Origin of the sequence: Delftia sp. WY8 (genome assembly GCF_018437695.1) — a bacterium.
GTDB lineage: Bacteria > Pseudomonadota > Gammaproteobacteria > Burkholderiales > Burkholderiaceae_C > Comamonas > Comamonas tsuruhatensis.
Map to the genome: position 1 here is coordinate 3225302 of NZ_CP049795.1, position 111838 is coordinate 3337139.

The 111838-nt window shown below is 68.7% G+C and carries 104 protein-coding genes and 1 pseudogene (2 of these 105 cut by a window edge); 58 read left to right on the forward strand and 47 right to left on the reverse strand.

What is annotated here, in order from left to right; translation table 11 throughout:
- The 3 genes in view from paaB to paaK are tightly spaced (at most 45 nt apart) and all read right to left on the reverse strand, a layout consistent with a single transcriptional unit that may run on beyond the window.
- A protein-coding gene (paaB, locus tag G4D77_RS14880) for a 1,2-phenylacetyl-CoA epoxidase subunit PaaB (RefSeq protein ID WP_016454266.1) crosses the window boundary here: on the reverse strand, nt 1-282 show its 5' portion. 24 nt of this gene lie to the left of the window's left edge; 282 of the gene's 306 nt are visible here — the first part of the coding sequence; the start codon lies at nt 280-282; the stop codon falls past the left edge of the window.
- Nucleotides 279-1301 (reverse strand): 1,2-phenylacetyl-CoA epoxidase subunit PaaA, encoded by a 1023-nt coding sequence (gene paaA, locus G4D77_RS14885; RefSeq protein WP_012202742.1) that lies wholly within the window; start codon nt 1299-1301, stop codon nt 279-281. Before paaA ends, paaB begins: the two co-directional genes overlap by 4 nt.
- 45 nt (nt 1302-1346) lie before the next feature.
- Nucleotides 1347-2666: a phenylacetate--CoA ligase PaaK gene (gene paaK / locus G4D77_RS14890; RefSeq protein WP_154836180.1), complete on the reverse strand. Its 1320-nt coding sequence runs from the start codon at nt 2664-2666 to the stop codon at nt 1347-1349.
- 148 nt (nt 2667-2814) lie between these two features.
- Here paaK and paaN point away from each other — a divergent pair, with 148 nt between their 5' ends.
- Nucleotides 2815-4473: a phenylacetic acid degradation protein PaaN gene (gene paaN / locus G4D77_RS14895; RefSeq protein ID WP_154836182.1), complete on the forward strand. Its 1659-nt coding sequence runs from the start codon at nt 2815-2817 to the stop codon at nt 4471-4473.
- Nucleotides 4474-4488: 15 nt separating this feature from the next.
- Here paaN and G4D77_RS14900 read toward each other — a convergent pair whose 3' ends face one another.
- Nucleotides 4489-5124 carry a TetR/AcrR family transcriptional regulator gene (locus G4D77_RS14900; RefSeq protein WP_016449579.1) on the reverse strand — a complete coding sequence of 212 codons (636 nt, stop codon included), beginning with the start codon at nt 5122-5124 and terminating at the stop codon, nt 4489-4491.
- Nucleotides 5125-5315: 191 nt separating this feature from the next.
- On the opposite strand from G4D77_RS14900, the gene G4D77_RS14905 reads away from it, so the two are divergent.
- Together G4D77_RS14905 and G4D77_RS14910 are read left to right on the forward strand one after the other, a co-directional pair.
- The gene (locus G4D77_RS14905; RefSeq protein ID WP_016454022.1) at nt 5316-5999 is read left to right on the forward strand and encodes a LuxR C-terminal-related transcriptional regulator; all 684 of its coding nucleotides are present in this window, start codon (nt 5316-5318) and stop codon (nt 5997-5999) included.
- Between the two features lie 5 nt (nt 6000-6004).
- Nucleotides 6005-7975, forward strand: a complete 1971-nt coding sequence (locus G4D77_RS14910; RefSeq protein ID WP_154836184.1) for a sensor histidine kinase — start codon at nt 6005-6007, stop codon at nt 7973-7975.
- On the opposite strand, the gene G4D77_RS14915 is transcribed toward G4D77_RS14910, so the two are convergent.
- Nucleotides 7944-9503 (reverse strand): serine hydrolase, encoded by a 1560-nt coding sequence (locus G4D77_RS14915; protein ID WP_154836186.1) that lies wholly within the window; start codon nt 9501-9503, stop codon nt 7944-7946. The two genes, G4D77_RS14910 and G4D77_RS14915, sit on opposite strands and share 32 nt — an antisense overlap.
- 142 nt (nt 9504-9645) lie before the next feature.
- Nucleotides 9646-10764, reverse strand: coding sequence for a tRNA 2-thiouridine(34) synthase MnmA (mnmA, locus tag G4D77_RS14920; protein ID WP_154836188.1), 1119 nt, complete (start codon nt 10762-10764; stop codon nt 9646-9648).
- A gap of 102 nt (nt 10765-10866) precedes the next feature.
- On the opposite strand from mnmA, the gene G4D77_RS14925 reads away from it, so the two are divergent.
- Nucleotides 10867-11793, forward strand: coding sequence for a LysR substrate-binding domain-containing protein (locus G4D77_RS14925; protein WP_154836190.1), 927 nt, complete (start codon nt 10867-10869; stop codon nt 11791-11793).
- 17 nt (nt 11794-11810) lie between these two features.
- Here G4D77_RS14925 and G4D77_RS14930 read toward each other — a convergent pair whose 3' ends face one another.
- Genes G4D77_RS14930 through G4D77_RS14955 form a run of 6 tightly spaced genes read right to left on the reverse strand, consistent with a single transcriptional unit; the run spans nt 11811 to nt 18265 of the window.
- Nucleotides 11811-12587 (reverse strand): enoyl-CoA hydratase, encoded by a 777-nt coding sequence (locus G4D77_RS14930; protein WP_154836192.1) that lies wholly within the window; start codon nt 12585-12587, stop codon nt 11811-11813.
- Between the two features lie 11 nt (nt 12588-12598).
- Entirely contained in the window at nt 12599-13603 is a 1005-nt protein-coding gene (locus G4D77_RS14935) for a Bug family tripartite tricarboxylate transporter substrate binding protein (RefSeq protein WP_154836194.1), read from the reverse strand.
- Between the two features lie 36 nt (nt 13604-13639).
- On the reverse strand, nt 13640-14806 hold the full coding sequence (locus tag G4D77_RS14940; RefSeq protein WP_193726180.1) for a CaiB/BaiF CoA transferase family protein: 1167 nt from the start codon (nt 14804-14806) through the stop codon (nt 13640-13642).
- A gap of 48 nt (nt 14807-14854) precedes the next feature.
- Nucleotides 14855-15640 carry a citryl-CoA lyase gene (locus G4D77_RS14945; protein ID WP_046240786.1) on the reverse strand — a complete coding sequence of 262 codons (786 nt, stop codon included), beginning with the start codon at nt 15638-15640 and terminating at the stop codon, nt 14855-14857.
- 31 nt (nt 15641-15671) lie between these two features.
- On the reverse strand, nt 15672-17171 hold the full coding sequence (locus tag G4D77_RS14950) for a class I adenylate-forming enzyme family protein (RefSeq protein WP_154836198.1): 1500 nt from the start codon (nt 17169-17171) through the stop codon (nt 15672-15674).
- Nucleotides 17172-17227: 56 nt separating this feature from the next.
- Nucleotides 17228-18265, reverse strand: a complete 1038-nt coding sequence (locus G4D77_RS14955) for a tripartite tricarboxylate transporter substrate binding protein (RefSeq protein ID WP_154836200.1) — start codon at nt 18263-18265, stop codon at nt 17228-17230.
- A gap of 133 nt (nt 18266-18398) precedes the next feature.
- Here G4D77_RS14955 and G4D77_RS14960 point away from each other — a divergent pair, with 133 nt between their 5' ends.
- The 5 genes from G4D77_RS14960 to G4D77_RS14980 all read left to right on the forward strand — a co-directional run bounded on the left by G4D77_RS14960 (nt 18399) and on the right by G4D77_RS14980 (nt 23967).
- Entirely contained in the window at nt 18399-19205 is an 807-nt protein-coding gene (locus G4D77_RS14960) for an IclR family transcriptional regulator (protein WP_012202728.1), read from the forward strand.
- 56 nt (nt 19206-19261) lie between these two features.
- Nucleotides 19262-20224 carry a LysR substrate-binding domain-containing protein gene (locus G4D77_RS14965; protein ID WP_012202727.1) on the forward strand — a complete coding sequence of 321 codons (963 nt, stop codon included), beginning with the start codon at nt 19262-19264 and terminating at the stop codon, nt 20222-20224.
- An 87-nt stretch (nt 20225-20311) separates the two neighbouring features.
- Nucleotides 20312-21736 (forward strand): FAD-dependent tricarballylate dehydrogenase TcuA, encoded by a 1425-nt coding sequence (gene tcuA, locus G4D77_RS14970; RefSeq protein WP_154836202.1) that lies wholly within the window; start codon nt 20312-20314, stop codon nt 21734-21736.
- Nucleotides 21737-21741: 5 nt separating this feature from the next.
- On the forward strand, nt 21742-22944 hold the full coding sequence (gene tcuB / locus G4D77_RS14975; RefSeq protein ID WP_154836204.1) for a tricarballylate utilization 4Fe-4S protein TcuB: 1203 nt from the start codon (nt 21742-21744) through the stop codon (nt 22942-22944).
- Between the two features lie 42 nt (nt 22945-22986).
- Nucleotides 22987-23967: a Bug family tripartite tricarboxylate transporter substrate binding protein gene (locus G4D77_RS14980; protein WP_193726181.1), complete on the forward strand. Its 981-nt coding sequence runs from the start codon at nt 22987-22989 to the stop codon at nt 23965-23967.
- A 15-nt stretch (nt 23968-23982) separates the two neighbouring features.
- On the opposite strand, the gene G4D77_RS14985 is transcribed toward G4D77_RS14980, so the two are convergent.
- The 3 genes from G4D77_RS14985 to G4D77_RS14995 all read right to left on the reverse strand — a co-directional run bounded on the left by G4D77_RS14985 (nt 23983) and on the right by G4D77_RS14995 (nt 26904).
- A complete protein-coding gene (locus tag G4D77_RS14985; RefSeq protein WP_034398063.1) occupies nt 23983-24486 on the reverse strand; it encodes a carboxymuconolactone decarboxylase family protein in 504 nt (167 codons plus the stop codon).
- A gap of 138 nt (nt 24487-24624) precedes the next feature.
- On the reverse strand, nt 24625-25611 hold the full coding sequence (locus G4D77_RS14990; protein ID WP_047328022.1) for a tripartite tricarboxylate transporter substrate binding protein BugE: 987 nt from the start codon (nt 25609-25611) through the stop codon (nt 24625-24627).
- A gap of 51 nt (nt 25612-25662) precedes the next feature.
- Nucleotides 25663-26904, reverse strand: coding sequence for an alpha-hydroxy acid oxidase (locus G4D77_RS14995; protein WP_047471264.1), 1242 nt, complete (start codon nt 26902-26904; stop codon nt 25663-25665).
- Between the two features lie 112 nt (nt 26905-27016).
- Between G4D77_RS14995 and G4D77_RS15000 the strand changes: the two genes are divergently transcribed.
- The 3 genes from G4D77_RS15000 (at nt 27017) to G4D77_RS15010 (ending at nt 29335) form a co-directional block, all read left to right on the forward strand.
- A complete protein-coding gene (locus G4D77_RS15000) occupies nt 27017-27934 on the forward strand; it encodes a LysR family transcriptional regulator (protein ID WP_013804650.1) in 918 nt (305 codons plus the stop codon).
- Between the two features lie 178 nt (nt 27935-28112).
- Nucleotides 28113-28577: a hypothetical protein gene (locus tag G4D77_RS15005; RefSeq protein ID WP_016454004.1), complete on the forward strand. Its 465-nt coding sequence runs from the start codon at nt 28113-28115 to the stop codon at nt 28575-28577.
- The gene (locus tag G4D77_RS15010; RefSeq protein ID WP_154836206.1) at nt 28574-29335 is read left to right on the forward strand and encodes a DUF1828 domain-containing protein; all 762 of its coding nucleotides are present in this window, start codon (nt 28574-28576) and stop codon (nt 29333-29335) included. The genes G4D77_RS15005 and G4D77_RS15010 overlap by 4 nt, the downstream gene beginning before the upstream one ends.
- A gap of 19 nt (nt 29336-29354) precedes the next feature.
- Here the strand turns inward: G4D77_RS15010 and G4D77_RS15015 are convergent, their stop codons facing one another.
- Complete coding sequence (locus G4D77_RS15015) at nt 29355-30386, reverse strand: LacI family DNA-binding transcriptional regulator (protein WP_227740856.1); 1032 nt, start codon at nt 30384-30386, stop codon at nt 29355-29357.
- Between the two features lie 177 nt (nt 30387-30563).
- Here G4D77_RS15015 and G4D77_RS15020 point away from each other — a divergent pair, with 177 nt between their 5' ends.
- From G4D77_RS15020 to G4D77_RS15045, 6 genes are read left to right on the forward strand one after another with little or no spacing between them, the layout of a single operon-like run.
- Nucleotides 30564-31553 (forward strand): substrate-binding domain-containing protein, encoded by a 990-nt coding sequence (locus G4D77_RS15020; protein ID WP_047328016.1) that lies wholly within the window; start codon nt 30564-30566, stop codon nt 31551-31553.
- A gap of 13 nt (nt 31554-31566) precedes the next feature.
- Nucleotides 31567-33066, forward strand: a complete 1500-nt coding sequence (locus G4D77_RS15025; RefSeq protein ID WP_154836210.1) for a sugar ABC transporter ATP-binding protein — start codon at nt 31567-31569, stop codon at nt 33064-33066.
- The gene (locus tag G4D77_RS15030; RefSeq protein WP_213757974.1) at nt 33059-34093 is read left to right on the forward strand and encodes an ABC transporter permease; all 1035 of its coding nucleotides are present in this window, start codon (nt 33059-33061) and stop codon (nt 34091-34093) included. Before G4D77_RS15025 ends, G4D77_RS15030 begins: the two co-directional genes overlap by 8 nt.
- Nucleotides 34090-35127: an ABC transporter permease gene (locus G4D77_RS15035; protein WP_154836214.1), complete on the forward strand. Its 1038-nt coding sequence runs from the start codon at nt 34090-34092 to the stop codon at nt 35125-35127. Before G4D77_RS15030 ends, G4D77_RS15035 begins: the two co-directional genes overlap by 4 nt.
- Nucleotides 35124-35993 (forward strand): sugar phosphate isomerase/epimerase family protein, encoded by an 870-nt coding sequence (locus G4D77_RS15040; RefSeq protein ID WP_017405890.1) that lies wholly within the window; start codon nt 35124-35126, stop codon nt 35991-35993. Before G4D77_RS15035 ends, G4D77_RS15040 begins: the two co-directional genes overlap by 4 nt.
- Nucleotides 35990-36631, forward strand: coding sequence for a nucleoside/nucleotide kinase family protein (locus G4D77_RS15045; RefSeq protein WP_154836216.1), 642 nt, complete (start codon nt 35990-35992; stop codon nt 36629-36631). The genes G4D77_RS15040 and G4D77_RS15045 overlap by 4 nt, the downstream gene beginning before the upstream one ends.
- A 74-nt stretch (nt 36632-36705) precedes the next feature.
- On the opposite strand, the gene G4D77_RS15050 is transcribed toward G4D77_RS15045, so the two are convergent.
- From G4D77_RS15050 to G4D77_RS15060, 3 genes are all read right to left on the reverse strand, one after another.
- Nucleotides 36706-36996, reverse strand: a complete 291-nt coding sequence (locus G4D77_RS15050) for a hypothetical protein (protein WP_043825481.1) — start codon at nt 36994-36996, stop codon at nt 36706-36708.
- A 97-nt stretch (nt 36997-37093) separates the two neighbouring features.
- Nucleotides 37094-38695, reverse strand: coding sequence for a gamma-glutamyltransferase family protein (locus tag G4D77_RS15055; protein WP_063328043.1), 1602 nt, complete (start codon nt 38693-38695; stop codon nt 37094-37096).
- Nucleotides 38696-38867: 172 nt separating this feature from the next.
- Nucleotides 38868-39875 carry a Bug family tripartite tricarboxylate transporter substrate binding protein gene (locus G4D77_RS15060; protein WP_154836218.1) on the reverse strand — a complete coding sequence of 336 codons (1008 nt, stop codon included), beginning with the start codon at nt 39873-39875 and terminating at the stop codon, nt 38868-38870.
- 153 nt (nt 39876-40028) lie between these two features.
- On the opposite strand from G4D77_RS15060, the gene G4D77_RS15065 reads away from it, so the two are divergent.
- The 5 genes from G4D77_RS15065 (at nt 40029) to G4D77_RS15085 (ending at nt 43436) form a co-directional block, all read left to right on the forward strand.
- The gene (locus tag G4D77_RS15065; RefSeq protein ID WP_034389667.1) at nt 40029-40949 is read left to right on the forward strand and encodes a LysR family transcriptional regulator; all 921 of its coding nucleotides are present in this window, start codon (nt 40029-40031) and stop codon (nt 40947-40949) included.
- Between the two features lie 445 nt (nt 40950-41394).
- Nucleotides 41395-42063: a hypothetical protein gene (locus G4D77_RS15070; protein WP_154836220.1), complete on the forward strand. Its 669-nt coding sequence runs from the start codon at nt 41395-41397 to the stop codon at nt 42061-42063.
- Nucleotides 42060-42608 (forward strand): GTP-binding protein, encoded by a 549-nt coding sequence (locus G4D77_RS15075; protein WP_043820163.1) that lies wholly within the window; start codon nt 42060-42062, stop codon nt 42606-42608. The genes G4D77_RS15070 and G4D77_RS15075 overlap by 4 nt, the downstream gene beginning before the upstream one ends.
- Nucleotides 42598-42981 (forward strand): roadblock/LC7 domain-containing protein, encoded by a 384-nt coding sequence (locus tag G4D77_RS15080; protein ID WP_016449547.1) that lies wholly within the window; start codon nt 42598-42600, stop codon nt 42979-42981. The genes G4D77_RS15075 and G4D77_RS15080 overlap by 11 nt, the downstream gene beginning before the upstream one ends.
- 95 nt (nt 42982-43076) lie before the next feature.
- Nucleotides 43077-43436 carry a hypothetical protein gene (locus G4D77_RS15085; RefSeq protein WP_016449546.1) on the forward strand — a complete coding sequence of 120 codons (360 nt, stop codon included), beginning with the start codon at nt 43077-43079 and terminating at the stop codon, nt 43434-43436.
- 27 nt (nt 43437-43463) lie between these two features.
- Here the strand turns inward: G4D77_RS15085 and G4D77_RS15090 are convergent, their stop codons facing one another.
- Nucleotides 43464-44177, reverse strand: a complete 714-nt coding sequence (locus G4D77_RS15090) for a Crp/Fnr family transcriptional regulator (protein ID WP_046986869.1) — start codon at nt 44175-44177, stop codon at nt 43464-43466.
- A gap of 89 nt (nt 44178-44266) precedes the next feature.
- Here G4D77_RS15090 and G4D77_RS15095 point away from each other — a divergent pair, with 89 nt between their 5' ends.
- On the forward strand, nt 44267-46300 hold the full coding sequence (locus G4D77_RS15095) for an alkyl/aryl-sulfatase (RefSeq protein ID WP_154836222.1): 2034 nt from the start codon (nt 44267-44269) through the stop codon (nt 46298-46300).
- On the opposite strand, the gene G4D77_RS15100 is transcribed toward G4D77_RS15095, so the two are convergent.
- Nucleotides 46294-47025: a uracil-DNA glycosylase gene (locus G4D77_RS15100; RefSeq protein WP_016453987.1), complete on the reverse strand. Its 732-nt coding sequence runs from the start codon at nt 47023-47025 to the stop codon at nt 46294-46296. The two genes, G4D77_RS15095 and G4D77_RS15100, sit on opposite strands and share 7 nt — an antisense overlap.
- 263 nt (nt 47026-47288) lie before the next feature.
- On the opposite strand from G4D77_RS15100, the pseudogene G4D77_RS15105 reads away from it, so the two are divergent.
- Nucleotides 47289-47732, forward strand: a pseudogene (locus G4D77_RS15105) (HipA domain-containing protein); the annotation flags it as partial.
- Between the two features lie 5 nt (nt 47733-47737).
- Nucleotides 47738-48061 (forward strand): helix-turn-helix domain-containing protein, encoded by a 324-nt coding sequence (locus tag G4D77_RS15110; protein WP_016449541.1) that lies wholly within the window; start codon nt 47738-47740, stop codon nt 48059-48061.
- Here the strand turns inward: G4D77_RS15110 and trpC are convergent.
- The 8 genes from trpC to G4D77_RS15150 form a co-directional block, all read right to left on the reverse strand.
- Nucleotides 48058-48861 (reverse strand): indole-3-glycerol phosphate synthase TrpC, encoded by an 804-nt coding sequence (gene trpC / locus G4D77_RS15115; RefSeq protein ID WP_012202702.1) that lies wholly within the window; start codon nt 48859-48861, stop codon nt 48058-48060. The two genes, G4D77_RS15110 and trpC, sit on opposite strands and share 4 nt — an antisense overlap.
- 50 nt (nt 48862-48911) lie before the next feature.
- Nucleotides 48912-49946 carry an anthranilate phosphoribosyltransferase gene (gene trpD / locus G4D77_RS15120; RefSeq protein WP_013804671.1) on the reverse strand — a complete coding sequence of 345 codons (1035 nt, stop codon included), beginning with the start codon at nt 49944-49946 and terminating at the stop codon, nt 48912-48914.
- A 29-nt stretch (nt 49947-49975) separates the two neighbouring features.
- Complete coding sequence (locus G4D77_RS15125) at nt 49976-50563, reverse strand: anthranilate synthase component II (protein WP_012202700.1); 588 nt, start codon at nt 50561-50563, stop codon at nt 49976-49978.
- Between the two features lie 398 nt (nt 50564-50961).
- Nucleotides 50962-51585 (reverse strand): hypothetical protein, encoded by a 624-nt coding sequence (locus G4D77_RS15130; RefSeq protein WP_065347114.1) that lies wholly within the window; start codon nt 51583-51585, stop codon nt 50962-50964.
- Between the two features lie 28 nt (nt 51586-51613).
- Nucleotides 51614-53224 carry a vWA domain-containing protein gene (locus G4D77_RS15135; RefSeq protein ID WP_154836224.1) on the reverse strand — a complete coding sequence of 537 codons (1611 nt, stop codon included), beginning with the start codon at nt 53222-53224 and terminating at the stop codon, nt 51614-51616.
- Between the two features lie 2 nt (nt 53225-53226).
- On the reverse strand, nt 53227-54471 hold the full coding sequence (locus G4D77_RS15140) for a toxic anion resistance protein (RefSeq protein ID WP_154836226.1): 1245 nt from the start codon (nt 54469-54471) through the stop codon (nt 53227-53229).
- A 22-nt stretch (nt 54472-54493) separates the two neighbouring features.
- Nucleotides 54494-55606 carry a hypothetical protein gene (locus G4D77_RS15145; RefSeq protein WP_154836228.1) on the reverse strand — a complete coding sequence of 371 codons (1113 nt, stop codon included), beginning with the start codon at nt 55604-55606 and terminating at the stop codon, nt 54494-54496.
- Between the two features lie 163 nt (nt 55607-55769).
- Entirely contained in the window at nt 55770-57266 is a 1497-nt protein-coding gene (locus tag G4D77_RS15150) for a hypothetical protein (RefSeq protein ID WP_213757975.1), read from the reverse strand.
- A 379-nt stretch (nt 57267-57645) separates the two neighbouring features.
- Between G4D77_RS15150 and G4D77_RS15155 the strand changes: the two genes are divergently transcribed.
- The 10 genes from G4D77_RS15155 (at nt 57646) to G4D77_RS15200 (ending at nt 70810) form a co-directional block, all read left to right on the forward strand.
- Nucleotides 57646-57810, forward strand: coding sequence for a hypothetical protein (locus G4D77_RS15155; RefSeq protein ID WP_155294163.1), 165 nt, complete (start codon nt 57646-57648; stop codon nt 57808-57810).
- 15 nt (nt 57811-57825) lie between these two features.
- Nucleotides 57826-58593, forward strand: coding sequence for an enoyl-ACP reductase FabI (gene fabI / locus G4D77_RS15160; protein WP_016449534.1), 768 nt, complete (start codon nt 57826-57828; stop codon nt 58591-58593).
- A 33-nt stretch (nt 58594-58626) separates the two neighbouring features.
- Nucleotides 58627-60102, forward strand: coding sequence for an efflux transporter outer membrane subunit (locus G4D77_RS15165; RefSeq protein ID WP_046987832.1), 1476 nt, complete (start codon nt 58627-58629; stop codon nt 60100-60102).
- A 17-nt stretch (nt 60103-60119) separates the two neighbouring features.
- Nucleotides 60120-61211: an HlyD family secretion protein gene (locus G4D77_RS15170; RefSeq protein ID WP_154836230.1), complete on the forward strand. Its 1092-nt coding sequence runs from the start codon at nt 60120-60122 to the stop codon at nt 61209-61211.
- Complete coding sequence (rbbA, locus tag G4D77_RS15175) at nt 61208-63964, forward strand: ribosome-associated ATPase/putative transporter RbbA (RefSeq protein ID WP_132766373.1); 2757 nt, start codon at nt 61208-61210, stop codon at nt 63962-63964. The genes G4D77_RS15170 and rbbA overlap by 4 nt, the downstream gene beginning before the upstream one ends.
- A 1-nt stretch (nt 63965) precedes the next feature.
- Nucleotides 63966-65096 (forward strand): ABC transporter permease, encoded by a 1131-nt coding sequence (locus G4D77_RS15180; RefSeq protein ID WP_017405871.1) that lies wholly within the window; start codon nt 63966-63968, stop codon nt 65094-65096.
- A gap of 53 nt (nt 65097-65149) precedes the next feature.
- Nucleotides 65150-65683, forward strand: a complete 534-nt coding sequence (locus tag G4D77_RS15185; protein ID WP_016453976.1) for a hypothetical protein — start codon at nt 65150-65152, stop codon at nt 65681-65683.
- Between the two features lie 116 nt (nt 65684-65799).
- Entirely contained in the window at nt 65800-68109 is a 2310-nt protein-coding gene (locus G4D77_RS15190; RefSeq protein ID WP_154836232.1) for a DUF3141 domain-containing protein, read from the forward strand.
- Nucleotides 68106-69566 (forward strand): bifunctional enoyl-CoA hydratase/phosphate acetyltransferase, encoded by a 1461-nt coding sequence (locus tag G4D77_RS15195; protein ID WP_154836234.1) that lies wholly within the window; start codon nt 68106-68108, stop codon nt 69564-69566. The genes G4D77_RS15190 and G4D77_RS15195 overlap by 4 nt, the downstream gene beginning before the upstream one ends.
- Nucleotides 69563-70810, forward strand: coding sequence for an acetate/propionate family kinase (locus G4D77_RS15200; protein WP_047219035.1), 1248 nt, complete (start codon nt 69563-69565; stop codon nt 70808-70810). Before G4D77_RS15195 ends, G4D77_RS15200 begins: the two co-directional genes overlap by 4 nt.
- Before the next feature lie 13 nt (nt 70811-70823).
- On the opposite strand, the gene G4D77_RS15205 is transcribed toward G4D77_RS15200, so the two are convergent.
- Together G4D77_RS15205 and trpE are read right to left on the reverse strand one after the other, a co-directional pair.
- On the reverse strand, nt 70824-71174 hold the full coding sequence (locus G4D77_RS15205; RefSeq protein WP_016449526.1) for a chorismate mutase: 351 nt from the start codon (nt 71172-71174) through the stop codon (nt 70824-70826).
- On the reverse strand, nt 71171-72670 hold the full coding sequence (gene trpE, locus G4D77_RS15210) for an anthranilate synthase component I (protein WP_016449525.1): 1500 nt from the start codon (nt 72668-72670) through the stop codon (nt 71171-71173). The genes G4D77_RS15205 and trpE overlap by 4 nt, the downstream gene beginning before the upstream one ends.
- 357 nt (nt 72671-73027) lie before the next feature.
- Here trpE and G4D77_RS15215 point away from each other — a divergent pair, with 357 nt between their 5' ends.
- Genes G4D77_RS15215 through G4D77_RS15225 form a run of 3 tightly spaced genes read left to right on the forward strand, consistent with a single transcriptional unit; the run spans nt 73028 to nt 74849 of the window.
- The gene (locus tag G4D77_RS15215) at nt 73028-73423 is read left to right on the forward strand and encodes a hypothetical protein (RefSeq protein ID WP_154836236.1); all 396 of its coding nucleotides are present in this window, start codon (nt 73028-73030) and stop codon (nt 73421-73423) included.
- Nucleotides 73420-73869 carry a hypothetical protein gene (locus tag G4D77_RS15220; RefSeq protein ID WP_016449524.1) on the forward strand — a complete coding sequence of 150 codons (450 nt, stop codon included), beginning with the start codon at nt 73420-73422 and terminating at the stop codon, nt 73867-73869. Before G4D77_RS15215 ends, G4D77_RS15220 begins: the two co-directional genes overlap by 4 nt.
- Nucleotides 73869-74849, forward strand: a complete 981-nt coding sequence (locus tag G4D77_RS15225; RefSeq protein WP_154836238.1) for a CBASS cGAMP-activated phospholipase — start codon at nt 73869-73871, stop codon at nt 74847-74849. The genes G4D77_RS15220 and G4D77_RS15225 overlap by 1 nt, the downstream gene beginning before the upstream one ends.
- A 48-nt stretch (nt 74850-74897) precedes the next feature.
- Here the strand turns inward: G4D77_RS15225 and G4D77_RS15230 are convergent, their stop codons facing one another.
- A complete protein-coding gene (locus G4D77_RS15230; RefSeq protein WP_034389625.1) occupies nt 74898-75212 on the reverse strand; it encodes a hypothetical protein in 315 nt (104 codons plus the stop codon).
- Nucleotides 75213-76065: 853 nt separating this feature from the next.
- Between G4D77_RS15230 and G4D77_RS15235 the strand changes: the two genes are divergently transcribed.
- Nucleotides 76066-76662: a chalcone isomerase family protein gene (locus G4D77_RS15235; protein WP_013804690.1), complete on the forward strand. Its 597-nt coding sequence runs from the start codon at nt 76066-76068 to the stop codon at nt 76660-76662.
- Here the strand turns inward: G4D77_RS15235 and G4D77_RS15240 are convergent.
- The 8 genes from G4D77_RS15240 to G4D77_RS15275 form a co-directional block, all read right to left on the reverse strand.
- The gene (locus G4D77_RS15240; RefSeq protein ID WP_016450792.1) at nt 76637-78052 is read right to left on the reverse strand and encodes a sensor histidine kinase; all 1416 of its coding nucleotides are present in this window, start codon (nt 78050-78052) and stop codon (nt 76637-76639) included. The genes G4D77_RS15235 and G4D77_RS15240 overlap by 26 nt on opposite strands.
- A complete protein-coding gene (locus G4D77_RS15245) occupies nt 78021-78707 on the reverse strand; it encodes a response regulator transcription factor (RefSeq protein WP_013804692.1) in 687 nt (228 codons plus the stop codon). Before G4D77_RS15245 ends, G4D77_RS15240 begins: the two co-directional genes overlap by 32 nt.
- Nucleotides 78685-79185, reverse strand: a complete 501-nt coding sequence (locus G4D77_RS15250; protein WP_126311078.1) for a hypothetical protein — start codon at nt 79183-79185, stop codon at nt 78685-78687. The genes G4D77_RS15245 and G4D77_RS15250 overlap by 23 nt, the downstream gene beginning before the upstream one ends.
- 170 nt (nt 79186-79355) lie before the next feature.
- The gene (locus tag G4D77_RS15255) at nt 79356-80048 is read right to left on the reverse strand and encodes a hypothetical protein (RefSeq protein ID WP_074924338.1); all 693 of its coding nucleotides are present in this window, start codon (nt 80046-80048) and stop codon (nt 79356-79358) included.
- Nucleotides 80049-80266: 218 nt separating this feature from the next.
- A complete protein-coding gene (speE, locus tag G4D77_RS15260; RefSeq protein WP_154836241.1) occupies nt 80267-81562 on the reverse strand; it encodes a polyamine aminopropyltransferase in 1296 nt (431 codons plus the stop codon).
- 147 nt (nt 81563-81709) lie between these two features.
- Entirely contained in the window at nt 81710-82387 is a 678-nt protein-coding gene (locus G4D77_RS15265) for a phosphoglycolate phosphatase (protein ID WP_154836243.1), read from the reverse strand.
- Between the two features lie 187 nt (nt 82388-82574).
- A complete protein-coding gene (locus G4D77_RS30870) occupies nt 82575-82913 on the reverse strand; it encodes a hypothetical protein (protein ID WP_227740858.1) in 339 nt (112 codons plus the stop codon).
- Between the two features lie 3 nt (nt 82914-82916).
- Nucleotides 82917-83393 carry a chemotaxis protein CheW gene (locus G4D77_RS15275; protein WP_154836245.1) on the reverse strand — a complete coding sequence of 159 codons (477 nt, stop codon included), beginning with the start codon at nt 83391-83393 and terminating at the stop codon, nt 82917-82919.
- Nucleotides 83394-83716: 323 nt separating this feature from the next.
- On the opposite strand from G4D77_RS15275, the gene G4D77_RS15280 reads away from it, so the two are divergent.
- From G4D77_RS15280 to G4D77_RS15305, 6 genes are all read left to right on the forward strand, one after another.
- Nucleotides 83717-85414, forward strand: coding sequence for a methyl-accepting chemotaxis protein (locus G4D77_RS15280; RefSeq protein ID WP_209672806.1), 1698 nt, complete (start codon nt 83717-83719; stop codon nt 85412-85414).
- A gap of 74 nt (nt 85415-85488) precedes the next feature.
- Nucleotides 85489-86739, forward strand: coding sequence for an HD-GYP domain-containing protein (locus tag G4D77_RS15285; RefSeq protein WP_016450585.1), 1251 nt, complete (start codon nt 85489-85491; stop codon nt 86737-86739).
- 151 nt (nt 86740-86890) lie between these two features.
- On the forward strand, nt 86891-87262 hold the full coding sequence (locus G4D77_RS15290; protein WP_017404901.1) for a response regulator transcription factor: 372 nt from the start codon (nt 86891-86893) through the stop codon (nt 87260-87262).
- Nucleotides 87262-88026 (forward strand): HD-GYP domain-containing protein, encoded by a 765-nt coding sequence (locus G4D77_RS15295; RefSeq protein ID WP_151019833.1) that lies wholly within the window; start codon nt 87262-87264, stop codon nt 88024-88026. The genes G4D77_RS15290 and G4D77_RS15295 overlap by 1 nt, the downstream gene beginning before the upstream one ends.
- Nucleotides 88027-88035: 9 nt before the next feature.
- Nucleotides 88036-88875, forward strand: a complete 840-nt coding sequence (locus tag G4D77_RS15300; protein WP_016450588.1) for a substrate-binding periplasmic protein — start codon at nt 88036-88038, stop codon at nt 88873-88875.
- Between the two features lie 24 nt (nt 88876-88899).
- On the forward strand, nt 88900-91425 hold the full coding sequence (locus G4D77_RS15305; RefSeq protein ID WP_213757976.1) for a sensor histidine kinase: 2526 nt from the start codon (nt 88900-88902) through the stop codon (nt 91423-91425).
- A 32-nt stretch (nt 91426-91457) separates the two neighbouring features.
- Here the strand turns inward: G4D77_RS15305 and G4D77_RS15310 are convergent, their stop codons facing one another.
- Both G4D77_RS15310 and G4D77_RS15315 read right to left on the reverse strand, forming a co-directional pair.
- Nucleotides 91458-94049, reverse strand: a complete 2592-nt coding sequence (locus G4D77_RS15310; protein ID WP_227740862.1) for a putative bifunctional diguanylate cyclase/phosphodiesterase — start codon at nt 94047-94049, stop codon at nt 91458-91460.
- Nucleotides 94050-94307: 258 nt separating this feature from the next.
- Entirely contained in the window at nt 94308-95222 is a 915-nt protein-coding gene (locus G4D77_RS15315; protein WP_034367884.1) for a LysR substrate-binding domain-containing protein, read from the reverse strand.
- Between the two features lie 162 nt (nt 95223-95384).
- Between G4D77_RS15315 and G4D77_RS15320 the strand changes: the two genes are divergently transcribed.
- The 6 genes from G4D77_RS15320 to G4D77_RS15345 all read left to right on the forward strand — a co-directional run bounded on the left by G4D77_RS15320 (nt 95385) and on the right by G4D77_RS15345 (nt 100913).
- Entirely contained in the window at nt 95385-96134 is a 750-nt protein-coding gene (locus tag G4D77_RS15320) for an SDR family NAD(P)-dependent oxidoreductase (RefSeq protein ID WP_154836439.1), read from the forward strand.
- A 62-nt stretch (nt 96135-96196) separates the two neighbouring features.
- Nucleotides 96197-97204, forward strand: coding sequence for a TRAP transporter substrate-binding protein (locus G4D77_RS15325; RefSeq protein WP_154836249.1), 1008 nt, complete (start codon nt 96197-96199; stop codon nt 97202-97204).
- Nucleotides 97201-97743, forward strand: a complete 543-nt coding sequence (locus G4D77_RS15330; protein ID WP_016450595.1) for a TRAP transporter small permease — start codon at nt 97201-97203, stop codon at nt 97741-97743. The genes G4D77_RS15325 and G4D77_RS15330 overlap by 4 nt, the downstream gene beginning before the upstream one ends.
- Before the next feature lie 12 nt (nt 97744-97755).
- Nucleotides 97756-99015 carry a TRAP transporter large permease gene (locus G4D77_RS15335; protein ID WP_016450596.1) on the forward strand — a complete coding sequence of 420 codons (1260 nt, stop codon included), beginning with the start codon at nt 97756-97758 and terminating at the stop codon, nt 99013-99015.
- A 33-nt stretch (nt 99016-99048) separates the two neighbouring features.
- Nucleotides 99049-99909, forward strand: a complete 861-nt coding sequence (locus tag G4D77_RS15340; protein WP_154836251.1) for a transketolase — start codon at nt 99049-99051, stop codon at nt 99907-99909.
- A complete protein-coding gene (locus G4D77_RS15345; RefSeq protein WP_047327989.1) occupies nt 99906-100913 on the forward strand; it encodes a transketolase family protein in 1008 nt (335 codons plus the stop codon). The genes G4D77_RS15340 and G4D77_RS15345 overlap by 4 nt, the downstream gene beginning before the upstream one ends.
- A 12-nt stretch (nt 100914-100925) precedes the next feature.
- Here the strand turns inward: G4D77_RS15345 and G4D77_RS15350 are convergent, their stop codons facing one another.
- From G4D77_RS15350 to G4D77_RS15360, 3 genes are all read right to left on the reverse strand, one after another.
- Nucleotides 100926-101606 (reverse strand): winged helix-turn-helix domain-containing protein, encoded by a 681-nt coding sequence (locus tag G4D77_RS15350; protein WP_016450599.1) that lies wholly within the window; start codon nt 101604-101606, stop codon nt 100926-100928.
- A gap of 28 nt (nt 101607-101634) precedes the next feature.
- Entirely contained in the window at nt 101635-103068 is a 1434-nt protein-coding gene (locus G4D77_RS15355) for a hypothetical protein (protein WP_227740863.1), read from the reverse strand.
- 113 nt (nt 103069-103181) lie between these two features.
- Complete coding sequence (locus G4D77_RS15360) at nt 103182-103388, reverse strand: hypothetical protein (RefSeq protein ID WP_154836255.1); 207 nt, start codon at nt 103386-103388, stop codon at nt 103182-103184.
- Between the two features lie 143 nt (nt 103389-103531).
- Here G4D77_RS15360 and G4D77_RS15365 point away from each other — a divergent pair, with 143 nt between their 5' ends.
- Together G4D77_RS15365 and G4D77_RS15370 are read left to right on the forward strand one after the other, a co-directional pair.
- Nucleotides 103532-104581 (forward strand): porin, encoded by a 1050-nt coding sequence (locus tag G4D77_RS15365; protein WP_016450601.1) that lies wholly within the window; start codon nt 103532-103534, stop codon nt 104579-104581.
- 151 nt (nt 104582-104732) lie between these two features.
- Nucleotides 104733-105059, forward strand: a complete 327-nt coding sequence (locus G4D77_RS15370; RefSeq protein WP_154836257.1) for a CzcE family metal-binding protein — start codon at nt 104733-104735, stop codon at nt 105057-105059.
- Between the two features lie 117 nt (nt 105060-105176).
- Here the strand turns inward: G4D77_RS15370 and rpe are convergent, their stop codons facing one another.
- The gene (gene rpe, locus G4D77_RS15375; RefSeq protein WP_016450603.1) at nt 105177-105860 is read right to left on the reverse strand and encodes a ribulose-phosphate 3-epimerase; all 684 of its coding nucleotides are present in this window, start codon (nt 105858-105860) and stop codon (nt 105177-105179) included.
- A gap of 116 nt (nt 105861-105976) precedes the next feature.
- Between rpe and apaG the strand changes: the two genes are divergently transcribed.
- The 4 genes from apaG to G4D77_RS15395 all read left to right on the forward strand — a co-directional run bounded on the left by apaG (nt 105977) and on the right by G4D77_RS15395 (nt 110979).
- Nucleotides 105977-106384: a Co2+/Mg2+ efflux facilitator ApaG/CorD gene (gene apaG / locus G4D77_RS15380; protein WP_016450604.1), complete on the forward strand. Its 408-nt coding sequence runs from the start codon at nt 105977-105979 to the stop codon at nt 106382-106384.
- Nucleotides 106385-106436: 52 nt separating this feature from the next.
- The gene (tlpB, locus tag G4D77_RS15385; protein ID WP_061289849.1) at nt 106437-108404 is read left to right on the forward strand and encodes a transporter-like protein TlpB; all 1968 of its coding nucleotides are present in this window, start codon (nt 106437-106439) and stop codon (nt 108402-108404) included.
- A 198-nt stretch (nt 108405-108602) separates the two neighbouring features.
- Nucleotides 108603-109865 carry a cation:proton antiporter gene (locus G4D77_RS15390; protein ID WP_016450606.1) on the forward strand — a complete coding sequence of 421 codons (1263 nt, stop codon included), beginning with the start codon at nt 108603-108605 and terminating at the stop codon, nt 109863-109865.
- Nucleotides 109855-110979, forward strand: a complete 1125-nt coding sequence (locus tag G4D77_RS15395; RefSeq protein WP_013804717.1) for a YbdK family carboxylate-amine ligase — start codon at nt 109855-109857, stop codon at nt 110977-110979. The genes G4D77_RS15390 and G4D77_RS15395 overlap by 11 nt, the downstream gene beginning before the upstream one ends.
- A gap of 20 nt (nt 110980-110999) precedes the next feature.
- Here G4D77_RS15395 and G4D77_RS15400 read toward each other — a convergent pair whose 3' ends face one another.
- On the reverse strand, nt 111000-111838 hold the end of the coding sequence (locus tag G4D77_RS15400) for an alpha/beta hydrolase domain-containing protein (protein ID WP_154836259.1). Its footprint extends 1282 nt past the window's final position; the window shows 839 of its 2121 coding nt (coding positions 1283-2121); its start codon lies off the right edge, out of view — the gene reads right to left on this strand; the stop codon is at nt 111000-111002.

The window sequence follows — 111838 nt, forward strand, 5'->3', positions numbered from 1 at the left end:
CAGCTGGTAGAAGGTCGGATGGCGGTAGACCTTGTCCTGCGCCGGGTCGAAGAACATGTCCTTGTCGCCGGGGTCGCTGGCCACGATCTGGTCCGAGCGCACCACCCAGACGCTCACGCCCTCCTGGCGCCGCGTGTAGACATCGCGCGCCATCTGCAGCGCCATCTGCGGGTCGGCCGCATGCAGGCTGCCGCAGTGCTTGTGGTCCAGGCCGGCCTTGCTGCGGACGAAGACTTCCCACAGCGGCCATTCGTTGGTGATGTTCTGTTCGACGGTGGTCATGCGGCCTCCTTGCGGGTCTGGTTTCTCTGTGTCTGCTTGCGGGCATGGGCCAGGGCGGCCTCGCGCACCCAGGCGCCTTCGTCCCAGGCCTTGACGCGTGCGCCCAGGCGCTCGCGGTTGCAGGGGCCGTCTCCGGCGATCACGCGCCAGAACTCGTCCCAGTCGATGGGGCCATGGTCATGGGCCTGGCGGGCCTCGTTCCATTTCAGGTCGGGGTCTGGCAGGGTGACGCCCAGCACCTTGGCCTGGTCCACCGTGGCGTCGATGAACTTCTGGCGCAGCGCGTCGTTGGAGATGCGCTTGATGCCCCAGCGCATGGACTGCGCGCTGTTGGGCGACTGGTCGTCGGGCGGGCCGAACATCATGATGGACGGCCACCACCAGCGGTTGACGGCGTCCTGCACCATGGCCTTCTGCGCCTCGGTGCCCTGCTGCATCATGGTCAGCAGCGCCTCGTAGCCCTGGCGCTGGTGAAAGCTCTCCTCGCGGCAAATGCGCACCATGGCGCGCGCATAGGGCGCATAGGAGCAGCGGCAGATGGGCACCTGGTTCATGATGGCCGCGCCATCCACCAGCCAGCCGATGGTGCCCATGTCGGCCCAGGTCAGCGTGGGGTAGTTGAAGATGGAGCTGTACTTGGCCTTGCCCGTGTGCAGCGCGTGCAGCATCTGGTCGCGGCTGCTGCCCAGCGTCTCGGCGGCCGCGTAGAGGTACAGGCCATGGCCGCCCTCGTCCTGCACCTTGGCCAGCAGGATGGCCTTGCGCTTGAGGGTGGGCGCGCGGCTGATCCAGTTGCCCTCGGGCAGCATGCCGACGATCTCGCTGTGCGCATGCTGGCTGATCTGGCGCAGCAGCGTCTTGCGGTAGTTGTCGGGCATCCAGTCCTTGGCCTCGATGAATTCGCCGGCATCGATGCGCTCGTCAAAGCGCTGCTGCAGGCGCATTTCGTCGGCCGAGCGCACGGCCTTGCCGCCATCGCCCGCTTCCTTGCCCATGGTGTCCATGGCCTGGGTATACATGTGCGATCTCCTTCAGTGAAATGGTTGACGACGGCCGGCGGTGCCTCAACGCGGCCGCTTGTCGTACACGCGCCGGGCCTTGCCGGTCTGCGTGCGCTCGATGGTGTCGGGATCGAAGACGCGCACCGCCGTGGAAATGCCCACCAGGGTCTTGATGCGCTGCTGCACCCACTGCGCGATCTCGCCGCGCTCGGCATCGCCCAGGCCGCGCCGCTGCGGCTGCAGCTCGCAGTGCACCTCGACGGTGTCCAGCAGGCCTTCACGGCTGATGTGCATCTGGTACAGGCCCGTGAGGCTGGCATTGGCCAGCACGATTTCCTCGATCTGGGTCGGAAACACGTTGACGCCGCGGATGATCATCATGTCGTCGCTGCGCCCCACGATCTTGCCCATGCGCCGGAAGCTGCGCGAAGTCGGCGCCAGCAGCCGCGTCAGGTCCCGCGTGCGGTAGCGAATGATGGGCATGGCTTCCTTGCTCAACGACGTGAAGACCAGCTCACCCTCGCTGCCGTCGGGCAGCACCTCGCCCGTATCCGGGTCGATGATCTCGGGATAGAAATGGTCTTCCCAGATCACCGGTCCGTCCTTGCTCTCCACGCATTCGCTGGCCACGCCTGGGCCCATGACTTCGGACAGGCCGTAGATGTCCACGGCATCCAGCCCCGCCTTGCCCTCGATCTCGCGGCGCATGGCCTCGGTCCAGGGCTCGGCGCCGAAGATGCCGATCTTCAAGGAGCTTGCGCGCGGGTCCAGGCCCTGGCGCTGCATCTCCTCCACGATCACCTGCATGTAGCTGGGCGTGACCATGATGATGTCGGGCCGGAAATCCTGGATCAGCTGCACCTGCTTTTCGGTCTGCCCGCCTGACATGGGCACCACGGTGCAGCCCGCGCGCTCGGCACCGTAGTGCGCGCCCAGGCCGCCCGTGAACAGGCCGTAGCCGTAGGCCACATGCACCATGTCGCCGGGCCGCCCGCCCGCCGCGCGGATGGAGCGCGCCACCAGGTTGGCCCAGTTGTCGATGTCATTCAACGTGTAGCCCACGACCGTGGGCTTGCCCGTGGTGCCCGAGGAGGCATGCACGCGCGCCACCTTCTGGCGCGGCACGGCGAACATGCCGAACGGGTAGTTCTCGCGCAGGTCCTTCTTGGTGGTGAAGGGAAAGCGGGCCAGGTCGGACAGCGTGCGCAGGTCGGACGGGTGCACGCCCTTCTCGTCGAAGGCGCGGCGGTAGTGCGGCACATGGTCGTAGGCATGCTGCAGCGACCAGCGCAGGCGCTGCAGCTGCAACGAGGCGATCTCGTCACGGCTGGCGGTTTCGATGGGGTCGAGTTCGCCGGGGGCGGGGCGCAGGTCTTTGTTCATCGGGGTTCTGGCGTCGTGAGGCAAGGGGTTCAGAATAATTGACCGACCGGACGGTAGGATTATAAGATGCAGCTTTCTTGAGCAACAAGGCTTGTTGTCCGGTACTAACCCTGATAGCGACGCCACATTCCAAACCAGGAGACATCCCATGCCCGCCCACGCCCTCTACGAACGCCACCGCCCCCTGCTCGACGACGCGCTGCAGGCCCTGTCCCGCCGGGGCCACTGGTCGCCCTTCCCCGAAGCGCCCTCGCCCAAGGTGTATGGCGAGACCGCGCAGGCCCAGGGCCACGCCGCCGTGCAGGCGCTGTTCGGCAAGGACTATCCGCTGCGCCAGCCCGGTGAACGCGCCCGCGTGGTCACCGAGCAATCGCCCTATGGCGTGGCCCTGGACATCCGCTACCCCGAGTGCGATGCCCAGGCACTGGTGGATGCCGCCCAGGCGGCCGAGCCTGCGTGGCAGGCGCTGGGACCCCAGGGCCGCACCGGCGTGTTGCTGGAGGCGCTGACGCGCATCCACCAGCGCAGCTTCGAGATCGCGCATGCCGTGATGCTGACCACGGGCCAGGGCGCGATGATGGCCTTCCAGGCCGGCGGCCCCCATGCCCAGGACCGCGCCCTGGAAGCCATTGCCGTGGCCTGGAAGGCCATGGCCGACGTGCCTGCCGAGGCCGTCTGGGAAAAGCCCCAGGGCAAGCATGCGCCCGCGGTGCTGCACAAGCGCTTCGAGATCGTGGGGCGTGGCGTGGCCCTGGTCATCGGCTGCGCCACCTTCCCGACCTGGAACACCTACCCGGGCCTGTTCGCCGCGCTGGCCACGGGCAACCCCGTGATCGTCAAGCCCCACCCCAACGCCGTGCTGCCGGCCGCGCTCACCGTGAGCGTGCTGCGCGATGTGCTGACCGAGCAGGGCCTGGACCCCAACCTCGTCACCCTGGCCGTGAGCGACAAGCCCGAATTGACCCAGGCCCTGGCCACGCACGCCGCCGTGGCCTCCATCGACTTCACCGGCGGCAATGCCTTCGGCCAGTGGCTGCAGTCCAACGCGCCGCAGGCACGCCTGTATGCCGAGATGGCCGGCGTGAACCTGGTGGTGATCGAGTCCACCGATGCCTACGCAGGCATGCTGCGCAATCTGGCCCTGTCACTGTCGCTGTACAGCGGCCAGATGTGCACCACCACGCAGAACCTGCTGGTTCCGGCCGGCGGCATAGAGACTGACCAGGGCCACAAGAGCTTCGAGCAGGTCGGCGCCGATCTGGCCGCCGCCATCGACCAGTTGCTGGCCGATCCCAAGGTGGCCTTCACCGTGCTGGGCGCCATAGGCTCTGCCCAGACCGTGGAGCGCGTGGAACAGGCCGCCACCGTGGGCCGCGCCGTGCGCGCCTCGCAAAAGCTCACCCATCCCGAATACCCGCAGGCCGAGGTGCGCACGCCCGCGCTGCGTGCGCTGGACGTGGCGGACGCCGCCATCTACGAGCGCGAATGCTTCGGCCCCGTCTCCTACCTGGTGGCCGTACCCTCGGCCCAGGCCGCGCGCGAGCTGGCCGAGCGCAGCGTGCGCGCGCATGGCGCGATGACGCTGGGCCTGTACTCCACGGATGCGGCCTTTGTCGATGCCGTGGCGGCCTCGGCGCTGCGCTCGCGCGTGGCCCTGTCCATCAACCTCACGCAGGGCGTGATGGTCAACCAGTCGGCCGGTTTTTCCGACTTCCACGCCACGGGCGGCAATCCCGCGGCCAATGCCAGCTACACCACGCTGGCCTTCGTGGCCGACCGCTTCGTGGTCGTGCAGCGCCGGTGGTAAGGGACCGGGCCGAGCCTAGGCCTGGCGGGCCTTGCGCGGCTTCTTGGCGTCCGGCACGCTGACCGCGCGCACGCCGCCGAAGAACAGCTGGGACACCATGGTGCCAATGGCGTCATGGTCCAGCGTGCCGCCCGGCTTGAGCCAGGTGAAGGTCCAGTTGATCATGCCGAACAGCAGCATGGCCAGGGGCTTGCCCAGGGCGCTGTCGGCGGGCTCGCCGCGCACCTGGGCAATGGTCTGCGCAAAGGCCGCGACCACGCGGCGCTCCACGTCCAGGATGCGCTGCTGGTCTTCCTCGCGCAGGAAGCGCACGTCCTCGGTCAGCACGCGGTGGGCATTCTGGGCCTGGGCGTACTCCTGGCCGAAGCCGCGGATCAGCGCATGCAGGCGCTGCTCGGGATCGGCATGGGCCTGCAGGGTGTCGTTGACCAGGGCTTCGAGGCGCAGCACATGCTCTTCGGCAATGCGCACGGCCAGGTCGTGCTTGTCGAGCACATAGTGGTAGAGCGTGGCCTTGGAGACGCCGCAGGCCGCAGCCACCTCGTTCATGGAGGTGCCCGCATAGCCGCGCTGCGCGAACAGCTGGGCGGCGTGGGAGAGGATCATTTCACGCTGGCCATCGTAGCCAGCAGGGTCACGTACGCGTGCCATGCGGCGGCGTCCTTTCGGTAGGTGTCGTTGCCAGGGTCCGCCCGTGCGGCCCGGGCCGGAATTATGGACGGTGCAGCGGCGCGCGCCCCCGCGATTACCAGTTTTCAGGGATATGCAAAGATGCGGGCTTCGCCCACAGTCGGGCGGCCATCCTGCCCCTTTTTACGCCCGCCGCTGCGCACGCCTTTTCCATGCCCGCCCACCTGCTTGTCCCAGAGTCCACGCTTCCGGCCCCGGTGCTGGTGGTGGAGGACGAGCCGCTGATCCGCCAGCGGCTGCAGTCCGTGCTGGGCCAGCTGGGCTACACGCCCGATGCCCTGCTGTTCGCAGGCTCCCTGGCCCAGGCCCGCGCCTGCCTGGCCGAGCCCGTGGCGCTGGCCCTGGTGGACCTGGGCCTGCCCGACGGCAGCGGCATCGACCTGATCGCCGAGATGCGCAGCGCAGACCCGGCCGTGGGCATCCTGGTGATCTCGGCCTGGAGCACGGAGGACGCCATCCTCGCGGCGCTGCGCGCAGGCGCCACCGGCTATGTGCTCAAGGAACGCGACGACCTGGAAGTGTCGCTGTCCATCCGCAGCGTGCTGCGCGGCGGCGCCCCCATCGACCCCTTTATCGCGCGCCGCGTGATCGCCGAGCTGCAGGGCGCGGCACCCGCCACGGCGGAAAGCGGCGGCACCGAGTCCACGCTGAGCGCGCGCGAAAGCCAGATCCTGCGCCTGGTGGCCGATGGCCTGACCAACCGCGAGATCGCCGAGCAGCTGCACCTGTCGCGCTACACGGTGGAATGCCACATCAAGCACATCTACCGCAAGCTGGCCGTGTCCTCGCGCACGCGCGCCGTCAACACGGCACGCGTGCGCGGACTGCTGGGCTGACGGCCATGGGCGGGTGGCGCCGGTGGTTCGGCCCGGTGCGGTGCCTGGCACTGGGCCTGGCGGTCCTCCTGTGCAGTACCTGCGCCTTGGCCCAGGCCTGCCTGCCGCAGATCCTGTCCATCCAGTCCGCCAAGGCCGCAGGCCTGGGACCGCCGCCCATCGCCAGCGCGGTACGCGACTGGCACAACGTGACCCTGCCCGACCACTGGCTGGACCGCTGGCCCGGCTACAGCGGCGCCGTCTGGTACCGCATCGACTGGCAGCGCGGCTGCGCTCACCCCGCTGCCGCCGCTGCCACCGCTCCCACCGCCGCCGATCCCGTGGCGCTGGCCCTGCACTCCATGGTCATGGCCGGCGAGGTCTTCGTGAACGGCGACCTGCTGTGGCGCGACCGGCACCTGGTCGAGCCCCTGTCGCGCAGCTGGAACATGCCGCGCTTTTGGCTGCTGCCCGAATCCGCCCTGCATGCGGGCACCAACAGCGTGTGGATACGCGTGCACGGCCTGGCCGAGCAGACGCCCGGCCTGGGCGAGGTGCGCCTGGGCGAGCCCGAGGCGCTGCGCCAGTGGCACGCGCAGACCTGGTGGAACCAGCGCACGCTGTTTGCCATGAACATCGTGGTCTCGCTGGTGCTGGGCGTGCTGTTCGCCTTTGCCTGGCTGCAGCGGCGCGCCAGCAAGGCCTTTGGCTGGTACGCGCTCAATGCCTTCTGCTGGGCGCTGTTCCTGGCCAATATCCTGGCCACCGAGGCCTGGCCCTTCCCCGACACCCTGGCCGTGGCACGCGGCAACCTGCTGGTCTTTTTGCTGTTCGGCCAGAGCTTTTGCCTGTTCACCTGGCGCTTCGGCAGGCTGCACCTGCCCCGGCTGGAAAAGCTGCTGTGGGCGCTGACGCTGGCCGGCATGGCCGCCGCCATCTTCGCGCCCTGGTCGCTGGTGGACGGCGTGCTGCACATTGGCCTGGTGTACTTCGGCATCTGCGTGGCCGTGTCGCTGCACTTTCCGCTGCACGCCTGGCGCACGCGCGAGCCAGGCCACCTGGTCTACGCGGCCTGCCTGCTGGTCTTCCTGTGCGCGGGCCTGCACGACATGCTGGCGCTCAAGAAGGTGATCGGCCCCGCCACGCCCTGGATGCCCTATACCGCGCCGCTGACCATGCTGGCCCTGTCCATGGTGCTGGGCCGGCAGTTCGTGCTCAGCATGCGCCGCATCGAACAGTTCAACCAGGAGCTGACCGACAGCGTAGCGCGTGCCTGCGACGAGCTCGGCGGCACGCTGGCGCGCGAGCATGCGCTGGCGCTCAGCCACTCGCGGCTGCAGGAACGGATGCAGCTGGCGCACGACCTGCACGACAGCCTGGGCGGCTCCCTGGTGCGCTCCATCGCCATGGTGGAGCAGGCGGGCACCCCCATGCACAACCGCCAGTTCCTGTCCGTGCTCAAGCTGCTGCGCGACGACCTGCGCCAGATGATCGACAGCGGCACCAGCGTCTCCGTCACCGTGCCGGACACGCCCCAGGCCTGGATCGCGCCGCTGCGCCACCGCTTTGCCAGCCTGTTCGACGCGCTGGACATGCAGTCCGACTGGCAGGTGCCGGCCGCCTGGCCGCAGCCGCCCGGTGCGCTGCAGTGCCTGGCGCTGACGCGCGTGCTGGAGGAAGCGCTGGCCAATGTGATCAAGCACAGCCGCGCCCAGTGCGTGCAGGTGCAGCTGCAGTGGCCCGAGCAGCATTGGCTGATGCTGCGCATCACCGACGACGGAGCAGGCTTTGACGTGGCCGCCGTGCAGCAGGCCGGCATGGGCGTGGGCCTGCGCAGCATGCAGGCGCGCCTGCAGCGCCTGGGCGGCCATCTGGACATGGACTCAGAACCCGGCGCCACCCTGCTGGCCGCCTGGCTGCCCGTGCCCGGCGATCACCTGCACGAAGGCACGGAGCAGGCCACCCTCAGCGCGAAAAGCGCCCTATCCCCGCACTGACGCCGGCCGGCGTCAGCACATCGTCGAAATACTCCAGCGTGAGCTGGTTGCCGTCGAACGTGGCCTTGGACAGGCTGCCCGGCGAATCGCCCTCGGGCACGAAGCTGAAGACCTCACCATCCCAGTGGCTGAGCAGCATGCGCTGCGAACCCAGGCTGACCTGCAGTCCACCGCCGCCCGTCTGCAGGCTGACCTGGGCCGGCCCGTAGAAGCGGTTGGCGTAGCTGCCCACATAGGCGCCCAGCGGCCGGGGCGGTCGGGGGAAAGGGGGCCGGGTCTTGCCTGCCAGCTCGCCATGCGGCTGCATGATGGGTGCCAGCCGCTTGGTCCAGATGCTCTCCCAGTCCTGGCGCTGGCGGCCCCATTCGACCTGGTCCAGGAACTGCGAGACCACGATCTCGGGCACGCCGATGGGCATGCCGTTGGTCAGCACCACGATGCCCAGCTTGAGCTCGGGCATGACGGTGAAGCTGGTCGCGCTGCCCGTGCCGAAGGCACCCGAGTGGCTGTAGGTGGTGCGCCCCGCCTCGGACACGCCCACGTTGAAGCCGAAGCCGTAGTAGCGCGCAGGCTCGCCGTTGCCGGCCGGCGACTGCAGCATCTGCGGCGACAGCGCCGTGCGCAGCGCCTGCGCATCGACCACCTGGCGGCCCTCGAAGCGGCCCTCGTCCAGCAGCATGGTCATCCAGCGCGCCATGTCGCGCACCGTGGAGCTGACGCCGCCGGCGGCCGACTGCGCATCGGGCCGGCGCACGGGCCCCGCCTGCCACACGCCGTTGACGCGCAGGTGGCCGGCCGCGCGGTTGGCGCGCGCCTCGAAATCGGCAAACAGCGAGCTGGTCTGCGTCATGCCCAGCGGGCCGTAGACGGCCTGCTGCGACAGCGCGGCCCAGGACTGGCCCGCGATGGCGGCCACGGCCTCGGCGCCCGTGGTCAGGCCGAAGTTGCTGTAGGCGTACTGGGTGCCCACGGGCCGCAGCGGCAGATAGCGCAGGCGCTCCAGGATCTGGCGCTGGCTGAAGCCCAGTTCCTCCAGCGCATCGCCGGCCTGGCCAGGCAGGCCCGAGCGGTGGGCATACATGTCGCCCACGGTGATGCGCTGGGCGGCATCTGCGTCCTCCAGCGTCCACCAGGGCAGGCCCTGCTGCACGCGCGTGTCCCAGGACACGCGGCGCTGGCCCACCTGCTGCGCCACCACGGTGGCGCCCACGGACTTGGAGACGGAGGCGAGCTGGAACACCGTGTCCGCATCCACGGCCAGCGACGAGCCCAGACGGCGCACGCCCATGCCCTGGGCATAGACCAGGCGCCCATCATGCACGACCGCCACGGCCACGCCGGGCACGCCCGTGCGCCGCATCTGCGCGCGCACCTGGCCGTCGAGCTGATCGAGCGCACGCTTGACGCGGTCCGTCACGGGCGGATCGATGGGGTCGCCCCAGGACACCTCGCCGTTGCATCCGGCCGTGGCCACGGCGCCCAGGGCCGCTCCCAGAAAATGCCGGCGCGCAAGAATCGATGAAGCCATGGGGTCTCCTGTGGTGCTGTCGTGAAGAACAAAAGGAAAAAGAAAAAGGGGCGGTTGTGCCGCCCCCCGTGACGATAGCAAAACGCGACGGGCCGCATCCTGCCCGGCATCAATGCCGCGTCAGTGCTGCATCAGTGCTGCATCACTGCGGATCCACCGCCGCGATGATGCCGCCGCCCAGGCACACGTCGCCGTCGTAGAGCACGGCCGACTGGCCGGGCGTGACGGCCCATTGCGGCTCGGGAAAATCCAGCCGGAAGCCCTCGGGCGTGGCGCCCGAGATCAGGGCCGGCGAGTCGGGCTGGCGGTAGCGCGTCTTGGAGCCGTAGGCCTTGCCCTCGGCGGGCGCGTGGCCGGCCACCCAGCTGACCTGGTCGGCCAGCAGCGACTGCGACAGCAGCCAGGGATGGTCATGGCCCTGCACCACGCGCAGCGTGTTGGTGTCCAGCTCCTTGCGCGCCACGAACCAGGGCTCATGGTCGCCGCCGCCGCGCGGTGCGCCCTTTTCCTTGACGCCGCCGATGCCCAGGCCCGAGCGCTGGCCCAGCGTGTAGAACGACAGGCCCACATGCTTGCCCAGCTTGCGGTTGCGGTCGTCGAGGATGTTGCCGGGCTCCTTGCTGATGTAGCGGTTCAGGAAGTCGCGGAACGGCCGCTCGCCGATGAAGCAGATGCCCGTGGAGTCCTTCTTCTTCGCGTTGGGCAGGCCGATCTCCTCGGCAATGCGGCGCACCTCGGTCTTCCTCAGCTCGCCCACGGGGAACATGGACCTGGACAGCTGGGCCTGGTTGAGGCGGTGCAGGAAGTAGCTCTGGTCCTTGGCCGGGTCCAGCCCCTTGAGCAGCTCGAACAGCTGCGTGCCGGGGTTCTGGCGCACGCGGGCGTAGTGGCCCGTGGCGATCTTCTCGGCGCCCAGGCGCATGGCGTGGTCCAGGAAGGCCTTGAACTTGATCTCGGCATTGCACAGCACATCGGGGTTGGGCGTGCGGCCGGCCTGGTACTCGCGCAGGAACTCGGCGAAGACGCGGTCCTTGTACTCGGAGGCGAAGTTCACATGCTCGATCTCGATGCCGACCACGTCGGCCACGGCGGCGGCATCGACGAAATCGACATTGGACGAGCAGTATTCGCTGTCGTCGTCATCTTCCCAGTTCTTCATGAAGATGCCGACCACTTCATGGCCCTGTTGCTTGAGGAGATGGGCCGTGACAGCGGAGTCCACACCGCCCGACAGGCCCACCACGACGCGGTGTTTAGTCATGGCATCGATTATCCCAGCGCCCTTCAAAGGCTGCGCGCCACGGGCTTTGCAGCCCTGCGCCAGCAGGAATAATGGCCCTCCTGCCCCCTAGGAAACGCCCGCATGCGCTACGACCTGACCGATCTGAAGCTGTTCATGGCCATCGCCCAGGCCGGCAATCTCTCGCGTGCCAGCCAGGCGCGGCACCTGACGCCCTCGGCCGCCAGCCAGCGTCTGCGCAACCTGGAGCAGGCCCTGGGCTGCCAGCTGTTCACGCGCGAGCACAAGGGCATGCGGCTGACCGAGGAAGGCCACGCCATGCTCGAGCATGCGCGCGGCGTGTTCGCCGCCATCGACGGCATGGAGGCCGAGGCCGCCCTGCTGGGCAGCAGCCTGCAGGGCAAGGCAACGCTGGCGGCCAACAGCTCCTCGCTGCACGGCTTCATCGGCCCGCACATCGGCGAGTTCCTGACCGCCTTTCCCGAGGTGAACCTCACCCTGGTGGAGCAGACCAGCGAGACGATTGCCGCCAGCGTGGCCGAGGGCGAGGCCGACCTGGGCGTCTACGCGGGCGAGCCCATGGCGGGCGCCGTGGCCTGCGAGACCTTTGCGCTGGACCGCCTGGTGGTGATCGCCCCGCCCGGCCATCCGCTGGTGCCCCAGCCGGTCGAGAGGCAAGAGGACGGCGAAGGCCCTTCCTGCCGGTTCTTCGACACCCTGTCCCATGCCTTCGTGGGCATGGCGCTGACCAGCAGCAACTACGCCTTTCTGCGCGAGCTGGCCAAGCGCCATGGCCGGCCGCTGCGCTGCCGCATCCACGTGGACGATTTCACCTCCATCGTGCGGCTGGTCTCGCAGGGCGTGGGCCTGGCCATCATTCCGCACAGCATCTACCGCAGGCTCGGCACCGCGCATGCGGTGGCCTGCCTGCCGCTGGAGGAAACCTGGGCACGGCGCCCGCTGCAGCTGGTGCGCTCCAGCGAACGGCCGCTGACGCCCACCGCGCAGCGGCTGCGCAGCTTTCTGAAAGGGCTGGCCGACAAGGCCTAGCCCGGCCCGGCCTGGGTTCAGTGCTGGGCCTGGGCCTTGGCCTGCTTGCGCTCCAGGAAGGCATTCATGTGGTGCTGCGGCTCGCCCGTGTTGAAGGCCGCGCCGAACTCGGCCACGCTGTCGGTGATGGCCGAGTCCACGCCCATGCCCTCCCAGCGGCGCAGCAGGCGCTTTTGCTGGCGCAGCGCCTCGATGCCGATCCCGCCCAGCCCCTCGGCAATCTGCGCGATGCGCGCATCGAGCTGGTCGCCGGGCACGCATTCGTTGAGCAGGCCCCAGCGCTCGGCCTGCAGGGCACCTATGTTCTCGCCCGTGAGCAGCAGCCAGCTGGCGCGCGTGCCGCCGATCTGCGCGGGCATCATGGCCGCGTGGATCACCGAGGGAATGCCGACCTTGACCTCGGGCATGCCCACCACGGCATCATCGGCCGCGATGCGCAGGTCGGCCGCCATGGCCAGCTCCAGCCCGCCGCCCAGCGTATGGCCCTGCAACCGGGCGATCACGGGCACGGGGAAATGCCGCACCGCGTTGCACAGGTCGCGCAGCCCGCTGATGAAGGCGCGTGCCGAGGCGGCGTTGAGCGACGCCATCTCGCGGATGTCGGCCCCCGCCACGAAGGCGCGCGTGCCCGATCCGCGCAGCAACAGGCAGTGCAGATCGGGGCGCTCGGCCAGCTCGGCCAATTGCGCGGTCAGCGCGCGGATCACGGGCGTGCCCAGGATGTTCAGCGGCCCGCCGCCCGTGATGGTGAGCACGGCGGTCTGCGGGGTGGGAAAGGTCACTTGTGCATGCACGGCAGATCTCCTCAAAGTTTCTCGAAACCGATGTCGCGGATCAGCTGGGACCAGGCGCGGTTGGAGCGCTCCACCGTCTGCCTGAACTGCGCAGGCTCCTGGAAGTCCACGACGGCGCCCTGCTGCTCTATGGTCTTGATCAGCTCGGGCTTTTGCAAGGTCTTGCGCATGGCTTCGCTGAGCCTGGCAAGAATGGCGGGATCGAGCCTGGCAGGCGCGCCCAGGCCGTACCAGGACATGTCGTTCATGGGCTTGAGACCGGCCTCGGCATAGGTGGGCACGCCGGGCAGGGCCGGCAGGCGCACGGGGCTGGACACGGCCAGCGCACGCAGCTGGCCGCCTGCGATCAGCGCGCCCGAGGACGGCATGTTGTCGAACACCACATCGAGCTGCCCCGCCATCAGGTCGTTCAGCGCCGGCCCCAGGCCCTTGTAGGGCACATGGGTGAGGGTGGTGCCCGTGGTGCTGCCGAACAGCGCACCGCTCAGGTGGCTGAGCCCGCCATTGCCCGAGGAGCCGTAGTTGAGCTTGCCCGGCGCGGCGCGCGCCGCGTCGCTGACGTCCCTGGCGCTCTTGTAGGCCGAGCCTGCGCTGACCACCATCACGCCCGGCACGTTGGCGATGTTGGTGATGGGGGTGAAGTCCTTCACCGGGTCATACGCGGGCTTGGCGTAGACGTTGGGGTTCACGGCATGCGAGCTCTCCACCATCATCACCAGGGTGTAGCCGTCGGCCGGCTGCTTGGCCGCATAGGCCGAACCCGTGCTGCCGCCCGCGCCGGGGCGGTTTTCCACCACCACGGCCTGGCCCAGCGTCTCGCCCAGGTAGCGCGCCGCCACGCGCGCGATCACATCGGTGGCGCCGCCCACCGCATAGGGCACGACCAGGCGTACGGGCCGCTCGGGATAGCTTCCTGCCCCTGCCGCCCCCGCTGCCCCTGCTGCATATGCCAGCGGCATCCCCGCCAGCGCGGCGGCTGCCACGGCGGCCTTCAGTGCTTTCATGCGTTTCGTCATCCTTGTCTCCTTCTTGGCTTGTCGATGTCTAGGGATTCAGAGGTCCTGCGGCGCCGCACCGAGCACGGGCGGCGGCGGCACCTGGGCGCCGCTGCCGGCCGGCACCATGGGGTTGCGCACCAGCTTCAGCGTGCCCAGCTGCGGGTGCTCCACCGTCTGCAGCATCTGGCGGTGCCGGACCTGCGGATGGGCGAAGACCTGTTCCATGGTGTTGATGCAGCCCCAGGGCACCTGGGCGGTGTCCAGCGCATCGGTCAGGGCCTGCAGCGGCCCGCGGCCCAGCGCCGCGCGCAGCAGCGGGCGCAGCTGCGCCATGCCGGTCAGGCGCGCGGCATTGGTGGCAAAGCGCGCGTCCAGGTGCCAGTCCGTGCCCAGCACGGAGCACAGGGCGGCGAACTGCCCGTCATTGCCGATGGCCAGGATGAAGTGGCCGTCTTCGCAGGCAAACACCTCGTAGGGCGCGCAATTGGGATGGGCGTTGCCCGTGCGGCGCGGGTTCTCGCCGCTGACCAGGTAGTTGGCCGCCTGGTTGGCATTCATGGCCACGGCCACGTCCAGCAGCGCCAGGTCGATGTGCTGGCCGCGCCCCGTGCGCTGGCGCTGCACCACGGCCGCCAGCACGGCGCTGGTGGCATACATGCCCGTCATCAGGTCCACCACGGCCACGCCCGTGCGCAGCGGGCCCGCTCCCTCCTCGCCATCGGCCACGCCCGTGTAGCCCATGAGGCCGCCCAGCCCCTGGAACACATAGTCGTAGCCGGGCTTGTGCGCAAACGGGCCGCTCTGGCCGAAGCCCGTGATCGACAGGTAGATCAGCCCGGGGTTGATGGCGGCCAGCGCCGCGTAGTCCAGCCCGTGGCGCGCCAGCGCGCCGGCCTTGTAGTTTTCCACCAGCACGTCGGCATCGCGGATCTGGCGCAGCAGCCAGGCATGCGAGGCCGGCTCGGTGAAGTCCAGCGCCACCGACTGCTTGCCGCGGTTGCAGGACAGGAAGTAGGCCGACACGGCCTCGCCACCGGGCGCCTGCACGAAGGGCGGGCCCCAGGCGCGCGTGTCGTCGCCCGTGCCGGGACGCTCGATCTTGAGCACCGATGCGCCCAGGTCGGCAAGGTTCTGGGTGCACCAGGGTCCCGCCAGGATGCGGGACAGGTCCACCACGCGCAGGCCGTCGAGGGCGCTGGACAGTCCATGGGTTTGTTGCATGGACTCCATGCTCGCGGCATGGCGCGCGGTGGTCCATCGGTCATTGCTTCACGCAGCGTTCGCGGAAACTGCATGCCCCGCGTAGGGGATGGCCTCCTCCACCGTTTCCCAGATGAACCGGCCCGACGGGCTTTGCTGCTCCTCCACCACATGCGCCACCAGCCCGGCCGCCCGCGAGATGACGGCAAAGCCGCGCATCACGGCTGTGGGCACGCCGATCTCGCCCAGCAGGGCGGCCACGGCCCCCGTGGCATTGATGGTGATGGGCCGGCCCGCCGCGGCGTCCACGGCGGCGGACAGGGTTTCGAGCGCGCGGATTCTGCTGCCCGCCAGTTCGGGTTCGGCGCGGCCCATGTCCAGCAGCTTGTAGGCGCGCGGGTCCACGGGCTTGTGCAGGTGGTGGCCGAAGCCGGGCACGGGGCTTTTCAACGCCTTGTGGTGCTGGGCGATGGCGCGGGCCTCGGCCTCGGGGTCGGCGGCGGCGGCAATGCGGTCGAGCAGCGCGGCGCAGTTCTCCATGGTGCCCACGAAGGAGCTGCCCACGGCCAGCAGGCCGGCCGAGACGGCGCCCTGCAGGTTCTCGGGCGCGCTCATGTAGATGAGGCGCGTGGCGATGGCGCTGGGCGTGAGGCCATGCTCCATGAGCACGATGAGCACCACATCGGCGATGCGCAGGTCCACGGGGCGCGGCGTGCGGCCCAGGATCTGCATCAGCATCACCTCGGTGAAGGTCTTCTTGCCCATCAGGTCCTCGACCAGGTCGGCATCGCGGTAATGCAGGCTGGTGAGGGTGTGGGTGCACAGGCGGGTGACGGGGGGTTGGTGCGTGGCCATGGCCAGGGTCTCCTTGTGATGGTGTTCGGGATCAACGGGGCGCCAGCGCAAGCTCGCGCACGGCCGTCTTGAGCAGCTTGCCCACGGGCGAGCGCGGCAGGCTGGCGTGAAAGTGGATGCGCTTGGGTGTCTGCACGGGGCCCAGGCGCTGGCGCACGAAGGCGATCAGCTCGGCCTCGTCCGGGCGCTGGTCGGGGCGCAGTTCGGCGCGCAATTGCACGGCGGCCTGCACGGCCTCGCCCCAGTGGTCGTCGGGGATGCCGAAGACCACGCACTCGTGCACGGCCGGATGCTGGCCCAGGGCGTTTTCCACATCCACGGGATAGACGTTGAAGCCGCCCGTGATGACCAGGTCCTTCAGGCGGTCCTTGAGGTGCAGGTAGCCCTGCGCATCGATCAGGCCCCGGTCCCCCGTGTGCAGCCAGCCGTTCACCAGGGTCTCGGCCGTCTTGTCTGGCAGGCGCCAGTAGCCGCTCATCAGCAGATCGCCGCGCGCCACGACCTCGCCCACCTCGCCCCGGGGCAGCAGGCGGCCGTCGGGCGCCATGATGGCCAGGTCGCTGAACCAGGTGGTCCGGCCCACGGAGGTCCACAGGCCTTCGTCCTCGAAGTCCTCGGGCCGCATGGCCGTGAGGATCTGCGGCGCCTCGGTCTGGCCATAGGTGGTGGCCAGCACGGGGCCGAAGAAGGCGCGCACCTGGCGGATTTTCTCGGGCGGCATGGCGGCGCCGCCGTAGATGAGGCGGCGCAGGCCGGGGAAGTCCGCACGGCTGGCGCCCGGCAGCGCCATCAGCATGTAGATCAGGGTGGGCGGCATGAAGCACACGGTGCCGCCGCGCAGGGCAAAGGCGCTGCGCACGGCCTCGGCACCCGCACCGTCGAGCAGCACATGGCAGCCGCCCTGCGCCAGGATGGGCAGCAGGTAGGTGGACGTGCCATGCGTGATGGGCGCGGCCATGACGTAGCGGTCATGTTCATCGAACCCCCAGGCCTGGATCTGGTTGGCAATGCCGGCCATCCAGGCGCGGCAGGGCTGCATCACGCCCTTGGGCAGGCCCGTGGTGCCGCCCGTGAACTTGATGGCCTGGATGGCATCGGCGGGCAGTTCGGGTGTCACAGGCAAAGCGCCGGTCTGCGCCTGCTCCAGGGCCGCCGTGCCCTCGCCCAGCATCAGGTGGATGCCCGGCGCCCCTTGCACCAGTGCAGCGCCGCCCGCATCGCACAGCACGATGGAGGGCTCGGTGGCATCGATGATGCGGCGCACCTCGGACTGCGTGCTCTTGGGATTGAGCGGCACCCAGACCTTGCCGCTGGCCATCACCGCCAGCAGGGCGGCGATATGGTCTGCGCTGTTGCCCGCGCAGATGCCCACGCGGCTTTGCACGGCAGGCTCCAGCGCCTGCAGGCCGGCCGCCAGCGCGGCCACCTTGCGGGCCAGCGCGTCATAGCGGATGCAGCCGCCCGGTGCGTCGATGGCGATGCGCTGCGGCCAGCGCTCGGCCGCGCGCCAGAAAAAATCAATGGGTTGCATGGGGGTCGTCTCCTCGTGGTGCGGTTGTGTTGAGCTTGTGCCGAACGTGTGTCGAACTACTGGGCGGTGGCGCCCGAGGCCTTGACCACCTCGCGCCAGCGCTTGATCTCCGACGCCGCAAAGCTGCGCATCTGCGCCGGGGTGCCGGGCTCGGGCGTGGCGGCCATCTCGCCCAGGCGCTGGCGCAGCTCGGGTGCGGCCAGGGCGGTGTTCAGGGCATGGTTCAGGCGCTCGATCACGGCGGGCGGCGTGCCCGCAGGGGCGGCCAGGCCGAACCACGACTGCACGTCGAAGCCCGCATAGCCCGACTCCGCCAGCGTGGGCACATCGGGCAGCAGCGCCGAGCGCCGGGCGCTGGTGATGGCGATCGCGCGCAGCTTGCCTGCCTGCACATGGGGCAGGGCCGAGGGCGCGTTGTCGAACATGGAATCCACCTGCCCGCCCAGCAGGTCGGTGATGGCCGGTGCGCTGCCCCGGTAGGGCACGTGCAGCATGCGCAGGCCCGAGAGCTGCCGGAACATCTCGCCCGACAGGTGGATCGACGAGCCGCTGCCCGACGAGGCGAAGCTGATGCCCTGCGCACTCTGCCGGGCATGGCGCACATAGTCGGCCACGTTCTGTATGGGCAGGCGCGGGTTGACCACGAGGATGTTGGGAATCTTGGCGATCAGGCCGATGGGCTCGAAGTCCTTGACCGGGTCATAGCCGAGCCGGGGGTAGAGCGAGGCATTGATGGTGTTGGCAATGGTGTAGACATACAGCGTGTAGCCGTCCGCAGGCGCCCGCGCCACGGCCTCGGCGCCCACATTGCTGTTGGCGCCCGTGCGGTTGTCCACCACCACGCTCTGGCCCAGCTGCTCGCCCATCCGGGCGGCCACCAGGCGTGCGATCACGTCGGTGGCGCCACCGGCCGCATAGCCCACCACGAGCCGCACGGGCCGGGCCGGCCAGGACGCCGGCTGCGCCAGCACGGGTGCGGGCGCCAACGCCACGGTCGCGACGGTCGCGGCGGCCATGCCGGCCAGTGCGCAGGTGAAGGAACAGGCCAGCAGGCGCCGGCGCGCCCACGGATTGAAACGGGCAGGGGTTGTCATGTCTTGTCTCCAGGTGATCGTTCTGATGTCCGCTGATGTCTGCCTGTGTGGGCTTTCGACGGCCTGCGGCACACTGCGCGCTGCACGCAGGCCCTTTTCTGCCCTGCCTGCAATCACCGGGAAATTCTTTTCCATGGCTTCGCGCAGCACCAATCCAAACGTCCGGCCAGCGGACATTCCAGTCTCCGCCGACGATGCCGGCAGCCGCACGCTGCGCCGTGGCCTGCAGGTGCTGGACGCCGTGCTGGCCGCAGGCCGCGAGGGCCTGCGCGTCGCTGACCTGTGCCGCGCCACGGGGCTGGAGCGCGCCACGGTGTACCGCCTGCTGTCCACCCTGGTGGACAGCGGCTATGTGGCGCACAGGGGGCGCTTCGGCTATGCGGCCGGCCACCGGCTGGCGGCCACGGCCGCCAGCGCGGGCCAGCCCAACATGGCCGTGCGGCTGCAGCCCGTGCTGGAGCGCGTGAGCGCGGGCTGCGCGGACGCGGCCTTCGCCATCGTGCGCGAAGGCGCGGCATCGCACTGCATCGCCCGCCATGTGGGCACGCATCCGGTGCAGATCCTGGTGATCCAGGTGGGCACGCGCCAGCCGCTGGGCGTGGGAGCGGCGGGACTGGCCCTGCTGGCCGCCCTGCCCGATGCCGAGGTGCAGGCCGCGATGGTGGCCAACGCGCCCGTGCTGGAGCAGTACGGCGGCATGACGCTCGAGCGCATGGCCCTGCTGGTGAAGGCCACGCGCCAGCGCGGCTGGTCCGTCATCGGCAACCACGCCACGCGCGGCGTGCTGGCCGTGGGCATGGCGGTGCGCAATGCCGAAGGCGAGCCCGTGGCCGCCGTCAGCGTGGCCTCCACGCTGGAGCGCATGCCCGGCGAGCGCCAGAAGCTGATTGCGCGCTCGATAGGCGAAGCCCTGGCGGCCCTGCTGCCGCGCGGCATCTGAGGCCAAGCCCCGGTCTGCACCGACAATCGGCGCTGCACACCACAAGCGCCGCCCCCATGGAACTGAGACAACTCCGCTACTTCGTCCGCATCGTCGAACTGGGCTCCATGAGCCGCGCCGCCCTGGACCTGGACATGGTCCAGTCCGCGCTGAGCCAGCAGGTCAGCCGCCTGGAAAGCGAGCTGTCCACCCGGCTGCTGCAGCGCACGCCGCGCGGCGTGGTGCCCACCGAGGCGGGCGTGGCCTTCTTCCGCGAGGCCCAGCTCACGTTGCGCCATGCCGAGCAGGCCGTGCGCAGCGCGCAGCAGGCGCGGCTGTCGGGCTCGGTCAGCGTGGGCCTGGCGCCCACCACCTCGGCCATGCTGGGCCTGCCCATGATGCAGGCCATGCGCGCGCGCTACCCCGATGTGCGCCTGCACATGGTGGAAGGCATGTCCGGCCACCTGACCGACATGCTCAATGCGCGCGCGCTGGACATGGCCGTGCTGTTCGACGCCCGCCTGCACGGCGGTCAGGCCCGCGCAGGCGGGCGGCGCTGGCAGGTGCACCCGCTGATCGAGGAAGAGCTGTTCCTGATCCGCGCGCGTGGCCACCACCCCGAGCCGCTGCCGCCGCAGATGGCGCTGGCCGACCTGGCCGGCGAATCGCTGATCCTGCCCACGGGCCTGCACGGCCTGCGCAGCACGCTGGACACGGCCTTCTCGCAGGCGCGCTTCACGCCGCATCTGGTGCTGGAGGTGGATTCGCTGTCCATGGTCATGGCGGCCGTGGATGCGGGCCTGGGCAGCACGGTGCAGCCCTGGGCCTCCATGGGCCGCTATGCCGATGCCGCGCAGCGCTTCGAGTGGTCGCGTATCACGGACAAAGATGCCCTGCGCACCAACTTGCTGTGCAGCCTTTCCGAGGATGAGCTGTCGCCCGCCGCCCTGGCCGCGCGCGTGGTGCTGATCGACTGCGTGCGCCAGCTGCTGCGCGGCGGTGCCTGGGCCGGCACGGCCCTCATCCATCACGAAGACTGATACCCCCATGCCGGCGGGCCCCTGCCCGCCGCGCGGCGTTCTCCCTACATTCGCAATCCCCACGATGGCGAATGCAAGGAGAACTCCATGGACCCCGATGTCCTGGTCATAGGCGGCGGCAATGCCGCCCTGTGCGCGGCCCTGATGGCGCGCGAGGCAGGCCGCAGCGTGCTGCTGCTGGAGGCGGCGCCGCGCGACTGGCGCGGCGGCAATTCCGGCCACACGCGCAACCTGCGCTGCATGCACGACACGCCCCAGGACGTGCTGGTCGAGGCCTACCCCGAGGAGGAGTTCTGGCAGGACCTGCTCAAGGTCACGGGCGGCATCACCAACGAGCACCTGGCGCGCATGGTGATCCGCGCCTCCTCCACCTGCCGCGACTGGATGCGCCGCCACGGCGTGCATTTCCAGCCGCCGCTGTCGGGAGCCCTGCACGTGGCGCGCACCAATGCCTTCTTCATGGGCGGCGGCAAGGCCCTGGTCAATGCCTACTACCGCAGCGCCGAACGGCTGGGCGTGCAGGTGCGCTACGCGTCGCCCGTGGACCGGCTGGAGATCGAGGGCGGCGAGTTCAGGGCCGCCTGGGTGGGCGAGCAGCGCATCACCGCAAAGACCTGCGTGCTGGCGGCGGGCGGCTTCGAGTCCAACCGCGAGTGGCTGCGCGAGGCCTGGGGGCAGAACGCGCGCGGCGAGTGGCCGTCCGACAACTTCCTGATCCGCGGCACGGCCTTCAACCGCGGCGTGCTGCTGCGCCACCTGCTCGAAGACCATGGCGCCGACCGCATCGGCGACCCCACCCAGGCCCACATGGTGGCCATCGATGCGCGCGCGCCGCTGTACGACGGCGGCATCTGCACGCGCATCGACTGCGTCTCGCTGGGCGTGGTGGTCAACCGCGAGGCCGAGCGCTTCTACGACGAGGGCGAGGACTTCTGGCCCAAGCGCTATGCCATCTGGGGCCGCCTGGTGGCCCAGCAGCCGGGCCAGACCGCCTGGTCCGTGATCGACGCCAAGGCCATTGGCCGCTTCATGCCGCCGGTCTTCCCGGGCGTGCGCGCCGACTCCCTGCCCGAGCTGGCACGCAAGCTGGGCCTGGACGAGGAACGCTTCATGCAGACCCTGGATGCCTACAACGGCGCCTGCCGCGTCGGCCACTTCGACCACACGGCGCTGGACGACTGCCACACCGAGGGCCTGGTGCCCGCCAAGACCCACTGGGCCCGCCCCATCGACACGGCGCCCTTCTACGGCTACCAGCTGCGCCCCGGCGTGACCTTCACCTACCTGGGCCTGGAGACCGACGACACGGCGGCCGTGCGCTTTGCCGGCCAGCCCAGCACCAGCCTGTTCGTGGCCGGCGAAATGATGGCCGGCAACGTGCTGGGCAAGGGCTATACGGCCGGCGTGGGCATGTCCATCGGCACGGCCTTCGGCCGCATCGCGGGCCGCAACGCGGCCCTGGCCGCCACGGGCCACCCCGCCGTGCGCGGCGCAGTGACAGAGAAGGCTTGACCGAGATGCAGACCCTGAACGCCCTGGCCCAAGAAGCCCAGGACCTGGCCGCCGGCCGGGTCATTCCCATCCTGCCGGTCTCCACCGAAACTGCCGCCGAAGGCGAGGTGGCGCGTGCCCTGCAGATCTGCAACGCCTGCCGCTACTGCGAAGGCTTTTGCGCGGTCTTCCCGGCCATGACGCGGCGCCTGGAGTTCGGCAAGGCTGATGTGCACTACCTGGCCAACCTGTGCCACAACTGCGGCGCCTGCCTGCATGCCTGCCAGTACGCGCCGCCGCATGAATTCGCCATCAACATCCCCAAGGCCATGGCCGAGGTGCGCGGCCAGACCTATGCCGACTACGCCTGGCCGCCCGCCCTGGGGCGCCTGTACCAGAGGAACGGGCTCACGCTGTCGCTGGCCCTGGCCGCAGGCCTGTCGCTGTTCCTGGTGCTGGCCGTGGCCCTGCAGGGCGGCCTGGGCCGGCTGTGGGGCGCCGACCTGGGCGCCAACTTCTACAACCTGTTCCCGCACAACCTGCTGGTGGGCATCTTCGCGCCCGTGTTCCTGTTCGTGGTGCTGGCGCTGGCCATGGGCGTGCGCCGCTTCTGGAAGGACGTCAAGCCCGCCACCGGCGGCGTGGACGTGGGCACGCCGGCGGCGGCCGAGGCCGCGCACGACGTGCTGCGCCTCAAATACCTGGACGGCGGCCACGGCGAGGGCTGCCACAACGAGGACGATGCCTACACCCTGAGCCGCAGGCGTTTTCACCACCTGACCTTCTACGGATTCATGCTGTGCTTTGCGGCCACGGCGCTGGCCACGGTCTACCACTACGTGTTCGGCTGGGCCGCGCCCTACGAATTCCCCAGCCTGCCCAAGCTGCTGGGCGCCGTGGGCGGCACCAGCCTCATGCTGGGCACCGCAGGCCTGTGGCACCTGAACCGCAGGCGCCACCCGCTGCATGGCGACGCGCGCCAGAAACCCATGGACCTGGGCTTCATCGCCCTGCTGTTCCTGGTCGCGGCCAGCGGCATGGCGCTGTGGCTGGGCCGCGGCACGCCGGCCCTGGCCCTGCTGCTGTGCCTGCACCTGGGCGCGGTGATCGCCCTGTTCGCCACCCTGCCCTACGGCAAGTTCGCGCACGGCGTGTTCCGCACGGCATCCCTGCTGCGCCACAACACCGAAAAGCGCCAGCCCAGCCCCATCGGGCTGGGCGCCGACTAGCCGCATCCGCCCCGATTCCCAGCCAATGACGGAGACAACCCCATGATGAACAAGCGCAACTTCCTGCACGCCAGCGCCCTGGCCGCCTCCCTGCTCGCACTGGCCGCGAGCGCGCAGGCCCAGGACTTTCCTCCCAAAAAGCCCGTGTCCCTGGTCGTGGGCTTCGCCGCCGGCGGCGCCGCAGATGCGGCCGCGCGCCTGATCGCCAAGAAGCTGGGCGAGAACATCGGCCAGAGCGTGGTGGTGGAGAACAAGGGCGGCGCGGGCGGCAACATCGCCCACCAGCAGGTGGCCAATGCGGCGGCCGACGGCTCGGTGCTGCTGTTCGGCTCGGTGGGGCCGCTGACCATTGCGCCGCACCTGATGAAGCTGCCCTACGACCCCTTCAAGGACCTGGCGCCCATCTCGGGCGGCGTGAACTTTCCCAACGTGCTGGTGGTGCACAAGGGCGCGGGCGTGAAGACCCTGGCCGAGTTCGTGGCCAAGGCCAGGAAGAACCCGGGCACGGTGGACTACGCCTCGACGGGCGCGGGCTCGGCCTCCCACCTGGCAGGCGAGCTGTTCAACCAGCGCGCGGGCATCGACATGGTGCACGTGCCCTACAAGGGCGGCGCGCCCGCGCTGCAGGACCTGCTGGGCGAGCGCGTGACCAGCTACTTCGCAGCGCCGCCCACGGCCCTGCCCCACATCGAGGCCGGCAAGCTGATCCCGCTGGCCACCACGGGCCTCACGCGCCCGGCGTACATGCCCGACATCCCCACGGTGGCCGAAGCCGGCTATCCCGGCTTCGAGGCACTGAACTGGTATGCCTTCGTGGCACCGGGCAAGACGCCCAAGCCGATGCTGGACCGCTGGAACACCGAGATCGTCAAGGTACTCAATGACCCCGGCGTCAAGGACGCGCTGAACAAGCACGGCCTCACCCCCCAGCCCACCACGCGCGCCGAGTTCGCGGCCTTCATGAAGAAGGAGTACGAGCAGTGGGGCAGGCTGGTGAAGGAGCGAAAGCTCTCGGCGGAGTGAGTGGCTTGCAGGCGTTCAGAGCTTGATCGGCTTGCGTGCCACGGGCGCTGCAAAGCCCGCGCACAGGCGGTTCCAGACATTGATGCTGCCGATGGCATAGGTCAGCTCCACCATCTCGCGCTCGCTGAAATGCGGGCGCAGCGCCTCGAAGTCCTGCTGCTCGGGATGGGCCTGGCTCAGTCGCGTGCAGCGCTCGGCCCAATTCAGGGCGGCGCGCTCGCGCCCGTCGTAGAAATCCACCTCGGGCCAGGTGACGATGCTGTTGATGCGCTGCAGGTCCTCGCCCCGGGACAGCAGTTCGCGCGTGTGCATGTCCACGCAGAAGGCGCAGCCGTTGATCTGCGAGACGCGCAGGAACACCAGCTCCAGCAGCTGGATGCCCAGGCTGGACTCGTGCAGCAGCGCGTTGATGCCGGCCTGGGCCTTGTACAGCTCGGGGGCGACGGCCTGGAAGTTCAGGCGCGGCGTGGGGGCGGCAAGAGGACGGGCGCCGGTGGCAGCGGAAGACGAAGCGGTCATGGAAAACACTCCTTGAGGGATGTAGCAGCCGGCCGGAATGGCTGGCCCATACCTTCAAGACGCGCGGGGCGTGCGCGTTGTGACAGCGTGGGTGAAAATTCTTTCGCAGCCCCTATCCTCCTTTTCGCCGGCTGCCCCTCAATCCGCCACGATGCGCCGCTCCGTGGCGATCTTGCGGTACAGGGCGTTCTCGGCCGCGATCTCGCGCGCGAACTCCTCGGGACGGTTGCCGATCACGCGCGAGCCAGTGTCCTCGATCTGGCGGCGCACCTCGGGGCTGGCCAGCGCGCGCTGGGCGGCCGCATGCAGGCGCGCCACGATCTCGGGCGACAGCCCCTTGGGGCCGTAGATGCCATAGAAGGCGCTGCGGTTGACCGGCTCCAGCCCCAGCTCCTTGAAGGTGGGCACCTGGGGCAGCTGGGCCAGGCGCTCGGGCGCGGCCACCGCCAGCGCGGTGAGCCGGCCCGCCTTGATGAAGGGCAGGGCCGAGGGCAAGTTGTCGAAGACGATGGGCACCTGGCCCGCCACCGCATCGTTGAGCGCCGGGCCCGATCCCCGGTAAGGCACATGCGTGAGCGACAGCCCCGAGCGGCTGGACATCAGCTCCATCAGCATGTGGCCTATGGAGCCCGTGCCCGCCGTGCCGTAGGCATGCTTGCCGGGGTTCTTCTTCACCTCCTCCACGAAGGCCGCAAAGCTCTGCGCCTTGAAGCCCGGATGCACGGCCAGCACATTGGGCGTGGCCGCAATGTTGGTGATGGGCGTGAAATCGGTGAGCGGGTTGTAGGGCAGGCGCGGGTTGATGGCCGCATTGGTGGCCGTGGTGGACACGGTGGCCACGCCCAGCGTGTAGCCGTCGGGCTGGGCACGCGCGGCCTCGTGCGCGCCGATGGCGCCTCCGCCGCCGCCCTTGTTGTCCACCACCAGCGGCTGGCCCAGGGCCTCGGCCATGCGCGGCGCGATCGCGCGCGCCACGATGTCGGTGGTGCCGCCGGCCGCAAACGGCACGATCAGGCGCACCGGGCGCGTGGGATAGGCGCCGGCATCGGCCGCCATGGCGCCCGGTGCGGCGCCTGCGGCCAGCAGCAGGGCGCACAGGCTGCGGCGTGAAGTGAAGTGGTTCATGGGATGTCTCCTGGGAATGGCTGTGTTTTGAATGGACGGTGGAGGTTTCTGTCAGGCCGATGCGCGGCGCACGATGTGCGAGCGGTCCAGCGCGCCGCAGGAGGAGGCGCCCAGCATGGCCAGGTTGCGGTCCACCTCGTCGCGCAGCAGGCCGATGGCGTGCAGCACGCCGGCCTCGCCGCCCACGGCGGCGGCATAGTTGAAGGGCCGGCCCACCAGCACCATGCGCGCGCCCAGCGCAACGGCCTTGAGCACATCGGAGCCGCGCCTGAAGCCCCCGTCGATCAGCACGGGATAGTCCGGCCCCAGGGCCGCCACCACGTCCTCAAGAATGCGCATGGCCGACACCGCGCCGTCGAGCTGCCGCCCGCCATGGTTGGACAGCACGATGCCGTCGGCCCCCACGCGCCGGGCCTGCAGCGCGTCCTCCACGCTGAGCACGCCCTTGATGACCAGCGGCCCCTTCCAGCGGCGGCGGATGGCCTCGATGTGGTGCCAGCTCAGGTGGTCGCGTGCCGAAAAATCGCGCATCACGCTGGACGACATGATGGGCGCGCCGCGCGTGGCAAAGGAGTTCTCGAAATGCGGCATGCCGTGGCGCAGCAGCGTGCGCAGGAAGGTGCCGGCCACCCAGCCCGGGCGCACCATGCCGTCCCAGGCCAGGCGCAGGCTGGGCTTGAGCGGCGTGGAAAAGCCGGTGCGGATGTTGTTCTCGCGGTTGGCGGAGATCGGTATGTCCACCGTCACCACCAGGGTGCGAAAGCCTGCGCGCTCCACGCGGTCGATCAGCGCGTCGATGCGGGCCTGGTCCCCGGGGATATAGGCCTGGAACCAGGTGGCCGGGCTCTCGCGCGCCACCTCCTCCATGGGGATCAGCGAGGTGCCGCTCATCACCGACACAATGCCCGCGCGCTGGGCCGCGCGCGCCAGCACCAGGTCGCCCCGGTAGGTGGACAGCGCATTGATGCCCATGGGCGCAATGCCGAAGGGGCTGGCATAGCGCTCGCCGAACAGCTCCACGGCCTGCGAGCGCTGCGACACATCGGCCAGCACGCGCGTGGTCAGGCCCCATTCGCCGAACACCTCGCGGTTGTCGCGCAGCGAGGCGTTGTCCTCTGCCGCCCCGGCGATGTAGCCGAAGATGGGCCGGGGCAGCCTGCGGCGCGCGGCCTCCTCGAAATCATGCAGCGACAGCATGCGGCGCAGCACGGCCGGGGCGCGCGGCGCTGGCAGGGCGGATGCCGAAGGCGTGGAGGCAGAGGCAGAGGCAGAGGAGGAAGCGATGGCGGCCATGGTGCGGACCTCGGAATGTTCAGGAACCGGCGCCACTGTAGGCCGCGCATCCATTGAATGAAAGTGGATTATTTAGAATGCACTTGTTCGCTTTTTTGCCAATGACAAACACATGTCCACACCCTCGGTCAAGCAGCTCGAAGCCTTCTGGTGGGCCGCCACCTGCAGCAACTTCGCCACGGCAGCGCAGCGCGTGCACCTGTCCGTGTCCTCGCTGTCCAAGCGCATCACGGAACTGGAGTCCGCGCTGGGCCAGCCGCTGTTCGACCGCAGCGGCCACCGCGCCGTGCTCACCGACGCCGGCCAGCGCCTGCTGCCCGCCGCGCTGGAGGTGCTCAACGCCATGGCCGCACTGGGCCAGGCCCTGGACACGCGCGAGGCGCTGGCCGGGCATTGCCGCTTCGGCGTGGGCGACCTGTCGGCGCTGACCTGGCTGCCGGCCTTCGTGGCCGCCGCGCGCCAGGCCCATCCGCAGCTGGTGCTGGAGCCCCATGTGGACGTGGGCGGCGTGCTGGAGCAGCGCCTGGACGACGGCGAACTGGACTTTGCCGTCATCGCGGGCCGCTCCTCGCGCAGCAGCCTGCTGTCCCGCCCCGTGGGCGCCGCACGCTTTGCCTGGGCCGTGGCCCCCGGCCTGGCAGGCGCGGGCCGCCTGGGCGCCACGGCCCTGCTGCAGCGTCATGCGCTGGTCACCCTGCCCCCGCAGGCCGGCACCACGCGCCTGCTGGACGACTGGCTGCTCGCCCAGGGCGCCAGCGTGCGCGAGCGCATCCTGTGCAACAGCTGGGGCGCCGTGGCCGGCATGCTGCGCGCCGGCCTGGGCGTGGGCTTCCTGCCCACCGGCTGGATCGCCGCCCTGGGCCTGCGCGCCGTCGGGGGCGCCCATCCCAAAGCCGCCCTCGCTCCCCTGCACTACGCCTTCCAATGGCGGCGCGGCGACGCCCGCGCCCTGATCCCGGCCATGCAGCAACTGGCGCAGGCGCAGGTGGATTTCACGGTGATGCCGGGGTTGGTGGGTGCAGGGCGATGAAGGCCAATGGATCCAGACGCAATACCCTTGATCGCGTTGATGCGATACAACATGCGTCAAGGTCGGCGCACTCCAGAATCAAAGGGCGAGCGCGGTTGTGACCAAGGGCAGGAGGTGAGCAGCGCCACTGCGCTGGCTGTCGGCAACTCCTGCACAAACAACATGAAAGGAGGAGAGGGTGGATAGTCTTGACGAGGCGGAGGCTCGCCAGATACTGTCAGAACGTCACTATTGCGACGACGCCGAGGCCGACGATTGGAAGTTACTGGACAAGCCACAGGGAGCGTTCAACTTTGAACAGGGCTTGGTAACGGACAGCGGCAAGGGGACAGGCCTTGTGGTCCAGTTGAACTTCTATCGCTCTTCGGATACTGGGCTCATCACCCTGAAGATGAGTGTGTTCCGTCACATGAAGAAGCAGCCCAAGGCAAGGGTTTACCAATTGCAGATCACGACGAAAAGCTACAACCCCGACAATTGGCACGATCAAGCGCATGAGCATCTGGGAGATGCACGAAACCCTGTTCCAGAGTGGAAGTCATGGCGGACTTTCCATGATGTTTTCGCATTTTTCTGTCAACGCACCAACATCGAATTCAGGCCCGCACTTGAGGATCCAGAACAGCTGAGGCTCCAACCATGATCTGCCAGAACCTTCTCAACCTGACCGGGTTTGCGTACCAGCCCATCAACGAGCAAGGCACGCTTGCAAGGATCAACACGCCCTTCTGTTTTGCCGATGGCGACCCCGTGCCTGTGTATGTGCAGAGTTTCGACAACGACGTACATCGGTTTTTCGACGATGGCCAGACCGTCCTGCACTTCATTGGCAGAGGGATGAATTTCTCGTCAGGGCACAAGCTGAGGTTCCTCAGCAACCTGGCGAGCAAACACGGGGCCTCACTCAATGCCAAGGGCGTCATAGAGATCCTGTCAACGGACTCGTCGTCCGCCGACGCCTTTGCACGGTACATCTCCTGCCTTGTAGCCATCACCCATTGGGAGATGGAGCACCAGGGCGTGGACGCCGATGGATCGGCATTTGCCACGGAGGTAGCACAAGCCCTGCTCCAAAGGTACCCCGGCAAGGAGCTGCAACTTAGGCCCGAATACCTTGGAAGCTCGGGCAAGCGGCATGAGTTGGACTTCAAGATGGAAGGCTCTGGGTATCTGGCCGTCAAGCCAACGCAGCAGTCTGCGGCTCCCGCCCTCTACAAGCTGGTGGATATCACCAACCGGCAAACCAATGACGGAGAAAACATCGTGGTCGTGATCGATGACAGATTCGACAAACAGGCCGCCAAAAACACCCAGCAAGTCTTCAGAAGCATCGTCAGCGACGTGATCCACTTCAGCAAGCTTGTCCCTGCAGACCCTGCAAGCGCTGCGATCGTGCACTGAGCAGGCAAAAGCCCTGAGCCTATGGCAGGGGACTCAAAATCCCCCACTCCACCAACTGCGGCCGCACCTGCACCACCTGCCCCGCGCGCAGGCCGTCCCCATCGATGGCGCGGAAGGCCTCGGCCATCAGGCCTTCGACGTTCTGGCGCACCATGTGCACCGGAAAGCGCAGGCATTCGGCATAGGGGTCCCAGTCGTAGCTGCCAAAGCTGCATTGCGCCAGTTCCGCATCGGGCAGTCCACGCAGGAAGCGGATGGCGCCTTGCAGCGTGATGCCCGATGAGAACAGCAGCGCGCGCGGCAGGCCGCCCAGGCGCTGGTAGAGCGCTGCCATGGCAAGGCGGGCCGCTTCGGGGTCGTAGCCGCAGCAGACGATGTGCTCGTCCGCCACCGGCGTGTGGGGCGCCAGGGCTTCGCGAAAACCGGCCAGGCGCTGCTCGGTGGCGTACTCCTTGCGGACGCCACCCAGAAAGCAGACGGCGTCCTGCGGCGCACCTGCCGGGGGCCTGGAGCGCGCCAGCAGCAGGCGCGTGAGTTCGGCCGCACCCCAGCGGTTGTCGCTGGTGACGGAGGGCGCCTTTTTCCCGGGCAGATCCACGTTGACATGGCGCACGCCGGCCTGGCGGCATTCGGCGCTGATGGCGTCGGGCCGGGTGGCGCCCGTGACGATGAGGTGCTCCACGCGAAAGGCGATCAGCGAGCGCACGGTCTCCACCTCCAGCGCGCCGTCGCGCAGCGTGCTGACCACCAGCGGGCACAGGCCGCGCGCGTGGGCCAGGCGCTCGAAGGCCTGGGACAGCGCGCCGAAGAATCGGTCCTCATGCGTGGGAATCACCATGCCGATCAGCCCCGAGCGCTGGCGGCGCAGGCCGCTGGCCTGGCGGTTCACGGCAAAGCTGTGTTCCTGGGCGAGCTGCTGCACGCGGCGCGCGGTCTCCTCGCTGATGCGCCGCGACTGCCAGCTGCCGTTGAGGATGGCGCTGACCGTCGAGGCCGAGGTGCCGGCCAGTTCGGCCAGGTCGTAGATGGTGGAGGTTCGGGGGCGGTTCACGGTGCTCTGCAGGGGTTGGGACGGGAGCGCTCGGCGGCCATCGTAGCCGCTGCGGCAGCGATTCGGGCGGACCGGAGCCGGCACGCAGCAGCGGCCCGGGAAATCCCGCATCGGCAATGAAAGTCCATCTGTCTATAGTTTGCACAATCGATTGTGCAAAACAGAGGGAGGAGCGCCATGTTCCATGGATTCAGCCGGTTCTCGAGGGCACTGTTGGCCTGCACCCTGGCGGTGCTGGCAGGCGCGGCCGGTGCCGAGGATGTGTCGGTGGTGGCCAAGGTCGGGGGCATTCCGTGGTTCAACGCCATGGAGACCGGTATCCGCAAGGCAGGCCGCGAGCTGGGCATCTCCAGCGGCATGGTCGGCCCCACCGAGGCCGATGCGGCCCAGCAGGTGCGCGCGGTCGAGGACCTGATCGCGCGCCGCAGCAAGGTCATCGCCGTGGTGCCCAACGATGCCAGGGCGCTGGAGCCCGTGTTCCGGCGTGCGCGCAGCGCAGGCATCAAGGTGCTCACGCACGAGTCGCCCGACCAGAAGGGCGCCGACTGGAACATCGAGCTGAGCAGCGTCGCGGGCTTTGGCGAGCGCCACATGGACAGCCTGGGCAAGGCCATGGGTGGCGAAGGCAAGTACGTGGTCTTCGTGGGCTCGCTGACCGTGCCGCTGCACAACGCCTGGGCCGATGCGGCCATCGCCCACCAGAAAAAGCTGTGGCCGAAGATGCAGCTGGTGTCCGAGCGCTTCGGCGTGGCCGAGAGCCTGGACGACTCCTACCGCAGCGCCCAGGACCTGATGCGCGCCCACCCCGACCTCAAGGGCTTTCTGGCCTTCGGCAGCCAGGGCCCCATTGGCGCGGGCCGCGCGGTGGCCGATGCGCGCAAAGCCGAGCGCATTGCCGTGGTGGGCTCGTTCTCGCCGGGCCAGGGCGCCAAGCTGGTGCGCGACGGCGTGATCCGCGAGGGCTTCATCTGGAACCCCGCGCTGGCCGGCGAGGTGATCGTGCATGTGGGCAAGATGCTGATCGACGGCCGCGAGCCCACGGACGGCATGGAGATACCGGGCCTGGGCAAGGTCCAGGTGGACCGCGAGCGCCGCAACATTCAGGGCCAGAAGCTGGAGCCGATCAACCGGCAGACCATAGACCGGCTGGTCGGCCTGGGCCTGTGAGCCGCGCGCTGCCATGGATGCCACCACAACGGCACTGGTCCGCATGCAGGCGGTCACCGTGCGCTTTGGCGACGCCACCGCACTGCATGCGCTGGACTGGGACGTGATGCCCGGCGAGGTGCACTGCCTGATGGGCAGCAACGGCAGCGGCAAGAGCACGGCGATCAAGGTGCTCAGCGGCGTGCACGCGCCGCAGCCGGGCGCGCGCATCGACATCGGCGGACAGACGGTGCAGCGGCTGGACCCGGCGCTGGCCAAGTCCCTGGGCATCCAGGTGATCTACCAGGACCTGTCGCTGTTTCCCAACCTGAGCGTGGCCGAGAACATCGCCTTCGACCAGGCCATGGGCCGCTGGTGGGCGCCCGTGCGCCGCAGGCGCCAGCGCGAGGCGGCCCAGGCCGTGTTGCGGCGCCTGGGCATTGCGCTGCCGCTGGATGCGCGGGTGGGCGACCTGCCCATTGCGGGCCGCCAGCTTGTGGCCATCTGCCGGGGCATGGCGGCCCGGGCCAGGCTGCTGTTCATGGATGAGCCCACGGCCTCGCTCACGCGTGCCGAGGTCGATGCGCTGCTGGCCGTGGTGCGCCGGCTCCAGGCCGATGGCATGGCCATCGTCTTCGTGAGCCACAAGCTGGACGAGGTCATGGAGATCGCCGACCGCGTCACCGTGCTGCGCGACGGGCGCAAGCTCGGCACCTGGCCCGCCGAACAGTTGTCGGGCAGGCAACTGGCCACGCTGATGACCGGGCAGGAAGTGGATGAGCGACTGCATGCGCGCGACATGTCCGCCGCGCCCGCGCTGCTGGAAGTGCGCGGCCTGGGCCGCGACGGCGACTACGAGGACGTGAGCTTCGACGTGCGCGAGGGCGAGATCCTGGGCCTGACCGGGCTGCTGGGCGCCGGCCGCACCGAGCTGGCCCTGGGCCTGTTCGGCATGCGCCGGCCCGATCGCGGCAGCATCCGCCTGGGCGGCCGCACGCTGGCGCTGCGCAGCAACCGCGATGCCATGGCGGCGGGCATTGCCTATGTGCCCGAGGACCGCCAGTCCCTCGGCCTGAACCTGCGCCAGTCCGTGCAGGACAACCTGGTGCTGGCCATGCTGCCGCGCCTGTCCGGCCCGCTGGGCTGGCTGCCCGCCCGCCGCCGCGCCGCCACCGCAGCCCAGTGGCGCGACCGCCTGCACATGCGCCTGCCCGCGCTGGACGCACCCGTGCACCAGCTGTCCGGCGGCAATGCCCAGCGCGTGGTGCTGGCGCGCTGGCTGGCGACCGCGCCACGCCTGCTGATTCTCGACTCGCCCACCGTGGGCGTGGACATCGGCAACCGGCAGGGCATCTTCGAGATCGTGCACGGGCTCGCCGCACAGGGCATGGCGGTGATCGTCATCTCGGACGAGGTGGCCGAGGTCCATGCCCACTGCGACCGCGTGCTGCACATGCGCGGCGGGCGCATGGCCGGCGAGTTCGTGCCGGGGGTGCATTCCGAAAGCCGGATCGAGGAGGCCGTCCATGCCTGAACACGCACACGCGCTGCTGCACCACCCCGTGGCCCGGCTGGGCCTGGCCATTGCCGCCATGGCCCTGCTGTTCGGCACCCTGGCGCCGGGCTTCTGGACGCTGGGCAACTGGATGGACGTGGCCGAGGGCGCATCGGTCACCGCCATCATGGCCGTGGGCCTGCTGGTGGTGCTGGTCGCGGGCGGCATCGACATCTCCTTTGCCGCCACGGCCACGGTGGCGCAGTACCTTGCGGCCCTCGCGGCCACACGCCTGGGCTGGGCACCGGCGGCCAGCATCGCGCTGGGCCTGGCCACGGGACTGGCGCTGGGGGCATTCAACGCCCTGCTCATCCACCGCCTGCGCGCCACCTCCATCATCATCACCATCTCCACGCTGAACCTGTACTTCGCGCTGCTGATGCATGGCACGGGCGGCCGGTCCATCTACGACCTGCCGTCGTGGTGGAGCGATTCCGTGGTGCTGGCCCGCTTCGCGGGCGCCGATGGCGCAGACCCCGTGCGCCTGACCCTGCCCATCGTCGTGGCCGGCGCAGCCGCCGTGCTGACCGCGCTGCTGCTGGGCCGCAGCGCGCTGGGGCGGCGCCTGTACGCCTTCGGCGGCAACCCCGAGGCCGCGCACCGCATGGGCATCGGGCTGGGCGCCATCCAGGGCGTGGCCTATGGCTGGCTCGGCATGATGGCGGCCATCGCAGGCCTGGTGCAGGCGCACCGCGTGGGCGAGTCGGTGCCCAACGCCCTGGTCGGCACGGAGCTGTTCGTGCTCGCGGCCGCCGTGTTGGGCGGCGCCAGCCTGTTCGGCGGCACGGGCAGCGTGGGCGGTGTGCTGATGGGCGTGCTGCTGCTGGCCGTGCTGCGCAACGGGCTGAACCTGATGGGCGTGTCGCCGTATTTCTTCCAGGTGCTGCTGGGCGCCGTGGTGCTGGCCTGCGCGGCCGCAACGGGACTGCGGCGCACGCAGCGAAGAACCCGGCAGTGCAGCACTGACGCCACTCCTGCAGCGCCTTTGGCGGGGGCCGCGCCATGAACCGCAGCACTGGCGCGCCGCTGGGCCTGATCGCGCTGCTGGCGCTGCTGTGCGCCGTGTTCACGCTGCTGCTGCCCGGCAGCTTCGCCACCCTGGGCACGCTGCAATCGGTACTGCTGCAGATCCCCGAGCTGGGCCTGCTGGCACTGGCGCAGATGCTGCCGCTGGTCAGTGGCGGCATCAACCTGGCCGTGGTCGCCAGCGCCAACATGGCGGGCCTGGCCATGGCCTGGGTGCTGGTGGGAGGCCTGTCGGCGCTGGGCCTGGACCTGTCGGGCCATGAGGGCCTGCTCATCGCCGCAGCACTGACCGTGGGCGCCCTCGCCAGCCTGCTGGTGGGGCTGGCCAGCGGCTGGCTGGTGGCGCGCGTCAACGCCCATCCCATCCTCGTCACGCTGGGCACCATGTCGCTGATCAACGGCCTGTGCGTCTGGCTCACGCGCGGCAAGCCCATTGCAGGCTTTCCCGATGCCTTCCAGGCCCTGGGCTCGGCCCAGTGGCTGGGCCTGCCGCTGCCGTTCTGGATCTTCGCGGCCGCGTGCCTGCTGGTGGGCCTGTACCTGGGCAGCACACGCCACGGGCTGGCCATCCGCATGGTCGGCTCCAATGCCGAGGCCACGCGCCATGCGGGCATCGACACGCGCCGCGTGCTGATCGGCGTCTACACCCTGTCCACGCTGCTGTGCTGGATCGCCGCCGTGCTGATGATGGCGCGCTTCAACTCGGCCAGCGCGGGCTACGCCCAGTCCTACCTGCTGGTCACGGTGCTTGCGGCCATCCTGGGCGGCACCGATCCCATGGGCGGCTTCGGCCGGGTGTCGGGGCTGTTCGTCGCACTGCTCATCCTGCAGGTGCTGTCCAGCGGGGTGAACCTGCTGGGCGCCAATGCCCAGCTCACGCAGGCCCTGTGGGGCGCCACCATGATCGCCGCCGTGGCCGCGCGCCACCTGCTCGCGCGCTGGCGGGGCCGTGCCCGGGCACCCGCCGACCCCTCCCCTTCACTCTCTCGCAGAGTCCACCCGGAGCCCCTATGAACCCCCTCGGCATCCACGCCCTTGTCTGGGCCGGCGACCTGTCGCCGGCCTCCACCCGCCATGTGATCGAGCAGACGCGCCAGGCCGGTTACGACCTGGTCGAGCTGTCCCTGCACGGCCCCCGGCTCATGGACCTGGCGCTCACGCGTGATCTGCTGCAGGAGCATGGCCTGGGCGTGGGCTGCTCGCGGGGCCTGACCTTCGAGGCCGATGTCTCCAGCGAAGACCCCGCCGTGGTCGCGCGTGGCCTGGCGCTGCTGCAAGAGGGCGTGGACATCACGGCGCGCCTGGGCGGGCGCTACTTTGGCGGCATCCTCTACGGCGCCATGGCGAAATACGGCCACCCCTGCACGCCACGGGGCCGGCGCAACGCGATCGAGGCCGTGCGGCGCATTGCAGACTTCGCGGGCGAGCGCGGCGTCACGCTGGGCCTGGAGGTGGTCAACCGCTACGAAAGCAATCTGCTGAACACGGCCGCGCAGGCGCTGGAGTTCATCGACGAAGTCGGCCAGCCCCATGTCTGCGTGCACCTGGACACCTACCACATGAACATCGAGGAAGCCGACCTCGCCGCGCCCGTGCTGGCCTGCGGACAGCGGCTGGGCTATGTGCACATCGGCGAGAACCACCGCGGCTACCTGGGCGCGGGCCACATCGACTTCGCGCAGTTCTTCGGTGCCCTCGCGCAGATCGGCTACCAGGGCACCGTCACCTTCGAGAGCTTCTCGTCGGCCATCGTCAACGAGCAGCTGTCGAACGCGCTGGCCATCTGGCGCCCGATGTGGGAAGACGGCATGGACCTGGCCCTGCACGCACGCGGCTTCATGGCAGACGGGCTGGCCAGCGCGCAGCAGGCACGCGCATGACGGCCATCCTGCCGCCCGAAGCCCTGGCGCGTGCATTTGCGCTGGCGCGCTCCGGCCCCCGCCGCCTGCTGGGCCTGGCGGGCCCGCCCGGCGCAGGCAAGAGCACGGCCTGCGCCGCCCTGCTGCAGGCGCTGGGCCCGCTGGCGGCGGCCGTACCCATGGACGGCTTCCACCTGGCGCAGTCCGCGCTGCAGCGCCTGGGCCGCGCGCAGCGCAAGGGCGCACCCGACACCTTCGACTCGGCCGGATACATGGCCCTGCTGCGCCGCCTGCACGCGCCCGTAGCCGGTGAAACGGTCTACGCCCCCGAATTCCGGCGCGCCATCGAGGAGCCCATTGCAGGCGCCATCGCCATCGCGCCCGGCGTGCCCCTGGTCATCACCGAAGGCAACTACCTGCTGATGGAGGAACAGGATGCGCCGGGCACGCACTGGCATGCCGTGCGCGCGCTGCTGGACGAGGTCTGGTACGTGGACATGGACGACCGCCTTCGCATCGAACGCCTGACCCGCCGCCACGAACTCCACGGCCGCAGCCCCCAGGCCGCACGCGACTGGGTGGCGCAGGTGGACGAGCCCAATGCGCGCCGCATTGCGGCAACGCGGGGGCGGGCGGATTGGGTGTTGCGCTGGGGGTGAGCGGGGGAGGCAGCGTACAGGCCGTTATTCGAATCGCGTGGGCAGACCTTGCAAGCCCTTAGTGGGCCATGGATTCAATACGCGGCAAGTCGGCGGCTGAGCATGTCGCGCAGACGGGGCAGGCTCAGAACCCAACCCCGCCTGACCACATCTTCCGATGGCAGTCTTTCTTCTGGATGCAAGGCGAAATATCGCTCGCTGGCCTGCATCAGGCTCGCAGATTCCTGGGGGAATCGTGAACGGACGATCATGGCGGCCAGGCGAAACACGTTGGCTTCGCGCTGGTCCTGGGCGGGCTGCGCACGCTCCCGGGCGACGAAGGAGCAGCGCGATAGCAGCGCCGATTCATCATCTCTGGCCGTCATTGCATCCACCTCCGTTCGCACCATGGCATCAAGATTTCGATGCCATGACTCTAAAGCGAACTCGATCTGCGCGGCAGGCCTTGGGGCTTTCGCGGGCTCAGAACGCCACCACGCCCCCGTCCTTGCGCGGGTCCGATCCGCCGATGTAGTGGTCGCCGTCGCGCAGCACCAGCTGCGCGCCGCCGAAGGCGAAGACGCCATGGCCTTCCTCGATCGTGACTTCGTGGCCGCGTGCGCGCAGGGCGGCGACAACCTCGGCGTCGAAGGCGGGCTCCACGGCCACGCCCTTGCCGCCCGTCACGCGCCAGCGCGGTGCGTCGGCGGCGGCCTGGGGGTTCTGGCCGTAGCGCAGCACGCGCAGGGCCATCTGCAGGTGGCCCTGGCTCTGCATGGGGCCGCCCATGACGCCGAAGGCCATCTGGGGCGTGCCGTCGGCGTTCATCGCAAAGGCCGGGATGATGGTGTGCGAGGGGCGCTTGCGTGGCGCGACCTCGTTGGCATGGCCGGCTTGCGTGGTGAAGCCGTGGCCGCGGTTTTGCAGGCTGATGCCGGTGCCCGGCACGACCACGCCCGAGCCGAAGCCCATGTAGTTGGACTGGATGAACGAGACCATCATGCCGCTGGCATCGGCCGCCGCCAGGTAGACCGTGCCGCCCGGGCGCGGTGCGCCGTAGGTGGGCGCGCTGGCGCGCTCGCGGTCAATGAGCGCCGCGCGTTCGCGCAGGTAGCCGGCGTCCAGCAGATGGGCGGATTCGACGCGCATGTGGTCGCCGTCGGCGTTGTATTCGTGCAGGTCGGCCAGGGCCAGCTTCATGGCCTCGACCTGCAGGTGCACGGACTCCACGCCGTCCAGCGGCTCGGCGCCCACGCCCAGTGCATCCAGCATGCCCAGCGCCATCAGCGCGGCAATGCCCTGGCCGTTGGGCGGGATCTCGTGGATCACCGAATCGCCAAAGGTCTGCGACACCGTGCCGACCCAGTCGGCCTGGTGGGCGGCCAGGTCGGCCTCGGTCATGGCGCCGCCGCAGGCCTTGGCGTGCTCGGCCATCGAGCGCGCCAGTGCGCCACGGTAGAAGGACTCGCCCTTGGTGGCGGCGATCTCCTCCAGCGTGCGCGCATGGGCTTCGCTGCGGAACACCTCGCCCGCCTTGGGGGCCTTGCCATCGGGCAGGAAGCACTCGGCAAAACCGGGCTGGTCGCCGAGCTTGGCGCCGCCCAGCGCCCACAGCGTGGCGATGGTGGGCGAGACCGCAAAGCCGTCACGCGCATAGCGGATGGCGGGCTGGGCCAGTTGCTCGAACGGCAGCTTGCCGAAGCGGCGCGACAGCTCCACCCAGGCCGAGACGGCACCGGGCACGGTGACGGCGTTCCAGCCCTTCTCGGGAATGCCGCCCAGCGCGGCGAAGTACTCGGGCGTCCAGGCTTCGGGCGAGCGGCCCGAGGCATTGAGGCCGTGCAATTCCTTGCCGTCCCACAGGATGCAGAAGGCATCGCTGCCCAGGCCACAGCCCGTGGGCTCGACCACGGTCAGCGCCATGGCCGTGGCAATGGCCGCATCCACCGCATTGCCGCCAGCCAGCAGCATGGACAGGCCGGCCTGCGCGGCCAGCGGCTGCGAGGTGGAGACCATGTTGCGGCCCAGCACCGAAGAGCGGTGCGAGGCGTAGGGAAGTGTCCAGTCCGTAACAGTGCTTGTCATATCAATTTCCATAGCGCCAACGCGCCACCGATAGCTTGAGGAACCGCAGGCACGGCCCAGCTCAGGGACGCCAAGCAAGGGCCTACGCCGGCCGCGCCACCCCGCAGCAAGGGCGTCGTCCCCCTCCCGCAGGAGAGGGGGAAGCGGCAAAGCCGCTCAGGGGGTGCTTCACTCAATCCAATGTGATTTTGTTGTCTTTGATGACCTGTGCCCAGCGCGCGCTGTCGGCCTGCACCATGGCGGCGAACTGCTCGGGCGTGCGCGGCGATGCGGCTTCCACGCCCTGCCTGGCCAGGCTGGCCACCACCTCGGGATTCTGGATGGCCTTGTTGAAGGCCTGATTGATCCGCGCCACCAGCTCGGGCTTCATGCCGGCCGGGCCATAGACGCCGAACCAGGTGACCGAAGAATAGCCAGGCAGGCCGGACTCGGCCACCGTGGGCAGGTCGGGCGCCAGCGCGCTGCGCTTGTCGCCGGTCACGGCCAGCGCGCGCAGGCGGCCGCTGGCCACATGGGGCATGCCGGTAGGAATGGAGTCGAACAGCAGGTGCACCTGGCCTGCGGACAGGTCGGTGATGGACTGCGCCGTGCCCTTGTAGGGCACATGGGTCAGCTGCAGGCCCGCGCGCGCCGCGAAGGCCGCCGCGTTCAGGTGGACGATGGTCCCGTTGCCGCTGCTGGCGTAGTTGAGGGCGCCCGGATGGGCCTTGGCGTAGGCGACCAGTTCCTTGACGCTGCGCGCGGGCAGAGAAGGCGTGACCAGCAGGATACTGGCCGCCCCGCCGATCTCGGCAATCGGCGTGAAATCCTTGTCGGCCTTGTAGGCCAGACGGGTCATCAGGTGTGGCGAGATGGCATGCGTGCTGCTGGTGGTGAACAGCAGCGTGTAGCCGTCCGGCGAGGCCTTGGCCGCCTCGCCCGTGCCGATGGTGCCGCCCGCGCCGGGGCGGTTGTCGATGACCAGTTGCTGGCCCAGGTCCTGGGACATGCGCTGCGCCACCACGCGCGCCACGAGGTCGGTGGCGCCGCTGGCCGGAAAGGGCACGACCAGGCGCACCGGATGCGAGGGCCAGGACGCCTGGCCCTGTGCCACGGCGGGCAGAGCGATGGCGCCAGCCAGGGCACAGGCTGCAGCCACGATGGCGCGGCGTGGAAGTAAAACGCTGGGCAATGCCTTCATGGGCACACTCCTGGACAGGGGTTGGACGGCTGCAGCCGCTGCTCCCCAGCAACGCCGCAACAGGCCATCGTAGAACCCTCGCCCCTTTGCCGCCATCAGCAAATTTGCAAACCTGCGTTGCCTCTGCGGCAAATTGATGACAATCGGGGCGACATGCCCGACGCCCGCCACCTTCTCCTGCAGGACACCGCGCTGCGCTACTTCCATGAAGTGGCGCAATGCGGATCGCTGACCGAGGCATCGGCGCGGCTGCATGTGGCGGCCTCGGCCATCAGCCGCCAGATCGCCGCACTGGAGGGGCTGCTGGGCACGCCGCTGTTCGAACGCCACCCGCGCGGCATGGTGCTCAATGCGGCCGGGGAGATCCTGGCCGACCATGTGCGCCGCGCCGGCCTGGATGCCGAGCGCGCGCTGGGCGAGATCGAGGCCCTGCAGGGGCTGCGCAGCGGCCGCGTGCGCATCGCCAGTTCAGACGCCTTTGCCAACGAGTTCCTGCCGCGCCTGTGCGCAGCGTTCCAGCGCGCGCATGCCGGCATCGTCTTCGAGGTGATGGTGCTGCCCACGCCTGCCGTGCCAGAGGCCGTGCGCAGCGGCACGGCCGACATCGGCCTGTGCTTCAGCCGCGCGCCCGAAAAAGGCATTGCCGTGGCCTGCCGCGTGGCCGCGCCGCTGGTGGCCCTGGTCGCCCCCGGCCATGCGCTGGCGCAGGCGCGGCGCCTGTCGCTGGCCCAGCTGGTGCGCCATCCGCTGGCGCTCACGCCGGCCGACACGGCCGTGCGCCAGCTGCTGGACGCCGCCTGCAGCCGCCAGGGCCTGATGCTGATGCCGGTGATGGAGAGCAACCACGGCAAGACCCTGCTGAACTTTGCAGCCCAGGGCGCCGCCGTGGCCGTGGCCAGCGAGATCGCCGCGCGCCACATGGTGGCCACGGGCGCACTGGTGGCCGTGGCGCTCAGCGACCGGGGCATGGACCTGCGCGACATCGAGGTGCAGACCCTGGCCGGCCGCACGCTGCCGCATGCGGCGCAGTCCTTCCTGGAAATGCTGCAGCTGCGGTTGCCCGGTCCCTGGTAACCGGAGGACACGGCGGGCAGCGGGCAGCGCCCGCCAGGCACCACCCACACAAGGCCGGCCAGAAAAGAGACCACAGTCCGACCAGGGATGCAGGGACAAAACTCGGAAAGCTCCGATTTTTACGGCCCTGCAGACCCGCGATTCATCCATCGCCCTTGCTCGATCCGCTCAGGCTGGGAGCGGATTGGGCACGAATCGGATAGGACAACTCTGATTCTGACCCAGCCGATTCTGATTCTCCAGCGCGACCGGACAGCCAGCCGCCGGCGCCATTCCTATCATCCGCAGCTCTGTCGTCGGGCTTCCCCTTGCGGGATTCCTGGACTCCCGTTCCTGAATGAATTCATGGACAACCCGGCCATCGCCGGACCTACAAAGAAGAGGCAAGGCATGTACACGAACCAGACCGGAGGGCGCAGGCGGCAATTGCAGCGGGAGGCACAGCATGGATGAGCGAACCGAGCTGACCTTCATGCTGCATGGCCTGCCGGACCGCGACGCCAAGCTGTTCCGCTCCTATGTGCTGATGGTGAATCACCGCACACGGCACCGCTGGACGTGGCGTGAATCCCAGGCGGACATGACGGTGGTGCATGGCGAACTGGCCCAAGCGCCTGCCGCCCCGCCCGCGCTGACGCTGCGCGTGGGAGGGCCACCCAGGGGAGCCTTCCCTGCGGGTGGCCACCTGGGCATGCCCCTGCGCGCCGAGGCGCTGGAGGAATGCCTCAACACCATGGGCGCACGCATCCTGTCGGTGCACGGCAAACCGGCCAGCGCCAAGGCACACGCCAGCGGCCTGCACACGCAGCATCAGCTGATGCTGCTGCAGCTGCGGCGCTGGCCGTCGCCGCAACTGCTGACGAGATCCCACCATATCCGCCTGGCCACCTTGCTGACAGGCCAGCCCACGACGATGCAGACCCTGTGCCAGCGCTCGGGCCTGTCGCCCGAGATCTGCGCCGGTTTTCTGAACGAGCTGGACGCCGCCGGCCTGCTGCGCTGGGCCTCGGCCCGCCCGCCCGCCGCACCGTACCCCGGCAACCCTGCGCCGGACAGGGGTGTGCTCGAACGCATACGCCTTCGCCTGGCCCGGTTTGCAGGAGCGCGCCCATGAGCGAACTCAAGATCCTGATTTCCGGCCCCCCAGGCGCAGGCAAGACCACGGCCATCCGCTGCGTCAGCGAGATCGCCCCCGTGAGCACCGACGTGCGCAACACCGATGACACCCTGGACAAGGCGCTGACGACGGCCGGCATGGACTATGGCGAGCTGACCCTGGACAACGGCGAGAAGCTGTACCTCTACGGCACGCCCGGGCAGGAGCGCTTTGACTTCATGTGGCGCATCCTCTCGCGCGGCGCGCTGGGCGTGATCTTGCTGATCGACAACAGCCGCTCCGATCCGCTGGCCGACCTGGATATCTATGTCCAGGGCCTGTCCGATGTCTTGCGCAGCACGGCATGCGTGGTGGCGGTATGCCGCATGCAGGAGTACACAGCGCCTGATCTGGACAGCTTTGCCGTGCACCTGCAATCGCGCGGCCTGCTGTGCCCCGTGGTGCCGGCCGATGTGCGCAACCCCCAGCAGGTGGTGGCCCTGATCGAGCTGTTGCTGCTGCAGATCGAAGCCCTTGCCCAGGAGAAGTCCCATGAAGAATGACGCTGCCTTGAAGGCTGCAGCCCAGGCGGCGGTGCAGTCGCTGATGAGCAGGTTGCACGGCGTGCGTGGCTGCGTGGTCAGCACCGAGGACGGCTTCGAGGTGGCCGCCCGTGCGCAAGGCCAGGGCAGCACGGCGCGGCTGTCGGCCATGGCCAGCTCGATGGCGGCGCTGGGCATGATCGCCGGCGAGGAGAACCAGCTCGGGCATTGCGCCAACGTGGTGGTCGAGGCGGCCGAGGGCTTCATCGTCATGCTGCAGGCACAGCGCCCGGGCCTGACGCTGGTCATCAGCGTGGTGGCCTCGCGCGAGGCCGTTCTGGGCCAGGTTCTCTATGTCTCGCGCGAGGCCGTGCGGACACTGGAACAAGCGTGATGGCAAAGGCAGGCAAGGGCTGCTCCTATGCATCCGGCAAGAAGGCACCGCGAAGGTGCAGAACATTTTCGCAACACAAGGGAGTTAGGAAAACAATGGCCAATATCAAGCAAACCATGGATGAACTGATGCGCTGCGACGGCGCCATGTGCGCTGCACTGGTGGACTACAACAGCGGCATGATCCTGGGGCAGGACGGCTCGGGCGTGGACCTGGAGCTGGCTGCCGCCGGCAACACCGAACTGGTGCGCGCCAAACTCAAAACCATGCGCTCGCTGGGCCTGGAAGACACCATCGAGGACATCCTCATCACGCTGAGCAGGCAGTACCACATCCTGCGCCCCTCCACCCACCACGAGGGCCTGTTCCTGTACCTGGTGCTCGACAAGGCCAAGGCCAATCTCGCGCTGGCGCGCCGCAAGGTGCAGGACGTGGAGAATGCGCTGGTGGTCTGAACAACAGCCCTTGACTGGCTGCGCCGCTCAGAACCGCTCGGCGCACAGCGCCTGCCATTGCAGGATCTCGATCTCGCCGCGCTGCACCCGGATGAGGCCCCGCGCCTGCAGGCCCTGCAGCAGCACGTTGGTGGTCTGGCGCGAGATCGACAGCATGCGCGCCAGCTGCTCCTGCGTGATATCCAGGCGCGGCCGGGCCGGCACATCGTCCAGCCGCTCGCCGTAGCCACGCGCCATGGCCACCAGGCGGCGCGCCAGGCGCTGTGGTGCGGGCATCAGGGCCAGGTCCTCCAGCGCCGCGAAGGCCGCGCGCATGCGCCCCGACATCAGCACGCCCAGGTCATGCCAGTGCGCAGGATGCTGCTGCAGCCAGTCCAGCAGCGGCTGGCGCGGCACCTGCAGCACCTCGCTGGGCTCCATGGCGTGGGCATCATGGGTGCGCGGCGAGCCGTCGAACAGCGCGATCTCGCCAAACCAGGTGGCCGGGCCCATGCGCGTGAGCAGGGCCTCGCGCGCCTGCTCGCTCTGGCCGCCCACACCGGAGAAACCGACGCTGCCGCGGACCACGGCGAACAAACCGCCCTCCAGCGCATCGCCGCGCAGGAACAGGGCTTCGCCCGCCTCCAGGCGGCGGGGCTGGGCCAGGGCCAGCAGCAAATCGGCAAACTGCGGCGCCAATGCGCTGAACCAGCGGCCGGCGCGCAGCGTGGGCAGGTAGGAAGAGGCGAGGGAAGCTTGCATGGAAAGGGATGTCGGGTGGCTGACAGACACAGCCGGCGGGCCTGCGTATTTTCGCCGCTGACATCGAACACATGCCAGGAGACCTTCCCATGCAAGCCTCACACCCCCTGCCCCGCGCGCTGGCGCGCCCTTGCCGCCTGCTGGCCTGCCTGGCCGCCGCCGCCCTGCTGAGCGCCTGCGCAGGCAGCAGCCTGCCGGTCTCCGACATGGCCCGGCCACAAGCAGCCAGCGCGGCCACGCGCGCGGCCCAGCAGGCTGCGCTGGCGCAGCAGCCTCAGGATGACGCCCAGGCCATGGAGGACGCGCAACGCGGCCTGATCGCCTCGGCGGATGCGCTGTTGGTGCGCAATGCCCAGGGCCGGCCCATCTGGGGCATGCAGGCCTATGCATTCCTGCAGCAGGACCAGGCGCCCGACACCGTGCACCCCGCGCTGTGGCGCCAGGCCCAGCGCAACCGCGTCAGCGGCCTGTTCCATGTGACGGACAGGCTCTACCAGGTGCGCGGCCTGGACCTGTCGAACATGAGCATCATCGAGGGCGAGACCGGCCTGATCGTGGTCGATCCGCTGATGTACACCGAGACCGCCCAGGCCGCCATGGACCTGTACTACCAGCACCGACCGCGCAAGCCCGTGGTGGCCGTCGTCTACTCGCACAGCCATGTGGACCATTTCGGCGGCGTGCGCGGCGTGGTGCGCCAGGAAGAGGTGGATGCAGGCCGCGTCCAGGTCATCGCCCCGGCGGGCTTCATGGCCGAGGCCGTGGGCGAGAACGTGATCGCCGGCCATGCCATGGGCCGGCGCGCGCTCTACCAGTTCGGCATGCTGCTGCCGCGCGATGCCAGGGGACAGGTGGACGCAGGGCTGGGCAAGGCGGGTGCGCCCGGCACCATGGGGCTGATCGCGCCCACGCGCGTGATCGACAAGCCGCGCGAGACCCTGCGCATCGACGGCGTGGACATCGAATTCACGCTCACGCCCGGGGCCGAGGCGCCGGCCGAGATGATCATGTACTACCCCCAGCTCAAGGTGCTGAACATGGCCGAGATCGCCGTGCATACCCAGCACAACCTGCTGCCGCTGCGCGGCGCCCAGGTGCGTGACGCGCTGGGCTGGTCCCGCCACCTGAACGACGCCCTGCACGCCTATGGCGGCAAGGCCGAGATCCTGATCGCCCAGCACCACTGGCCGGTCTGGGGCCAGCCCCGGCTGCAGCGCATGCTGGCCGGCCAGCGCGACACCTACAAATACCTGCACGACCAGACCGTGCGCCTCATGAACCACGGCTACGTGGGCTCGGAGATCGCCGAGATGCTGAAGATGCCCGAATCCCTGGCCCGCGACGGCGCCACACATGCCTTCTACGGCCACCTGCGCCACAACATACGCGCCATCTACCAGCACTACCTGGGCTACTACGAAGGCAACCCGGCCCAACTGGAGGCGCTGCCGCCCGTGCCCGCGGCGCGCAAGACCGTGGAGTACATGGGTGGCGCCGACGCCGTGCTGCGCCGTGCGCAGGCCGACTACGAGCGCGGCGAATACCGCTGGGTGGCGCAGATCGCCTCGCAGCTGGTCTTTGCCGACCCGGCCAACCAGGCCGCGCGCCGCCTGGCCGCCAATGCCTATGAACAGCTGGGCTACCAGATGGAATCGGCCACGGCCCGCAACGCCTTCCTGCAGGGCGCGGCGGAGCTGCGCCAGGGCGTGCCCCAACTGCCCAGGCCCGGCAGCGCCGCGCGCGACCTGGTGCGCAGCCTGCCGCTGGAGATGTTCTTCGACTACCTGGGCGTGCGGCTGGACGCCGGCAAGGCCGCAGGCCAGCGCATCGTGCTCAACTGGACCTTCACCGACACCGGCGAGCAGCGCAGCCTGAACCTGGAGAACAGCGCCCTCACCCAGAGCCCGGGCCTTGCGCCCGCCGCCCACGCGAGCCTGCGCCTGACGCGCGCCACGCTGGACGCCATTGCAGGCCAGGAGACCACGATGGCCGAGGCCATCAAGAGCGGCCAGCTGCGCATCGAGGGCGACGCCTCCAATGTGACGGCGCTCATGTCCATGCTGGACCGCTTCGACAGCGTGTTCCCCATCGTGGAGCCACGCCCCGAGCGGGCCGCTCAGTAGCCGTGCTGGGCGCGGAAGTCGCGCGCCTTGCCGAAGTGCCCGTTGCCGATGAAGGGCACGGGCGGGCGCAGCGCCGACAGAGGCGAGGGATGGTTGCTGGTCAGCACCAGATGGCCCCGGTCGCCCGGAATGAAGGCGCGCTTGGACTGCGCATGGCTGCCCCAGAGCATGAAGACCACGGGGCGCGTGCCCTGGGCGATGTGCCGGATCACCGCATCGGTCAGCAGCTCCCATCCCTTGCCCGAGTGACTGGCCGCCTGGCCTTCCTCCACCGTGAGACAGGTGTTGAGCAGCAGCACGCCGTTCCTGGCCCACTTGACCAGGCTGCCGCCCGGGTTGGGGAACGGCGGGAAGGGCACGCCCAGGTCACGCTGCATCTCCTTGAAGATGTTCTGCAGCGAGGGCGGCATGCGCACGCCCGGCGCCACCGAGAACGACAGGCCTTCGGCCTGCCCCCGGCCGTGGTAGGGGTCCTGCCCCAGGATGACCACGCGCACCTCATCGGGCGGTGTCAGCTCCAGCGCGCGCAGCGGCTGGGGCGGAAAGATCACGGCGCCGGCTTCCAGGCGCTGGTGCAGAAAGGTCAGCAGCTGCTGGCCCGTGGCACCCGCGAAGAAGTCCTCGACCAGGGGCTGCCAGTCGGGCGCAACGGGCCAGTCGGCGGGATCGGCGGATTGGAGTTGGTCGGCTTGCGCCGGGGCGATTGCGTCGTCTTGAAGGGCCATGGCGGATGGGGGCACCGCCGCCACATGCCGAGGCAGCAGCCTCCCTCAATAAAGTACAGCTGAAATGCATGGGCGCAAGCGCCATGCCTGTTGGATCACGGCAAGCATACCTTTGCCTGCGGCGGGGAGGTACGTCCGCCTCCAATGGTTCCCCAAAGACAGACAATGGTTACACGGAAAAACATACGAAAAACCTTGAGTCAGCCCAATGCTTTACCTAGAATTTCGTGTAAATGACCGCAAACTGCACTCTACAACTGCACCAGGAAGTGCTCGAATACATCAAACGCGACATTGCCAACCTGGCCCTGGGCAACAAGGACAACCACGCGCGCAACACCGCCGTGCAGCGCGGTTTCGACGGCCGCATCGCGCTCACGCCCCTGTACGACTTTGCGCCCATGTATCTCCACCCGGACGGCATTGCCCGACGCATCCGCTGGCGGGATGAACAGGGCGGCCGGCCCGATTGGGGCCGTGTGCTGGATAGCGTCTGTGCGCTGGCCGCGCAGCTCCCTCGAAAACGCCGGGGCACGCAGTCGGATCCGTTGCAGCGCGATCCACTGGTGAAAGGCCTCAAGGCCATGATTCCCGCGCTGGAGCGCATCGCCGCAGACGGTCTGGCGCTAGGGCTGGAGCCCGAGGTTCTCGGCCACCTGCGTCCCGCCCTCCTGGCACGTGCGCAGGAGCTCGCTGCGCTGCGCTGAAGACCATGGACAAGCGTTTCACCCCCATTCCCATTGCCCAGCAGCTGGAGCTGCGCAGGCAGGCTATTGACGATGTGCTGGCCCACCCCGAATGGTCTTTGCCGCAGGCCGTGCGGCATCTGAAGAAGACCATGCGGCTGACCACGGCCGAGATGGCCAAGCTTTGCGGCGTTTCCTATAGAACGCTGCAGGACATCGAGCAGGAGCGCAGCGAAGGCAGCGTGCAGACCATGAACCGCATCTTGGCCATGCTGGGGCTCAAGCTCGGGGTGGTGCGCATCGTGCGGACCCCGGATTCACCGGCCGGCCCGCACAACGACGCGTCTTAGGCAAACAGCTTGGCCAGCGCCTCTCCCGGCTCCTTGGCGCGCATGAAGGCCTCGCCCACCAGGAAGCTGTGGATGCCGGCATCGCGCATGGCCTTGACGTCCTCGCGGCTGCCGATGCCCGACTCGGTGACCAGCAGGCGGTCGGCGGGCACGTTCTTTTGCAGGTCCAGCGTGGTCTGGATGCTGACCTCGAAGCTGCGCAGGTTGCGGTTGTTGATGCCCACCAGCGGGGTCTTGAGGCGCAGGGCGCGGTCCAGCTCGGCGCCGTCGTGCACCTCGACCAGCACGGCCATGTCCAGGCTGTGGGCGATCTGTTCCATCTCGGCCATCTGCGCGTCGTCCAGGCAGGCGGCGATCAGCAGCACGCAGTCGGCGCCCATGGCCCGCGATTCGTAGATCTGGTAGGGATCGACCATGAAGTCCTTGCGCAGCACGGGCAGGTGGCAGCTGGCGCGCGCCTGCTTGAGATAGTCCACGCTGCCCTGGAAGAACTGCTTGTCGGTCAGCACCGAGAGGCAGGCGGCGCTGACGCCCTTGCCGTCGCCATCGGCATAGCTTTGCGCGATGTCGGCGGGGATGAAGTCCTCGCGGATCACGCCCTTGCTGGGGCTGGCCTTCTTGATCTCGGCGATCACGCCGGCTTGGCCGGCGGCGATCTTGGCGCGCAGCGCGCCCACGAAGTCGCGCGTGAGCACGCGGCTTTCGGCGTCGCGGCGCATGTCCGCGAAGGGCATGCGCTTCTGGGCGGCGGCCACTTCCTGCACTTTCACGTCGCAGATTTGCTTGAGGATGTCGGACACGTTGCTTTCCTTGGTTTCTTGTATTCGGTGGTCGATGGGGGCTGCGCGGCTCAGGCCGTCAGCCGGGCCGTGTAGGCCACGAGTTCGTTGAGCTTGGCCAGGGCCGCGCCGCTGTCCAGCGCCGCCTGGGCGCGGGCCATGCCGTCCTCGATGCTGGAGGCCACGTTGGCCGCATACAGGGCGGCACCCGCGTTCAGGCAGACGATGTCGCGCGCGGCACTCTTCTCGCCATGGAGCACGCCCAGCAGCATGGCCTTGGATTCCTCGGGATTGTCCACCTTGAAGGCGCGCGTGCCCACCATGCGCAGGCCGAAGTCCTCGGGATGGATCTCGTACTCGCGCACCACGCCGTCCTTGAGCTCGCCCACCAGGGTGCCCGCGCCCAGGCTGATCTCGTCCAGGCCGTCGCGGCCATAGACCACGATGGCGTGCTCGGCGCCCAGGCGCTGCAGCGCGCGCACCTGGATGCCGACCAGGTCCTCGTGGAACACGCCCATGAGGATGTTGGGCGCGCTGGCCGGATTGGTGAGCGGGCCCAGGATGTTGAAGATGGTGCGCACGCCCAGCTCCTTGCGCACGGGCGCCACGTTCTTCATGGCCGGGTGGTGGTTGGGCGCGAACATGAAGCCGATGCCCACGTCGGCGATGCTGCGCGCGATCTGCTCGGGGCTGAGCTGGATGTTGACGCCCAGCGCCTCCATGGCGTCGGCACTGCCGCTCTTGCTGCTGACGCTGCGCCCGCCGTGCTTGCTGACCTTGCCGCCCGCCGCCGCGATCACGAAGATGGAGCAGGTGGAGATGTTGAAGGTGTTGGCACCGTCGCCGCCTGTGCCCACGATGTCCACCAGGTGGCGCTTGTCCTCCACATGGACCTTGTTGGAGAACTCGCGCATGACCTCGGCCGCGGCCGTGATCTCGCCGATGGTCTCCTTCTTCACGCGCAGGCCGGTGACGATGGCCGCCGTCATCACGGGCGACAGCTCGCCGCGCATGATCAGGCGCATCAGGTGCAGCATCTCGTCGTGGAAGATTTCGCGGTGCTCGATGGTGCGCTGCAGCGCTTCCTGGGGGGTGATCTGGGTCATTGCGGTGTCTCGGTTGGGTGCCGGCCTGCTCAGGCCTTCTGTTCCAGGAAATTCTTGAGCATGGCGTGGCCATGCTCGGTGAGGATGCTCTCGGGGTGGAATTGCACGCCCTCGATGGCCAGGCTGGTGTGGCGCACGCCCTGGATCTCGCCGTCCTCGCTGGTGGCCGTGATCTCCAGGCATTCGGGCAGGCTGGAGCGCGCAATGGCCAGCGAGTGGTAGCGATTGACCGTGAACTGCTCGGGCAGGTCGGCGAACACGCCCTTGCGGTCGGTGGTGATGACGCTGGTCTTGCCATGCATCTGCTGGCCCGCGCGCACGATGTCGCCGCCGAAGGCCGCGCCAATGCTCTGGTGGCCCAGGCACACGCCCAGGATGGGCAGGCGGCCTGCAAAGTGCTGGATGGCCGCCACGGAAATACCGGCCTCGGCCGGCGAGCAGGGGCCGGGCGAGATCACCAGGCGGTCGATCTTCTCGCGCTCGACCAGGGCGATCACCTCGTCCAGCGTGGCCTCGTCATTGCGCACCACGGTGACATCGGCACCCAGCTCGCCGAAGTACTGGACGATGTTGTAGGTGAAGCTGTCGTAGTTGTCGATCATCAGCAGTCTGGTCATACCGGCTCCTGGGTCTCAAAGGGAAAAACGGGTGGCGCGGGCATGCCGCAGCGAAGGCTGGCGCGGGAATGCGCGCAATGCTGCCTGGGTCTGGAAGGGGGAATCTGAGGGCATCTGGGCAATCTCCTGGGTTCTGGGAGCCGCCGTGCCGGGGAGCCATCTGCTGGGTGAGCCTTGCTGCCGTCACGGCGGCAAGGCGCGGTACGCAACCGCAACGACGTGCCGCTTCCTTATTGGAAGCGCCACCACTGTGCAACGATGATCGAAACGGGCGTACCGTTCATGGCTGTCTTGGATCGAGAGTTCAGGTGTCTGGAAGACGGGAATGCAGCAGGCTGCATGGCGGAGCATGCTAACACAGGGTCCGCGCAGCGTGGCGGGACGACCCTGCGGGCGCCTCACTTCAGGAAATCCGGCTGGTCGAACTTCTGCTTCAAAAAGCGCCCGTTGGCCAGCAGCGCCTGCGCATCGCTGGCCGCCACATGGGCCACCACCTGCTGCATCTGCCCGGCCAGCAGCGCCAGCTGCTCGGTCAGCAGTTGCCTGGCCGTCTTGCCGTCCTGCACGGGCTGGGTGACACGGAACAGCGGCGGCAGCGCCGCATAGTGCGACAGCGTGGCGGGCAGGTACTGCAGCACCGTCTCGCGCACGGTGAACAGGCCGTCGTTGAAGACCGGGCCGGCGTCGGCCAGCGAGGGCAGCACCTCGTGCACCGAGCCGCGCACGCTGTCCAGGTGCTTTTGCATCTCGGGCGTGAGCATCGGACGGGCCTTTTGCACCAGCTCGTCGATGCGTTCGCGGATGTCCTCGGCGCTCCAGTGCTGCTGCAGCGCCCGCTCGAAGCTGGCGCCCGCGGGCTGCAGGGCCCAGCCCAGCAGCAGGCCCGCGACGTACAGGCCCAGCGTGATCCAGCCCCAGCCGGCGCCGATCACGCCGGCAAACAGCAGCACCGGCCCCAGCAGGGCCAGCGCCAGGCCGGCGAGGTTGCCGTTGCCGTAGAAGAAAAGCTGCAGGCGGCGCATCAGGCGGGTCCGATCGGTGGCGGCGCTGTCACTGGTAGCCCCGGATTTCCTTGAACACCAGCGGCAGTCCGCTCTTGCCGGTGTTGCGCGCATCGAAGGCGCGCCCGCCCGTCAGCGCGGCCAGGGCCTGCATTTCGCCGGTCTGCGCCTCGCCAAAGATGATGGGAAAGACGCGCACCAGCGGCGCGCCGCCGTCGCGCGCCATGCGCTGCTCGCGCTCGAATGCGGCCCAGTCGCGGCCCGCCGTGTTGGCGCCATCGGTCAGCAGCACGATGCTGACGAAGCGCTCGGGATCGGCCCGCAGTTCCTGGCGTGCCTGCTGCTGGGCCAGCGTGAGCGCGTCGTAGATGGCCGTTCCGCCGTCGGCCACCAGGCTGTCGGCATAGGCCAGCACCTGGGCGCTTGCGGCCTGCAGGTCGCCCGCCGCGAACTGCACGCGCGCGGGCTGGCCGACCAGGCCCGAGAACGGAATCAGCAGCACGCGCTCGCGTGCCTGGAAGGCGGCATAGCGCTGGCTGGCGGCCGATGCCTCGGCGCCAGACAGCAGCTTGAGCGCCTCCTTCATCTGCGCCAGCCGCGCACCCTTCATGGAGCCGCTCACGTCCAGCACGAAGATGCTGGTGGCCGGGCGGCGCAGATCGCTCTGGTAGGCCGAGAGCACGGCATCGATCACCTCCAGCCGGTTCGGAAAGCTCAACTCCACCACGGGCGCCGTGGGCAGCGCCGGGCTGGCCTGTGCCTCGGGGCTGGCGGGGCGCAACTGGGCCTGGCGCAGCGGCTGGCCCTGGAAGGCGGGGGCCTTGAACTGGGCGACCAGCCGGTCATAGTCTGCGCGCCGCGCAGCGTTGAGCAGCATCAGCGGATAGTCGGCCGAGATCACGCCGTCGCGCGGGTAGACCAGGGTGAGCCGGTCGGCGGCGGGCAGCTTCTCGTTCAGGCGCAGGATCACGGCCTCGTAGTTGACCAGCGCATCGACGGCACCGGGCTCGCGCTCGAAGGCCTCGGCCAGCCAGCCGGAGCTGCCGGCGGTGAGCTTCTGACCCGACAGGAAGTCCTTGAGCACCTTGGCATTGACCTCCCTGGCGTCCAGGTCCTCGGTCTTGCCGGCCACGGCCGAGGCCACGGCGAACAGCGCGCTCATGCCGGTGTTGGAGCTGGCCGGATTGGTCATGCCGTAGCGCAGCCGGCCCTGGACGGCAGCGCGTGCGATGTCGGCCCAGGTGGGCGGTGCCTTGTCCCAGCCCAGCTTTTGCAGCACGGGGGCCTTCACGCCCAGGGCCACGCGCGAGTAGAAAAGCTTTTCACGCGCCAGCGGCTTGTTCGCCAGCGCCAGCGCGGGATAGGCGCCATTGGGCGGCAGGATGGCGTCGTACTGCTCGCCCGCATTGATGCGCTCGACCATCTCCAGCGTGCCCGCATAGCTGAGCTTGAGCGGCACGCCCGCCGCCGTGGCGGCCTGCTCCAGCGCGGGCGCCACGTCCTTGAGCTCGGAGCCGGCCAGCACGGTGAATGCACCCTGGGGAGCGGCGGACGGATCGGACTTGGCGGCGGCCTGCGGCGCGGTTTCGGGCGACTTGCCGCAGCCAGCCAGGGCCAGCGCAAGGCCCAGCAGCCACCAGGCCGCCAGGCGCCGGAACATGCTCACAGCACCACCTCGCCGGCGGGCGCCTGCAGCGCCTCGCGCACGTCCTCGCGGCGGCTCTTTTCCAGATAGGCGCGGGACTTGTCCACCTCCTGCGACAGCGTGTCCACCGTGGTCTGCATGGAGGCCAGGGCCTTGACCTTGAAGTCGGCCATGGCGTCCATGGTCTGGTAGATGTTGCCGAAGGCCTGCTGCAGCCTGGCGATGTCGATGGTGCTGCCGGCCGCCTGCTCGTGGATCTTGCCGCTTTGCTCGCGCAGCAGCTCGCTGGTGCCGGCGATCAGGTTGCCCGTGGTGGTGTTCAGCGCCGTGATCTGGTCCAGCACCAGCTTCTGGTTGGCCAGCGCCTGCGCCACGATGACGGCCGTGCGCAGGGCGGAGACCGTGGTGGTGGTCGCGCGGTCCACGCCCTTGGCCAGTTCGAGGTTGTTCTTGCGCACCAGGTCCAGTGCCAGGTAGCCCTGCACGTTCACCGCCATCTGGGTGAGCAGGTCGGTGACCTTCTGGCGTGCGTAGAACAGCATGTCCTCGCGCACCACGCGGGCCTTTTCCGGGTCGCTGGCGTCCAGCTGCGCCGCCTTGGCATCCAGCGCCGCGTCCAGCTTCTTGCCGATGTGGATGTATTTCTCCAGCCGCTCCATCAGGCCCCACAGGTTGGCCTTTTCCTGCTCGATGGCGGCGTTGTCGCGCAGCAGCTCGTCCTTGCCGCGCTTGAGGCTGTCGATGATGGCGTTCAGGTGGCTCTGGCTGGACTGGAACTTGTCGAAGTAGTCCACCAGCCTGTTGCCCATGGGGATCAGGCCCAGCAGCTTGCGCGGCTTGAACAGGTCGTCCTGGCGCGAGGGGTCCAGCGCCTCCACCTGGCGGCGCAGGTCGATCAGGCCCTGGCCGATCTGGCTGCCCTGGTCGAACAGGCCGTTGTTCAGCGTCTTGACGGGGCGCTCCAGCATGCGGTTGGAGACGGCGGCAGCGGCCTGCACCTCCTTGTTGCCCATGCCGTGGATGCGCTCGACCGCGCCCTTGAAGGCGGGCGACTGGCTGTCGTTGGCGGTGATGTCGTCGATGAACTGCGCCACCTGCGCGTCCAGCTGCTGCACTTCCTCGGCCTTGAGGCGGACCTTGCCGCTGGCCGACTCGATGGGCACGGGCAGGGCGGGCGCAGGCGGCTCCAGCACGAAATCCTGCTCCTGTGCAGGCACGGCCACGGCGGCGCTGGCCGTGGTGGTCTGGGGGGTGTTGCTCATCGGTTGCTCCTGGAACGTTCGGTCATTTGAAGCGCTGCTCCATGTCCACGATCATTCGCTCCAGCCACTCCTGGCTGGGCGGTTCGATCACATCCACCAGCTGCGCGGGCGCCTGCACGCCCTGCCCGGCCCAGCGCTCGGGCCCGTGCGTGTCGCCGCCGGTGCGAAAGCCGTATTCCTGCGCCAATGCGCGCAGTTGCGGATCGGATTCGAGCAGCTGGCCCACGCGATCGCCCGCAGGCGTGTAGGGCACGAGCACATGCTTGGAATACAGCGTGGGCTGCGGGTAGAGCATCACCATCTCGCCGCTCCTGCGCTGCGGGTGGCGCAGCAGGAACTCCACCAGCTGCGATTCATAGGCCACCAGCAGCGGCGCCTTGCCCATGCCCAGGGCCAGGTAGTCCTCGAACGGCCCGGCCGACGAGCTTTCCTGGAAGCCCTGGCGCAGAAACAGCGGCGCCACCTGCGGCATCACGCGCTCCAGGTCGGCCGGGCTCTGCACCACCTGCTGGCCGTTGAGCACATAGCTGGCCAGCGCCAGGTACATGGCCGCGCTGTTGGAGCTGCGCACATCGGTGCTGGCGGGCAGCACGGCCTTGCCGGTGGCAAAGGCGCCGGAGGCCTTCAGGTCACGCCAGCGCGTGCCCTTGCCGGCCATGGCCAGCAGGGCCGGCAGATCGGTCACGTAGTGGAAGTCGCCCTGCTTTTGCGCAACGCCATTGGCGATCAGGATCTCGGCAATGGGCCGCCAGCTGGCGAACACGATGGGCGTGTAGAACGGCGTGTAGACCGTGCCGGCCCTGGCCGCCGCCTTGAGCTGGGCTGCAGCCGGCGCCCCCGAGGGAAAGCCGAAGTCGTACTGCTTGGGGTCGTAGCTGTTGGCAATGCTGCGCGAGCCGGCCTTTTGCACCGTCACCGTCACGCCGTGGCGCGCCAGCACGTCGCGCACGCGCTCGTCCTGGAAGAAGGCTTCCTTCTCGGAGCCGATCAGGCCGCGCGCCGTCACGGCCTGCTGCTGCGCCCGCTGCGCCTGGCGGTCCTGCACCAGGGCCGTGCGCGAGTACCAGACGCCGCCGCCCACGGCCGCCAGCAGCAGCGCCGCCAGCCCCGCCGCCAAAGCACGGCGCGCGTTCATTGAGTGGCTCCGCCCTGGATGACGGCAAGATGAAATTCGGTCATGAACGCGCGGGCCGTTGTCATGTCTTGTTCAAAAAAACTTCTTATACGGAAGTTTTGTGACACAACGACGACACGCAGCCCGGCCCGCGCCCCTGCACGCGGTCAGCCCCCCGCAGACACTACTTCACCGCGATCCGCTCCGTGAAGCTGCGCCCGCTGGGCGTCTCGCGTTGCTGGCGCACGCGGTGGTCCACGAGCTGCTCCCAGGTCTGCATCTGGCGCTCGTCCGTCTTGCGCAGCGCGCCGGCAACCCGGTTGTCGGCCGTCTCGATCAGCGTGGTGATGCTGCTGCGGTCCTGCACCTTGATCAGATCGTAGTTGCCCGACTGCGGGTCCAGCATGCCGCGATTGCGCGCCTTCCTGGCATGGGCGTCCAGCGACTCGGTCACCACCTGGGCGATGGACTCGCCCGCCGAGCCCCTGGACTGCCGGGTGGTCTTCTGGCCGACCTGGTAGGCGGCCCGGCCGTCCTCGGTCACGGCGCCGAACTCATTGGTCTTTTCGTAGTCACCGCTGAAGCTGGCCTGGAAATCGGCCAGGCCGCTTTGCGTGGCCTGCACGGCCCGCTCCAGCCCGGACAGCGCAGCCAGCCGGGCCGGCGCCGCAGGGGACTGCGCGCTGTGCAGCTGGGTGAAGGCGCTCTTGAACAGGTCCACCAGGTTCGCGTCCGCGCGCCCGCGCTGCGCGGCCACATCGAAGCGCTTCAGATGCTGGTCCAGCGCGGCCTGGCGCTGCGACGCGCTGGCGCCTGCGGGGGCGTCGGACTCCAGGTTGACGGCCAGCTCGCCGGCCGCGCCCTTCATGGCCACCGATCTGCCATCGGCGCCCACATGCAGGCTGAACGAGGACAGGGGCTGCGAAGGCTTGGGGTTCTTGATGTCCAGGTCCAGGCCGGACAGCACGCTGCGGTCGAAGTCCATCAGCTTGCCCAGTTCCAGCTGGGGCTTGCCCGGCTTTCCCAGGCCTTCCAGCGCTTCGTCCAGCCCGTCGGCCAGCTGGGCAATGGCCGCGCTCTCGGCCTGGCTCAAGGTGCCGGAACTCTTGACCTCGACCCGCAGCCCGCTGCTGCTGCCCGCTTCGCTGCCGTCGTTCGTGGCAATCCGCAGCTCCACGGTCTGGCCCGATTGCGTGCGGATCTTCAGGCTCACGGTGGCAGCGCCCACGGACACATCGCTCAGTGCGGACTTGTCCAGGGCCTGCGCATCCGCGCTGCCTGCGACGGAGTCGGCCGCCGTGGGCGCCTGGTACTCCGCAACCGTCTGCTGGTAGTCCGACGGCGCGGCCGCAAAGCGCGACAGCAGGGCGCCGCCCAGGCCGCGCCAGCGGTCGGCCAGGCTGGCCGACGGGCCCAGGCCCAGGTTGCGCGCCATCAGGGTGCTGATGTCGTCCCTGTCTTGCGAGGCCCAGGCCCGGGTCAGCCTGAACTGGCCCAGTTCCACGGGCTGCGGTTTGGCATAGATGACGCTGGACCCTGCGGACTGGCCCAGCGTGACCTGCGTGCCCGGGTCGGCGGGTGCAGCAGCTGCCGTGGTCGCTGACGACCTCACGGACACCGTGGGCCGCATGCCCGCTGCGCTGGCGGCAAAGCTGGCGCCGGTGGATGAAATGCTGGTCATGGATTGAACATCTTCCTTCGGTCTTGTCCCGACTGAATGGCGGCCCAGGCCTTTGCAGGCCGGGGATTTTCTCTGTCCACGGACCATCGGCAGATTTCCGGTTTTCTTTACCTCCCATGCACCAATATGGTGTGAATACCTTGTATTCATTGAAATCCGGCCAATACAGAGAATGCTCGGCTGTTGGCGCAAAAAGACACCATTGCTCTACTGGGCACAGCAACCGGCGGCAAGCGGCATTCTCCCCGTGAGGCAGCCCTCTTTGACCTGAGTCAAGACTATGGAGTGAACTGCATCGATATAACGAAACGGCATCGCCAAAATCGGTCGCTGCAGTGCAACATAGATAGAATGAAAAAGACCAGGAGACGATATTGGCATGCAAACCTTTGATTTGCATGCATCAAAACAAGCTATCAAAAGCTTCGTAGTCACAGGAAATACAAACATTCGCCGTGGCGCATATGTCGGCAACGCCGCGCCATGCCCCGTGATTCCTGACGAAGCCGCCCCAAGGCGGCCTGTTTCCCGGCAGACCTTCTGATCTGGAGCATTCGAGATGACGCTATTGGCTGGCAAAAAAGGCCTGATCGTCGGCATCGCCAACCGCGACAGCATTGCCTGGGCCTGTGCCCGGGCCATGCATGCGGCGGGCGCCGAGATCGGCGCGACCTGGCAGAACGACAAGGCCCGGGCGCATGTGGAGCCCCTGCTCGACGAGATCGGTGCCGAGCTGCGCATGCCGCTGGACGTGGGCGACGACGAGCAGATGCGCGCGCTGTTCGATGCCGCCGCCGTGCGCTGGGGCCGGCTGGACTTCGTGCTGCACGCCGTGGCCTACGCCCCGCGCAAGGACCTGCAGGGCCGCGTGGTAGACAGCTCCCGCGAGGGCTTTGCGCTGGCCATGGACATCTCCTGCCACTCCTTCATCCGCATGGCCCACCTGGCCGAGCCGCTGATGGCGGCCAGCGGCGGCAGCCTCATGACGCTGAGCTACCTGGGCGCCAGCGAGGTCATGCCGCACTACGGAATCATGGGCCCGGTCAAGGCCGCGCTGGAGTCCACCACGCGCTACCTGGCGGCCGAGCTCGGCCCCTCGCGCATCCGCGTCAATGCCGTCTCGCCCGGGCCCATCGCCACGCGCGCGGCCTCGGGCATTGCCGCGTTCGATGAACTCGTGGCCGACAGCGTGCGCCGCTCACCCATTGCCGGCGAATTGCAGCCCGACGACGTGGGGCCGCTGTGCGCCTTCCTGGCCTCGGACGGGGCGCGCGCCATCACGGGCTGCACGCTGTATGTCGATGGCGGCCACCACATCCTCAACTAGCGGCTGCCGCACCGGCGCCCCGCAGCACTGCAGATGACCCTCCCATTCCCCCGAACCGCCGCCGCCGCGCTGGCAGCCGCACTGGCCGCCGCCCTGGCGGGATGTGCCTCCCTGGCGCCGCCGCACGAGCCGCCGCCCCTGCCCACGCCCGAGGCCTGGCCTGCCCATCTGCAGGCGGGCGCCCAGGGTGTCGCCGCCGCCGGCCTGCCCTGGCGCGACTACTTCACCGACCCCGTGCTGCGCCAGCTCATCGCCACCGCGCTGGAGCACAACCGCGACCTGCGCGTGGCCGCGCTGCGCGCCGAAGAGGCGCGCGCGGCCTTCCAGATCCAGCGCTCCGAGCTGTTCCCGGCCATTGGCGTGGGCGGCCAGGCCGCACGGGCGCGCGTGCCGGGCGACCTCAACCTCTCGGGCCGCTCCGTGGTCAGCGGCGAGTACCGCGCCGAGGTCGGCTTCAGCAGCTGGGAGCTGGACCTGTGGGGCCGCGTGCGCAGCCTCAAGGACGCGGCCCTGCAGACCTGGCTGGCCAGCGATGCGGGCCGCCACGCCGTGCAGACCGCGCTGATCGCCCAGGTGGCCGACGGCTACCTGGGCCTGCGCGAGCTGGACGAGCGCGTGGCCATTGCGCGCGAGACGCTGGCCACGCGCCAGGAATCCTTTCGCATCTTCACGCGCCGCGAGGCCGTGGGCGCCAGCTCGCGCCTGCAGCTGGCCCAGGTCCAGACCCTGCTGACCCAGGCGCAGGCCCTGCTGGCCCAGCTGGAGCTGGCACGCGCGCAGCAGCTGCACGCCCTGGCCCAGCTGGTCGGCGCCCACCCGGGCCCGCTGCCCGCCGCCGCACCCTTTGACGACGCCCTGGTGCTGGCCGAGCTGCGGCCGGGCCTGCCCTCGGAACTGCTCACGGCGCGGCCCGACATTGCCGCGGCCGAGCACCAGCTGCGCGCGGCCCGGGCCCAGATCGGCGCGGCGCGCGCCGCCTTCTTCCCGCGCATTGCGCTCACGGCCCGCTGGGGCACGGCCAGCGCCGAACTCGACGGCCTGTTCGACGGCGGCAGCCGCGCCTGGGCCTTCGTGCCCACGGTGTCCCTGCCCATCTTCGACGGCGGCCGGCGCCGCGCCAACCTGGAGCTGGGCGAGATCCGCAGCGACATGGCCGTGGCCCAGTACGAGAAAGCCATCCAGACCGCCTTCCGCGAGGTGGCCGACGGCCTGGCCGCACGCCGCTGGCTGTCCGAACAGATCACCGTGCAGCGCACCGCCGTGCAGGCCCAGGCCGAGCGCGCGCGGCTGGCGCAGCTGCGCTACGACAACGGCTCGGCCGCCTACCTGGAGGTGCTGGACGCCCAGCGCGACCTGCTGGCCGCACGCCAGCAACTGGTGCAGGCGCGGCGCGCCCTGCTGTCCAGCCAGGTGGGCCTGTATGCCGCCCTGGGCGGCGGCAGCGGCGCCGAACCTGCCGCGCTGCCCGCCACCGTGCCGGCCACGCCTGCCGATCCCCCGAATTCCTGAAGCCTCCGGACCCGCCCATGGACAAGAACACCTCTCTGAAGAACAAGATCGTGCCGATCGCCGCCGTGGCGGTCCTGGCCCTCGTGGCCTGGTGGGCCTGGAAGACCTTCACGCCCAAGGGCCCGGGCGAGGGCTTCGTCGGCAGCAACGGCCGGGTCGAGGCCACCGAGATCGACATCTCCACCAAGCTGCCCGGCCGCGTGGAGGAAATCCTGGTGCGCGAGGGCGACTTCGTGCAGGCCGGCCAGCCCGTGGCGCGCATGCAGATCGACACCCTGCGCGCCCAGCGCCAGGAAGCCGACGCCATGCGCCAGCAGGCCGAGCACAGCGTGGCCGCGGCCGAGGCCCAGGTCACCCTGCGCCGCAGCGACCTGGCCGCCGCCCAGGCCCTGATCGTGCAGCGCGAGACCGAGGTGGACGCTGCGCAGCGCCGCTTCAAGCGCTCGGAAACGCTGGCGCGCGAGGGTGCCTCTTCGGTTCAGGAGCTCGATGACGACCGCGCCCGCGTGCGCGGCAGCGAGGCGGCGCTGGCCGCCACGCGCGCCCAGGCCGCCGCCGCCCAGGCCGCCGTGAAGGCGGCCGAGGCCCAGGTGGTCGGCGTGCGCTCCCAGGTGCAGGCGGCCACGGCCACGGTGGCGCGCGTGCAGGCCGACATCGACGACGGCGTGCTCAAGGCCCCGCGCGACGGCCGCGTGCAGCTGCGCGTGGCCCAGCCCGGCGAGGTGCTGAGCGCAGGCGGGCGCGTGCTCAACCTGCTGGACCTGTCCGATGTCTACATGACCTTCTTCGTGCCCGAGACCGCCGCCGGCCGCATCGCCCTGGGCAGCGAGGTGCGCCTGGTGCTGGACGCCGCGCCCGAGTACGTGATCCCGGCCCGCGTCTCCTTCGTCGCCAGCCAGGCCCAGTTCACGCCCAAGACCGTGGAGACCGCCAGCGAGCGCCAGAAGCTGATGTTCCGCGTGCGCGCCCAGATCCCGCCGGAGCTGCTGCGCCGCCATCTGGAACAGGTCAAGACCGGCGTGCCCGGCATGGCCTGGCTGCGCACCGATGCCAGCCATGAGTGGCCCGCCAACCTGGCCATCAAGCTGCCAGCCCAGCCCGCGCAATGAGCGAGAGCACGACGCCCCACGCCAGCGGCTGGGTCGTGCGCCTGAAGGGCGTGCACCAGCGCTATGGCCAGGTCGAGGCGCTGGCGGGCATAGATCTGGACATTCCCGAAGGCCGCATGGTCGGCCTGATCGGGCCGGACGGCGTGGGCAAGTCCAGCCTCATGGCGCTGATCTCCGGGGCGCGCAAGATCCAGGAAGGCAGCGTCGAGGTGCTGGGCGGCGACATGGCCCAGCGCCGGCACCGCGAGGCCGTCTGCCCGCGCGTGGCCTACATGCCGCAGGGCCTGGGGCGCAACCTCTATCCCACGCTGTCGGTGGAGGAGAACCTGCAGTTCTTCGCGCGCCTGTTCGGCCATGACGCGGCCGAGCGGCGCCGGCGCATCGACGATCTCACCCAGGCCACGGGCCTGCGCAAATTCCTGGAGCGGCCGGCCGGCAAGCTGTCGGGCGGCATGAAGCAGAAGCTGGGCCTGTGCTGCGCGCTGATCCACGACCCCGACCTGCTCATTCTTGACGAGCCCACCACGGGCGTGGACCCGCTGGCGCGCGCCCAGTTCTGGGACCTGATCGCGCGCATCCGCCGCCAGCGCCCCGGCATGAGCGTGCTGGTGGCCACGGCCTACATGGACGAGGCCCAGCGCTTCGACTGGCTGGTGGCCATGGACGAGGGCCGCGTGCTGGCCACGGGCACGCCGGCCGAGCTGCTGCAGCGCACGGACAGCCGCTCGCTGGAAGAGGCCTTCATCGCCCTGCTGCCCGAAGAGAAAAAGCGCGGCCATGCGCCCGTCACCATTGCACCCCTGCCCGAGGGTGGCGAGGACGACATCGCCATCGAGGCCAGGGACCTGACCATGCGATTTGGCGACTTCGTCGCCGTGGACCATGTGTCCTTCCGCATCCGCCGCGGCGAGATCTTCGGCTTCCTGGGCTCCAACGGCTGCGGCAAGAGCACCACCATGAAGATGCTGACCGGCCTGCTGCCGGCCAGCGAGGGCCAGGCCTGGCTGTTCGGCCAGCCCGTGGACCCGCGCGACATCGACACGCGCCGCCGCGTGGGCTACATGACCCAGGCGTTCTCGCTGTACGGCGAGCTGACCGTGCACCAGAACCTGGTGCTGCATGCGCGCCTGTTCGGCGTGCCAGAGGCGGACATTCCCGCGCGCGTGTCCGAGATGCTGCAGCGCTTTGACCTGCAGGCCGCGCAGCACAGCCTGCCGGCCGCCCTGCCGCTGGGCATGCGCCAGCGCCTGTCGCTGGCCGTGGCCATGGTGCACAAGCCCGAGCTGCTCATCCTGGACGAGCCCACCTCGGGCGTGGACCCCGTGGCGCGCGACGGCTTCTGGCGCCTGCTGGTGGAGCTGTCGCGGCGCGACCGCGTGACCATCTTCATCTCCACCCACTTCATGAACGAGGCCGAGCGCTGCGACCGCATGTCCATGATGCATGCGGGCAAGGTGCTGGACAGCGACACGCCCGCGCGCCTGGTGGCCAAGCGCGGCGCGGCCACGCTGGAGGAAGCCTTCATCGGCTACCTGGTCGAGGCCGGTGGCGGCGAGGCCCCGGCCGCCGAGGAACCGGCCGCGCCTGCCGCCCCCGCTGCCGTGGAAACGCACACTGCGCGCCGCCGCCATTTCAGCGCCCAGCGCATGCTCAGCTATGTCTGGCGCGAAGCGCTGGAGCTGCAGCGCGACCCGGTGCGCGCCACGCTGGCCCTGGTGGGCTCGCTGATCCTGATGTTCGTGATGGGCTACGGCATCAGCCTGGACGTGGAGGACCTGCGCTTTGCCGTGCTGGACCGCGACCAGACCACCATCAGCCGCAGCTATGCGATGAGCCTGTCGGGCTCGCGCTACTTCATCGAGCAGCCGCCGCTGACCGACTACGACGCACTGGACCGCCGCATGCGCAGCGGCGAGCTGACCCTGGCCATCGAGATCCCCCCGGGCTTTGCGCGCGATGTGCTGCGCGGCGGCTCCGTGCAGGTGGGCGCCTGGTTCGACGGCGCCATGCCCACGCGCGCCGAGACCGTGCGCGGCTACCTGCAGGGCATCCACCAGCACTGGCTGACCGAGCAGGCGCGCGAGCGCCTGGGCGTGGCGCCGGCCGGCCTCATCGACATCCAGACGCGCTTTCGCTACAACCCCGACGTGCGCAGCCTGCCGGCCATGGTGCCGGCCGTCATGCCCCTGCTGCTGCTGCTTTTGCCCGCCATGCTGACGGCGCTGGCCGTGGTGCGCGAGAAGGAAAGCGGCTCCATCACCAACCTCTACGTCACGCCGGTCACGCGCACCGAATTCCTGCTGGGCAAGCAACTGCCCTATGTGGTGCTGGCCATGCTGAACTTCCTGCTGATGTGCCTGATGGCCGTCACCCTGTTCGGCGTGCCCGTGACGGGCAGCTTTGCCACGCTGGCCCTGGCGGCGCTGATCTTCAGCGGCGCCTCCACGGGCTTCGGCCTGCTGGCCTCCACGCTGACGCGCAGCCAGATCGCCTCGATGTTCCTGGTGCTGATCGGCACGCTGATCCCCACCACGCAGTTCGCAGGCCTGGTCGACCCCGTGTCCTCGCTGGAGGGCGTGGGCCGCGCCATCGGCGAGGTCTATCCGGCCAGCCACATGATCGCCATCAGCCGCGGCGTGTTCAGCAAGGCGCTGGGCTTTCGGGAGCTGGCCGGCTCGTTCGGGCCGCTGCTGCTGTCCGTGCCGGCGATCCTGGGCCTGGCCATTGCGCTGACCAGAAAGCAGGAGAACTGACATGCGCACCCGCCTTTTCTCCAACATCTACCGGCTGGGCGTCAAGGAGCTGTGGAGCCTGTGGCGCGACCCCGTGCTGCTGGTGCTCATCGCCTATGTGTTCACGGTCTCCATCTACACGGCGGCCACGGCCATGCCCGAGAGCCTGCACAACGCGCCCATCGCCATCGTGGACGAGGACGGCTCGCCGCTGTCGCAGCGCATCGCGGGCGCCTTCTATCCGCCGCAGTTCGCGCCGCCGGCCATGATCGACCGCACGCAGATGGACCCGGGCATGGACTCGGGCACCTACACCTTCGTGCTCAACATCCCGCCCAACTTCCAGCGCGACGTGCTGGCGGGCCGCGCGCCCGAGCTGCAGCTGAACGTGGACGCCACGCGCATGAGCCAGGCCTTCACGGGCAACAGCTATGTGCAGCAGATCGTCTCGGCCGAGGTCAGCGAGTTCGTGCGGCGCTTTCGGGGCGCCACCGCCCTGCCCGTGGACCTGGTGGTGCGCGCGCGCTTCAATCCCGCGCTGGACAAGGTCTGGTTCGGCGGGCTGATGCAGATCATCAACAACGTGACCATGCTGTCCATCATCCTCACGGGCGCGGCGCTGATCCGCGAGCGCGAGCACGGCACGGTGGAGCACCTGCTGGTCATGCCGGTGACACCGACCGAGATCATGCTGGCCAAGATATGGTCCATGGGACTGGTCGTGCTGGTCACCGCCTTTGCCTCGCTCAACCTCGTGGTGCGCGGCGCCCTGGGCGTTCCCATCGAAGGCTCTCAGCCGCTGTTCCTGGCAGGGGCCGCGCTGTGCCTGTTCGCCACAACGTCGCTGGGGATCTTCCTTGCCACGCTGGCGCGCAACATGCCACAGTTCGGCATGCTGCTGGTGCTCGTGCTGCTGCCGCTGCAGCTGCTGTCGGGCGCCATGACGCCGCGCGAAAGCATGCCGCAGCTGGTGCAGACCATCATGCTGGCCGCGCCGACCACCCACTTTGTCGAGCTGTCGCAGGCCATCCTCTACCGCGGAGCGGGGCTGGACGTGGTCTGGAAGCCCTTTCTCGCACTGGCCGCCATCGGCTCCGTGCTGTTCGCCCTCACGCTCGCCCGCTTTCGCAAGACCATCGGCCAGATGGCCTGAGTTTCGTTCCGCCGCCAAGGCATCTTTCCACGTCAACCAGCAAGGAGTTCCATATGAGCGCACAGACCATTCCCCTCCATCTGCTCAAGGCCCAGCTCGAACTGCAGCTGCACCTGAGCCGGCTGCTGCAGGAAAGCGGCCAGCAATGGCTGGAGCATGCCGCACGCAACGGCCCCGAGCGCATCGCCGAGACCGGCAACGAGATCGAGGGCGTGCAGCAGACCAGCAGCTGGCAGGAGCTGGCCACCCTGCCCGCCCAGGCCTTCTGGCGCCACGCCCACCTGCGCATGGGCCATGCCCAGGCCCTGGCCCAGACCGCCATGGCCAGCCAGATGACCCTGGCCCAGGGCGTGCAGCAGGCCGTGCACGACTGGCAGCAGCAGGTGGCAGCCACGCTGAGCGGCGGCGCCCAGGGCGCGGCCGACACCGCCGTGCCCTGGAGCGACCTGCTGGCGCGCTGGACCTCGGCCGTGCAGTCCATGGCCCAGTCCGTGACCCCATCCGTCACCCCGCCCGACCATGCGGCGCAGCAGCCCATTGCAGCGGCTGCCGCCGAAACGGCCCGGGACGCTGCCGCCCACGGCTGAAGAGCCCAGGGGCTGACACAAGCCGCACGGTCCCGCAGGCGCGGGGCCGTTTGGCGGCCATTCACACGCAATCTGCAAGCAGGGGGCAGGACATGCCCGTTAAAGGAGTGGGCCAGATGAACGAGCACCTCGATAGCCACGGCACCGTGGACGTGGGGGCACTGTGGGGCGATCCGCTGAAGCTGCCCCAGGCAGCTGCACAGTACGCCACCGATGCCTGGCAGCGCACGCTGCTGTATGCCGACATCCGGCGCCAGCGCGGCAACCAGTACCGCGCCCACCTGGCCGAGGAAGTGCCCAATGTGCTGAGCTTCCAGGCCGAGATCGTGATGTCGGGCCTGGAGCTGCCGCGTCCCGTCAACTACGGGCTGGCACGCATCGCGCCCATGGAGGGCACGGTCATCGACCCGGCCAAGCGCCCCTTCATCGTCGTCGATCCGCGCGCGGGCCACGGCCCGGGCATCGGCGGCTTCAAGCCCGACAGCGAGATCGGCGCCGCCCTCAAGGCCGGCCATCCCTGCTACTTCGTGGGCTTCCTGCCCGACCCCGTGCCCGGCCAGACCGTCGAGGACGTGATGCGCGCCGAGGCCGAATTCGTGCGCAAGGTCGCCGAGCTTCACCCCGAGAGCCGGGGCAAGCCCGCCGTCATCGGCAACTGCCAGGCCGGCTGGCAGATCCTCATGACGGCCGCCGTCTGGCCCGAGCTGTTCGGGCCCATCATCGTGGCCGGCGCGCCGCTGTCGTACTGGGCCGGAGACAACCCCATGCGCTACGGCGGCGGCCTCATGGGCGGCAGCTGGGTGACGGCACTGACCAGCGACCTGGGCGCGGGCCGCTTCGACGGCGCATGGCTGGTGCAGAACTTCGAGAACCTCAACCCGGCCAACACGCTGTGGGAAAAGCAGTACCAGGTCTATGCCGACGTGGACACCGAGGGGCCGCGCTACCTGGGCTTCGAGAAGTACTGGGGCGGCCATGTCTTCCTGGAAGGCCGCGAGATGCAGTACATCGTGGACAACCTGTTCATCGGCAACCGGCTGGCCACGGCCGAGCTGACGACCTCGGACGGCGTGCGCATCGACCTGCGCAACATCCGCTCGCCCATCGTGGTGTTCTGCTCGCATGGCGACAACATCACGCCGCCGGGCCAGGCCCTGGGCTGGATCACCGACCTGTACCGCGACGACGAGGACATTGCCGCCCACGACCAGACCATCGTCTTCGCCACGCACGACAGCATCGGCCACCTGGGCATCTTTGTCTCGGGCGCCGTGGGCCGCAAGGAGCACCGCGAGTTCGCGGCGCACATCGACATCATCGACCTGCTGCCCGCCGGCATCTACCGCGCCGAGATCGCCGACCGCCCCGCCGGCGTGCCGCCGCAGGAGCTGACCGACGCCGCCTACCTGATGAAGATCCGCCGCAGCGACCTGGCCGAGGTGCGCGACATCGTCCGGCCCGACCCCGAAAGCGAGCGCCACTTTGCCGCCGCCGCCCGCGTCTCCGAAATCAACCTCGCCCTGTACCGCAACACCGTGCAGCCCTGGGTGCAGGCACTGTCCACGCCGTTGTCGGCGCGCTGGCTGCAGGCCATGCATCCGCTGCGCGTGGGCTATGAATACTGGTCGGACTCCCACCCGCTGGCCCCTGCCGTGGCCCAGGCCGCCGAGCAGGCGCGCGAGGACCGCCACCCCGTCGAGCCCGACAACCCCTTCCTGAAGGCGCAGCAGGCCATGTCGCAGGCCGTGGTGCATATGCTGGACACCTACCGCGACCAGCGCGACGCCATGCAGGCGCGGCTGTTCCACGCCATCTATGGCTCGCCCCTGGTGCAGGCCCTGGCCGGCCAAAGCCGCCAGGACGACGGCCCGCCGCGCCCGCACCCGGGCGAATCGCCCGAGCACTGCCAGTACATGTGCCAGGAACTGGCGCGGCTGCACGAAAGCGTGGCCCAGGGCGGGCTGTACGAGGCCGTCATCCGCGCCCTGTTCCATGTGCTGCGCGCACGCGGCGAGGCCGATGAGCGCCACTTCCGCCACGCCTGGCGGCTGCTGCAGGATCACCTGGGCGGCGTGCCGCCCGACATGGCGCAGTTCCGCCGCATCGTGCGCCGCCAGGCCCTGCTGATGCAGCGCGAGCCCGACGCCGCCATGGCCGCCATCACCCAGTTGCTGGCCGTCTCGTCGGCGGCCGACATCCGCTGGGGCATGACCACGGTGGACGAACTGGCCAACCAGGGCGGCAACCTCAGCGATGCCGAGCACCAGCGCCTGCTGCAGGCCATGGCGCATTTCGTGCAAGCGCTGGAGGTGGCGCAGGCCAGGGAGGCACCCAAGGAAGCGGCCCCACCCGAAGCCCCGGCCGCCAGGCCCACCCCGCGCGCACCGGCCAGCCGCGCGCACACAGGTACCCGAAAGAAGCGATGAACCTCTCCACTGCCTCCGATGCGGCCCTGCCGCCCGAAGACCTGGCCCTGCTGCGCAACCACAGCTTCGACGAGCTGGACGTGGGCGACAGCGCCAGCCTGGAACGCACGCTGAGCACCCAGGACCTGCGCCTGTTCGCCGCCCTGTCGGGCGCGGCCGTGGCCGACGGCGCTGGTGCCGGTGCCGGTGCTGGCACGGTTGCCGGCGCCGACGATGACGACACGGCCCTGATCGCCCATGGCATGTGGGGCGGCATGCTGCTGGCCTCGGTGCTGGGCACGCGCCTGCCCGGCCCCGGCACCGCCCTGGTCGGCCAGACGCTGCGCTTTCTGGCGCCGCTGGCCGCAGGCGACCGGTTGACCGTGCGCGTGGAGGTGCTGGCCAAGCAGGCCGAGCAGCGCCAGGTCACGCTGGCCGTGGCCTGCACCAACCAGCATGGCGCCGCCGTGATCGAGGGCCAGGCCACCGTGCATGCGCCTGCGCGCCACATCGAGCGCCAGCGCACCAGCCTGCCCGAGATCCGCCTGGAGGCCGGTGGACGCGACGGCCTGCAGCGCCTGCTGGCCCATGTGGCCGGCCTGCCGCCCATCCGCGTGGCCGTGGTCCATCCCTGCGACGAGACCAGCCTCTCGGCCGCGCTGGACGCGCGCCGCGAAGGCCTGATCGACCCCGTGCTGGTGGCCCCGCGCGCGCGGCTGGAGGCCGTGGCGGCCGAGCACGGGCTGGACCTGGGCGGCCTGCGCATCGAGGACGTGCCGCACAGCCACGCCGCCGCCACGCGTGGCGCCGAGCTGGCCGCCTGCGGCGAGGTCGAGGCCATCATGAAAGGCAGCCTGCACACGGACGAACTCATGGCCGAGGTCGTGGCCGCCGCCGCCGGCCTGCGCACCAAGCGCCGCGTCAGCCACTGCTTCGTGCTGCAGACGCCGCACTACCCGCGCCCCTTCATCGTGACCGATGCGGCCATCAACCTCGCGCCCGACCTGCAGCAAAAGGCCGACATCGTGCGCAATGCCATCGCCCTGGCCCATGCCATCGGCGTGCCCGAGCCCAAGGTCGCCATCCTGGCCGCCGTGGAGACCGTGAGCCCGCACATGCCGGCCACGCTGGACGCCGCCGCGCTGTGCAAGATGGCCGACCGGGGCCAGATCGCGGGCGGCGTGCTCGACGGGCCGCTGGCCTTCGACAACGCCGTGTCCATGGCCGCCGCGCGCACCAAGGGCATCGATTCGCCCGTGGCGGGCCAGGCCGACATCCTGGTCGTGCCCGACCTGGAAAGCGGCAACATGCTGGCCAAGCAGCTCATGTACATGGGCGAGGCGGCCAGCGCCGGCATCGTCATGGGCGCCAAGGTGCCCGTGATCCTGACCAGCCGCGCCGACAGCCGCGCCTCGCGCATTGCCTCCTGCGCCATCGCCCTGCTGCTGGCCCACCGCTACCGGAACTCGCCGCCATGATCCCTGCCCACACCGCATCCTCCCCCGCCCGCGAACTGGTCGTGGTGCTCAACTGCGGCTCGTCCAGCATCAAGTTCGCCGTCTTCGACGGTGCCCAGCGCCCGCTGCCGCGCAAGCCGCTGTGGAACGGCAAGGTCCAGGGCATAGGCGGGCCCGCGCCCGACTTCGGCGAGAGCGGCGTGCCGCCCTTTGCCATCACCCTGGACACAGCCCACCCCTACCGCGCCGCGCTGCAGCTGATCCGCGAGCGCATCACCGCGCGCCTGGCGCAGCTGGACGGCGCCCGCGTGGCCGCCATCGCCCACCGCGTGGTGCACGGCGGCAGCCGCTACTTCGAGCCCGTGCGCGTCGATGCCGGCGTGCTGGCCGACCTCAAGGCCTTCATCCCGCTGGCGCCACTGCACCAGCCCTTTGCGCTGGAGGCCATGGACATCCTGCTGCGCGAGCGGCCCGAACTGGTGCAGGTGGCCTGCTTCGACACCGCCTTCCACCACACGCTGCCCAAGGTCGAGCAACTGCTGCCCCTGCCGCATGCGGCCTGGGAACGCGGGCTGCGCCGCTACGGCTTCCACGGCCTGTCCTACGAATACATGGCCACCGCCCTGCCCGAGCGCCATGGCGACCTGGCGCGCGGGCGCACCCTGGTGGCCCACCTGGGCAGCGGCGCCAGCCTGTGCGCCATGCAGGGCCTGCAAAGCGTGGCGACGACCATGGGGTTCTCGGCGCTGGATGGCCTGATGATGGGCACGCGCACCGGCGCGCTGGACCCCGGCGCCGTGATCTACCTGATGGAAATCGAAAAGCTCAGCCTGCAGGAAGTGGGCCGCATCCTGTACCACGAGTCCGGCCTGCTGGGCGTCTCGGGCACCTCGTCCGAGCCGCGCGTGCTGCTGCCGCTGGAGTCAGGCATCGATGCCCAGGCCGAGCGCGCCCGCGATGCGCTGGCCCTGTACGTGCGGCGCATCGTGCGCGAGATCGGCGCCCTGGTCGCCGTGCTGGGCGGCCTGGACCTGCTGGTGTTCACCGCAGGCGTGGGCGAGCACAGCGCCGAGATACGGCGGCGCGTGTGCGAGGGCCTGGGCTTTCTGGGCCTGCGGCTGGACGCCGAGGCCAATGCGCGCGATGCGGCCGTGATCTCGGCCACCGGCAGCGCCGTCACCGTGGGCGTGGAGCCCACGAACGAGGAATGGGTGGCGGCGCGCCATGCGCTGCGCTGGCTGCCGGGCAACGCGATCCCCGCATGAGTGTGAACAGGCCCTAGGAACGATCGTCCTGCGCACCGCCTTCGCGCAGCCGCGCGAACTCGCGGTGCTCGTAGGCAATGCATTCCTCCATGAGGTGGCGGTACACCGCCTCCATCATGTCGGGCTGGCCGCCCTCGGCGGCCGTGCGCTCGCGCACGCGGCGCACGATGGCCTCGATGCGGCCCTCGTCGCGCACCTGGGCCGCATCGGCCTTGATGCGCGCGGCCTGCTGCATGTAGCCCATGCGCGTGACCAGCAGCGGCACCAGCACATCGTCCAGCGCATCCACATTGCGGCGCACATCCAGCATGTCGGTGCAGTGCTGCACCAGGTCGATGGCCTGCTTGGCGCGGTCCGTGCTCATTCCAGTCCTTCCTCCACCAGCTCGGCCGCGCGCATCAGTGCGCGCGCCTTGTGCTCGGTCTCTTTCCATTCCATCTCGGGCACGGAATCGGCCACCACGCCGGCGGCGGCCTGCACATAGAGCGTGCCGTCCTTGATCACGCCCGTGCGGATGGCAATGGCCAGGTCCATGTCGCCCGCAAAGCTCAGGTAGCCGCAGGCGCCGCCGTAGATGCCGCGCTTGGTCGGCTCCAGCTGATCGATGATCTCCATGGCATGCACCTTGGGCGCACCCGTCAGCGTGCCGGCCGGGAAGGTGGCCTTGAACACATCCATGTTGTCCATGCCGTCGCGCAGAATGCCCTCCACGTTGCTGACGATGTGCATCACGTGGCTGTAGCGCTCCACGGCAAAGGCCTCGGTCACCTTCACGCTGCCCGTCTTGGCGATGCGGCCGATGTCGTTGCGCGCCAGGTCGATCAGCATCACATGCTCGGCGCGTTCCTTGGGGTCGGCCACCAGCTCCTTTTCGGTGGCCTTGTCGGCCTCGGGCGTGGCGCCGCGCGGGCGCGTGCCGGCCAGCGGGCGGATGGTGACCTTCTGGCCCTCGTCCGTGTTCTCCTGGCGCACCAGGATCTCGGGGCTGGCGCCCACCACATGGAAATCGCCCAGGTGGTAGTAGTACATGTAGGGGCTGGGATTGAGCGATCGCAGCGCGCGGTACAGGCTCAAGGGGCTGGCCGTGAAGCGCTTGTGGATGCGCTGGCCCACCTGCACCTGCATGAAGTCGCCCGCGGCGATCAGCTCCTTGGCCTTCTCCACGGCCGCCAGGTAGTCTTCCTTGGCAAAGCTGCGCTGGGCCGGGTGGCTCTCGCCGGCCTTGATCTGCGGCGCGCTGACCGAGTAGCGCAGCAGATCCTTCAACTGCCGCAGCCGCTTCTTGGCGCGCGTATAGGCCTCGCTCTCGCCGGGGTTGGCATAGACGATCAGGTACAGCTTGCCCGACAGGTTGTCGATCACCGCCACCTCCTCGCACTGCAGCAGCAGGATGTCGGGGCAGTTGAGCGTATCGGGCGGGCAGGAATCTTCCAGCTTCTTCTCGATGTAGCGCACGGCGTCGTAGCCGAAGTAGCCGGCCAGCCCGCCGCAAAAACGCGGCAGCCCCGGGCGCAGCGCCACCTTGAAGCGCTTTTGGTAGGCAGCGATGAAATCCAGCGGATTGCCCTTGGCCGTCTCCACCACCTGGCCATCGGTCACCACCTCGGTGCATGCCGCATCGCCGAAGCCGCTGGCGCGCAGCAGCGTGCGTGCAGGCAGGCCGATGAAGCTGTAGCGCCCGAAGCGCTCGCCGCCCACCACGGACTCCAGCAAAAAGCTGTGCTTGCCGTCACCGCCCGCATGGGCCAGCTTGAGGTAGAGGGACAGGGGGGTTTCGAGATCCGCAAACGCCTCGACCATCAGAGGGATGCGGTTGTAGCCCTGCGCAGCAAGGCTCTTGAATTCGAGTTCGGTGATCACGGGGGAAGGCTCCGGATTGCGTGGCGCTGGCAGACCTGGTGTGGGTGCGGGCTGCGTATGGATTGCGCCGATTCATTCAATTGGCCCGTAGGGCCTCGGGTGCACGCCGGGTCGCGCCCCGGGTGCTTCAGCTGTTCAGTTGGACAGGCTTGCGCCAGGGCCAGGCTCCCCGGTCTCCACAACCTGCAATGAACATGCGATGAATGAACATAGCGGGCAAGTGTAGCGCAGACGCGGCGGGGTACAAGTGCGGGCCGGCGCCTTGCGGGGGCGCCGCAGGGGCCTGCCATGGCCACAATTGACACCCTGGTCAGCCTGACCAACAATGGCAGCACAACCTGACCAGAAAGGTCGATCATGCCGTCCCATTTCTCCGCCCACAACGACGCTGCCTTGACCGAGGGCGAACGCGACCCGCTGAACCGCGCCCTGCGGGACCTGAGCCATCAGGTCGGATCGGCCATGCCGCGCAACACCACGCCCATGCCGATCTCGGTCTTCAAGGCGCAGTACGGCGCGGTGCTCAAACAGGCCGATCACGACGGGGTGGCCCTCATCTCCCAGGGCCGCAAGCGCTACGTGATCGTCAGCGAGGAGCACATGGTGGCTCTGTCCGCCAACGAACGCGCCCCCCGCACGGTGGCCGACATCTGCCGGTCCCTGCCGCTGCCGCGCCAGGCCGTGGATCTGTCCGCTGCGCAGATGTCCGGGGCGCGCGGCGATATCGACGTACCCGCCCGGCGCGCGCCATGAGCCGCTACCTGCTGGGCCCCCGCTGCCTGCTGTGGATGGCGAACCAGGAGCCAGCGACCCTGCAGTGGTTCTCCACCATCCGGCCGCTGGACTGCATCGTCAGCGACCTGTCCATGGCCATCGCCAAGGCGGCCGTGGCCGAGGCATTCCACGACCTGCGTGACCGCAACGAGTGGTTCTCCCTGCTCGATGCGCTGTATGCCAACCTGCGGGCCGAAGGCGCCTCCATGCTGACCAGCGTGGACAACAAGGTGCTGGAGCGCTTCATCGAATGGCGCAACTTCGCGCCGCTGGACAGCCAGGGCCCGCAGGGCACGGCGCCCCTGGCGCAGGACCTGCGGCTGCTCATCGCCACGGCCGACCTGCTCAAGGTCTGCTACACCGAGCCCGCCAACCTCTACCTGACGCAGGCCGCAGCCCGGGGCGTTGCCGTGCACGCGCTGTGATGGACTTCGACGTACCGCCCCTGTCCAGCGCGGTGCGCCAGGGCCTGCGCCGGCGCCGGGTCGTCCTGAGCCTGTCGGGCGGCGGCTATCGCGGCCTCTTCAGCGCCCATGTGCTGGAGCGCATCCACCGCGAATTCGGCAACGGCGACCTGCTGGAGAAAGTGGACCTGTTCGCCGGCACCTCCATCGGCGCCATCATCGCCACCGCCCTGGCCAGCGGCTGCCAGCCCGCCCGCATCAAGCAACTGCTGCTGGACCACGGCCCCGCCATCTTTCCCTCCAAATGGCTGCCCGGCCTGCGCCAGGCCATGGGCAAGGCGCTCTATGACAGCGCCCCGCTGCGCGCAGCGATCAAGGAGGCCATGCCGCAAGCGGAGCAGTCCGCCCTGGGGCAACTGCAGGTGCCGCTGCTGCTGCCCGCCGTGAACTGGAATTCATCGCAGCTGCACCTGCTGGCCAGCGGCGCCCTGCCCGACAGGGACCGGCTGGGCCTGACGCTGATGGACGCCATGCTGGCCTCATCGGCCGCCCCCACCTACTTTCCCGCGCACGCCGCAGCAGGCCATGTCTTCGTGGACGGCGGACTCGCCGCCAACGCGCCCGACCTGCTGGCCCTGCAGGCCGCCCGCCAGCTCTGGGGGCCAGCGGCCGACATCGTGATGATCAGCGTAGGCACCGCCAACCCCCAGCAGGGCCAGGACCCCGTGGCCATGCCCCGGCGCGGGCTGACCCTGGTCAAGCCCCTGCTGGACCTGGTCATGGCCGCCCAGGAAGTCCAGGCCGTCAAGGCGGCCCGCCAGGAACTGGGCACCAGCAGCTACCTGCGCCTGAACTTCACGCAGCCCGCAGCCCAGCAAAAGCGCCTGGGCCTGGACATCGCCAATGCCGACAGCACCCGGCTGCTGCAGGCCCTGGGCGACGAATGCATCGCCGCCCTCACGGAGCAGGAAAAGACGCTGCTGAAGAACGTCCTGGGCTGAAACGCCGGGCCAAGCGAAGCGAAGGCCCGACAGGGCTTGCAAAGAGAATCAGCGCTCAAACGCCGCCGAAGCCGCAGCCATCCGCCGCAGATACGCCGGATCCTCCTGCAGGCAATGCACGTAGCTCACCTCGTCCTCAACCAGCTCCTCCATCCGCTGCGCAGCCCCGCAAATGGCCTGCAGCGCATTGGCCACCACCTCCAGATTGCGATGGCCCTCGGGTCGCTCCAGCCAGGCCAGCGCCAGCTGGCCCAGCGAGTACACCTCGCTGCTGCCTTGCAGCGTCAGCCGGCCGATCTCGGTCACGGCATGGCTCAACTGCTGCGGCGTGGGCTGGGTCAGGGTTGTGGAAGCGGTACTCATGGCGCAACCCCTCCCACGGCAGACGCGCCAGCATGGGGCGCTTGATGGGTGGAGGGGAAGGCAGAAATGGAAATGCCGTACATGATTTCGTACTCCTTTGCGAGAGAACAAAACCACCGGCCCGTGTTCTTACGCACAGACAGGTGGACGGGATGTTAAGAACACGTGCAAAGCCGTGCGGACGCCCTTGCGGGTAGCCCCATCCCGCCCGTAACCGCAGGGACGTGGGCATGCACCCACGATCCGACAATTCAGACGTGACAAGGCCTCGCTCACGGGGAGGCCGCACCGCTTTACACGCAGGTGTTCTTACGCACCAGCCCCTGAACAGGGGGCCGCCGCAATGATAGAGGCTTTCAAGACGGCAAACGCCCCAGCGCTCCAGGCCGAGCGAAGCGAAGGCCCGAACCCACTCCCCGTATGGCCGCGCCTGCGCCGGGCTGCCTGCGGGGTTGCAGTCCTGCCGAAGGACAGGACTGCTTCGTCATCTGACTCGCCGTGATTGTTTGAACGTAGCGCGCAGCGCGAAGTGAGTTTCACGGCGAACCCCGCAACCACCACGGCGCAGGTTGCCCCGCAGCGAAGCGAAGGGGTCGCGGACATCCGGGCGCTTTTCTTTGCTCACTTTCTTGTAGCGAGACAAGAAAGTGAGTCGGCCGCCGGGCCGAAACCCGGCCTCGAAAAGAAACGCCCCGACAGGGGCTTACAGACAGAATCAGCGCGGAAACGCCGCCAAAGCAGCGCCATCCATCGGCCCGCGAAAACCCTGTTGCCACCCCCACCCGATCCCCACAACATGTCGCCCGGACGTAACAAACCGCAACCGGGCCACAGCCCCCGCGCAGGAGACACCATGACCGCCTTGCCCCGCTGGATGAAGACAGCCGCCCTGGCCATGGCGCTGGCGATGCCGCTGGCCGCCACTGCCCAGGAGCCGCCGCGCACCGTCGCGGGCGTGGCCTATCCCGCCCAGGCCGGGGTGGGCGGCCAGACGCTGCAGCTCAATGGCGCGGGCATTCGCTACAAGGCCATCTTCAAGGTCTACACGGCGGGCCTGTACCTGGAAAAGCCGGCCGCCAGCCTGCAGGAGATCGCGGCCCTGCCCGGCCCCAAGCGCGTGAGCGTGACCATGCTGCGCGAGATCGATTCGGCCGAGTTGGGCAAGCTGTTCGCGCGCGGCATCGAGGACAACATGGAGCGCGCCCGCTTCTCGCGCCTGGTGCCCGGCGTGCTGCGCATGAGCGACATCTTCACGCAGCACAAGAAGCTGCTGCCGGGCGAGAACTTCTCGGTGGACTGGGTGCCGGGCCAGGGCGCCCAGGTCTTCGTCAAGGGTCAGGCGCAGGGCGCGCCCTTCCAGGAGCCCGAGTTCTTCCAGGCGCTGCTGGGCATCTGGCTGGGCCCGCACCCGGCCGACGATCAGCTCAAGAAGGCATTGCTGGGCGGTTGAACGGCTGCGCGGGCTCCTGCACGGGCCCGGCAAAGCGCGCCTGGATCTCCAGCCCCGTGGCACCGGGCAGGGCCGTGAGCGTCCAGCCGTGGGCGCGCGCAATCTCCAGGCAGATGGGCAGGCCCAGGCCCGCACCCAGGTCGCGCCGCTCGCTGCTGCGCCAAAAGCGCTCGAAGATGCGCGGCAGGTCCTCGGGCGGCACGCCACGGCCCTGGTCCAGCACCGAAAAGCCCAGGCCGCAGGCCTTCACGGTGACGGTGGCGCCCTGCGGGCTGTGCTGCACGGCGTTCTCGATCAGGTTCTTGAGCAGCACGAACAGCGCGCCCCGGTCGGCACGCCAGGCAGGCGAGCCGTCCTTGACCTCGCAGTGGATGTGCACGCCGCATTTTTCGGAGGCGCGGGCCATGAAGTCGCAGACCTCGCCAATGATGTCGGCCGGCGCAATGTCTTCCATGCGGTAGCGCTGGTGTTCGCAGACCTCGGCCAGGTGCAGCAGCTGCTGGACCTGGCGCGCCATGTGGTCCACGTCCTTGAGCAGCTCGGGGCTGCGCCGGTCCTCGGGCTCCAGCTCGATCTGCACGCGCATCAGGGCCAGCGGCGTCTTGAGCTCATGCGCGGCCATGGACAGGAATTCCTGCTGGTTCCGGAAGCCGGCCTGCAGCCGGTCCAGCACGTGGTTGAAGGCCTCGACCAGGGGCGCGAACTCGCGCGGCAGATCCTTGGGCTGCAGGCGCGTGCCCAGCGTCTGCGGGGTGATGCGCTGGGCATCCTGCGCGGCCACGCCCAGCGGCCTGAGCATGCGCTGCAGCGTGCGGTGCGTGGAGAACAGGAACACGACCAGGAAAACCACGCCGATGGCCACCATGCCGCGCCACAGCGCGGGCAGGCCCACCGATTCGCGCAGCCAGTCCACCATGCGGTCGCTGACGGCTATCTGCACGTGCCACGTCGTGCCGTCGTGGACCAGCGTGGCCGTGCCCGCGCGCATGACCACGCCGCCGCGCTCGTAGGCAAAGGCCTTGAGCTCGGGGTCGAAGCCCCGGCCGGTCTGCGTCAGCGGCTGCATTTCGCCGTTGGGGGCGAAGACCACGCGGCCGCGGGCGTCGGTGATGCGCAGCTGCATTTCCTCGCCCAGGCTGGTCAGCATCCAGGCCTTGAGTTCACGCTCGCTGAACCCCTGGGGCACGCCCTTGGCATCGAAGCTCACCCACTCGGCCAGCTTCTCGGCCGCATGCCCCATGCCGCGCTGCAGCGCATAGCTGTCGAAGGGCTTGGCGACGAGGATCACCAGCGCGCCCACCAGCAGCGCGCTGAACACCATGCTCAACCCATAGACGGCCAGCAGCCGCGAGCGCAGGCTACCGGGCCAGCAAAGGTTCGCGAAGCGCATAGCCCTGACCCCGGATGTTGACGATTTCCATGCACGAGCCGGCCGCGGCCAGCTTGCGGCGCAGCCGGTGCAGGGCCACATCGAGGGCGTTGGGCGTGACCACGCTGCTCATGCCCCAGGCCGCCGCCTCCAGCGTGGAGCGGCGCACCGTGGCGCCGGCCTTGCGCACCAGGCTGAGCATGATCTGCAGCTCCGCCGGCGGCAGCGCGATGGCCGAGCCCGCGCAGTGCATGCAGGCCTGCTGCGGGCTGATGCTGATGTCGCCCAGCTGCGGCGCCAGCTCCTGCACCAGGGCCGGGCGGCGCAGCAGGGCGCGCACGCGGGCGATCAGTTCTTCCATAGGAAAGGGCTTGGTCAGGTAGTCGTCGGCACCGGCCTCCAGGCCGCCCACGCGGTCGCTGAGCGCGTCACGGGCCGTGAGCATCAGGCAGGGCGTGGAGCGGCCCGCGGCGCGCAGGCGCTGCACCAGTTGCAGGCCGTCGCCATCGGGCAGGCCGCGGTCGATGACGATGACGCCGTAGTCGATGTCCTGCAGGGCCAGCCAGGCCGTGGAGATCTGGTGGAAGACGTCGGTCTCTATGCCGGAGTTGGCCAGCGAGCGGCTGACCAGCGTGGCCAGCCTGGCATGGTCCTCAATTAATGCGATGCGATTCATGGTTTCCGTCGTTGCCGCACAGGGACAGCAAATGCTCCCTGATCCCGGTGATGCGCTGCGGCGCCATGGGCTCGACCAGCACATGGATGACCCACAGGTCCTCGACCATGGCGCGGCATTGCAGGGCAATGTCCTCGGACACCAGATCGTCGGCGCAGGCCGCGTCCACGAAATCAAACCATATGTTCTGGAATCTTGCGCGGGTCAGCAACTGTGCGGCCGTCTTCTGGCCGCGCTGGCGGGACAGGGCATGGTCGCAGACGCAGCGGATATAGGCGCGCAGGTGGCGTGCGGGGCCTGGCGGCTCCTCGGCCAGCGCCTGCAGCAGGTCCTCGCGGAACTTGAGGATAAGCAACTCGAAGATCGTCTCCAGCCGCACGGCACGGTGCTGGCTGCATTCTTGGAAGCGCGAACCCAGGGAATACGCCTGGCCCGCCGCCTGGATACCTATCACGTCCTGGTAGATGGAGGCTTGCATTGCGATGGCACGTTCTGTCGTTTCAGGCTCCGTCGGTCCGCCGCGAGAGCGGCAAACCTGCGGGGAAAACGGCCATGCTCCCCGATTGCGTCTTACTGGCGACTTACCGGCCCCTGAATCTGCCCCATTACACCGGGAATATGCAGGCGGCCGGGTTGATCAATATTGGCTCAAATATCTTCCTGCCAGCCAGCAACATACCTGACCAGCGCCCACTGTGCCAGCCACAGTGCCATATATCCAAATGTCTCCACCAGCTCCTCCAGCACGATCACCTGATAATCAAACCATTGCTGCAGGACAATGAAACCATGACCTTCCGCATTGGTGGATATCACCATGGCCGCGACAAATGTCGCCAGGCTGAATATCGGCAGCGCCTTCTCGCGCACCAGGCGCTTGATGACCTTGTTCCAGACACCGTGGCGCACAAACCAATAGCAGCACAGCAGCAGCATGGCACCCACCACCCATTTGACGGCGGGCCGGTACCACAGCACCTGGGAGCTGATCACCGGCCCCCACTTGCCAGCCTCCAGGCTGGGCAGGAAAGCCGCGCCCCAGGCCAGTTCACGCCCCAGAAAAGCCAGCCAGAACAGGGAGGCGATCCACCACAGTGGCGCTGCAAAGGAGCCCTTTTGCCGCCGCGCCGCAACCAGGGCCGCCACCATGCCCAGCAGCAGGGTCACGGCCTGGATATTCTCCAGGAATCCATTTTCCCAGCTCAGGCTTTGCGGCAATACAAAGCTCAGGGGAAAGCTCAATATCAGCCCTGCCAACAAAGCCCAATTCCAAAGCCGCAGCAAGGAATCATCATGGTATTTGGACGCGGATATTCTTGTTTTTGAAAGGGAAGCAGTCATTTTGATACAGGGCGTCTGGCGCTTTATCTGTTGATATGGTTTTTTTCAAGCACGCAATATCCCGGAAATACTTACCAGGAAGCCGGAAAAATGGCGGGCGCACGGGCCTTCCCGCCGTTTTTCATTACAGCAGACTTGCCACCAGATTGCAGCACTGTGTCAAATTTGCCCTGCCGGGCGCGCAGTTGCCACCGCAGCCCGGCCAGGGCGGGCCGGGCTCAGGCGACGCGGACCGCGCGCGGGGGCAGCGCCGCCAGGGGCGCGGGCTGCACCAGATCGCGGTAGTAGTTGGGCAACGCGAACAGTGCGGGGTGCACTTCGGCGTTGTAGTAGCGCAGGTCGGGCAGGCGGCGCTCGGCCAGGCGCTGGCGCAGCTGGGCGGGGGGCAGCGCCGCCGCGTCCAGCGTGTCGGAGGCCACGGCCAGGCCCCAGTAGGCGCCGTACAGGGGGATGTACAGGCCGTAGCAGCGCACGATGGCAAAGCGCTCGCGCAGGCTGGCCACCAGCCGCACCACCTGCTCGCCATGGAAGACGGGGCTGCCCAGGTGCAGCACCAGGGCGCCGCCCGGCGCCAGCACGCGCTTCATGCGCGCCAGGGCCTGGTCGGAGTACAGCGCGCTGGCAGGCGTGTCGGGGTCGGTGAGGTCCATCAGGGCGAGGTCGAAGCGTTCTTCGGTGCGCTCCACCATGGCCATGCCGTCGCCTATGCGCAGCTGCAGGCGCGGGTCATCGAACACGCCGCGGTGCACCTGCTGCAGGTGCGTGCGCGCGGCCTGGACCACGGCCTCGTCCAGCTCGGCCACCACCACCTGCTCCATGGACGGGTGCTTGAGCAGTTCCTCGGCTGCGCCGCCATCGCCGCCGCCCAGGATCAGCGCCTTGCGCGGCGCCGGGTGGGCCAGGGCAGCGGGGTGGACCAGGGCCTCGTGGTAGAAGAATTCCTCGCCTTCGGAGGTCATGAAGCGGCCATCCAGTCGCAGCACCTTGCCGAACTGCGGCGTGTGCAGCAGCTCCAGCTCCTGATGGGGCGTCTGCACGGTTTCGCGCCGCGTGGCGCGCCAGCCAAAGCGCGCATGGGGCGTGAGCGCCTCCAGCGCCCAATCGCCCTCATCGGCCGCCGCCGTGGCCTGGGCGCCGGGACCGATGTCGCCGCGCATCAGATGCTGGCGCACCACGCGGCCCGGCGCGTAGGCGGCGATCACGCCCTCCATCAGCGCGCGGGCCTTGCCCGAGTTGTCGGCGGAGAAGTTGCAGACGTAGACATCGACGGTGACGCAGCCGGTCTCGGGCCAGGTGTGTATGGCCAGGTGCGATTCGGCCAGCAGCACGGTGCCGGTGACGCCGCCGGGCTGCCCCTGGTAATCAGGGAACTTGACCCAGCGGTCCTCCACCAGGGTCAGGCCGGCCTGCGCGGTCTGTGCGCGGCACAGGGCGGCGATGGCATCGGCGTCGAGCATATGGCGCTCGTCGCCCTGGCATTGGTAGAGATCGGCGGTCAGGTGCAGTCCGTGCATGTCGCGTGCTTCCTCCTTGTCTGTGGCCGGATCGCGGCCAGGATGGCAAAGCAGACGACTCTAGCAAAAACATAAATCGCACCGTCAAAGTGCGTTAACCATCGCCAAATCCCATTCTTTTTCCAACAATTTTGGAGGCTGCGCGTCTCAGGCCAGTTCGGTCAGCGCATCAACGAAGCCATCGGCATCGACCTGGCGCACGGGCTGGCCGTGGTTGTAGCCGTAGCTCACCAGCACCACGGGGCAGCCCGCGGCGCGCGCGGCCTGGGCGTCGTTGCTGGAGTCGCCCAGCATCAGCGTGCGCGCGGGGGAGGTGCCCAGGGCCTCGCAGGTCTTGAGCAGGGGCAACGGGTCGGGCTTCTTGCGCTCAAAGGAATCGCCGCCGAAGACCTGTTCGAACAGCGGTGCCAGGCCTTTTTGCTCCAGCAGCGGCCGGGCGAAGGACAGCGGCTTGTTGGTCAGGCAGGCCAGCCGCAGGCCGCGTGCGCGCAATGCCTGCAGGCCTTCGAGCACGCCCGGGTAGACATCGGCGAACTGGCCGTTGAGCTGCAGGTAGTGGTGCTCGTAGCGCTGCCAGGCCTGGCCGTAGATGGCATCCACGTCGGCCGCGCCCACATGGGCCAGCACCGATCGGATCAGGTGCTCCGAGCCCTTGCCCACCATGTTCTCTATGGCCTGCGGGGCGATGGCCGGCAGTTGCAGGTCCGCCAGCATGCGGTTGAGGGCTTCGGCGAAGTCGCCCAGGGTGTTGACCATGGTGCCGTCGAGATCGACGATGGCGGCATCCAGCTGCTGTGGGTTCAACGGAATGAAGTTTGAAATCATGAAATGGGGGTGTCGAAAGCCGGGGGCTGCCTGCGCAGGAACAGCGTCGAAAATATCAGAACTTGCGCGGGCCCTGGGACTTGGGCCTTGCGTCCCCTGGCAGCCCCTGCATGGCCGTGGCCCCGTATCCCGGTGTGCCGCGATGCGGTCCGACGAGCGCCAGGGCCGCACGCAAGGGGGAGGTTGATCAGAACGACACCCAGTCGTCCTGCTCCTGCGCTTGCTTATGCACGGGCTGCACGGCGCGGGCAGCCTGGCGTGCGGGGAGCGCCGCTGTCGCGGGGGCCGGCTTGCGCGCCCGCACCGTCGGTTGCGGGAGCGGCGGGGTTGAGGAAAGCTGCGCCGCATGGCCTCCCAGCTGGAAGATCGACACGGCCTGCACCAGCTGCTGTGCCTGGAGCTCGGTCAGCCAGGCCTTGACGTCGGTGTGTGCTGAGGTGAGAGCGCCTTTCTCCGCCTCCAGGTCTGCGGGCGATATGAAAATTTGCGGTGTACGAGCGGAAGACCGGGGCGTGCCGGAGCACATGGCTCAGCTAGCAGCGCAGTCCGGCAGGGCTGCCGTGGCCGTCGCCAGGAGCTTGTCGGCATCGATCAGCAGCAGCGAGCGCTCATTGAGCACGCCCATGGCCAGCAGGCAGTCATTGACCAGGCCCCCGCCCATGGCGGGCACGGCGCGCAGGTCCTGCGGCATGAGCGTCACCACGTCGGTGACCCCCTCCACCACCATGCCCGTCACTCCGCCAGGCAGGCGCAGCATGATGGTCACGGTGCAGGCGTCATATGGCTTGGGCGCAAGCCCCAGCCTGAGCCGCAGATCGATGACGGGAATGACCTCCCCGCGCAGTTCCAGCACGCCGTTGAAGTAGGCGGGGCCATTGGCAATGCGCATGGGCGACTCGTAGGACCGGATCTCCTGCACTTGCAGCAGGTCGATGCCGAACTCCTCATCGTCCACAAGGAAGGAAAGCCATTGCCTGGCGGTGTCGGTTGTCAGTGTAGGTGGCATCTTCATCACTCCAATCAAATTTATTTGATGAATTTGATAAAAATTTAACAGAGAGAAAAGAACAGCACAACTGGTTGTTACATTTGTGTTGTGCTCAGTCTTTGGTGCGAGCGATGAGTGCAAGATTTCTCGTGTAGCCGGTGGCTACTCCCGATAGATTGTCACTAAGAGTAAAGAGGAGCCGACTGTTCCACCAAGCGAGGCTTTGGATGAAGAGCGGGGTGAAGCGATAAATATGCTTCCGTAAGCCAAATTTAAGCTTGCCAAATGATCATTTGAATCAGATTGATCAAATTCTCTTCACCTACTCTTAGGAGGCACGCATGTTCCTTCGACTTCTTTCCATTCGCACACGGCTCATTGCTGCCTTCACACTGCTTCTGCTGCTGCTGAGTACGGTTGCGGCCATCGGCTCACTGCAGATCGCCCGGGTCCAGTTCAATGCCAACGACCTGGGCACCAACTGGCTGCCTGCCACTAATGCGCTGGCCTCGATCCGGGCCACGGCCAATGAAGCCCGCCGCGCCACCCTTCGCCATGTGATTGAGGAGTCTGTAACTGGCAAGCAGGCTCAGGAAGAGGCGCTGGCGAAGGCCGAGAAAGCTCTTGCGTCGGAGTTCTCCACCTACGAAAAGCTCATTTCCTCCCCGGAGGAAAAGAAGCTGTACGACAAGATGCGCGTAATTTGGGACGCCGTCGTACTGGAGGATAGGAAGGTACAGGAGCTGTCCAAGGCCGGGGCTGAGCAGTCTGCTCAGGCGCGTGACAAAGCCACAGGATCTGCGACCCAGGCCTTCACAGAGTTCATGGATGTCGTTGGCCAGGACATCGCGCTGAACCAGGAGGGCGGGCGCAAGGCCACCGAGCAGGCCGAGAAGGACTACCACCTGGCGCTGTACCTGCTCGGCGGGCTGGCCACGCTGGCGGTGTCCCTGGGCGCCGTGCTGGCCTGGGCCATCACGCGCTCGATCACCGAGCCCCTGCACATGGCGGTCTCGGTGGCGGACACCGTGGCGCGGGGCGACCTCACGGCCAGCATCGTGGTGCAGGGCCGGGATGAGCCCGCCCGGCTGCTGGGCGCGATGCGCGACATGAACGGCAAGCTTCGCGAGATCATGGCAAGCATTCGCCTCAGCAGCGACAGCATTGCGACGGGATCGAGCGAGATCGCCTCCGGCAGCCTGGACCTGAGCCAGCGCACGGAGCAGCAGGCCAGCAACCTCGAGGAGACGGCCGCATCGATGGAGGAGCTCACGGCCACGGTGCGCACGAATGCGGACACGGCCCAGCAGGCCAGCAAGGTGGCTTCGGCCGCGTCGGCCTCGGCTGCCGAGGGAGGCCAGTCCGTGGCCCTGGTGGTGCATACCATGCAGGACATCTCGCAGGCCTCGCGCAAGATCGCCGAGATCACGAACGTCATCGACGCCATTGCCTTCCAGACCAATATCCTGGCGCTCAACGCTGCCGTGGAGGCCGCGCGGGCCGGCGAACAGGGCCGGGGCTTCGCGGTGGTCGCCAGCGAGGTGCGCGCGCTGGCCCAGCGCTCGGGCACGGCGGCCCGCGAGATCAAGGAGCTGATCGGTGCCAACCTGGAAAAGGTCGAGCAAGGCACCCAGGTGGCCACCCGGGCTGGCGAGCAGATGGGCCGCATCGTGGAGCAGGTGCGCAGCGTGGACACCATGATCGGCGAGATCTCCAGCGCATCGGCCGAGCAGGCGGTAGGCATCCGGCAGGTCGGCGAGGCGGTGAGCCAGCTGGACCAGATGACGCAGCAGAACGCGGCGCTGGTCGAGCAAAGCTCGGCCGCTGCGGGCAGCCTGGAGCAGCAGGCCGCTTCTCTGGCGCAGATCGTCTCCACATTCAGGATGCACCCCGAGCATGGGGCAAGCCACCCCGCCGCGCCGCGTGCCGCCAACGTCCAGGCCATGGGGCCCAGGCAAGCGCTGCCGGCCATTCAGGCACGCGTATCGCCGGCCCGTGCGCAACCGCAGGTCAAGGAGGAGGAATGGGCGGCCTTCTGACCTGGATCCGTACAGAAGCAAGGAAATGGCGGCAAGATGACGTATTCATGTGAACCGTTGCGGGGCCCTTGTTCATGATCAAGCGCATCAGTGTGCGGCAGCTGCGGCTGGGCATGTTTCTGGAGAGCTTTTGCGGCAGCTGGATGGAGCATCCGTTCTGGCGCAGCCGCTTCAGGCTGGAAGACCCTGCCGACCTGGCGAGGATCCTGCACGCCCCCATCCAGGAAGTGTGGATCGATACCGCCAAGGGCCTGGATGTCGCGCAAGACGAGCCGTCTTGCTCGCGCGAGCAGGTGGACACCGTGATCGACGCCCAACTGTCCGAGATCTCGCAACTGGCCGAGTTGGAGTGCGAGCTGCGGCCCGTTGCCTTCGATGAGGAGGTGAAGCGGGCCGCCCGGATCTGCCGCCAGTCCAGGCAGGCGATCACCGCCATGTTCCGCGAGGCGCGCATGGGCAGGGAGATCAACCAGGACGAGGCCCGCTCCGTGGTCGCCGAGGTGTCCGAGTCGATCATCCGCAATCCGTGCGCCTTGGTCAGCATCGCCCGGCTCAAGAGCAGCGACGACTACACCTACATGCACTCGGTGGCGGTCTGCGCCTTGATGATCGTGCTGGCACGCCAGCTCGACCTGCCACCGCAGCAGGTGCGCCAGGCGGGCTATGCGGGGCTGCTGCACGATATTGGAAAGATGGCGATCCCCGCCCCCATCCTGAACAAGCCGGGGCGCCTGACCGACAGGGAGTTTGCCGAGGTCCGCGAGCATCCGGCGCGAGGCCTGGAGCTGCTCCTGGCCGGCGGCGTCGATGATCCGGTGGTGCTGGACGTCTGCCTTCACCATCATGAGAAGGTGGATGGCACAGGCTACCCCCACGGGCTGCGCGGCGAGGACATCAGCCTGTTCGCGAAGATGGGCGCGGTCTGCGATGTCTACGACGCCATCACCTCGGACCGCCCCTACAAGCGTGGCTGGGACCCTGCCGAGGCGGTGCACAAGATGGCCGAATGGAGCGCCGGGCACTTCGACAAGACCGTATTCCAGGCCTTCGTCAAAAGCATAGGCATCTACCCGGTGGGCTCTTTGGTGCGGCTGACAACGGGCAGGCTGGGGGTGGTCGTGGACCCTGGCCGCCAGTCCCTGACCTGTCCGCAGGTCAAGGTGTTCTATTCCACGGCCAGCGGCATGCGGATGGCACCGGAGACCGTGGACCTGGCCCGGCCCGGGTGCCAGGAGAAGATAGCCAGCCGGGAAGACCCCGCGAAATGGGGCTTCACCGACCTCGATGCCCTGTGGAAAGACCCGGCCTGGGAACGGGCCACATAAAGGCGGGGCTGCCGGCTCCCGCACAGGGGCAAAAGACCTGTTCCCGGCCTGGCAACAGATTTGATAGATAAATTCAATAAAATTTGATTGAATTGATATTTATGATTCACATGCCAGCCCACACCTTTGTTGCGGCATGAAAGATCTCCCCATGCAAAAGATACTGATCGCCGAGGACCATGCCGACATCCGCAAGCTGCTGCGCATGACACTGGAATTCAGCGACTTTGACGTCATAGAGGCTTGCGATGGCGACGAGGCCTGGGCGATGGCCGAGAGGCTCAGGCCCGACATCGTCCTGCTTGACATCATGATGCCGGGCACGCTCGACGGCCTGGAGGTGTGCAGCCGCATCAAGCGCTCCTACGAGCTTCTGCATACGCAGGTCATCCTGCTGACGGCCCGGGGCAGCGCCGAGGACCGCAAGGCGGGCCTGCTGGCCGGAGCCGACGAATACCTGGTCAAGCCCTTCAGCACCCTGAAGCTGCTGGAGACGATCGAAAAGCTCGAGAGGATCGACTGATGGCCCAGTACCAGACCGCCTCCCCCCGGGAGCCATCGCGACGTTTCGATCCTGCGGCCGTGGAGCAGATGGAGCAGCTCATCCAGGACTTCGGCCGCATGTACCGCGAGCGCAACGATCTGCTCAAGGAAGTGACACGCGCGCACCACGAGACCCTGCTGCGCCTGGCCATGGCCGCCGAGTTCAAGGACGACGACACCGGCTCGCACATCATCCGCATCGGCTACCTGTCGGAGGCCTTGGCCCTGCGCCTGGGCTGCCGCATCGAATTCGCCAGCCTGCTGCGCAAGGCGGCCCCGATGCATGACATCGGCAAGGTCGGCATTCCGGACACCATCCTCAAGAAGCAGGGCCCGCTGGATGCGCAGGAGCGCCTGGTCATGAACCGGCATGCCGAGATCGGCGCGCATCTGCTGGGCCAGTCGCGCATCCCGGTGTTCCAGATGGCGGCCGAAATCGCCGCCAGCCACCACGAACGCTTCGACGGCAAGGGCTACCCGCGGGGATTGGCAGGCGAGGACATCCCGCTGTCGGCGCGCATCACCTCCATCGTCGATATCTTCGACGCGCTCACCATGGACCGGGTGTACCGGCCGGCATTCGGGCGAGCACGGGCCCTGGAGATGATCGCGGCGGAACGGGGCAAGGCCCTGGATCCCGGCATCGTCGACGCGTTCATGGACAACATCGAAGAGCTGGATGCGCTGCGCCTGGCGCTGACCCGGCAGTCCCCGTCCTTCACCGATCTGATCGACACACCCTGAAAGCCCGCCATGCATCCATCATCGACATGTTTCGGCGCACCGTCCCCAAGGCGCGTGCTGGCACGCCTGGCAGCCGTTGCCGGATTGCTGCTGTGTCTGGTGCCATGGTCCGGCTCTGCCGCAGCTGGCGAGGTGCTGGAGCGGATTGCATCCACGGGCGCCCTGCGTGTGTGCATATGGCCCGACTACTACGGCATCACCTTCCGCGACCCGCGCACGGGCCGGCTGACGGGCGTGGATGCAGAGCTGTCGGCGGAGCTGGCCAGGGAGCTGGGCGTACGGCTGCAGTATGTGGATTCCTCCTTTCCCAGGCTGATACCTGACCTGCTGGAGTCGCGCTGCGATGTCGCCATGTTCGCCGTGGGCATACTCCCCCAGCGGCAAAAGCAGCTGCGCTTCACGCAGCCCTATCTGAACAGCGACATCTACGGCGTCACCACCAAGAGCAATCAGGCCGTGCAGTCCTGGGCGGACATCGACCAGCCCGGCGTGCAGGTCGCCGTGCAGCGCGGCACCTTCATGGAGCCCGTGATGCGCGAGACGCTCAAGCATGCGCAGATCGTGTCCATCGAGCCGCCCCAGACCCGCGAGAAGGAGCTCATGGCAGGGCGCGTGGATGTGTTCATGACCGACTACCCCTACAGCCGCCGGCTGCTCGACAGCTCCGACTGGGCCCGGTTGATCGCACCGCCCAAGCCGTTCCACGTGCTTCCCTACGGCTATGCAACCAGTCCTGCCGACGCCCAGTGGCTGGCGCGCCTGGACCAGTTCGTCTCCGACATCCGGCGAGACGGCCGCCTGGCCCGGGCAGCGCGCAACCACGGGCTGAGCGCCATCGTCGCGCCTTGAACCCTCCGATGGAGCGCCTTCATCATGTCTGGCCGAGCCGGCACGCATCATTTTCTGGGGGCCAGGCGCAGCGCCCACCTCAAGGCATTGGTGCTGACCTTTGCCCTGTGCGTGCTTGCCGGGCTGGTGCTGTTCGTCTGGAGCCAGCTGCATGCCGAGGCCGAGCAGAGCAAGGCCCAGGCGGCGTTGCTGGCCCGTGTGCTGCAGGATCAGACGAACAAGACCTTCGAGACCGGCGAGGTCGCCCTGGCAAGCCTGGCCAACAACCCGGTCATCCTGTCCGCCGACAGCCCCGGCGCAGCGCGCGAGGCGGCCTTGGCGCAAGTGGTCGGCCAGTTGCCGGTTCTGCGCAGCATGGCGCTGCTCGATGGCAAAGGACGCATCCTGGCGAGCACGCAAGCGGGCGAGGCCGGCCTGCAGATCGAGCTGCACAAGCTGCTGCCTGACAGGGCATCGGCTCCGGTCCCGGGCAAGGTCCAGCTGGGACGCCTGGTCACCGGCCGCAGCCTCTCCTCCCTGGCAGCGGTCCCGCATGCGACACCGCGGGGCGTCCGCTACCTGCCCCAGATCCTCGCATTCAAGCGCGACAACGGCGCACCGGCCGTGCTGGTGGCCCTGATCAATCCTGATGCCTTGGCCAACTTCTACCAGTCCACGCTGGAGTCCCTCAGCTACGAGGCCATGCTGCTGAGCTACGACGGCCAGACGCTGGCCAGCACGAATGCGGGCACCGGCGTGCAGGCGACCGCCGTGCTGCAGACACCGCTGTTCCGGCAATGGCTGCCGCACAGCGAATTCGGCTCCTACGTCGGCGCCGGCATGCTCGGCTCCCATGAGGTCGTGTCCTTTCGCACCGTGCGCAACTGGCCTCTGCTGCTGGTGGTGGAGGAGCCCTACTCGGAGGTGGTCGCGCGCTGGCGCGACAAGGCATTCGCCTTCTTCGTTGCCGGCCTTGCGCTTCTTGCCCTGGTGCTGGGCCTGAGCGGGTCGGTGCTCAAGACCCGCAGGGTCCAGAAGTCGTCCCAGCAGTCCATGGAAAAGGCCCAGGCGCGCCTGGCCCGCAGCGAGCATGAGATGGCCGTGCTCATGCGCAGCGTGCAGGAGCTGATCTTTCGCACCGACATCCAGGGCCGGCTGACCTTCGTGAACGCACGCTGGGAGCAATGGACCGGGCAGCCCAGCGTCGAGGCGCTGGGGCAGCCGCTGGAAGGCATCGCGCGCGAAGCCTGCAGGCCGCAGATCCATGCCCTGCTCGACCCCCAGGCCAAGCTGGCCCTGCGCAACTGCCAGGCCATGTTCCAGCTGCCGGGCCACCGGGAAATACTCTGCGACATCGCCGTCGTCCCCCTGCTGCGCGACGGCCGGCTCGTGGGCTTCGCGGGCAGCGCCGTGGACGTGACGGCCCGCTGGAAGGCGCAGCAGGAACTGCAGACCCAGCTGGCCTTCCAGCACCTGCTGTTCGAGACCACGCCCCTGCCCATGCTGGTCACCGACGCGGACCACCGCGTGGTACTGGTCAACAAGGCCTGGGAGGACTTCTTCGGCCGCGGCCGCTATGCCGTGCTCGGCCACGAGATCAAGGGACTGCACTCGCGCGACGATGCCCTGCTGCAGATACGCAGCAACCAGGTCGTGATGCGCTCGGGCCAGCGCATGGTGCTGGAGGCCAGGCTGCCCCACGTGGACGGCAGCTACCGCGACGTGCAGATCTCCAAGGCGGCGGTCAAGGATGCCCAGGGGCAGACCACCGGCGTGCTCAGCATCTTTGTGGATGTGAGCGAATTCCGCGCGGCCGAGCATGCCACGCGCGAGGCCCGCGACGCGGCCGAGGAGGCCTTCCGCGTGAAGTCGGAATTCGTCGCCAACATGAGCCATGAGCTGCGCACCCCGCTGCAGTCCATCATGGGCTTTGCCGAGCTGGGAAGCCTGCGCTCGCGCGGCAATCCCGCCATGGCCGACATGTTCAACGACATCCATGCGGCGGGCCAGCGCATGCTGGCCCTGGTCAATGACCTGCTCGATGTGGCCAAGCTGGACAGCGCCGTGGGAACCATCCACCTGGAGCGCACGGATCTGCGCAGCCTGATCCGGCCGGTCGTGCGCGAGCTGGAGCCGCAGCAGCAGCACAAGCTCATCGACCTGCGGCTCGAACTCGACGACGCCCCGCTGATCGCCAAGGCCGACCCCGTGCGCTTCCAGCAGGTGGTGCGCAATGTGCTGGCCAATGCCATCAAGTTCTCGCCCATCGGCGGGCGCATCGATGTGCAGGGCCGCATCGACGGACAGGGCGACATCTGCATTGCCGTCTCCGACCAGGGGCCGGGCATTCCGCCGCAGGAACTGGACAAGATCTTCCAGCCCTTCGTACAGTCCAGCAAGACCAAGGACGGCTCGGGCGGCACGGGCCTGGGCCTGGCCATCTGCCGCAAGATCATCGACACCATGGAAGGCACCGTCGTCGCCAGCAACGGCCCCGCGGGAGGCGCCCTGTTCTGCATCACCTTGCCCACCCGCAATGCCATGGAAACCCGTCCAGCCGAGTTGACATAGCCGGCACCGGCACTGGCGCCGGGACGCGAAGCTCAGGCCTCGGACGGCATATGCCGCCCATGCGCCAGCCAGTTGTCCCCGGCCTGCCAGCGCGCGGCCCAGGCGGGCAGCTGGTCGGCGGGCATGGGCCGGGCGATGCCGTAGCCCTGGGCCACGTGGCAGCCCATGTCGCGCAGGCGGCGCGCATGCTTGGGCGTTTCCACGCCTTCGGCCACCGATTCGAGCTGGAAGGTGCTGGCCAGCTGGATGACGCCTTCGACGATGCCCAGGTCGTCCGGGTCGGCCAGCATGTCGCGCACGAAGCTCTGGTCGATCTTGAGCGACTGCACGGGCAGCTTGCGCAGGTAGGTGAGCGAGGAGTAGCCGGTGCCGAAGTCGTCCAGCGCAAAGCGTATGCCCAGCTGCCGGCACTGGCCCATCACCTGGATGGCCTGCTCCATGTCGGCAATGGCGGCGCTTTCCAGGATTTCCAGCTCGATCAGGTGCGGCGGCAGGTCCGGGTGGCGGGCCAGCACCTGGGCCATCTTGGCGTGGAAACCGCCGTCCAGCAGCTGGTTGGCGCTGACGTTGATGCTCACGCACAGGTCCAGTCCCTGGCCGAACCAGCGCGCCGCCTGGGCCACGGCCTCGCCGATGACCCAGTCGCCCAGCGGCCGCTCCAGGTCGCTGCCCGCGATGAAGGGCAGGAACTCGCCCGGCGCGCGCAGGCCCTGGCGCGGGTCGTGCCAGCGCAGCAGGGCCTCGGCACCCACCAGCTTGCCGCCGCCCAGCTCCACCTTGGGCTGGTAGTGCAGCAGGAATTCACCCTTCTCCAGCGCCTGGCGCAGCCAGCCCAGCTGCAGGCGGCGCGCATGGGCCTTGCGGTCGTTTTCCGGATCGAACAGCTGGTAGCGGTTGCGCCCGGCCTGCTTGGCCACGCACATGGCCTGGTCGGCATGGCGCAGCAGCAGGTCGGGGTCGGCCTGGTCGTCGGGGTAGAGGCTGACACCCACGCTGGCGGTCACGGACAGCACCCGGTCCTGCACGGGCACGGGACGGCTGGCCGCCTCCAGCACCCGGTCGAGGATGGTGGAGCAGTGCTCGGCCGAGCCGATGTGCGACAGCAGCAGCACGAACTCGTCGCCGCCGAGCCGGGCCAGCGTGTCCTCGGAACGCAGCACGCTCTTGAGGTGGGCGGCCACGCCCACCAGCAGCGCATCGCCCGCGGCCGCGCCGTGCAGGTCGTTGATTTCCTTGAAGCCGTCCAGGTCCAGGAAGCACACGGCCAGGGAGCGACCCTCGCGCGCCGTGCGCAGCATGGCCTGGTTGAGCCGGTCGATCAGCAGGCGGCGGTTGGGCAGGCCGGTGAGCAGGTCATAGTGGGTGACGCGCTCGAGCTCGGCCTCGTGCGCCTTGATGTGGCTGATGTCGGTGAAGACGCCGATGTAGTGCTCGATCTCGCCGCCGGCACCCTGCGCAGCGGAGATGGACAGCATCTCGGCGAAGATCTCGCCCGATTTGCGGCGATTCCAGATCTCGCCGTGCCAGAAGCCGTCGCGCGCGATGCAGGCCCAGATCTGCCGGTAGAACTCCGGCCCGTGCAGGCCCGAGGACAGCACGCGCGGCGTCTGGCCGATCACCTCCTCGGGCGCATAGCCGGTGATGCGGGTGAAGGCCGGGTTGACGCGCGTGATGCGCCGCGCCGGATCGACCACCATGATGCCCTGGTGGCTGCTGTCGAACACCACGGCGGCCTGGGCCAGCTCGCGCTCGAAGCGCTTGCGCTCGGTGATGTCCCGGGAGATGCCGAACAGGCCTGCGATGTGGCCTGCCGTATTGCGCACCGGGCCCTTGGTGACCAGGAGGTCCAGCGTCCTGCCCGGCTCCACCGTCAGCTGCTCCTCATGCGTGGCCACCTCCTGGCGCAGCACCGCCTGGTCCTTCCTGCGGATGGCGCTGGCGATGCCGAAGGGAAAGAGCGCGAAGTCGTCCTTGCCCACGATGTCTTCGGCCTGCCGGCCCACCAGGCTGGCGGCGGCCCGGTTGACCAGCAGATAGCGCCCGCGCAGGTCCTTCACGAAGACGGCATCCGAGGTGCCGGAGATCACCGAGTCCAGCAGCTGCCGCTGCATGTTGGCCTTGCGCAGCGAGCGCTGCAGCGTCTCGGCCAGCACGCTCACGGCCAGGCCGTTGACGGCCACCACCCCCCATTGCGCCCAGTCGCGCACGGCGACGCCGTCCGTCTGGTCCAGGCTGTAGGCCGCAAAGGCCGTGGCCAGCAGGCCCGGCCCCAGGCCGCCGATCAGCGCACTGACCAGCACGGGCAGCATGAACAGCAGCAGCAGCGAGCGTTCACCGAAATGGCTGGCCAGCGTGCTGCTGGCGGCCAGCACGGCCAGGCTCATGGCCAGGGCAAACAGATAGGAGGCCCAGACCGGGAAACGGCGCGGCCCCATTTCCTGGGTGATGGCGGAGGCGCCGCCGCTGTGCGCGGCCGGCACCGAGCACAGCGCGAAGAACAGCAGGAAGTCCGTGGCCAGCACAAAGAACAGCCCCTTGGCGACGGAAAGCCAGCCGATATCCGCACTGCCTGCCAACGCGAACAACAGCTTGTCGGACAGAATGATCCAGGCGAATGCGAGCAATCCGTAGCTCACCGTGATCAGTCCGATAAATCGGCGTCTTGCTGATTTGGCCATTTCAGCGTGGCACTCCCTGTGTATATGGCTGTCCGGAATTATTGCCAATCCCTGCTGGCAATCGCGTCGTCATTCGCCGAAAACAGGGGGCAATAAAACCATTTGCCGCGCACTCGCTCATTCATAGAGAAATTGCATCGCAGGCCTTTTCCGCCGGATGCGGGAATATCTGTCCGGCCCCTTTTTCCCGGTCCGGCCGCCAACTCAGTCCGGGCACTGGCGGCAGGGCTGCTGCTCGGTGCGGGCGGCCTCGGCATGCAGCCAGGCCAGGAAGGCCGCCACGGCGGGGCGCCGGGCGTTGCGCGCGGGGTAGACGGCAAAGTGGGCCTTGACGCGCAGGGCCCGGTCCATGCCGAAGGGGGCCACCAGCCGGCCGTCGGCAATGTGGCCGCCCGCGTTCATGGCGCTTTCCAGCGCCACGCCCAGGCCCTGCGTGGCCGCGTCCAGCGACATCTGGGCGCGGTCGAAGCGCACGGCAAAGCGTTCTGGCGCGCGCAGCTGCGAGAACGCCTGGAACCAGTCCGACCACTGGACGATGCTGACGTTGCTCTGGATCAGCGGCACATGCAGCAACTGCTGCACGCGCTGCAGCCCATGCTCGGCCACGAACGCGGGGCTGGCCAGCGGCAGGATGTGCTCCTCGAACAGTGGCTCCACCTCCAGCTCCGGCCACTGCGCAATGCCGTAGCGGATGTCGATATCGGCCTGGCCCAGCGCAAAGTCGCTGTGCGAATGCGCAGCCGACAGGTTCAGCGCAATGTGCGGGCAGGCCCGTGCGAAGTCCCGCAGCCGGGGCATGAGCCAGAGGCTGGCGATGCTGGGCGCGCAGTGCACGTAGAGGCTGTTGCTCATGCTGTGGCGCAGGTCCTCGGTGGCCGAAACGATGGCCGCCAGCGCGCCGCCCACGCGCTCCAGGTAGGCCTGCCCCGGGCGGCTCAGGCGCACGCCATGCGCGCTGCGCTCGAACAGGCGCACGCCCAGCTGCGCCTCCAGCTTGGCCACCTGGTGGCTGACGGCCGAGGCCGTCAGGTGCAGCTCGGAGGCGGCCAGCGCGAAGCTGCGCCGGCGCGCCACGGCCTCGAAGGCCTGCAGGTGGGCACTGCTGGGAATGGATGCCATGGCAAGTTCCTCGAAGACGCGGGCAGCTCACGGGCAGACCCCGGGAGACCCCGTACGTGAGCTGAAGAACCGTCATCTTAGGCTGATGAAACATCGTTTGTCTTCATGCTCGTGACAGCCCAAGATGGCTGCATCCACCACCACTACAGCGGAGACAGGCACATGCTGCTCAAGGACAGGGTCGCCATCATCACCGGCGGCGCAGGGATCAACGGACTCGGTTTTGCCACGGCGCGCCAGATGGCCGCCCAGGGGGCCCGCGTGGCCATCCTCGACCTGGAGCGGGCCGATCCGGCCGGCGCGGCCGCGCGGCTGGGCGAAGGGCACCTGGGGCTGGTGGCCGACGTGACGGACAAGCCCTCGTGCGAGGCGGCGGCCGCCGCCGTGCTGCGCGCCTTCGGCCGCATCGACGCGCTGGTCAACAACGCGGGCATCACGCAGGCCGTGGGCACGCTGGAGATCGGCGGGGCCGACTACGACCGCGTGCTCGACGTGAGCCTGCGCGGCACGCTGTACATGTCCCAGGCCGTGCTGCCGGCCATGCGCAGGCAGCAAGCGGGCGCCATCGTCTGCATCTCTTCCGTCTCGGCCCAGCGCGGCGGCGGCATCTTCGGCGGGCCGCACTATTCGGCCGCCAAGGCCGGCGTGCTGGGGCTGGCCCGCGCCATGGCGCGCGAGTTCGGCGCCAAGGGCATACGCATCAACTGCGTCACGCCGGGCCTGATCGAGACCGATATCACCCAGGGCAAGCTCGGCCCCGAGCGCAAGCGCGAGATCTCCGCCACGATTCCGCTGGCCCGCCTGGGCCGCGCCGACGATGTGGCCGGCGCCTGCGTATTCCTGGCCAGCGACCTGGCCGCCTATTGCACGGGCATCACGCTCGATGTGAACGGCGGGATGCTCATCCACTGAGCCCCGCGCGCCTGGCCATGGCCTGCATGGCCGCACACAACCCAAGCAAAGGAGACAAGACCATGCAAAGCACGCTTTTCCACCGCGCCGCCCTGGCCGCCTGCGCCCTGCTGCTGCCGGCCCTGGCCTGTGCCCAGGCCGTCAAGCTCACGCTGGGGCACGGCGCCGCGCCCGACAATCCGCGCCACCTGGCCTCGCTGAAGTTCGCCGAACTCGTGAAGGCACGCAGCGCGGGCCGCATCGAGGTGCAGGTCGCCCCCTCGGCCCAGCTGGGCGACGACGCGGCCATGGTCACGGCCCTGCGCACGGGCGCGCTGGACCTGTCGGCCAATTCCCAGGGCGCGGTGGCCGCGGCCGTGCCCGAGTACGCGGCCTATGGCATGCCGTTTCTCTTCGCCACGCCGGCCCGGGCCTTCCAGCTGCTGGACGGGCCGCTGGGCCGGGAGCTGGCCGACAAATCGGCCGCCAAGGGCATGGTGGTGCTGGGCTACTGGGACAACGGCATACGCCACATGACCAACAGCAAGCGGCCCCTGCGCAGCGTGGACGATCTCAAGGGCCTGAAGATGCGCACGCCGCCCGACGCGGTGCTGGTGGACATCATCCAGGCCCTGGGCGCCGAGGCCCAGCAGATCAAGTTCGCCGAGCTGTACGTGGCCCTGCAGCAGGGCGTGGTCGACGGCCAGGAGAACCCGCTGGCCAACTTCCACGCCAGCAAGCTGTACGAGGTGCAAAAGCACCTGGCGCTGACGGGCCACATGTTCCAGATGACGCCGCTGATCATGGGCAAGCGCAGCTGGGACCGGCTGCCGGCCGCCGACCGCACGCTGCTGGCCGAGGCCGCGCAGGAGGCCACGGCCTACCAGCGCCAGCTGTCGCGCGAGGCCGACGACAAGCTGCTGGACGACATCCGCGCCAAGGGCGTGGAGGTGAGCACCATCGACGCGCGGGCCTTCGCCCAGGCCACGGCCAAGGTGCAGGACAAGTGGCTGGCCAGCCCTGCGGGCCCCTATATCGCCAAGGTCGTCAAGGCCGCGGGCGCGCAGTCAAGCGCAGGGAGCCATCCATGAACCTCATCGAACGCCTGGTCACGGGCCTGTGCCGCGCCGTGCTGTGGGCCAGCACCCTGGTGATCTTCGTGATCCTGGTGTGCAACACCGCCCTGCGCTATGCCAGCGGCACCAGCCTGCAGTGGGCCAACGAGGTGCCCGAGCTGCTGTTTCCCTGGCTGGTGATGTCGGGCGTGGTGCTGGCCGCCGCCCATGGCGCCCACATTACCACCAGCTTCCTGGTCGAGGCCCTGCCTGCCCGCGTGCGGCGCGCCACGGCCGTGCTGGGCTGGCTGGCCGTGGCCGCCCTGTACGCCACGCTGGCCTGGTCCACGCTGAACATGCTGGAGATCGTGCATGACGAGCGCAGCCAGATCCTGGGCATTCCCGGCTCGCTGACCTATGGCTGCGTGATGGTGGGCATGGCGCTGCTGGCCCTGCTGGCCCTGCAGTCGGCATGGCGCGCCTGCGTGGCGGGCAGGGACCGGGTATCCGCGCAGGCCGGTGCGGCTGGTGCGTCTGCCGAACCGGCCCGGCCCGTGGCCGGCGCGCACTGGTGAAGGGAGGGTGCCATGTCCTTCATCATGCTTTTCGTCTTCATGGCGGGCGCCGTGATCGCCATGCCCATTGCCCACGCGCTGCTCATGGGCGCCATGGCGGCGGCCGCCACCTCGGACCGCGTGCCGCTGGACCTGCTGGTGCAGCAGATGGTGGCCCAGGTGCAGAGCTTTCCGCTGATCGCCATCCCGTTCTTCATGCTCACCGGCTCGCTGATGATGGGCGGGCGCCTGGGCGAGGCCCTGGTGGGCGTGCTGTCGGCGCTGATAGGGCGCTTTCACGGCGGGCCGGCCCAGGTGGGGGTGATGTCGTCCACGCTGTTCGGCGGGGTGTCGGGCTCGGCCGTGGCCGACGCCTCGGCCATCGGCTCGCTGATGATCCCGTGGCACAGGCGGCTGGGCTATCCGCCCGCGTTCTCGGCGGCCACGCTGGCGGCGGCGGCCACCATCGACATCCTGATCCCGCCGTCGATCCCCATGATCCTGTTCGCGCTCAGCGCCAATGCATCGATTGCGGCGCTGTTCGTGGCGGGCATCGTGCCGGGGCTGCTGATGTGCGCGGGCTTCATGGGCGTGTGCTGGTGGGTGGGCCGCAGGCGCGGCTTTCCGCGCGACACCACGCCCTTCGCCTGGCCCGCCTTCCGGCGCCACCTGCTGTACGCCAGCCCGGCCCTGCTGCTGCCGGTGCTGATCATCGTGTTCCTGCGCTTGGGCATCGCCACGCCCACCGAGGTGGCCGTGCTGTCCACGCTGTATGCGGGCCTGGTGTCGGCAGTGGTGTACCGCGACCTGGGCTGGCGCCGGCTCAACGATGCGGTGGTGCATGCGGGCCTGGCCACGGGCGTGGTGCTGCTGGTGATCATGGCCTCGGCGGCCATCGGCTGGCTGCTGACCTTCGACCGCATGCCCGATGGCATCGTCCAGTGGGTGCAGTCGCATGTGCATTCGGCCTGGCTGGTGATCGTGCTGATGAACCTGCTGATGCTCTTCATCGGCATGTTCATCGACCTGCCGGCCGCCGTGCTGCTGCTCACGCCGGTGTTCGTGCCGCTGGCCCAGAGCATCGGCATGGACATGACCCAGCTCGGAATCATGATGGTCGTGAACCTGGCCCTGGGGCTGTACACGCCGCCCGTGGGCACGACGCTGTTCATCACGAGCTCGCTGGCCCGGGTCAAGGTGGGCCAGACCGTGCGCGAGCTGATTCCCTTCTACCTGGTGGCGCTGGCGGTGCTGGCGCTGGTGTCCTATGTGCCGGCCAGCATCCTGCGCTGAGCCGCGCGCCTTTCCATCCCTAGGAGACGATGCATGAACCAAGAACTGCAACAGCGCCTGGCCCGGCTCGCGGCCTGTGCCTGGCGCATACGCCGCCGCGCCCTGCAAATGGGCGAGGTGCAGGGCCAGGGCTACATAGGCCAGGCCCTGGGCTGGGCCGATGTGCTGGCCGTGGCCTATGGCGACGCGCTGCGGCTGCGGCCCGATGAGCCCGGGTGGGAGGGCCGCGACCGCTTCCTGCTCTCGCACGGCCACTACGCCATCGCCTTCTACGCGGCCCTGGCCGAGGCGGGCATCCTGTCCGACGAGGAGCTGCAGACCTATGGCAGCGATGACAGCCGCCTGCCCATGTCGGGCATGGCCAGCTATACGCCAGGCATGGAGATTTCGGGCGGCTCGCTGGGCCAGGGCCTGCCGATCGCCGTGGGCATGGCGCTGGCGCTGCGCCACAAGGGCAGCGATGCCTTTGTCTACAACTCCATGTCCGACGGCGAGCTGGACGAGGGCTCGACCTGGGAGGCCGCGCTGTCCGCCGCCCACCACGGCCTGGGCCGGCTGATCTGCCTGGTGGACGTGAACAACCAGCAGGCCGACGGCCCCTCCACGCGCATGCTGGGCTTCGAGCCGCTGGCCGACAAATGGGCCGCCTTCGGCTGGCATGTGCAGCGCGTGGACGGCAACGACCTGGGCCAGGTGGTGCAGGCCTTCGACGCGGCACGGGCGCTGGCCGAGGACCGGCCCCGCGTCATCCTCTGCGACACGCTGATGGGCAAGGGCGTGCCCTTCCTGGAGCAGCGCGAGAAGAACCATTTCATCCGCGTCGATCCGCCCGAGTGGCAGCAGGCCATCGCCATCCTGGACGCATCGCAACCCCTGGAGCCCGCCCTGCCATGAACATGCCTCTTGCCACCCCCAAGCCCCGGCCGACCACCTCGGCCATGATCGCCTCCATCGCCGCCGAGGGCCAGCGCGTGCAGGCCGCGCCTTTCGGCAAGGCCCTGGTGGAGCTGGCCGCCAGCCGCCCCGACGTGGTCGGCCTGACCGCCGACCTGGCCAAGTACACCGACCTGCACCTGTTCGCCCAGGCCCACCCCGAGCGCTTCTTCCAGATGGGCATGGCCGAGCAGTTGCTGATGGCCGCCGCCGGCGGCATGGCCAAGGAGGGGCTCACGCCGTTTGCCACCACCTATGCCGTCTTCGGCACGCGCCGCGCCTACGACTTCATCCACCAGGTGATTGCCGAGGACAACCTGGACGTCAAGATCTGCTGCGCCCTGCCCGGCCTGACCACGGGCTACGGCCCCAGCCACCAGGCCACGGACGATCTGGCCATGATGCGGGCCGTGCCGGGGCTGACCATCGTCGATCCCTGCGATGCGCTGGACATCACCCAGGCCGTGCCGCAGATCGCGGCGCACCGCGGCCCCGTCTACATGCGGCTGCTGCGCGGCAACGTGCCGCTGGTGCTGGACGAGTACGACTACCGGTTCGAGCTGGGCAAGGCCAAGATGCTGCGCGAGGGCCGCGAGGTGCTCATCATCTGCAGCGGCTTCATGACCATGCGCGCGCTGGAGGCCGCCCAGCTGCTGGCCGCCGACAACGTAGGCGCCGCCGTGCTGCACTGCGCCACCATCAAGCCGCTGGATGTGCAGGCCATCGTGCAGGCCGTGGCCAGCGGGCCGCGCCTGGTGGTGGTGGCGGAGAACCATTCGGTGGTGGGCGGCCTGGGCGAGGCCGTGGCCGGCGCTCTGCTGGAGCGCGATGTGCGGCCCGCGCGCTTTCGGCTGGCGGGCCTGCCCGACGCCTTCCTCGACGCGGGCGCCTTGCCCACGCTGCATGAGCGCTACGGCATCAGCGCCCAGGCGCTGGCGGGGCGCATCCGGCAGTGGCTGGGGTAGGCAAGGCTGCGGTCACGGGGAATCTGTCCGCAGCGCCAGCATATAGCCCATGCCCCGCACCGTGTGCAGCAGCTTGACCGCATAGGGATCGTCGAGCTTGCTGCGCAGCCTGCACACCGCCACGTCCACGGCGTTGTTCAAGGCATCCACGGGCAGGCTCCAGACCTGCTCCACCAATTCGGCGCGCGAGACCACATCGCCCTGGCGCTGCAGCAGCAGCCACAGGACGGCGAACTCCTGCCGGGTCAGGTCCAGCCGGCGACCGGCGCGTTCGACCCGCTTCTTGGACAGGTCCAGCACCAGATCCGCCAAAGTCAGGCGCATGCCCTCCCGCCCGGCGGACCCGCGCATGCGCAGCCTTGCGCGGGCCAGGAACACCGGCAGCCTGATGGGCTTGACCAGGTAGTCATCCGCGCCGTGCTGCAGGCAGAACACCTGGTCCTCCAGGCTGTCGTTTGCGGCAACCACGATGGCGGGGGTGCTTGTGGCCCGGCGCAGGGCCTGCAGGACCTCTCGCCCGCTCAACCCGGGCAGGTCCAGGTCCAGCACCACCAGGCTGTAGGCACGGCTCAGTGCCATGTCGCGGCCCTGCCGGCCGTCATGCGCGACGTCCACGTTAAACCCGTCCTGGCACAGGCCCTGGCACAGGTACTGCGCCGATGGAGGATGGGCGTCCACGATCAGGACTTTCATGCTCGCTCCTTTGACCGCACGGCAAGGCTCAGGCCAGCACCTGCCTGAGCATCTGCTGCTGCCGTCGCGCCCATTTCGTGCCGACGCGGATGGCCTCGCGCTGCCGGGAGGAGGCGGAGGCGAAAAAGACCGTCTCGCTGATCTGCAGCCGGTGGAACAAGCGCCGCAACTGCAGCGAACGTGCCCGCAGCGATCCTTCCGGCACCAGGGATTCCTGGCGCTGCGCCGAGAACAGGAAAGCGGCCTGCTCCAGGCAGCAGCGGGCCTCGGGCGTGGTCGCGGGCACGGCCCGGGGCTCGCACAGCCGTGCCTTCGCCACAAAGGGGTTGTGGCCCACCACCAGGCCCCAGGGCCGCATGGCGGTCAAGGGATCGACCGACAGCGCCTCCTGCTTGGTGAGCCCGAACGCCCGCGCCAGGCGCAGCCGCATGGCCAGCCGCGGCGCATCGGGCCGCACCGCCTCGATGGCCGTGAGCGCCTCCTCGTCGCCCCCGTCCACGGGCAGCAGCAATGAGCGCAGCAGCAGCCCGGCCTGCTCGTCGTCCTTGGCCGCCGCGGCATGGAGCAGGGCCACGCCCTGCTCCATGGATTCGATGCGTGTGGCGTCACGCAGCACCAGCGCACCCAGGCGGCGCTGGGCCTCCGCCAGGCCGTGCCGCGCCGCCTTCTCCAGGCAAAAGCGCGCCAGCGTGGGATTGGCCACCGAACTGCGGTAGTCGGAACACAGGCGAAACAGGTGCAGCCAGGCGACGGCGATGCCGCCATCGGCGGCGCGCAGCAGCAGGGCGGCCGCCTTGCGCAGGTTCTGCGCGTGCACGAGGTTGTCTGGCGCAAGGTGAGCGCAGGACTGGCCGGAAAGCGCCCGCCCCAGCGCATGGCAGGCGCGCAAGTCGCCATCGGCGGCGCAGCGCTCCAGGCTGCTTTCTATCCAGCCCACCGCCAGCCGCCCCAGGCCATGGCCTGCCACCTCCGCCTGGTGAACCAGGTCGGCGATCAGCTGCTGTATGGCGGGACAGGCAGCGGCATGGGGCAGATCGCCCAGCAGCTCCAGCATCTGCACTGCGCGTGGCGACTGGCCCATGGCCATGGCCTGGCGGGCTTCGCTGGCCATGACCTCGGCAATGTCCTGCGGCTGTACGGCGCGCAGGATCTGCAGGACCTGCAGCAGCTCGCCGCAGGTGAGCGCGGATGCGCCGCCTGCCCCGTGGCACGGAAGGGAAGCGCTGCACCGGCCCAGGCATTCCAGCGCCAGATCGAGTTCCCCCCGGATGAGATGCCATGCGGCGAGCTTCTGGCGCCCGACATCCTCGTACTGCGCAGCGATCCTCAAAGGCTCCAGCAGCCCGTGCTCCAGCAACTGCCTCAGCGGCAGATGCTGGGCCATGCAGACCGAGGCCTGGCGCTTGGCCTGGGGCAGTGCGGCCTGCAGGTAGCCGAGCCCCACGGAAATGCTTCTGGGCACGCCCGGCCCCCCTGCCAGATAGGCCTCCCCGAGCTGAAGCCTGGCCCCCGTGTCCCCTCTTCTTGCCAGCATCCTCAGCTTGACATCCTCGCGACGCATTTTCGCCCCCCCGCCTATATTTCAATACCCACCCACAGCCGCATCAGCGATACGACACGGATTATTTTTATTTCACCGGAGTCAATCCCCTGAATGCTATCAATGCCCAACATCCATACACCCGACAGCAAAGTGACATTCAAGACATTTTGAAGAAAGGTAACTGTCATGAATGGCAGCCCCTCCCTTCTGGTGTTGGCGGGGTGGAACAGGTTTTGCACGAAAAGCCTGTGAATGGCTTGCCATGCCCTGCCCATTTCTTTTCAAGACCGACTGCGATCGCCTGCGGATTCTAGTATTTACCACAGCATCCGTTTTGAAAATGGATGCGCATGGAATCCACCATTCAATACAAGGATCAGGCATGAAATTCAATCGCATATTGGCGGCAGCATTGCCCGTCATTTCGCTGGCGGCCAGCGCGCAGTCATCCATCACCCTGTTCGGCATCGTAGACGTCAATGCGCGCTACGTGAGGAACAGCGACCTGCCTGGCAACCTGACCATGAACAACAGCGGCCTGGCCTCCGGGCGGCTGGGATTTCGCGGCGACGAGGATCTGGGCGGCGGACTGAGGGCCGGCTTCTGGCTGGAGTCGGACGTCAATGCCGACACGGGCACGTTCAGCTCCACGGGCAAGTTCTTCCAGCGCCGTTCCACCGTGAGCCTGTCGGGAGGTTTCGGCGAAGTGCGCCTGGGCCGCGACCTTTCGCCGGCTTCGGCACATACCTACAAATACGATCCGTTCGGCGTGATCGGACTGGGCGGTTCCGCCGTGGCAAGCCGCATGCCGGACGGCTTCTCACCGTCCTACTACCGCCGCGACAACGCGATCCAGTACCTCTCGCCCAGCCTCTGGGGCCTGCGTGCGGAATTCATGTACGCCATGGACGAGAACCCATCGAGCAACGTGGGCCGCCACGTGGCAGGCCGGGTTCACTACGAAAACGGTCCATTGAGCCTGTCGCTGTCCTATGGCACGACCGACATCGGCGCCGCCGGCGCCAAGTTCAGGCAGTATGGCGCGGGCGCCTCGTACGACTTCGGTTTCGCCAAGCTCATGGGCCACTTCCAGCGGGAGGACCTGCCTTTCGGCACCTACGGCAGCAGCACCCTGGGCTCCGAGGACCGCTGGCTGCTGGGCATGACGGTTCCCGTGGGCAGCGGCCATCTCCGCGCCTCCTATGTGCGTACCGATTCGCGCAAGGGTCCGGTGGCATTCAATGGCAGCGATGCGAACAAATATGCCATCGGCTATGTGCATGATCTGTCGCGCCGCACGGCCTTGTATGGAACCGTGGCCCGCATATCCAACAAGGGCAATGCGAATTTCGCCCTGTCGGGCGGTGCACCGGGGCTTGCTCCCAAGGGCACGTCAACGGGTGCGGAAGTGGGCATACGCCACAGCTTCTGATTTCCTTTCCGGGATTATTCCCGCCAGCGTTGCAAAACCGCTGGCGGCAGGCCGGGCAATACCCTTTTGCCGCATTTGCCAAACCATTGCCACGGCCTGCTATCCATGTTCCATTTGAATTGAAAATCCCATTTGCGCCAAGGAGCATTTCATGAAAAACATCAATGCCCTGTATATCGCAGGCATTTTTCTTGCCTGCCCAATGGCCCATGCGGACACTTTTACCAACGGTCAATCGCATTACGGCTCACCCGTGCCTGCAGGCTCCTACCGTAGCGTCGATCTGTCGCAGAAGACGCCCATCAACGTCACCTGCGGCGAAACCCTCAATTTCACCAGCAAGGGCAGGACATTCGCGTGGAAGGTCAGCTCCATCCGGCACAGCCATGTGCCGGTGGCGCGCTTTGCGCCGCCCGGTGTCGACACGCAGGGCCGCAGCATCTTCGTCATGCCCGCAGAGCACGAGCGAGGCGGCTGAAGGGGCCGCGTCGCTGCGGCCTGCGCTGCGCAAAATCCAACTCAACGCAACTCGACGCAGCAACGAAAAGGGCCCGCAATTCGCGGGCCCTTTTCGTTGCTGGAGGCAGGCCGAAGCTCAGGCCGCCAGGGCGCCGCGCATGGCGTCGATCACGGCCTTGTAGTCGGGCTTGCCGAAGATGGCGCTGCCCGCCACGAAGGTGTCGGCACCGGCATCGGCCACGCGGCGGATGTTGGTTTCCTTGATGCCGCCGTCCACCTCCAGGCGGATGTCGCGGCCGCTGGCCTCGATGCGCTTGCGCGCGGCCTCGATCTTGCGCAGCGTGCTGTCGATGAAGCTCTGGCCGCCGAAGCCGGGGTTCACGCTCATCAGCAAGATGAGGTCGATGTCGTCGATGACCCAGTCCAGCACGTCCAGCGAGGCGGCCGGGTTGAACACCAGGCCCGGCTTGGCGCCCTGGGCACGGATGTTCTGGATGCTGCGGTGCACGTGGGCCGTGGCATCGGGGTGGAAGCTGATGTAGTCGGCGCCGGCCTTGGCGAAGGCCGTGGCCAGTTCGTCCACGGGCGTGACCATCAGGTGCACGTCGACGGGCACGGGCTGGCCGTCGGGCGTCTTCGCATGGGGCTTCAGGGCCTCGCAGATCATGGGACCGAACGTGAGGTTGGGCACGTAGTGGTTGTCCATCACGTCGAAGTGGATCCAGTCGGCGCCGGAGGCGATCACATTCTTGACCTCGTCACCCAGACGGGCGAAGTCGGCAGACAGGATGGAGGGGGCGATGCGGTAGGTGGGGCTCATGGCCTGCGATTGTCGCAGCTAGCCCATACCGGCACCAGCGACGGCACAAAGCCATGGGCGGCGGCGCGTGGGGACGTTCGCAAGCCGGTACATTGCGGGCAGTTACCATTGCCGCCATGCCCATGAACGAGTTCCAGGTCCAGGTCCGCCCCGCCTTTTTGCCAGAGCAATCCGCTCCAGCGGCAGGCGTGTACGCCTTCTCCTACACGATCACCGTGACCAATACCGGCCAGGTGCCGGGCCAGTTGATCGCGCGCCACTGGATCATCACCAACGAACTGGGCCATGTCGAAGAGGTCAAGGGCCTGGGGGTGATCGGCCGCCAGCCGCTGCTGCAGCCCGGCGAGACCTTCGAGTACACCAGCGGCTGCCAGCTGCGCACGCCCAACGGCAGCATGCAGGGCACCTATCTGTGCATCAGCCACGAGGGCGAAGTCTTCGAGTGCCCCATCCCGCGCTTTCATCTGCAGTCGGGCGCTGGCGGCGACAGCTTTCCAGACCCTGACAACCGCGTGCTGCACTGAGCGCGTTCCTCGGGGGAGGCGCTAGTCTTCCGCCCTGCCGCAAGACCCCTACATGAAGCGAATCACCCAAGACCTGCCCGGCCTTCTGGCCGCACTCGACCCCGAGGCCGACCTCGCGCACCGCCATATCTGGCTGATCCACCTGCTGGAGTGGGTGCGCGCGCCCAAGCCGTCGGTGGACGGCGCGGTGCAGCGCGTGCAGTTGCTGGTGGAGGCCGTGGAGGCCGATCCGGCCGTGCGCCAGCGCCTGCATGCGTGGTGGCTGCGCTTCATCGATACCGTGGACATCACGGCGCTGCTGGCCGATTTCGGCTTTGCGCCGCGCACCAACATGTTCAGCGAGCTGTCCGAGCGCGTGCGCTACAAGCTGCTGCCCAGCACGCCGGAGACGGTGGATGCCTCCGAGCTGTTCATGCTGGCCATGCCCGACGAATTCGACGCGCGCTGGCTGCACGCGCTGGAGGCGCCGCTGCTCGAACGCATCGCACTGCTGCTGACCGATGGCAGCGAGGGCCAGGGCAGCAGCTTCTGGCAGAACAGCCTGCTGGGCTCCATCACCTATTGCACGGGACAGATCCTGTCCACGGGCTTCTCGCCCGAGCTGCGCCTGCGCATGGACGAGCAGGCGCGCGACGACCAGCCCTTCCACGCCCTGATCCACGATGCGGAAAGCCTGCGCGTGGAGGTGCTGCACGCGCTGCGCACCAACGACCGGCGCGACGCGGCCGAGGCCCGGCTGCGCGAACGGCTGGATGCCTGCCGCGCGGCCGTGACATCGGTGTACGCGCATTTCGAGTCCGAAGGCATTTCGGTGGGCCTGGTGTTTCGCCTGCGCCAGCTGCGCGCGCGCATCCTGCGCGTCAGGCGCCTGCTCGACTGCCTGCTGGCCGACAACCGCGCCACCGAGACGGCCGACCTGCTGGCCAACCTGGTGTCCGTGGGCATCGAGCGGCGCAGCCTGCGCGCCCTGCTGGCCACCAATACCTCGCTGCTGGCCGCCAAGGTGGCCGAGCGCAGCGCCGAGACCGGCGAGCACTACATCACGCGCACAGGCCGCGAGTACCTGTCCATGGTGACCAAGGCCGCCGGCGGCGGCTTCGTGATGGCCTTCACCACGCTGCTCAAGTTCGCGCTCTACGCGCTGGGGCTGTCGGCGTTCTGGGGCGGGCTGGCCGCAGGCATCAACTACTCCATCAGCTTCGTGCTGATCCAGCTGCTGCACTTCACGGTGGCCACCAAGCAGCCGGCCATGACGGCGCCGGCCATGGCCGCCAAGCTCAAGGACCTGCGCGCCAGCGAGGCCATCGAGGAATTCGTGGACGAGGTCGCGCACCTGGTGCGCTCCCAGGTGGCGGCCGTGCTGGGCAACGTGCTGGTGGTGCTGCCCATGGTGCTGCTGCTGTCGCTGGGCTATGCCCAGCTGTTCGGCCACACGCCCATCGACGAGCCGCATGCGATTGCCGTGCTCGATTCGCTGAGCCTGCTGGGCCTGTCGCCGCTGTTCGCTGCCTTCACGGGCGTGCTGCTGTTTGCCAGCAGCCTGATCGCGGGCTGGGCCGAGAACTGGTTCGTGCTGCGCCGCCTGGACTCGGTGATCCGCTACAACCCCGGCATCACGCGCTGGCTGGGCGCCGGGCGCGCGGATCGCTGGGCGCATTTCTGGCGCAAGAACATCTCGGGCTTTGCCGCCAATGTCTCACTGGGCATGATGCTGGGCCTGGTGCCGGCCTTCGCGGCCTTTTTCGGCCTGGGGCTGGAGGTGCGCCACGTCACGCTGTCGGCCGGCCAGATCGGGGCCGCCATGGCCGCCCTGGGCTGGGAGGTTCTGCACTCCGACATGTTCTGGTGGGCGATTGCCCTACTGCCCATCAATGGCGCGTTGAACGTCACTGTCAGCTTTTATCTGGCATTCCGCGTTGCGCTGAGGGCACACAATGTCAGCGGAGTCGACCGCTCGCGCATCTATTCGGCCATCCGCCGCCGTCTGCGCACAGCGCCGCTGAGTTTCTTCCGCCCCTGAGCCTGCGGGACCTCGGGAACCACGCGGAACCCACGTGCTGGCGTGCCCGCCCGGCCTTGCAGCTTGGCAGTCACGCCAGTGGATCGCCAACGAAGTGTCCCCGTGCCAGGCGCACGGGACGCGGGCTTGCCCGCGCCGCAGGGAAGGCCTTGCGGAGCTTCGCTTGCGGGCCACTGGCTCGCGCAAAGGACGTCGCTGATGAATGACATGCTGAGCTTCTGGGAACCGTGGCTGCGGCCTTCGGCCGGGCTGGCCACGGTTCAGTGGTCCCTGCTGCTGGCCGTGGCCACCATGGTCGGCTATGCCTGCCAGCGCCATGCCGCCCTGCCCAAGGTGGTCGGCTACTCGCTGGTCGGCGGCATTGCCGGGTTGATCGGCTTTGGGGCCAACACCACCTGGCCGCTGCAGGGCACGGGGCTGTTCCTGCTGGAGCTGGGCGTGGCCATCGTGCTGTTCGAATGCGGCGGGCGCATCACACTGCGCTGGTTCCGCCACAACCCCATGGTGCTGGTGCAAAGCGTGGCCGAGTCCGCGCTGACCTACGTGCTGGTCTCCCTGGTGCTGGGCTGGCTGGGCATGGCCCCCGAAGTGGCCGGGCCGCTGGCCCTGGTGGCCATGGCGGCCTCGCCCCTGGTGCTGACGCGCGTGGTGGCCGACATGCGTGCCGCAGGCGCCGTGACCGATCGCGGCCTGGTGCTGTCCACCCTGTCCACGCTGTATGCGCTGGCCCTGGGCAGCGCCAAGGCGGGCATGCTGACGCAGCCCAAGGCCGGCTTCGTGGCCTCGATCATGCCGGTGCTGGTGGTGCTGGGCGTCTCGGTGGCCGTGGCCCTGGTGCTGGCCGTGCTGATGCGCCTGGCGCTGCGCTTCATGAGCCCGGCCAGCGAGAACACCTCCATCCTCTTTCTCACCCTGATCTCGGCCAGCGTGCCGCTGACCTCGTACCTGGGCGGCTCGGCGCCGCTGGCGGCGCTGCTGGGAGGCATCCTGCTCAAGCAGTTCAACCCGCGCCCCTGGGCGTGGCCGCGCCAGCTGGGCACGGCGGCCTCGCTGCTGACCATGCTGATGTTCGTGCTGGTCTCCACCGTGGCCGCACAGGCCGACTGGAGCGCGCCGGTGGCCGGCGTGGTGGGCGCCGTGATCCTGGCGCGCCTGGTCGCCAAGACCCTGGGCGTGGCCGTGGGCAATGTGGGCACGGGCGCCAACTGGCGCCAGGCCTTCTGGGTGGGCTGCGCCATGGCGCCCATGTCATCGGTGGCGCTGCTGATCGCCTCGCAGTTCGTGGCCGCCGCGCCCGAGCTGGGCGCGCAGATCGCAGGCGTGGCCCTGCCCACCATTTTGGTGATGGAGGTGCTGGGCGCCGCCCTGGCCACCGTGGCCATCTACCGCTCCGGCGAAAGCTCCCGTCCCTGGAAGCCGCTGAGCCGCTCGAACACCGCAGGAGATGAACGTGAGTCTTGAAGCCTTCAACTCGTCCGAACCGCTGACCCTGGGCGTGGAGCTGGAACTGCAGCTGGTCAACACCCACGACTACGACCTGGCCCCCTACGCCGAGGACATGCTGCGCCTCATGCTCAAGAACCCGCTGCCCGGCAGCGTGGTGCCCGAGATGACGAACAGCATGATCGAGATCTCCACCAGCGTCTGCCATTCGGCCTCGGAGGTGCTGGGCCAGCTCAGCCAGATCCGCGATGCCCTGGTCAAAAGCGCCGACAAGCTCAACATCGCCGTGGTGGGCGGCGGCACCCACCCCTTCCAGCAGTGGCATGAGCGGCGCATCTACGACAAGCCGCGCTTCCAGGAGCTGTCGCAGCTGTATGGCTACCTGTCCAAGCAGTTCACCATCTTCGGCCAGCACGTGCACATCGGCTGCCCCGACGCCGATGCGGCCCTGCTGATGCTGCACCGCATGTCGCGCTACATCCCGCACTTCATTGCGCTGTCGGCCTCCAGCCCCTACGTGCAGGGCCACGACACGGCCTTCGACTCGGCGCGGCTGAACTCGGTGTTCGCCTTTCCGCTGTCGGGCCGCGCGCCCTGCGTGCTGCACTGGAGCGAGTTCGAGCAGTACTTCGACAAGATGACGCGCACGGGCGTGGTCAAGAGCATGAAGGACTTCTACTGGGACATCCGGCCCAAGCCGGAGTTCGGCACCATCGAGATCCGCGTGTTCGACACGCCGCTGACCATCGAGCGCGCAGCCGCCCTGTCCGGCTATGTGCAGGCGCTGGCCGCCTGGTTCATGGACACCCAGCCCTTCACGCCCGTGGAGGACGACTACCTGGTCTACACCTACAACCGCTTCCAGGCCTGCCGCTTCGGCCTGGAGGCCGTGTACGTGGACCCGGCCACGGGCGAGCACATGCCGCTGGCCGACCACATCCTCAAGACCATGGATGCCGTGGCCGACTACGCGGCCCGCCATGGCGCCGCGCCCGCCCTGCACCTGCTGCGCAGCGACGTGGCCGCCGGCAGCAACGATGCCCGCTGGCTGCGCGAACGCCAGCGCAGCGAGCAGTTGCTGGCCGAGGTCTCGCGCCAGGCGGCCATGCGCTTTCGCGGCCAGGCCGTCTGAGGCCTGCGTTCAGCGCAGGCTCAAGGCAGCACCGCCGCCCCACGCGCGGCGGTGATCTGCGCGTCGGCGTCGCGCTGCAGCAGCAGGCGCTGGCGCACCAGGTCCTGGGCCGCAGCCGTGACGGCGCTCACGTAGCCGGCCTGGTCGACATACAGCTCCTCCAGTGAAGGCCGCCCGTCACCGGCCGCCAGCCGCGCCGCGCGCGTCTTGTGGAAGGGGATGAAGCTGCCCGTGAGGTTGGACAGGTCCACGATGCCCGGCGTGGCCACGTAGTTGAACTCCATGCTGGTGCCCAGCGGTGCCCGCGCCTCCACGCTGCGGATGCCTGCGCGCGTGAGGCCGGTGGCCGCATCGACCTGGGGCACGAGGATGGCGTAGTCCTTGCCCGTGGCGCGCGGCGGCTGCAGCGTGGCGATGCCGCTTTCGTCCTGCGGCACGTACTGCGGGCCGAAGTCGAGCAGCGCAAAGCCGTTGTGGCGCGCCAGGTAGCGGAAATCGGGGATGGCGGTCTGCACGCCGCCCACGCTCCAGCTCAGGCCCTTCATGGCGGGAAAGACCAGCTTGTCGGGCCGCACCAGGGTGCCGTCGGCCAGCCTGGGCACCTGGCTGGCCGGCGGCTCGGTGCCGCGCACCACCCAGTCCTCCAGCGCGATGAACAGCGCGCGGAAGGTGTCGTTGAAGTGCACCACGGTGCCGGCCGGATAGACATTGCGCGTGGGCGCATAGCCGATGCTGGCCGTGCCGCCTGCGCCGCCGTGCTGCGTGCTGGCGTAGTAGTAGATGCGCGCATTGGCGGGCTGGGCGATGTCGCGCAGGCCGTTGGCATCGGTCAGCACGGGCGAGCCCTGCAGCTGCCAGA

Bases quoted from the DNA above. Each gene is read 5' to 3' on its own strand.
- paaA (WP_012202742.1), bottom strand. From the start codon at position 1,301: ATGTATACCCAGGCCATGGACACCATGGGCAAGGAAGCGGGCGATGGC.
- paaK (WP_154836180.1), bottom strand. From the start codon at position 2,666: ATGAACAAAGACCTGCGCCCCGCCCCCGGCGAACTCGACCCCATCGAA.
- paaN (WP_154836182.1), top strand. From the start codon at position 2,815: ATGCCCGCCCACGCCCTCTACGAACGCCACCGCCCCCTGCTCGACGAC.
- G4D77_RS14900 (WP_016449579.1), bottom strand. From the start codon at position 5,124: ATGGCACGCGTACGTGACCCTGCTGGCTACGATGGCCAGCGTGAAATG.
- G4D77_RS14905 (WP_016454022.1), top strand. From the start codon at position 5,316: ATGCCCGCCCACCTGCTTGTCCCAGAGTCCACGCTTCCGGCCCCGGTG.
- G4D77_RS14910 (WP_154836184.1), top strand. From the start codon at position 6,005: ATGGGCGGGTGGCGCCGGTGGTTCGGCCCGGTGCGGTGCCTGGCACTG.
- G4D77_RS14915 (WP_154836186.1), bottom strand. From the start codon at position 9,503: ATGGCTTCATCGATTCTTGCGCGCCGGCATTTTCTGGGAGCGGCCCTG.
- mnmA (WP_154836188.1), bottom strand. From the start codon at position 10,764: ATGACTAAACACCGCGTCGTGGTGGGCCTGTCGGGCGGTGTGGACTCC.
- G4D77_RS14925 (WP_154836190.1), top strand. From the start codon at position 10,867: ATGCGCTACGACCTGACCGATCTGAAGCTGTTCATGGCCATCGCCCAG.
- G4D77_RS14935 (WP_154836194.1), bottom strand. From the start codon at position 13,603: ATGACGAAACGCATGAAAGCACTGAAGGCCGCCGTGGCAGCCGCCGCG.
- G4D77_RS14940 (WP_193726180.1), bottom strand. From the start codon at position 14,806: ATGCAACAAACCCATGGACTGTCCAGCGCCCTCGACGGCCTGCGCGTG.
- G4D77_RS14945 (WP_046240786.1), bottom strand. From the start codon at position 15,640: ATGGCCACGCACCAACCCCCCGTCACCCGCCTGTGCACCCACACCCTC.
- G4D77_RS14950 (WP_154836198.1), bottom strand. From the start codon at position 17,171: ATGCAACCCATTGATTTTTTCTGGCGCGCGGCCGAGCGCTGGCCGCAG.
- G4D77_RS14955 (WP_154836200.1), bottom strand. From the start codon at position 18,265: ATGACAACCCCTGCCCGTTTCAATCCGTGGGCGCGCCGGCGCCTGCTG.
- G4D77_RS14960 (WP_012202728.1), top strand. From the start codon at position 18,399: ATGGCTTCGCGCAGCACCAATCCAAACGTCCGGCCAGCGGACATTCCA.
- G4D77_RS14965 (WP_012202727.1), top strand. From the start codon at position 19,262: ATGGAACTGAGACAACTCCGCTACTTCGTCCGCATCGTCGAACTGGGC.
- tcuA (WP_154836202.1), top strand. From the start codon at position 20,312: ATGGACCCCGATGTCCTGGTCATAGGCGGCGGCAATGCCGCCCTGTGC.
- tcuB (WP_154836204.1), top strand. From the start codon at position 21,742: ATGCAGACCCTGAACGCCCTGGCCCAAGAAGCCCAGGACCTGGCCGCC.
- G4D77_RS14980 (WP_193726181.1), top strand. From the start codon at position 22,987: ATGATGAACAAGCGCAACTTCCTGCACGCCAGCGCCCTGGCCGCCTCC.
- G4D77_RS14985 (WP_034398063.1), bottom strand. From the start codon at position 24,486: ATGACCGCTTCGTCTTCCGCTGCCACCGGCGCCCGTCCTCTTGCCGCC.
- G4D77_RS14990 (WP_047328022.1), bottom strand. From the start codon at position 25,611: ATGAACCACTTCACTTCACGCCGCAGCCTGTGCGCCCTGCTGCTGGCC.
- G4D77_RS14995 (WP_047471264.1), bottom strand. From the start codon at position 26,904: ATGGCCGCCATCGCTTCCTCCTCTGCCTCTGCCTCTGCCTCCACGCCT.
- G4D77_RS15000 (WP_013804650.1), top strand. From the start codon at position 27,017: ATGTCCACACCCTCGGTCAAGCAGCTCGAAGCCTTCTGGTGGGCCGCC.
- G4D77_RS15010 (WP_154836206.1), top strand. From the start codon at position 28,574: ATGATCTGCCAGAACCTTCTCAACCTGACCGGGTTTGCGTACCAGCCC.
- G4D77_RS15020 (WP_047328016.1), top strand. From the start codon at position 30,564: ATGTTCCATGGATTCAGCCGGTTCTCGAGGGCACTGTTGGCCTGCACC.
- G4D77_RS15025 (WP_154836210.1), top strand. From the start codon at position 31,567: ATGGATGCCACCACAACGGCACTGGTCCGCATGCAGGCGGTCACCGTG.
- G4D77_RS15030 (WP_213757974.1), top strand. From the start codon at position 33,059: ATGCCTGAACACGCACACGCGCTGCTGCACCACCCCGTGGCCCGGCTG.
- G4D77_RS15035 (WP_154836214.1), top strand. From the start codon at position 34,090: ATGAACCGCAGCACTGGCGCGCCGCTGGGCCTGATCGCGCTGCTGGCG.
- G4D77_RS15040 (WP_017405890.1), top strand. From the start codon at position 35,124: ATGAACCCCCTCGGCATCCACGCCCTTGTCTGGGCCGGCGACCTGTCG.
- G4D77_RS15045 (WP_154836216.1), top strand. From the start codon at position 35,990: ATGACGGCCATCCTGCCGCCCGAAGCCCTGGCGCGTGCATTTGCGCTG.
- G4D77_RS15050 (WP_043825481.1), bottom strand. From the start codon at position 36,996: ATGACGGCCAGAGATGATGAATCGGCGCTGCTATCGCGCTGCTCCTTC.
- G4D77_RS15055 (WP_063328043.1), bottom strand. From the start codon at position 38,695: ATGACAAGCACTGTTACGGACTGGACACTTCCCTACGCCTCGCACCGC.
- G4D77_RS15060 (WP_154836218.1), bottom strand. From the start codon at position 39,875: ATGAAGGCATTGCCCAGCGTTTTACTTCCACGCCGCGCCATCGTGGCT.
- G4D77_RS15065 (WP_034389667.1), top strand. From the start codon at position 40,029: ATGCCCGACGCCCGCCACCTTCTCCTGCAGGACACCGCGCTGCGCTAC.
- G4D77_RS15070 (WP_154836220.1), top strand. From the start codon at position 41,395: ATGGATGAGCGAACCGAGCTGACCTTCATGCTGCATGGCCTGCCGGAC.
- G4D77_RS15075 (WP_043820163.1), top strand. From the start codon at position 42,060: ATGAGCGAACTCAAGATCCTGATTTCCGGCCCCCCAGGCGCAGGCAAG.
- G4D77_RS15080 (WP_016449547.1), top strand. From the start codon at position 42,598: ATGAAGAATGACGCTGCCTTGAAGGCTGCAGCCCAGGCGGCGGTGCAG.
- G4D77_RS15085 (WP_016449546.1), top strand. From the start codon at position 43,077: ATGGCCAATATCAAGCAAACCATGGATGAACTGATGCGCTGCGACGGC.
- G4D77_RS15090 (WP_046986869.1), bottom strand. From the start codon at position 44,177: ATGCAAGCTTCCCTCGCCTCTTCCTACCTGCCCACGCTGCGCGCCGGC.
- G4D77_RS15095 (WP_154836222.1), top strand. From the start codon at position 44,267: ATGCAAGCCTCACACCCCCTGCCCCGCGCGCTGGCGCGCCCTTGCCGC.
- G4D77_RS15100 (WP_016453987.1), bottom strand. From the start codon at position 47,025: ATGGCCCTTCAAGACGACGCAATCGCCCCGGCGCAAGCCGACCAACTC.
- G4D77_RS15110 (WP_016449541.1), top strand. From the start codon at position 47,738: ATGGACAAGCGTTTCACCCCCATTCCCATTGCCCAGCAGCTGGAGCTG.
- trpD (WP_013804671.1), bottom strand. From the start codon at position 49,946: ATGACCCAGATCACCCCCCAGGAAGCGCTGCAGCGCACCATCGAGCAC.
- G4D77_RS15125 (WP_012202700.1), bottom strand. From the start codon at position 50,563: ATGACCAGACTGCTGATGATCGACAACTACGACAGCTTCACCTACAAC.
- G4D77_RS15130 (WP_065347114.1), bottom strand. From the start codon at position 51,585: ATGCGCCGCCTGCAGCTTTTCTTCTACGGCAACGGCAACCTCGCCGGC.
- G4D77_RS15135 (WP_154836224.1), bottom strand. From the start codon at position 53,224: ATGTTCCGGCGCCTGGCGGCCTGGTGGCTGCTGGGCCTTGCGCTGGCC.
- G4D77_RS15140 (WP_154836226.1), bottom strand. From the start codon at position 54,471: ATGAGCAACACCCCCCAGACCACCACGGCCAGCGCCGCCGTGGCCGTG.
- G4D77_RS15145 (WP_154836228.1), bottom strand. From the start codon at position 55,606: ATGAACGCGCGCCGTGCTTTGGCGGCGGGGCTGGCGGCGCTGCTGCTG.
- G4D77_RS15150 (WP_213757975.1), bottom strand. From the start codon at position 57,266: ATGACCAGCATTTCATCCACCGGCGCCAGCTTTGCCGCCAGCGCAGCG.
- G4D77_RS15155 (WP_155294163.1), top strand. From the start codon at position 57,646: ATGCAAACCTTTGATTTGCATGCATCAAAACAAGCTATCAAAAGCTTC.
- fabI (WP_016449534.1), top strand. From the start codon at position 57,826: ATGACGCTATTGGCTGGCAAAAAAGGCCTGATCGTCGGCATCGCCAAC.
- G4D77_RS15165 (WP_046987832.1), top strand. From the start codon at position 58,627: ATGACCCTCCCATTCCCCCGAACCGCCGCCGCCGCGCTGGCAGCCGCA.
- G4D77_RS15170 (WP_154836230.1), top strand. From the start codon at position 60,120: ATGGACAAGAACACCTCTCTGAAGAACAAGATCGTGCCGATCGCCGCC.
- rbbA (WP_132766373.1), top strand. From the start codon at position 61,208: ATGAGCGAGAGCACGACGCCCCACGCCAGCGGCTGGGTCGTGCGCCTG.
- G4D77_RS15180 (WP_017405871.1), top strand. From the start codon at position 63,966: ATGCGCACCCGCCTTTTCTCCAACATCTACCGGCTGGGCGTCAAGGAG.
- G4D77_RS15185 (WP_016453976.1), top strand. From the start codon at position 65,150: ATGAGCGCACAGACCATTCCCCTCCATCTGCTCAAGGCCCAGCTCGAA.
- G4D77_RS15190 (WP_154836232.1), top strand. From the start codon at position 65,800: ATGAACGAGCACCTCGATAGCCACGGCACCGTGGACGTGGGGGCACTG.
- G4D77_RS15195 (WP_154836234.1), top strand. From the start codon at position 68,106: ATGAACCTCTCCACTGCCTCCGATGCGGCCCTGCCGCCCGAAGACCTG.
- G4D77_RS15200 (WP_047219035.1), top strand. From the start codon at position 69,563: ATGATCCCTGCCCACACCGCATCCTCCCCCGCCCGCGAACTGGTCGTG.
- G4D77_RS15205 (WP_016449526.1), bottom strand. From the start codon at position 71,174: ATGAGCACGGACCGCGCCAAGCAGGCCATCGACCTGGTGCAGCACTGC.
- G4D77_RS15215 (WP_154836236.1), top strand. From the start codon at position 73,028: ATGCCGTCCCATTTCTCCGCCCACAACGACGCTGCCTTGACCGAGGGC.
- G4D77_RS15220 (WP_016449524.1), top strand. From the start codon at position 73,420: ATGAGCCGCTACCTGCTGGGCCCCCGCTGCCTGCTGTGGATGGCGAAC.
- G4D77_RS15225 (WP_154836238.1), top strand. From the start codon at position 73,869: ATGGACTTCGACGTACCGCCCCTGTCCAGCGCGGTGCGCCAGGGCCTG.
- G4D77_RS15230 (WP_034389625.1), bottom strand. From the start codon at position 75,212: ATGAGTACCGCTTCCACAACCCTGACCCAGCCCACGCCGCAGCAGTTG.
- G4D77_RS15235 (WP_013804690.1), top strand. From the start codon at position 76,066: ATGACCGCCTTGCCCCGCTGGATGAAGACAGCCGCCCTGGCCATGGCG.
- G4D77_RS15240 (WP_016450792.1), bottom strand. From the start codon at position 78,052: ATGCGCTTCGCGAACCTTTGCTGGCCCGGTAGCCTGCGCTCGCGGCTG.
- G4D77_RS15245 (WP_013804692.1), bottom strand. From the start codon at position 78,707: ATGAATCGCATCGCATTAATTGAGGACCATGCCAGGCTGGCCACGCTG.
- G4D77_RS15250 (WP_126311078.1), bottom strand. From the start codon at position 79,185: ATGCAAGCCTCCATCTACCAGGACGTGATAGGTATCCAGGCGGCGGGC.
- G4D77_RS15255 (WP_074924338.1), bottom strand. From the start codon at position 80,048: ATGACTGCTTCCCTTTCAAAAACAAGAATATCCGCGTCCAAATACCAT.
- speE (WP_154836241.1), bottom strand. From the start codon at position 81,562: ATGCACGGACTGCACCTGACCGCCGATCTCTACCAATGCCAGGGCGAC.
- G4D77_RS15265 (WP_154836243.1), bottom strand. From the start codon at position 82,387: ATGATTTCAAACTTCATTCCGTTGAACCCACAGCAGCTGGATGCCGCC.
- G4D77_RS30870 (WP_227740858.1), bottom strand. From the start codon at position 82,913: ATGTGCTCCGGCACGCCCCGGTCTTCCGCTCGTACACCGCAAATTTTC.
- G4D77_RS15275 (WP_154836245.1), bottom strand. From the start codon at position 83,393: ATGCCACCTACACTGACAACCGACACCGCCAGGCAATGGCTTTCCTTC.
- G4D77_RS15280 (WP_209672806.1), top strand. From the start codon at position 83,717: ATGTTCCTTCGACTTCTTTCCATTCGCACACGGCTCATTGCTGCCTTC.
- G4D77_RS15285 (WP_016450585.1), top strand. From the start codon at position 85,489: ATGATCAAGCGCATCAGTGTGCGGCAGCTGCGGCTGGGCATGTTTCTG.
- G4D77_RS15290 (WP_017404901.1), top strand. From the start codon at position 86,891: ATGCAAAAGATACTGATCGCCGAGGACCATGCCGACATCCGCAAGCTG.
- G4D77_RS15295 (WP_151019833.1), top strand. From the start codon at position 87,262: ATGGCCCAGTACCAGACCGCCTCCCCCCGGGAGCCATCGCGACGTTTC.
- G4D77_RS15300 (WP_016450588.1), top strand. From the start codon at position 88,036: ATGCATCCATCATCGACATGTTTCGGCGCACCGTCCCCAAGGCGCGTG.
- G4D77_RS15305 (WP_213757976.1), top strand. From the start codon at position 88,900: ATGTCTGGCCGAGCCGGCACGCATCATTTTCTGGGGGCCAGGCGCAGC.
- G4D77_RS15315 (WP_034367884.1), bottom strand. From the start codon at position 95,222: ATGGCATCCATTCCCAGCAGTGCCCACCTGCAGGCCTTCGAGGCCGTG.
- G4D77_RS15320 (WP_154836439.1), top strand. From the start codon at position 95,385: ATGCTGCTCAAGGACAGGGTCGCCATCATCACCGGCGGCGCAGGGATC.
- G4D77_RS15325 (WP_154836249.1), top strand. From the start codon at position 96,197: ATGCAAAGCACGCTTTTCCACCGCGCCGCCCTGGCCGCCTGCGCCCTG.
- G4D77_RS15330 (WP_016450595.1), top strand. From the start codon at position 97,201: ATGAACCTCATCGAACGCCTGGTCACGGGCCTGTGCCGCGCCGTGCTG.
- G4D77_RS15335 (WP_016450596.1), top strand. From the start codon at position 97,756: ATGTCCTTCATCATGCTTTTCGTCTTCATGGCGGGCGCCGTGATCGCC.
- G4D77_RS15340 (WP_154836251.1), top strand. From the start codon at position 99,049: ATGAACCAAGAACTGCAACAGCGCCTGGCCCGGCTCGCGGCCTGTGCC.
- G4D77_RS15345 (WP_047327989.1), top strand. From the start codon at position 99,906: ATGAACATGCCTCTTGCCACCCCCAAGCCCCGGCCGACCACCTCGGCC.
- G4D77_RS15350 (WP_016450599.1), bottom strand. From the start codon at position 101,606: ATGAAAGTCCTGATCGTGGACGCCCATCCTCCATCGGCGCAGTACCTG.
- G4D77_RS15365 (WP_016450601.1), top strand. From the start codon at position 103,532: ATGAAATTCAATCGCATATTGGCGGCAGCATTGCCCGTCATTTCGCTG.
- G4D77_RS15370 (WP_154836257.1), top strand. From the start codon at position 104,733: ATGAAAAACATCAATGCCCTGTATATCGCAGGCATTTTTCTTGCCTGC.
- rpe (WP_016450603.1), bottom strand. From the start codon at position 105,860: ATGAGCCCCACCTACCGCATCGCCCCCTCCATCCTGTCTGCCGACTTC.
- apaG (WP_016450604.1), top strand. From the start codon at position 105,977: ATGCCCATGAACGAGTTCCAGGTCCAGGTCCGCCCCGCCTTTTTGCCA.
- tlpB (WP_061289849.1), top strand. From the start codon at position 106,437: ATGAAGCGAATCACCCAAGACCTGCCCGGCCTTCTGGCCGCACTCGAC.
- G4D77_RS15390 (WP_016450606.1), top strand. From the start codon at position 108,603: ATGAATGACATGCTGAGCTTCTGGGAACCGTGGCTGCGGCCTTCGGCC.